General features: G+C 60.7%; 122 protein-coding genes and 7 pseudogenes (2 of these 129 only partly in view). 48 read left to right on the top strand and 81 right to left on the bottom strand.

Features of this window, described 5'->3' with window-relative positions; all coding sequences use genetic code 11:
• Nucleotides 1-454 carry the 5' portion of a TetR/AcrR family transcriptional regulator gene (locus tag FKV68_RS26895; RefSeq protein WP_180943565.1) on the bottom strand. The gene continues 224 nt to the left of window position 1, outside the view, so 454 of the gene's 678 nt are visible here — the first part of the coding sequence; it begins with the start codon at nt 452-454; its stop codon lies beyond the left edge, outside the window.
• Between the two features lie 211 nt (nt 455-665).
• Here FKV68_RS26895 and FKV68_RS26890 point away from each other — a divergent pair, with 211 nt between their 5' ends.
• The 10 genes from FKV68_RS26890 to FKV68_RS26845 all read left to right on the top strand — a co-directional run bounded on the left by FKV68_RS26890 (nt 666) and on the right by FKV68_RS26845 (nt 10,300).
• A complete protein-coding gene (locus tag FKV68_RS26890) occupies nt 666-1,952 on the top strand; it encodes an ABC transporter substrate-binding protein (RefSeq protein ID WP_180943564.1) in 1,287 nt (428 codons plus the stop codon).
• Nucleotides 1,953-1,957: 5 nt separating this feature from the next.
• Nucleotides 1,958-2,914, top strand: coding sequence for a carbohydrate ABC transporter permease (locus tag FKV68_RS26885; protein WP_180943563.1), 957 nt, complete (start codon nt 1,958-1,960; stop codon nt 2,912-2,914).
• Nucleotides 2,907-3,794, top strand: coding sequence for a carbohydrate ABC transporter permease (locus FKV68_RS26880; RefSeq protein ID WP_180943562.1), 888 nt, complete (start codon nt 2,907-2,909; stop codon nt 3,792-3,794). Before FKV68_RS26885 ends, FKV68_RS26880 begins: the two co-directional genes overlap by 8 nt.
• 22 nt (nt 3,795-3,816) lie before the next feature.
• Nucleotides 3,817-4,833, top strand: a complete 1,017-nt coding sequence (locus tag FKV68_RS26875) for a Gfo/Idh/MocA family protein (RefSeq protein ID WP_180943561.1) — start codon at nt 3,817-3,819, stop codon at nt 4,831-4,833.
• A 1-nt stretch (nt 4,834) separates the two neighbouring features.
• Nucleotides 4,835-5,908: a Gfo/Idh/MocA family protein gene (locus FKV68_RS26870; RefSeq protein WP_180943560.1), complete on the top strand. Its 1,074-nt coding sequence runs from the start codon at nt 4,835-4,837 to the stop codon at nt 5,906-5,908.
• 29 nt (nt 5,909-5,937) lie between these two features.
• A complete protein-coding gene (locus FKV68_RS26865) occupies nt 5,938-7,017 on the top strand; it encodes an ABC transporter ATP-binding protein (RefSeq protein WP_180943559.1) in 1,080 nt (359 codons plus the stop codon).
• Between the two features lie 203 nt (nt 7,018-7,220).
• Nucleotides 7,221-7,901 carry a peroxiredoxin-like family protein gene (locus FKV68_RS26860; RefSeq protein ID WP_180943558.1) on the top strand — a complete coding sequence of 227 codons (681 nt, stop codon included), beginning with the start codon at nt 7,221-7,223 and terminating at the stop codon, nt 7,899-7,901.
• A 167-nt stretch (nt 7,902-8,068) separates the two neighbouring features.
• Complete coding sequence (locus FKV68_RS26855) at nt 8,069-8,539, top strand: carboxymuconolactone decarboxylase family protein (protein ID WP_180943557.1); 471 nt, start codon at nt 8,069-8,071, stop codon at nt 8,537-8,539.
• Nucleotides 8,539-9,396 (top strand): sigma-70 family RNA polymerase sigma factor, encoded by an 858-nt coding sequence (locus tag FKV68_RS26850; RefSeq protein WP_180943556.1) that lies wholly within the window; start codon nt 8,539-8,541, stop codon nt 9,394-9,396. Before FKV68_RS26855 ends, FKV68_RS26850 begins: the two co-directional genes overlap by 1 nt.
• A 103-nt stretch (nt 9,397-9,499) precedes the next feature.
• On the top strand, nt 9,500-10,300 hold the full coding sequence (locus FKV68_RS26845) for a class I SAM-dependent methyltransferase (RefSeq protein ID WP_180943555.1): 801 nt from the start codon (nt 9,500-9,502) through the stop codon (nt 10,298-10,300).
• A gap of 18 nt (nt 10,301-10,318) precedes the next feature.
• Here the strand turns inward: FKV68_RS26845 and FKV68_RS26840 are convergent.
• Nucleotides 10,319-11,201, bottom strand: a pseudogene (locus tag FKV68_RS26840) (SMP-30/gluconolactonase/LRE family protein).
• Between the two features lie 165 nt (nt 11,202-11,366).
• On the opposite strand from FKV68_RS26840, the gene FKV68_RS26835 reads away from it, so the two are divergent.
• A complete protein-coding gene (locus tag FKV68_RS26835) occupies nt 11,367-12,323 on the top strand; it encodes a dihydrodipicolinate synthase family protein (protein WP_180943554.1) in 957 nt (318 codons plus the stop codon).
• Between the two features lie 340 nt (nt 12,324-12,663).
• Here the strand turns inward: FKV68_RS26835 and FKV68_RS26830 are convergent, their stop codons facing one another.
• Nucleotides 12,664-13,386, bottom strand: coding sequence for a FadR/GntR family transcriptional regulator (locus tag FKV68_RS26830; RefSeq protein WP_180943553.1), 723 nt, complete (start codon nt 13,384-13,386; stop codon nt 12,664-12,666).
• Nucleotides 13,387-13,463: 77 nt separating this feature from the next.
• On the opposite strand from FKV68_RS26830, the gene araD reads away from it, so the two are divergent.
• Nucleotides 13,464-15,188 carry an L-arabinonate dehydratase gene (gene araD / locus FKV68_RS26825; RefSeq protein ID WP_180943552.1) on the top strand — a complete coding sequence of 575 codons (1,725 nt, stop codon included), beginning with the start codon at nt 13,464-13,466 and terminating at the stop codon, nt 15,186-15,188.
• A gap of 15 nt (nt 15,189-15,203) precedes the next feature.
• The gene (locus FKV68_RS26820; RefSeq protein ID WP_180943551.1) at nt 15,204-15,989 is read left to right on the top strand and encodes an NAD-dependent epimerase/dehydratase family protein; all 786 of its coding nucleotides are present in this window, start codon (nt 15,204-15,206) and stop codon (nt 15,987-15,989) included.
• Nucleotides 15,990-16,175: 186 nt separating this feature from the next.
• On the opposite strand, the gene FKV68_RS26815 is transcribed toward FKV68_RS26820, so the two are convergent.
• A complete protein-coding gene (locus FKV68_RS26815; RefSeq protein WP_180943550.1) occupies nt 16,176-17,462 on the bottom strand; it encodes an ABC transporter substrate-binding protein in 1,287 nt (428 codons plus the stop codon).
• A 146-nt stretch (nt 17,463-17,608) separates the two neighbouring features.
• On the opposite strand from FKV68_RS26815, the gene FKV68_RS26810 reads away from it, so the two are divergent.
• From FKV68_RS26810 to FKV68_RS26780, 7 genes are all read left to right on the top strand, one after another.
• The gene (locus FKV68_RS26810; protein WP_180943549.1) at nt 17,609-18,634 is read left to right on the top strand and encodes a LacI family DNA-binding transcriptional regulator; all 1,026 of its coding nucleotides are present in this window, start codon (nt 17,609-17,611) and stop codon (nt 18,632-18,634) included.
• Nucleotides 18,631-20,484, top strand: a complete 1,854-nt coding sequence (locus FKV68_RS26805) for a DUF2264 domain-containing protein (RefSeq protein ID WP_180943548.1) — start codon at nt 18,631-18,633, stop codon at nt 20,482-20,484. The genes FKV68_RS26810 and FKV68_RS26805 overlap by 4 nt, the downstream gene beginning before the upstream one ends.
• Nucleotides 20,481-21,491 carry a hydroxyacid dehydrogenase gene (locus tag FKV68_RS26800; RefSeq protein WP_180943547.1) on the top strand — a complete coding sequence of 337 codons (1,011 nt, stop codon included), beginning with the start codon at nt 20,481-20,483 and terminating at the stop codon, nt 21,489-21,491. The genes FKV68_RS26805 and FKV68_RS26800 overlap by 4 nt, the downstream gene beginning before the upstream one ends.
• The gene (locus FKV68_RS26795) at nt 21,488-22,258 is read left to right on the top strand and encodes a sugar phosphate isomerase/epimerase family protein (protein WP_180943546.1); all 771 of its coding nucleotides are present in this window, start codon (nt 21,488-21,490) and stop codon (nt 22,256-22,258) included. The genes FKV68_RS26800 and FKV68_RS26795 overlap by 4 nt, the downstream gene beginning before the upstream one ends.
• 131 nt (nt 22,259-22,389) lie before the next feature.
• Entirely contained in the window at nt 22,390-22,815 is a 426-nt protein-coding gene (locus FKV68_RS26790) for a low affinity iron permease family protein (protein ID WP_180943545.1), read from the top strand.
• Nucleotides 22,816-22,926: 111 nt separating this feature from the next.
• On the top strand, nt 22,927-23,298 hold the full coding sequence (locus FKV68_RS26785; protein WP_180943544.1) for a hypothetical protein: 372 nt from the start codon (nt 22,927-22,929) through the stop codon (nt 23,296-23,298).
• A 3-nt stretch (nt 23,299-23,301) separates the two neighbouring features.
• Complete coding sequence (locus FKV68_RS26780) at nt 23,302-24,084, top strand: SDR family oxidoreductase (RefSeq protein WP_180943543.1); 783 nt, start codon at nt 23,302-23,304, stop codon at nt 24,082-24,084.
• A gap of 184 nt (nt 24,085-24,268) precedes the next feature.
• Here FKV68_RS26780 and FKV68_RS26775 read toward each other — a convergent pair.
• The 5 genes from FKV68_RS26775 to FKV68_RS33580 all read right to left on the bottom strand — a co-directional run bounded on the left by FKV68_RS26775 (nt 24,269) and on the right by FKV68_RS33580 (nt 26,262).
• Nucleotides 24,269-25,023 (bottom strand): IS5 family transposase gene (locus tag FKV68_RS26775; RefSeq protein ID WP_180943542.1). Its coding sequence is split into 2 segments (ribosomal slippage): nt 24,269-24,693 and nt 24,693-25,023, totalling 756 coding nucleotides; the frame shifts between segments, so codons are not numbered across the junction.
• A gap of 72 nt (nt 25,024-25,095) precedes the next feature.
• Nucleotides 25,096-25,290 carry a hypothetical protein gene (locus tag FKV68_RS26770; RefSeq protein ID WP_180943541.1) on the bottom strand — a complete coding sequence of 65 codons (195 nt, stop codon included), beginning with the start codon at nt 25,288-25,290 and terminating at the stop codon, nt 25,096-25,098.
• Nucleotides 25,291-25,543: 253 nt separating this feature from the next.
• Nucleotides 25,544-25,792, bottom strand: a complete 249-nt coding sequence (locus FKV68_RS26765) for a hypothetical protein (RefSeq protein ID WP_180943540.1) — start codon at nt 25,790-25,792, stop codon at nt 25,544-25,546.
• A gap of 11 nt (nt 25,793-25,803) precedes the next feature.
• The gene (locus tag FKV68_RS26760) at nt 25,804-26,046 is read right to left on the bottom strand and encodes a hypothetical protein (RefSeq protein ID WP_180943539.1); all 243 of its coding nucleotides are present in this window, start codon (nt 26,044-26,046) and stop codon (nt 25,804-25,806) included.
• Nucleotides 26,047-26,130: 84 nt separating this feature from the next.
• Nucleotides 26,131-26,262, bottom strand: coding sequence for a hypothetical protein (locus FKV68_RS33580; RefSeq protein WP_269808477.1), 132 nt, complete (start codon nt 26,260-26,262; stop codon nt 26,131-26,133).
• A 176-nt stretch (nt 26,263-26,438) separates the two neighbouring features.
• Between FKV68_RS33580 and FKV68_RS26755 the strand changes: the two genes are divergently transcribed.
• Nucleotides 26,439-27,296: an SDR family oxidoreductase gene (locus FKV68_RS26755; RefSeq protein WP_180943538.1), complete on the top strand. Its 858-nt coding sequence runs from the start codon at nt 26,439-26,441 to the stop codon at nt 27,294-27,296.
• 33 nt (nt 27,297-27,329) lie between these two features.
• Here the strand turns inward: FKV68_RS26755 and FKV68_RS26750 are convergent, their stop codons facing one another.
• The 5 genes from FKV68_RS26750 to FKV68_RS26730 all read right to left on the bottom strand — a co-directional run bounded on the left by FKV68_RS26750 (nt 27,330) and on the right by FKV68_RS26730 (nt 29,726).
• A complete protein-coding gene (locus tag FKV68_RS26750) occupies nt 27,330-27,593 on the bottom strand; it encodes a DUF982 domain-containing protein (protein WP_180943537.1) in 264 nt (87 codons plus the stop codon).
• Nucleotides 27,581-28,063: a CBS domain-containing protein gene (locus FKV68_RS26745; RefSeq protein ID WP_180943536.1), complete on the bottom strand. Its 483-nt coding sequence runs from the start codon at nt 28,061-28,063 to the stop codon at nt 27,581-27,583. The genes FKV68_RS26750 and FKV68_RS26745 overlap by 13 nt, the downstream gene beginning before the upstream one ends.
• A gap of 300 nt (nt 28,064-28,363) precedes the next feature.
• Complete coding sequence (locus tag FKV68_RS26740; protein WP_180943535.1) at nt 28,364-28,639, bottom strand: hypothetical protein; 276 nt, start codon at nt 28,637-28,639, stop codon at nt 28,364-28,366.
• Nucleotides 28,640-28,683: 44 nt separating this feature from the next.
• Nucleotides 28,684-28,968 carry a DUF1236 domain-containing protein gene (locus FKV68_RS26735; protein WP_180943534.1) on the bottom strand — a complete coding sequence of 95 codons (285 nt, stop codon included), beginning with the start codon at nt 28,966-28,968 and terminating at the stop codon, nt 28,684-28,686.
• 404 nt (nt 28,969-29,372) lie between these two features.
• A complete protein-coding gene (locus FKV68_RS26730; RefSeq protein WP_180943533.1) occupies nt 29,373-29,726 on the bottom strand; it encodes a hypothetical protein in 354 nt (117 codons plus the stop codon).
• A gap of 383 nt (nt 29,727-30,109) precedes the next feature.
• Between FKV68_RS26730 and FKV68_RS26725 the strand changes: the two genes are divergently transcribed.
• Nucleotides 30,110-30,634, top strand: coding sequence for a sigma-70 family RNA polymerase sigma factor (locus FKV68_RS26725; RefSeq protein ID WP_180943914.1), 525 nt, complete (start codon nt 30,110-30,112; stop codon nt 30,632-30,634).
• Between the two features lie 22 nt (nt 30,635-30,656).
• Here FKV68_RS26725 and FKV68_RS26720 read toward each other — a convergent pair whose 3' ends face one another.
• The 7 genes from FKV68_RS26720 to FKV68_RS26690 all read right to left on the bottom strand — a co-directional run bounded on the left by FKV68_RS26720 (nt 30,657) and on the right by FKV68_RS26690 (nt 33,626).
• Nucleotides 30,657-30,815 carry a hypothetical protein gene (locus FKV68_RS26720; protein WP_180943532.1) on the bottom strand — a complete coding sequence of 53 codons (159 nt, stop codon included), beginning with the start codon at nt 30,813-30,815 and terminating at the stop codon, nt 30,657-30,659.
• A 191-nt stretch (nt 30,816-31,006) separates the two neighbouring features.
• Nucleotides 31,007-31,195, bottom strand: a complete 189-nt coding sequence (locus FKV68_RS26715; protein WP_180943531.1) for a DUF3008 family protein — start codon at nt 31,193-31,195, stop codon at nt 31,007-31,009.
• 101 nt (nt 31,196-31,296) lie between these two features.
• Nucleotides 31,297-31,956 (bottom strand): DUF6766 family protein, encoded by a 660-nt coding sequence (locus FKV68_RS26710; RefSeq protein WP_180943530.1) that lies wholly within the window; start codon nt 31,954-31,956, stop codon nt 31,297-31,299.
• Nucleotides 31,957-32,008: 52 nt separating this feature from the next.
• On the bottom strand, nt 32,009-32,506 hold the full coding sequence (locus FKV68_RS26705; RefSeq protein WP_180943529.1) for a hypothetical protein: 498 nt from the start codon (nt 32,504-32,506) through the stop codon (nt 32,009-32,011).
• A gap of 110 nt (nt 32,507-32,616) precedes the next feature.
• Entirely contained in the window at nt 32,617-33,057 is a 441-nt protein-coding gene (locus FKV68_RS26700; RefSeq protein ID WP_180943528.1) for a CBS domain-containing protein, read from the bottom strand.
• Nucleotides 33,058-33,124: 67 nt separating this feature from the next.
• The gene (locus FKV68_RS26695; RefSeq protein ID WP_180943527.1) at nt 33,125-33,376 is read right to left on the bottom strand and encodes a DUF2934 domain-containing protein; all 252 of its coding nucleotides are present in this window, start codon (nt 33,374-33,376) and stop codon (nt 33,125-33,127) included.
• A 55-nt stretch (nt 33,377-33,431) separates the two neighbouring features.
• Entirely contained in the window at nt 33,432-33,626 is a 195-nt protein-coding gene (locus tag FKV68_RS26690; protein WP_180943526.1) for a hypothetical protein, read from the bottom strand.
• Between the two features lie 200 nt (nt 33,627-33,826).
• Between FKV68_RS26690 and FKV68_RS26685 the strand changes: the two genes are divergently transcribed.
• On the top strand, nt 33,827-34,519 hold the full coding sequence (locus FKV68_RS26685; RefSeq protein WP_180943913.1) for a BON domain-containing protein: 693 nt from the start codon (nt 33,827-33,829) through the stop codon (nt 34,517-34,519).
• 43 nt (nt 34,520-34,562) lie between these two features.
• Here FKV68_RS26685 and FKV68_RS26680 read toward each other — a convergent pair whose 3' ends face one another.
• A complete protein-coding gene (locus FKV68_RS26680) occupies nt 34,563-35,636 on the bottom strand; it encodes a DNA topoisomerase IB (protein ID WP_245181435.1) in 1,074 nt (357 codons plus the stop codon).
• On the bottom strand, nt 35,629-37,734 hold the full coding sequence (glgX, locus tag FKV68_RS26675) for a glycogen debranching protein GlgX (protein ID WP_180943524.1): 2,106 nt from the start codon (nt 37,732-37,734) through the stop codon (nt 35,629-35,631). The genes FKV68_RS26680 and glgX overlap by 8 nt, the downstream gene beginning before the upstream one ends.
• Nucleotides 37,735-37,891: 157 nt before the next feature.
• Between glgX and treZ the strand changes: the two genes are divergently transcribed.
• Entirely contained in the window at nt 37,892-39,700 is a 1,809-nt protein-coding gene (gene treZ, locus FKV68_RS26670; RefSeq protein WP_180943523.1) for a malto-oligosyltrehalose trehalohydrolase, read from the top strand.
• Between the two features lie 69 nt (nt 39,701-39,769).
• Nucleotides 39,770-40,480, top strand: a pseudogene (locus FKV68_RS26665) (UdgX family uracil-DNA binding protein); the annotation flags it as partial.
• Here FKV68_RS26665 and FKV68_RS26660 read toward each other — a convergent pair.
• Both FKV68_RS26660 and FKV68_RS26655 read right to left on the bottom strand, forming a co-directional pair.
• Nucleotides 40,475-41,239: a glutathione S-transferase gene (locus FKV68_RS26660; RefSeq protein WP_180943521.1), complete on the bottom strand. Its 765-nt coding sequence runs from the start codon at nt 41,237-41,239 to the stop codon at nt 40,475-40,477. The pseudogene FKV68_RS26665 and the gene FKV68_RS26660 overlap by 6 nt on opposite strands.
• 11 nt (nt 41,240-41,250) lie before the next feature.
• On the bottom strand, nt 41,251-41,544 hold the full coding sequence (locus FKV68_RS26655) for a DUF3175 domain-containing protein (protein ID WP_180943520.1): 294 nt from the start codon (nt 41,542-41,544) through the stop codon (nt 41,251-41,253).
• Between the two features lie 65 nt (nt 41,545-41,609).
• Between FKV68_RS26655 and FKV68_RS26650 the strand changes: the two genes are divergently transcribed.
• Nucleotides 41,610-42,116, top strand: coding sequence for a cupin domain-containing protein (locus tag FKV68_RS26650; RefSeq protein WP_180943519.1), 507 nt, complete (start codon nt 41,610-41,612; stop codon nt 42,114-42,116).
• Nucleotides 42,117-42,122: 6 nt separating this feature from the next.
• Here FKV68_RS26650 and FKV68_RS26645 read toward each other — a convergent pair whose 3' ends face one another.
• From FKV68_RS26645 to FKV68_RS26630, 4 genes are all read right to left on the bottom strand, one after another.
• Entirely contained in the window at nt 42,123-42,560 is a 438-nt protein-coding gene (locus FKV68_RS26645; RefSeq protein WP_180943518.1) for a PPC domain-containing DNA-binding protein, read from the bottom strand.
• A 22-nt stretch (nt 42,561-42,582) separates the two neighbouring features.
• Complete coding sequence (locus tag FKV68_RS26640) at nt 42,583-42,798, bottom strand: hypothetical protein (RefSeq protein ID WP_180943517.1); 216 nt, start codon at nt 42,796-42,798, stop codon at nt 42,583-42,585.
• Between the two features lie 299 nt (nt 42,799-43,097).
• Complete coding sequence (locus FKV68_RS26635) at nt 43,098-43,793, bottom strand: type 1 glutamine amidotransferase domain-containing protein (RefSeq protein WP_180943516.1); 696 nt, start codon at nt 43,791-43,793, stop codon at nt 43,098-43,100.
• 567 nt (nt 43,794-44,360) lie between these two features.
• Nucleotides 44,361-45,254, bottom strand: a complete 894-nt coding sequence (locus FKV68_RS26630) for an AraC family transcriptional regulator (protein ID WP_180943515.1) — start codon at nt 45,252-45,254, stop codon at nt 44,361-44,363.
• Nucleotides 45,255-45,596: 342 nt separating this feature from the next.
• On the opposite strand from FKV68_RS26630, the gene FKV68_RS26625 reads away from it, so the two are divergent.
• Nucleotides 45,597-45,788, top strand: coding sequence for a hypothetical protein (locus FKV68_RS26625; RefSeq protein WP_180943514.1), 192 nt, complete (start codon nt 45,597-45,599; stop codon nt 45,786-45,788).
• Between the two features lie 97 nt (nt 45,789-45,885).
• Here the strand turns inward: FKV68_RS26625 and FKV68_RS26620 are convergent.
• From FKV68_RS26620 to FKV68_RS26595, 6 genes and pseudogenes are all read right to left on the bottom strand, one after another.
• Nucleotides 45,886-46,057, bottom strand: a pseudogene (locus FKV68_RS26620) (LysR family transcriptional regulator); the annotation flags it as partial.
• A 39-nt stretch (nt 46,058-46,096) separates the two neighbouring features.
• A complete protein-coding gene (locus tag FKV68_RS26615) occupies nt 46,097-46,882 on the bottom strand; it encodes an ABC transporter permease (protein ID WP_180943513.1) in 786 nt (261 codons plus the stop codon).
• Nucleotides 46,882-47,625 (bottom strand): ABC transporter ATP-binding protein, encoded by a 744-nt coding sequence (locus tag FKV68_RS26610; protein ID WP_345799330.1) that lies wholly within the window; start codon nt 47,623-47,625, stop codon nt 46,882-46,884. Before FKV68_RS26610 ends, FKV68_RS26615 begins: the two co-directional genes overlap by 1 nt.
• 73 nt (nt 47,626-47,698) lie before the next feature.
• Nucleotides 47,699-48,757 (bottom strand): ABC transporter substrate-binding protein, encoded by a 1,059-nt coding sequence (locus FKV68_RS26605; RefSeq protein WP_180943512.1) that lies wholly within the window; start codon nt 48,755-48,757, stop codon nt 47,699-47,701.
• Nucleotides 48,758-48,923: 166 nt separating this feature from the next.
• On the bottom strand, nt 48,924-49,955 hold the full coding sequence (locus FKV68_RS26600) for an LLM class flavin-dependent oxidoreductase (protein WP_180943511.1): 1,032 nt from the start codon (nt 49,953-49,955) through the stop codon (nt 48,924-48,926).
• Between the two features lie 386 nt (nt 49,956-50,341).
• Nucleotides 50,342-51,454: an LLM class flavin-dependent oxidoreductase gene (locus tag FKV68_RS26595; RefSeq protein WP_180943510.1), complete on the bottom strand. Its 1,113-nt coding sequence runs from the start codon at nt 51,452-51,454 to the stop codon at nt 50,342-50,344.
• A gap of 282 nt (nt 51,455-51,736) precedes the next feature.
• Here FKV68_RS26595 and FKV68_RS26590 point away from each other — a divergent pair, with 282 nt between their 5' ends.
• Together FKV68_RS26590 and FKV68_RS26585 are read left to right on the top strand one after the other, a co-directional pair.
• A complete protein-coding gene (locus FKV68_RS26590) occupies nt 51,737-52,564 on the top strand; it encodes an alpha/beta hydrolase (protein WP_180943509.1) in 828 nt (275 codons plus the stop codon).
• Nucleotides 52,565-52,712: 148 nt separating this feature from the next.
• Nucleotides 52,713-53,312 (top strand): NADPH-dependent FMN reductase, encoded by a 600-nt coding sequence (locus tag FKV68_RS26585; RefSeq protein WP_180943508.1) that lies wholly within the window; start codon nt 52,713-52,715, stop codon nt 53,310-53,312.
• Nucleotides 53,313-53,495: 183 nt separating this feature from the next.
• Here the strand turns inward: FKV68_RS26585 and FKV68_RS26580 are convergent, their stop codons facing one another.
• Nucleotides 53,496-54,551, bottom strand: a complete 1,056-nt coding sequence (locus FKV68_RS26580) for an AraC family transcriptional regulator (protein WP_180943507.1) — start codon at nt 54,549-54,551, stop codon at nt 53,496-53,498.
• Between the two features lie 173 nt (nt 54,552-54,724).
• On the opposite strand from FKV68_RS26580, the gene FKV68_RS26575 reads away from it, so the two are divergent.
• Nucleotides 54,725-55,675 (top strand): LysR family transcriptional regulator, encoded by a 951-nt coding sequence (locus tag FKV68_RS26575; protein ID WP_180943506.1) that lies wholly within the window; start codon nt 54,725-54,727, stop codon nt 55,673-55,675.
• Nucleotides 55,676-55,774: 99 nt separating this feature from the next.
• On the opposite strand, the gene FKV68_RS26570 is transcribed toward FKV68_RS26575, so the two are convergent.
• From FKV68_RS26570 to FKV68_RS26505, 14 genes are all read right to left on the bottom strand, one after another.
• Entirely contained in the window at nt 55,775-56,305 is a 531-nt protein-coding gene (locus FKV68_RS26570; protein WP_180943505.1) for a DUF6644 family protein, read from the bottom strand.
• 25 nt (nt 56,306-56,330) lie between these two features.
• Nucleotides 56,331-56,819 carry a DUF6644 family protein gene (locus FKV68_RS26565; protein ID WP_180943504.1) on the bottom strand — a complete coding sequence of 163 codons (489 nt, stop codon included), beginning with the start codon at nt 56,817-56,819 and terminating at the stop codon, nt 56,331-56,333.
• 113 nt (nt 56,820-56,932) lie between these two features.
• Nucleotides 56,933-57,844 carry a hypothetical protein gene (locus FKV68_RS26560; RefSeq protein WP_180943503.1) on the bottom strand — a complete coding sequence of 304 codons (912 nt, stop codon included), beginning with the start codon at nt 57,842-57,844 and terminating at the stop codon, nt 56,933-56,935.
• Between the two features lie 29 nt (nt 57,845-57,873).
• On the bottom strand, nt 57,874-58,251 hold the full coding sequence (locus FKV68_RS26555; RefSeq protein ID WP_180943502.1) for a DUF6152 family protein: 378 nt from the start codon (nt 58,249-58,251) through the stop codon (nt 57,874-57,876).
• A 179-nt stretch (nt 58,252-58,430) separates the two neighbouring features.
• Nucleotides 58,431-58,928 carry a GlcG/HbpS family heme-binding protein gene (locus tag FKV68_RS26550; protein ID WP_180943501.1) on the bottom strand — a complete coding sequence of 166 codons (498 nt, stop codon included), beginning with the start codon at nt 58,926-58,928 and terminating at the stop codon, nt 58,431-58,433.
• 268 nt (nt 58,929-59,196) lie between these two features.
• The gene (locus FKV68_RS26545; protein WP_180943500.1) at nt 59,197-59,913 is read right to left on the bottom strand and encodes an ABC transporter ATP-binding protein; all 717 of its coding nucleotides are present in this window, start codon (nt 59,911-59,913) and stop codon (nt 59,197-59,199) included.
• The gene (locus FKV68_RS26540) at nt 59,894-60,658 is read right to left on the bottom strand and encodes an ABC transporter ATP-binding protein (protein WP_180943499.1); all 765 of its coding nucleotides are present in this window, start codon (nt 60,656-60,658) and stop codon (nt 59,894-59,896) included. Before FKV68_RS26540 ends, FKV68_RS26545 begins: the two co-directional genes overlap by 20 nt.
• Entirely contained in the window at nt 60,655-61,644 is a 990-nt protein-coding gene (locus FKV68_RS26535) for a branched-chain amino acid ABC transporter permease (protein ID WP_180943498.1), read from the bottom strand. The genes FKV68_RS26540 and FKV68_RS26535 overlap by 4 nt, the downstream gene beginning before the upstream one ends.
• 10 nt (nt 61,645-61,654) lie before the next feature.
• Nucleotides 61,655-62,518, bottom strand: coding sequence for a branched-chain amino acid ABC transporter permease (locus FKV68_RS26530; RefSeq protein ID WP_180943497.1), 864 nt, complete (start codon nt 62,516-62,518; stop codon nt 61,655-61,657).
• Between the two features lie 78 nt (nt 62,519-62,596).
• Nucleotides 62,597-63,769, bottom strand: a complete 1,173-nt coding sequence (locus tag FKV68_RS26525) for an ABC transporter substrate-binding protein (RefSeq protein WP_180943496.1) — start codon at nt 63,767-63,769, stop codon at nt 62,597-62,599.
• A 520-nt stretch (nt 63,770-64,289) separates the two neighbouring features.
• Nucleotides 64,290-65,219, bottom strand: a complete 930-nt coding sequence (gene pcaQ, locus FKV68_RS26520; protein WP_180943495.1) for a pca operon transcription factor PcaQ — start codon at nt 65,217-65,219, stop codon at nt 64,290-64,292.
• 558 nt (nt 65,220-65,777) lie between these two features.
• On the bottom strand, nt 65,778-66,359 hold the full coding sequence (locus FKV68_RS26515; protein WP_180943494.1) for a YceI family protein: 582 nt from the start codon (nt 66,357-66,359) through the stop codon (nt 65,778-65,780).
• Between the two features lie 28 nt (nt 66,360-66,387).
• Nucleotides 66,388-66,996, bottom strand: coding sequence for a cytochrome b (locus FKV68_RS26510; RefSeq protein ID WP_180943493.1), 609 nt, complete (start codon nt 66,994-66,996; stop codon nt 66,388-66,390).
• Nucleotides 66,997-67,051: 55 nt separating this feature from the next.
• A complete protein-coding gene (locus tag FKV68_RS26505) occupies nt 67,052-67,663 on the bottom strand; it encodes a YceI family protein (protein ID WP_180943492.1) in 612 nt (203 codons plus the stop codon).
• Between the two features lie 1,173 nt (nt 67,664-68,836).
• Here FKV68_RS26505 and FKV68_RS26500 point away from each other — a divergent pair.
• From FKV68_RS26500 to FKV68_RS26490, 3 genes and pseudogenes are all read left to right on the top strand, one after another.
• Nucleotides 68,837-69,496 (top strand): lectin, encoded by a 660-nt coding sequence (locus FKV68_RS26500; RefSeq protein WP_180943491.1) that lies wholly within the window; start codon nt 68,837-68,839, stop codon nt 69,494-69,496.
• Between the two features lie 1,045 nt (nt 69,497-70,541).
• Nucleotides 70,542-71,345: a cysteine hydrolase family protein gene (locus tag FKV68_RS26495; RefSeq protein WP_180943490.1), complete on the top strand. Its 804-nt coding sequence runs from the start codon at nt 70,542-70,544 to the stop codon at nt 71,343-71,345.
• Nucleotides 71,346-71,437: 92 nt separating this feature from the next.
• Nucleotides 71,438-71,573, top strand: a pseudogene (locus tag FKV68_RS26490) (glutathione S-transferase); the annotation flags it as partial.
• A 199-nt stretch (nt 71,574-71,772) separates the two neighbouring features.
• On the opposite strand, the gene FKV68_RS26485 reads toward FKV68_RS26490, so the two are convergent.
• Nucleotides 71,773-72,384, bottom strand: a complete 612-nt coding sequence (locus FKV68_RS26485; protein WP_245181385.1) for a TetR/AcrR family transcriptional regulator — start codon at nt 72,382-72,384, stop codon at nt 71,773-71,775.
• Between the two features lie 160 nt (nt 72,385-72,544).
• Entirely contained in the window at nt 72,545-73,432 is an 888-nt protein-coding gene (locus FKV68_RS26480) for an electron transfer flavoprotein subunit alpha/FixB family protein (RefSeq protein ID WP_180943489.1), read from the bottom strand.
• On the opposite strand from FKV68_RS26480, the pseudogene FKV68_RS33910 reads away from it, so the two are divergent.
• Nucleotides 73,379-73,489: pseudogene (locus FKV68_RS33910) on the top strand (type 1 glutamine amidotransferase domain-containing protein); the annotation flags it as partial. The gene FKV68_RS26480 and the pseudogene FKV68_RS33910 sit on opposite strands and share 54 nt — an antisense overlap.
• 27 nt (nt 73,490-73,516) lie before the next feature.
• Complete coding sequence (locus tag FKV68_RS33905) at nt 73,517-73,873, top strand: type 1 glutamine amidotransferase family protein (protein ID WP_180944007.1); 357 nt, start codon at nt 73,517-73,519, stop codon at nt 73,871-73,873.
• Between the two features lie 126 nt (nt 73,874-73,999).
• Here FKV68_RS33905 and FKV68_RS26470 read toward each other — a convergent pair whose 3' ends face one another.
• Complete coding sequence (locus FKV68_RS26470) at nt 74,000-74,206, bottom strand: CsbD family protein (RefSeq protein WP_180943488.1); 207 nt, start codon at nt 74,204-74,206, stop codon at nt 74,000-74,002.
• A gap of 288 nt (nt 74,207-74,494) precedes the next feature.
• Here FKV68_RS26470 and FKV68_RS26465 point away from each other — a divergent pair, with 288 nt between their 5' ends.
• Both FKV68_RS26465 and FKV68_RS26460 read left to right on the top strand, forming a co-directional pair.
• Nucleotides 74,495-74,671 carry a hypothetical protein gene (locus FKV68_RS26465; RefSeq protein WP_180943487.1) on the top strand — a complete coding sequence of 59 codons (177 nt, stop codon included), beginning with the start codon at nt 74,495-74,497 and terminating at the stop codon, nt 74,669-74,671.
• On the top strand, nt 74,668-75,288 hold the full coding sequence (locus tag FKV68_RS26460) for a cysteine hydrolase family protein (RefSeq protein WP_180943486.1): 621 nt from the start codon (nt 74,668-74,670) through the stop codon (nt 75,286-75,288). Before FKV68_RS26465 ends, FKV68_RS26460 begins: the two co-directional genes overlap by 4 nt.
• A 175-nt stretch (nt 75,289-75,463) precedes the next feature.
• Here FKV68_RS26460 and FKV68_RS26455 read toward each other — a convergent pair whose 3' ends face one another.
• Together FKV68_RS26455 and FKV68_RS26450 are read right to left on the bottom strand one after the other, a co-directional pair.
• Complete coding sequence (locus tag FKV68_RS26455) at nt 75,464-75,670, bottom strand: hypothetical protein (protein ID WP_180943485.1); 207 nt, start codon at nt 75,668-75,670, stop codon at nt 75,464-75,466.
• A 346-nt stretch (nt 75,671-76,016) separates the two neighbouring features.
• Entirely contained in the window at nt 76,017-76,781 is a 765-nt protein-coding gene (locus tag FKV68_RS26450) for an endonuclease/exonuclease/phosphatase family protein (RefSeq protein WP_180943484.1), read from the bottom strand.
• A 78-nt stretch (nt 76,782-76,859) separates the two neighbouring features.
• Here FKV68_RS26450 and FKV68_RS26445 point away from each other — a divergent pair, with 78 nt between their 5' ends.
• The gene (locus tag FKV68_RS26445) at nt 76,860-77,801 is read left to right on the top strand and encodes a lysylphosphatidylglycerol synthase domain-containing protein (protein WP_180943483.1); all 942 of its coding nucleotides are present in this window, start codon (nt 76,860-76,862) and stop codon (nt 77,799-77,801) included.
• Here the strand turns inward: FKV68_RS26445 and FKV68_RS26440 are convergent.
• A pseudogene (locus FKV68_RS26440) lies at nt 77,696-79,289 on the bottom strand (phospholipase D-like domain-containing protein). The gene FKV68_RS26445 and the pseudogene FKV68_RS26440 overlap by 106 nt on opposite strands.
• A 263-nt stretch (nt 79,290-79,552) precedes the next feature.
• On the opposite strand from FKV68_RS26440, the gene FKV68_RS26435 reads away from it, so the two are divergent.
• Nucleotides 79,553-80,542 carry an SDR family oxidoreductase gene (locus FKV68_RS26435; RefSeq protein WP_180943481.1) on the top strand — a complete coding sequence of 330 codons (990 nt, stop codon included), beginning with the start codon at nt 79,553-79,555 and terminating at the stop codon, nt 80,540-80,542.
• Complete coding sequence (locus FKV68_RS26430; RefSeq protein ID WP_180943480.1) at nt 80,539-81,708, top strand: zinc-dependent alcohol dehydrogenase; 1,170 nt, start codon at nt 80,539-80,541, stop codon at nt 81,706-81,708. The genes FKV68_RS26435 and FKV68_RS26430 overlap by 4 nt, the downstream gene beginning before the upstream one ends.
• Before the next feature lie 89 nt (nt 81,709-81,797).
• Here FKV68_RS26430 and FKV68_RS26425 read toward each other — a convergent pair whose 3' ends face one another.
• Entirely contained in the window at nt 81,798-82,361 is a 564-nt protein-coding gene (locus tag FKV68_RS26425; RefSeq protein WP_180943479.1) for a hypothetical protein, read from the bottom strand.
• 484 nt (nt 82,362-82,845) lie between these two features.
• Here FKV68_RS26425 and FKV68_RS26420 point away from each other — a divergent pair, with 484 nt between their 5' ends.
• Nucleotides 82,846-83,286, top strand: coding sequence for a DUF2267 domain-containing protein (locus FKV68_RS26420; RefSeq protein WP_180943478.1), 441 nt, complete (start codon nt 82,846-82,848; stop codon nt 83,284-83,286).
• Nucleotides 83,287-83,375: 89 nt separating this feature from the next.
• Here the strand turns inward: FKV68_RS26420 and FKV68_RS26415 are convergent, their stop codons facing one another.
• The 5 genes from FKV68_RS26415 to coxB (FKV68_RS26395) are packed head-to-tail and all read right to left on the bottom strand — an operon-like array spanning nt 83,376 to nt 89,062.
• Nucleotides 83,376-84,506 carry a c-type cytochrome gene (locus FKV68_RS26415; protein WP_245181384.1) on the bottom strand — a complete coding sequence of 377 codons (1,131 nt, stop codon included), beginning with the start codon at nt 84,504-84,506 and terminating at the stop codon, nt 83,376-83,378.
• Complete coding sequence (locus FKV68_RS26410) at nt 84,506-85,150, bottom strand: cytochrome c oxidase assembly protein (protein ID WP_180943477.1); 645 nt, start codon at nt 85,148-85,150, stop codon at nt 84,506-84,508. The genes FKV68_RS26415 and FKV68_RS26410 overlap by 1 nt, the downstream gene beginning before the upstream one ends.
• On the bottom strand, nt 85,147-85,542 hold the full coding sequence (locus tag FKV68_RS26405) for a hypothetical protein (protein WP_180943476.1): 396 nt from the start codon (nt 85,540-85,542) through the stop codon (nt 85,147-85,149). Before FKV68_RS26405 ends, FKV68_RS26410 begins: the two co-directional genes overlap by 4 nt.
• Nucleotides 85,543-85,544: 2 nt before the next feature.
• Nucleotides 85,545-88,067: a cytochrome c oxidase subunit I gene (gene ctaD / locus FKV68_RS26400; protein ID WP_180943475.1), complete on the bottom strand. Its 2,523-nt coding sequence runs from the start codon at nt 88,065-88,067 to the stop codon at nt 85,545-85,547.
• The gene (gene coxB, locus FKV68_RS26395) at nt 88,064-89,062 is read right to left on the bottom strand and encodes a cytochrome c oxidase subunit II (protein ID WP_246452758.1); all 999 of its coding nucleotides are present in this window, start codon (nt 89,060-89,062) and stop codon (nt 88,064-88,066) included. Before coxB (FKV68_RS26395) ends, ctaD (FKV68_RS26400) begins: the two co-directional genes overlap by 4 nt.
• Nucleotides 89,063-89,566: 504 nt before the next feature.
• Between coxB (FKV68_RS26395) and FKV68_RS26390 the strand changes: the two genes are divergently transcribed.
• Nucleotides 89,567-89,851, top strand: a complete 285-nt coding sequence (locus FKV68_RS26390; RefSeq protein ID WP_180943474.1) for a hypothetical protein — start codon at nt 89,567-89,569, stop codon at nt 89,849-89,851.
• A gap of 49 nt (nt 89,852-89,900) precedes the next feature.
• Here FKV68_RS26390 and FKV68_RS26385 read toward each other — a convergent pair whose 3' ends face one another.
• Nucleotides 89,901-90,140, bottom strand: a complete 240-nt coding sequence (locus FKV68_RS26385) for a hypothetical protein (protein ID WP_180943473.1) — start codon at nt 90,138-90,140, stop codon at nt 89,901-89,903.
• Nucleotides 90,141-90,244: 104 nt separating this feature from the next.
• Between FKV68_RS26385 and FKV68_RS26380 the strand changes: the two genes are divergently transcribed.
• Entirely contained in the window at nt 90,245-90,418 is a 174-nt protein-coding gene (locus FKV68_RS26380) for a DUF3606 domain-containing protein (protein ID WP_180943472.1), read from the top strand.
• Between the two features lie 443 nt (nt 90,419-90,861).
• Here the strand turns inward: FKV68_RS26380 and FKV68_RS26375 are convergent, their stop codons facing one another.
• Nucleotides 90,862-91,068: a hypothetical protein gene (locus FKV68_RS26375; protein WP_180943471.1), complete on the bottom strand. Its 207-nt coding sequence runs from the start codon at nt 91,066-91,068 to the stop codon at nt 90,862-90,864.
• A 992-nt stretch (nt 91,069-92,060) separates the two neighbouring features.
• On the opposite strand from FKV68_RS26375, the gene FKV68_RS26370 reads away from it, so the two are divergent.
• Entirely contained in the window at nt 92,061-92,462 is a 402-nt protein-coding gene (locus FKV68_RS26370) for a hypothetical protein (RefSeq protein ID WP_180943470.1), read from the top strand.
• Here the strand turns inward: FKV68_RS26370 and FKV68_RS33900 are convergent.
• From FKV68_RS33900 to FKV68_RS26360, 3 genes and pseudogenes are all read right to left on the bottom strand, one after another.
• Nucleotides 92,462-92,596 (bottom strand): annotated as a pseudogene (locus tag FKV68_RS33900) (IS30 family transposase); the annotation flags it as partial. The gene FKV68_RS26370 and the pseudogene FKV68_RS33900 sit on opposite strands and share 1 nt — an antisense overlap.
• Nucleotides 92,597-93,399: 803 nt before the next feature.
• Nucleotides 93,400-94,383, bottom strand: coding sequence for a sensor histidine kinase (locus FKV68_RS26365; protein ID WP_180943469.1), 984 nt, complete (start codon nt 94,381-94,383; stop codon nt 93,400-93,402).
• 242 nt (nt 94,384-94,625) lie between these two features.
• Nucleotides 94,626-95,153: a DUF4142 domain-containing protein gene (locus FKV68_RS26360; protein WP_180943468.1), complete on the bottom strand. Its 528-nt coding sequence runs from the start codon at nt 95,151-95,153 to the stop codon at nt 94,626-94,628.
• Between the two features lie 163 nt (nt 95,154-95,316).
• Between FKV68_RS26360 and FKV68_RS26355 the strand changes: the two genes are divergently transcribed.
• Nucleotides 95,317-96,246 carry a c-type cytochrome gene (locus tag FKV68_RS26355; protein WP_425347599.1) on the top strand — a complete coding sequence of 310 codons (930 nt, stop codon included), beginning with the start codon at nt 95,317-95,319 and terminating at the stop codon, nt 96,244-96,246.
• Nucleotides 96,247-96,248: 2 nt separating this feature from the next.
• Here the strand turns inward: FKV68_RS26355 and FKV68_RS26350 are convergent, their stop codons facing one another.
• From FKV68_RS26350 to FKV68_RS26305, 10 genes are all read right to left on the bottom strand, one after another.
• Nucleotides 96,249-96,590: a c-type cytochrome gene (locus tag FKV68_RS26350; protein ID WP_425347604.1), complete on the bottom strand. Its 342-nt coding sequence runs from the start codon at nt 96,588-96,590 to the stop codon at nt 96,249-96,251.
• A gap of 46 nt (nt 96,591-96,636) precedes the next feature.
• Nucleotides 96,637-97,533: a cytochrome c oxidase assembly protein gene (locus FKV68_RS26345; protein ID WP_180943466.1), complete on the bottom strand. Its 897-nt coding sequence runs from the start codon at nt 97,531-97,533 to the stop codon at nt 96,637-96,639.
• Nucleotides 97,524-97,832, bottom strand: a complete 309-nt coding sequence (locus FKV68_RS26340) for a hypothetical protein (protein ID WP_180943465.1) — start codon at nt 97,830-97,832, stop codon at nt 97,524-97,526. Before FKV68_RS26340 ends, FKV68_RS26345 begins: the two co-directional genes overlap by 10 nt.
• The gene (locus FKV68_RS26335; protein WP_180943464.1) at nt 97,829-98,431 is read right to left on the bottom strand and encodes a cytochrome c oxidase subunit 3; all 603 of its coding nucleotides are present in this window, start codon (nt 98,429-98,431) and stop codon (nt 97,829-97,831) included. The genes FKV68_RS26340 and FKV68_RS26335 overlap by 4 nt, the downstream gene beginning before the upstream one ends.
• A complete protein-coding gene (gene ctaD / locus FKV68_RS26330) occupies nt 98,428-100,311 on the bottom strand; it encodes a cytochrome c oxidase subunit I (protein WP_245181427.1) in 1,884 nt (627 codons plus the stop codon). Before ctaD (FKV68_RS26330) ends, FKV68_RS26335 begins: the two co-directional genes overlap by 4 nt.
• 26 nt (nt 100,312-100,337) lie before the next feature.
• Nucleotides 100,338-101,324, bottom strand: a complete 987-nt coding sequence (gene coxB, locus FKV68_RS26325; protein WP_180943462.1) for a cytochrome c oxidase subunit II — start codon at nt 101,322-101,324, stop codon at nt 100,338-100,340.
• Nucleotides 101,321-101,932: a c-type cytochrome gene (locus FKV68_RS26320; protein WP_180943461.1), complete on the bottom strand. Its 612-nt coding sequence runs from the start codon at nt 101,930-101,932 to the stop codon at nt 101,321-101,323. The genes coxB (FKV68_RS26325) and FKV68_RS26320 overlap by 4 nt, the downstream gene beginning before the upstream one ends.
• Before the next feature lie 189 nt (nt 101,933-102,121).
• On the bottom strand, nt 102,122-102,295 hold the full coding sequence (locus FKV68_RS26315) for a DUF1328 domain-containing protein (protein WP_180943460.1): 174 nt from the start codon (nt 102,293-102,295) through the stop codon (nt 102,122-102,124).
• Between the two features lie 60 nt (nt 102,296-102,355).
• Complete coding sequence (locus FKV68_RS26310) at nt 102,356-102,502, bottom strand: hypothetical protein (protein ID WP_180943459.1); 147 nt, start codon at nt 102,500-102,502, stop codon at nt 102,356-102,358.
• 193 nt (nt 102,503-102,695) lie between these two features.
• Nucleotides 102,696-103,019 carry a hypothetical protein gene (locus FKV68_RS26305; RefSeq protein WP_180943458.1) on the bottom strand — a complete coding sequence of 108 codons (324 nt, stop codon included), beginning with the start codon at nt 103,017-103,019 and terminating at the stop codon, nt 102,696-102,698.
• A gap of 199 nt (nt 103,020-103,218) precedes the next feature.
• On the opposite strand from FKV68_RS26305, the gene FKV68_RS26300 reads away from it, so the two are divergent.
• Nucleotides 103,219-103,389, top strand: a complete 171-nt coding sequence (locus tag FKV68_RS26300) for a hypothetical protein (RefSeq protein ID WP_180943457.1) — start codon at nt 103,219-103,221, stop codon at nt 103,387-103,389.
• Between the two features lie 44 nt (nt 103,390-103,433).
• Here the strand turns inward: FKV68_RS26300 and FKV68_RS26295 are convergent, their stop codons facing one another.
• Nucleotides 103,434-104,684, bottom strand: coding sequence for a cytochrome P450 (locus FKV68_RS26295; RefSeq protein ID WP_180943456.1), 1,251 nt, complete (start codon nt 104,682-104,684; stop codon nt 103,434-103,436).
• Between the two features lie 151 nt (nt 104,685-104,835).
• Between FKV68_RS26295 and FKV68_RS26290 the strand changes: the two genes are divergently transcribed.
• Both FKV68_RS26290 and FKV68_RS26285 read left to right on the top strand, forming a co-directional pair.
• Nucleotides 104,836-105,171: a hypothetical protein gene (locus tag FKV68_RS26290; RefSeq protein ID WP_180943455.1), complete on the top strand. Its 336-nt coding sequence runs from the start codon at nt 104,836-104,838 to the stop codon at nt 105,169-105,171.
• Between the two features lie 81 nt (nt 105,172-105,252).
• Nucleotides 105,253-105,444, top strand: coding sequence for a hypothetical protein (locus tag FKV68_RS26285; RefSeq protein WP_180944006.1), 192 nt, complete (start codon nt 105,253-105,255; stop codon nt 105,442-105,444).
• Nucleotides 105,445-105,555: 111 nt separating this feature from the next.
• On the opposite strand, the gene FKV68_RS26280 is transcribed toward FKV68_RS26285, so the two are convergent.
• The 3 genes in view from FKV68_RS26280 to FKV68_RS26270 are tightly spaced (at most 21 nt apart) and all read right to left on the bottom strand, a layout consistent with a single transcriptional unit that may run on beyond the window.
• Nucleotides 105,556-106,317 carry a TIGR04290 family methyltransferase gene (locus tag FKV68_RS26280; protein WP_245181381.1) on the bottom strand — a complete coding sequence of 254 codons (762 nt, stop codon included), beginning with the start codon at nt 106,315-106,317 and terminating at the stop codon, nt 105,556-105,558.
• Nucleotides 106,318-106,319: 2 nt separating this feature from the next.
• Nucleotides 106,320-107,354, bottom strand: a complete 1,035-nt coding sequence (locus FKV68_RS26275) for a UDP-glucuronic acid decarboxylase family protein (RefSeq protein ID WP_180943454.1) — start codon at nt 107,352-107,354, stop codon at nt 106,320-106,322.
• 21 nt (nt 107,355-107,375) lie between these two features.
• Nucleotides 107,376-107,621, bottom strand: the 3' end of a protein-coding gene (locus FKV68_RS26270) for a CgeB family protein (RefSeq protein WP_180943453.1). 873 nt of this gene lie beyond the right edge of the window; 246 of the gene's 1,119 nt are visible here — the last part of the coding sequence; the start codon falls outside the window, past its right edge; it ends in the stop codon at nt 107,376-107,378.

The following is a 107,621-nucleotide window of genomic DNA, read 5'->3' as shown; positions in this document are numbered from 1 at the left end:
CCATGAGCTGCGAATGCAGCTCCTTGAGACGGGTCGATTGCCGGAGCCAGCGGGCGCGATGGAGGTTCTCGGTGCCGAGGAGACTGAGGAACTCCGGGTGCTCCAGGAAGTATCTCCACGTGAACATCGCCAGCTCGGCAATACCCTGCTCCGGCTCCAAGTCGCTGAGATTGATGGATTTTTCCGCAGTTCTTATGCCGATATAGGCCTCTTCCAGGACGGCGAGGTAGAGCTGCTCCTTGTCGCCGAAGTAATGATAGAGCATGCGCTTGTTGATGCCGGCCCGTTCGGCGATGGCATCGACCCGCGCCCCACCCATGCCGTTCTCAGCGAATTCCTGCGTGGCGGCCGCGAGGATGGATGCGCGCGTCCGCTCGGGATCGCGCTGCGCGGAACGTTCAGCACGCCCGCCGTTTCCATTCCTTCCTCTCGCGCCCGCTTGCGGCTTCTCCATGCATCACCTCCGGCACCTCTTGCCTTCGGCGGCATTCGATGCGACATCGTAAAGAAACTTTACAAGATAATGACAGCACTTCACACAACTGCTTGACACGATCTTTGCTTGCCCATAGTTTGTAACCAATTAGTTATTTATTGCAAGAGGACTCAACAAGACGACGATGACACGGAGCGTTGTGGAGGCGCTCCCGAGGGAGGAGGAACAAATGACGCATCGCATCAGCAGACGCAGTGTGCTTGCAGGAGGAGCAGCACTTCTTTCATATGCGGCTTTCGCGCCGCGCGCCTTTTCCGAGGAGGCGCGGCTGCGCCTGCTCTGGTGGGGTTCGCAGACCCGCGCCGACCGCACCAACAAGGTCAGCGAGCTTTTCAAGACGGCCAATCCCGGGCTCGCCATCAACGGCGAATTCCTCGGCTGGAGCGACTACTGGCCGCGCCTTGCGACCCAGGTCGCAGGGGGCAACGCGCCCGACGTCATCCAGATGGACTACCGCTATATCGTCGAATATGCCCGGCGCGGCGCACTCGCGCCGCTCGACAGCTATCTCGGCTCGGTGCTCAAGGTCGAGGATTTCGACCAGGTGCAGATCAAGGGCGGCAGCGTCGATGGCAAGCTCTACGGCATCAGCCTCGGCGCCAACTCGACGGCGATGATGGTCAACACGGTCGCCTTCGAGGAAGCCGGCGTCGACCTGCCGACGCCGGCCACCACCTGGGACGAACTCGCCCGTATGGGTCTCGAGATCACCAAAGCCGGCAAGCGCAAGGGCTATTACGGCCTTTCGGACGGCAGCGGCGTGGAGCCGCTCCTTGAGAACTGGCTCCGCCAGCGCGGCAAGGCCCTCTTCACCGCGGACGGCAAGATTGCCTATGACGCGAACGACGGGGCCGAGTGGTTTGCCATGTGGCAGAAGATGCGCGAGGACAAGGCCTGCGTGCCGGCAGACATACAGGCGCTCGATCAGTTCAATATCGAGACAAGCCCGTTGTCGCTCGGAAAGGCGGCGACGTCCTATGCCCATTCCAACCAGCTCGTCGGCTACCAGGCGATCAACAAAGACAAGATCGTGCTGAGCAGCCATGCGCTTATCAGCAAGGATGCCAAGGGCGGCCATTACCGCAAGCCATCGATGTTCTTCTCGGTATCCGCCAAGACGAGCGATCCGGAACTCGGCGCAAAATATGTCAACTTCTTCGTCAAGGATCCGGAAGCGGCCAAGATCCTCGGCGTCGAACGCGGCGTACCGGAGTCGGCCTCCGTGCGCGAGGCGCTCGCGCCGTCGCTCGATGACCTCGGGCGGGCAGCACTCGAATATGTCTCCGGGCTCGGAGCGCTCGCCGGCGATCTGCCGCCGCCGCCGCCATCGGGCGCCGGCGAGGCGGAGCTGGCTCTGCGCAGGGTCGCCGAGCAGGTGGCCTTCGGCCAGCTCGACGCGAAGCAGGGCGGCGAGACGCTGGTGAACGAGGTCACGCAGATCCTTTCGCGAGGCTAAGGGAGATGGCGGCCGTGCAGGATACCGCTGTCGTCGTCGGTGCGGGCGCCAAGGGGCGCCCCGCCGCACAGGGCCGATGGGCCTCCACCTGGGCGAAGCACGGAGCCGGCTACATGTTCCTGTTGCCGTGGCTCATCGGCTTCTTCGGCCTGACGCTCGGGCCTGCGATCGCCTCGCTCTATCTCTCCTTCACGAGCTTCGACCTGATCCGCGCGCCGGAATGGGTCGGGACCGCCAATTACGTCCGCATCGCGACAGCCGATCCGAAATTCGCTGCCGCGATGCGCGTGACTTTCCTCTATGTCGTGCTTTCGGTACCCTTCAAGCTCAGCTTCGCGCTGCTTGTTGCCATCCTCCTCGATCGCGGCGTCAGGGGTCTCACCTTTTATCGCGCGATCTTCTATCTGCCTTCGCTACTCGGCGGCAGCGTCGCGATCGCCGTGCTCTGGCGGCAGCTCTTTGCCGGCGACGGCCTCATCAACAGCCTGCTTGCCCAGTTCGGCATCGAGGGTCCGAGCTGGATCTCGCATCCGAACTACGCGATCTGGACGCTCGTCGTCTTGAGCGTGTGGCAGTTCGGCTCGCCGATGATCATCTTCCTTGCCGGTCTTCGCCAGATCCCCACCGATATGTATGAGGCCGCAAGCCTCGACGGCGCGTCGAAGTTCCGGCAGTTCTACAAGATCACGCTGCCGCTGCTCACTCCGGTTATCTTCTTCAATGCGGTCGTGCAGACCATCGATGCCTTCAAGGCCTTTACCCCGGCCTTCATCATTTCCGGCGGCACCGGCGGACCGATCAACTCGACGCTCTTCTATACGCTCTATCTCTATCAGGAAGCCTTCGGCAATTTCCGCATGGGCTATGCCTCGGCCCTGGCCTGGATCCTGGTGCTGATCATCGCGCTCTTCACCGCCTTTTCCTTCCTGACCTCTCGCTACTGGGTGCATTACGATGACTGACGCGATCATGAGCTCCGTAACCGCCCCACCATCGGCACCACTCGGCCGCCGCGGCCCCTTGGGGTCGGTTCTCGTCCACGCCGGCCTGATCGCCGCGTCAATCGCGATGCTCTACCCGCTGCTGTGGATGATTTCCGCGTCGGTCAGGCCAGAGGATGAGATCTTCGCCTCGACCTCGCTCTGGCCGTCGTCGATCGATGTCGCTTCCTATTTGCGCGGTTGGTTCGGCCTCGACGTCAGCTTCGGCCGCTTCTTCTGGAATTCACTCGTCGTGGCCGTGCTGACCGTGATCGGCAACGTCGTCGCCTGTTCGCTCGCGGCCTACGCCTTCGCGCGTCTTCGCTTCGCCGGACGCAATTTCTGGTTCGCGATCATGCTGGGGACGCTGATGATCCCCTATCACGTGACGCTCATTCCCCAATATGTGCTCTTCCTCAATCTCGGCTGGGTGAACACGTTCCTGCCGCTTGTGGTGCCGAAATTCCTGGCGAGCGACGCCTTCTTCATCTTCCTGATGGTCCAGTTCTTCCGCGGCATTCCGCGCGAGCTCGACGAGGCGGCGATGATGGATGGCTGCGGTCCCTGGCGCATCTACTGGAAGATCATGCTGCCGCTCTCCCTGCCGGTGCTCGCAACGGCCGCGATCTTTTCCTTCATCTGGACCTGGGACGATTTCTTCGGACCACTGATCTACCTGAACGACATGAACACCTACACGATCCAGCTGGGCCTCCGGACCTTCGTCGACTCGAGCAGCACCTCCGACTGGGGCGGTCTCTTCGCCATGTCGACGCTGTCCCTCGTGCCCGTGTTCTTCTTCTTCCTGTTCTTCCAGCGCCTTCTGATCGAGGGCATCGCCACCACCGGCATGAAGCGCTAATAGAAGGAGCTGGAGTTTACCCATGGACGAATTGCGTTTTGCCGCGGTCGGGCTCAACCACAACCACATCTACGGCCAGGTCAATTGTCTTCTCAGAGCCGGCGCCCGCCTCGTCGGCTTCCACGAAGAGGACGAGGCGCTGGCCGCGGAGTTCTCGGCCGTCTACAAGGATGTGCCGCGTATCGCGACACTCGAGCAGATCCTCGAAGACGAGCGCATCGGCCTTGTCACCTCGGCCGCGATCTCGTCCGAGCGGGCAGAGCTGGCGATCCGCGCCATGCGCCACGGCAAGGACGTGCTCGTCGACAAGCCGGGGATGACGAGCCTCGACCAACTCGCCAAGGTGCGGCGGGTCCAGGCCGAAACGGGACACATCTTCTCGATCCTCTATTCAGAGCATTTCGAAAGCCCGGCAACGGTGAAAGCCGGCGAGCTGGTCGCCGCCGGCGCCATCGGCGAGGTCGTCCACATGGTTGGCCTCGGGCCCCACCGACTGCGTAAGGAAAGCCGCCCCGGCTGGTTCTTCCGCCGCTCGGAATACGGCGGCATCCTGACCGACATCGCCTCGCACCAGTGCGAGCAGTTCCTCTTCTTCGCCGGCGCCAGCGATGCCACCATTCTCTCGGCGAGCGTCGACAACCGGAGCGTTCCCGACAGCCCGGAACTGCAGGATACGGGCAACATCCATCTTTCGACGGGACGGGCCACTGGCATGATCCATGTCAACTGGCTTACCCCCGACGGCATGCCGACCTGGGGCGACGGCCGACTCTTCATCGTCGGTACGACCGGCACGATCGAGGTGCGCAAGACGGTCGACCTTTCCGGACGCACTGGAGGCAACCACCTGTTTCTTGCCGATCGCAGCGGCGTCGACCACATCGATTGCTCGGACGTCGACCTTCCCTTCGGCCGTCAGTTCGTCGCCGACATCCGCGACAGAACCGAAACCGCCATGCCGCAGGAACGCTGCTTCAAGGCCATGGAGCTTGCCCTTTCAGCGCAAGTGATCGCCGAACGTAACCAGGAAAAGAACTGATATGAGCGTAAAGACAGTCGCCATCATCGGCTGCGGGATCGGGCGGTCGCACATCGTCGAAGGCTATCTGCCGCATCCGGACAAGTTCCGGGTGACCGCGCTCTGCGACCTCAATGAGGAACGGCTGAACGAGGTCGGCAACGAGTTCGGTATCGAAAAGCGAACGACCTCGTTCAAGGAATTGCTCGCCGACGACAGCATCGACATCATCGATATCTGCACCCCGCCCGGCATTCACCTCGAACAGGTGCTCGATGCGCTCGCCTCGGGCAAGCACGTGATCTGCGAAAAGCCGCTCACCGGTTCGCTAAAGGGTGTCGACCGGATCATGGAGGCGGAGAAGCAGGCTCGCGGCGTGCTGATGCCGATCTTCCAATATCGCTATGGCGACGGCATCGAGAAGGCGAAGCGCATCATCGACTCCGGTATCGCCGGCAAACCCTATGTGGGTTCGGTCGAAACCTTCTGGCTGCGCACGCCCGAATATTACTCGGTGCCCTGGCGCGGCAAATGGGAGACGGAACTTGGCGGCGTGCTGGTGACCCATGCGCTGCACCTGCACGACATGATGCTTCACCTCCTCGGTCCAGTCTCGAAAGTGTTCGGACGCGTCGCGACGCGCGTCAACGATATCGAGGTCGAGGATTGCGCCTCGGCGAGCCTGCTCATGCAGAACGGTGCCTTCGTGTCGCTCTCCTGTACGCTCGGCTCGCAGGAGCAGATCAGCCGCCTTCGCCTGCACTTTGAGAACGTCACCTTCGAAAGCAGCCACGAACCCTATGCGCCGGGCAAGGATCCCTGGAAGATCATCGCCGCCAACGAGGCGGTCCAGGCTGAGATCGACGAGGTGATCGGCAACTGGCAGCCGGTTTCGCCGCGCTTCACCACGCAGATGGCGCATTTCCACGCCTTTCTCAGCGGCATGGGACCGCTTCCTGTCACCACCAGGGATGCGCGGCAGGCATTGGAGTTGGTGACGGCGATCTACCAGTCCGCCGATACCGGCCGTGAGATAACGCTTCCGATCGGACCGGAGAGTCCGAAATATGCCAATTGGCGTGCGAACACGAGGTAACGGCAAAGGCCGCAGGGAGGATTTTGCAAATGGCAACCAGCGTCGTTCTTCAGAAGGTCGAGAAGCGCTATGGCGCGTTCGACGTGATCCACGGCATCGACCTGACCATCGACCCCGGCGAGTTCGCCGTCTTCGTCGGCCCGTCCGGTTGCGGCAAGTCGACCCTTTTGCGCATGATCGCCGGCCTGGAGGAGATTTCCGGCGGCACGCTGATGCTCGACAACGACCGGATGAACGAGGTGGCGCCGGCCAAGCGCGGCATCGCCATGGTGTTCCAGTCCTATGCGCTCTACCCGCACATGTCGGTCTACAAGAATCTCGCCTTCGGCCTCGAGACGGCTGGCTTCAGAAAGGCGGAGATCGAGCCAAAGGTGCGCCGCGCTGCCGAGATCCTGCAGATCGAGAAGTTGCTCGACCGCAAGCCGAAGGCGCTTTCCGGCGGCCAGCGCCAGCGCGTGGCGATCGGCCGGGCGATCGTGCGCGAGCCGCGCATCTTCCTCTTCGACGAGCCGCTTTCCAACCTCGATGCGGAACTCCGCGTACAGATGCGCGTCGAGATCTCGCGGCTTCACCGCGATCTCGGCAACACGATGATCTATGTGACCCACGATCAGGTGGAGGCCATGACCATGGCCGACAAGATCGTCGTCCTGAACTCGGGGCGCATCGAGCAGGTGGGGGCTCCACTCGATCTCTACAACCACCCCGTCAACCGCTTCGTCGCCGGCTTCATCGGCAGCCCGAAAATGAACTTCCTCAAGGCGCGCATCGCTGCCGCCGGGGAAGCCGAGACCGCGATCCAGGTTTGTGGCGGCACGATCCGCCTGCCGCGCGCCCTGCGCGGTGCCGCGCCGGGGCAGGAGATAACCTTCGGTATCCGGCCGGAACATCTTTCCGCGCACGACGATGGCATCGCGCTCGCCCCGATCAATGTCGAGCTCGTTGAAAACCTCGGCGGCGAAACCATGCTCTATGGCATTACCCCTGACGGCCAGCACATCACCGTCGCGCTCGAGGGCCAGCAGAAGGTCGAGCGCGGCACCAATCTCGCCGTCCACTTCGATCCTTCGCGCTGCCACGTTTTCGGCGCCGACGGCAAGGCGATGTAAGCGCAGCACCGCCTGCGCGCGAGGGAACGTGACCGACGGGATCGCTCCGCTGTTTACCGCTTGCTCATGGGCCAATGTGGGGCCATGCTCAGGGCATACCCTGGCTGTAAGGCCGAACGCCATTTCTCCCTGGGACGCCAGCTCGACCTCGAAGCAGTTGCAGTGCTGCCTTTTCTCGACTGCCCCGGGGAAGGAGGTTGCCCATGTCTGCGCCCTATATCGACCATCCGTTACAACCGGGCGACCGGGCGCCGAATATCGTGCTGAACGCCATCTCGCGCGAGGGAACAATCGCACTTGATGATTTTCGCGGCCGCAGCCCGTTGTTGATCGGCCTGTTTCGAGGCCTGCTGTGTCCGTTCTGCCGGCGCCATGTCGCGGCGATGGCACAGCTCAACCCAGCACTGCGTGAGAAAGGCGTGAACTCTCTAGCGGTGGTAAACACCCCGGTCGAACGTGCGCGGCTCTATTTCCGCTATCATCCGATACCGGGCCTTCTTGCCGCATCCGATCCGGAGCGAGCTACGCACCGCGCATTCGGCTTACCTCTCCTCGAGATTACGGAGAATGAGACCGAGTGGCCATACAAGGTTGGAATGGATGTGGTCACGACAATGCGGGTCGACCGGCCGGGGGAATTGCCTGAACCGATGAATCCGGACGCAGCAGCCGGCTTTCTCAACACGAAAGATGGGTACGAAATCACCGAAGCCGATCAGCAGGTGAGGATTCCCGGCCATATGCAGCTCGTCGGCCATTTCCTGCTCGATCGGGAAGGTGTGGTGCGCTGGAGCTTTACGGAAGTTGAAGAGGAAGGCCAAAATATGGACCGAGTGCTCAATCCCGAAGAGTTGATGTCGGCCGCTTCCGAGGTGGCCCATTAACAGCGAAAACTCGCCGGTAACCACTCCGGCAGTGGTTGCGTGAGCCCTCGGGATACCAATGCATCGGCCGCCGGAGCTCATGCCCCGATAGAAATTTCTGCGCTGATGTCACATTCGCAGATCCTCCCTCGTCATGGTGTCGGAACCAACAGAAAGGAAAACGAACCATGACTCCCAAACTTGATCCCTTCGCCGCTGCGCCGTCGCTGATGAAGAACTGGATGGGCACGACGGTTGCCGTTACCGCCAGCCTGGAGCCGAGCCTCATCGAACTGGTGAAGATCCGCGCCTCGCAGATCAACGGCTGCGCCAACTGCATCAACATGCATACGGTGGAAGCGCGGGCAAAAGGCGAGACGGAGCAGCGCATCTACCTGCTGTCTGCCTGGCGTGAAGCCCCCTGCTATTCCGATCGCGAGCGCGCCGCGCTAGGCTGGACCGAGACCCTGACGCGGTTGTCAGAGGGTCATACGCACGAAAGCGCCTATGAGGCCCTGAAGGCTCAGTTTACCGAAGAGGAGCAGGTGAAGCTCACGCTCATGATCAATGTCATCAACGGGTGGAACCGCCTTGCGGTTGGCTTCAGCCTGTGGGCCGATCCGGCCGCGGCCAAGGCCGCCGCCGAGGCGGCGGCCTGATGACGGACACCAATCACGAGGACGCAGCGGCGGGATTCGATCCGCTGCGTCCCAAGCTCATGCGCGTCGCCTATCGCATGCTCGGCTCCGTCGCCGACGCGGAAGACATGGTGCAGGAGGCTTTCATCCGCTGGATGGGGGCCGACCGCTCGGCGGTGCGCGAGCCCGAGGCGTTCTTGCGTCGTACGGTCACGCGGCTCTGCCTTGATCAGCTCAAATCAGCACGACGCCAGCGCGAGACATATGTCGGTCCTTGGCTTCCCGACCCGGTCGTGGAAGAGGAGCAGGAGGAAGACGTCACTCTGCCCTTGATGCTTGCCTTGGAACGCCTGTCTCCACTCGAGCGGGCGGCCTTCCTGCTGCACGACGTTTTTGGGCTGGGATTCGAGGAGGTCGCGGCGACCATCCAGCGCGACTCGGCTGCCTGCCGCCAGCTCGCCAGCCGCGCGCGCACCCATGTCCGCGAGGAGAGACCTCGCTTCCAGATCGAGAAACAGAAAAGCCTCGAGATCGCTGAAGCCTTCTTCACCGCCTCGCGCAGCGGCGACATGAAGGCGCTCGGTGCGATGTTGGCAGCCGACGTCAGCATCCACGCCGACGGCGGCGGCAAGCGCCCGGCAGCGATGAAGCCGTTCTTCGGATTTGATGCCGTGATGAAGGTACACGAGAGCTTGGCGGTTCTGTTCCAGAACAACGGCTCGAAACTTGTTCGCGCTGGTTTCATCAACGGATTGCCCGGCTTTGTCACGCTGGAAGGCGACGGCGAACTTCAGACGACTGCGCTCGAAATCGAAGACGGCAAGGTCGCTGCAATCTATGTGATGCGGAACCCCGATAAGCTGAAACACTTGCATTAGCCAGGCCGTCAAGAGGACGCCGGCTACTGCATTGACGCTGTCTGCTCGCGCTTGGCAACCGCGAGGTCGAGGTCTACCATACGCGCAACCTATGGAGACTTCGATGACCTCCAGCTTCAATGTCCATGACGCGGCCGGCTACGAACAGCTTATGGGGCGCTGGAGCCAGCGACTTGCGCCGCTATTCATCGAGTTCTCCGGCCTTGCCGACGGCGAAAAGATTGTCGACGTCGGCTGCGGCACCGGCAGCCTCACTTTTGCGCTCGCAAGGACCGCCGATCTCGCAGAGATCGCGGCGATCGACTATTCGCCGGTCTTCGTCGCCGAGGCGAGCCGGCGCAACACCGATCCGCGCATAAAGATCCAGCAGGCGGATGCCTGCGCCCTACCCTTCGAGGATGGGACCTTCGACCGTGCATTGGCGCTGCTGGTGCTCCATTTCGTACCCGATACCGACAAGGCGGTCGCCGAGATGCGCCGCGTCGTGCGGCCGGGCGGCATCGTTGCGGCGGCGGTGTGGGACCATCTCGGCGGCATGCCCGGGATGCGGATGATGGTCGATACGGTGGCGGCACTCGGCGAAGGCGGGCGCCAGCTCCGCGCGCGCTACTGCTTTCAGCCGATGATGCAGCCGGGTGAAATGAAAAGGACTTTTGTGGAGCAGGGTCTCGTCGATGTTTCGGAAACGCAGCTCATGATCCGCATGGACTACCAGAACTTCGACGACTATTGGGCGCCGATTGCCGCAGGCGAAGGACCGCTCGGCAAGTATGTGATGGCACTCGGGGCCGCGGAAAGGGCACGCACCGATGCCGCCATGCGCGACGCTTACGAGGCCGGCCGGCCGGATGGTCCGAGGTCGTTTGCGAACGTTGCCTGGGCCTGCCGGGGCATCGTTCCCTGAGACTGTGGCCAACAAACCTCAAAGCCGGCGATCATCGAAGCGCTGCACGGTGGCGCCTGCTACCGGACTTCGGGTAACGAAAATGCTGCCGTCCAGGCTGTCCTCCGCGGCACCCGCCGGACGCAGCGACGTGACGACGAGAGTCTTGCGGTCCGGTCCGGCGAAGCAGGGCATGGTGGGCGCCGGCACAGGGAAGCGATACGTCCTGATCAACTCGCCTTCTGCAGAGAAACAGTTGAGAACGCCGGCCGAGACCCCGGCACTCCAGTAGTTTCCGTCCACATCGGTCGCCGCTCCGTCGGGCCGGCCGCTTGCCTCGTCGAGGACGACGAGGCAAGCGCCCGGAAATCGCACCCGTCTCGGAATCGAATTGCCAGCGGTCGATCCAGGGCCCGCGCGAGTCCGAATGAAAGAGAACCGAGCCGTCCGCGCTCCAGGCAAGACCGTTGGAACAGATGACGTCGACGACCTTGCGTTCCACTGAACCGTCAGGCGTAACGCGGTAGAGTGAAGCGACCGGTTGCCGGTCTGCGGCCTCATGCATCGTCCCCACCCAGAACGCACCGTCCGGTCCGACCTTGCCGTCGTTCAGACGTGTGTCCGTCCTTTCGGCCTCAATCGAGGCGATCTCCCTGATGATGGCGCCGCTTTCGGGATCGAACAGAACCACGCGGCCCCATTGCGCGAGCACGAGGCGCCCGGAATGGGCCAGCCCGACACAGCAGGCCCCGTGGTCGAATATCCAAAAACGATGGCCTGTCCCCGAGAGGTCGGCACGATGGAGGGCGCCTTTGCCTATATCGACGAAAAACAGGCAGCTCCGGCGGTCGTCGTAGACCGGGCTTTCAGCCGCTGCGCAGCGCAATTCCAGCAGGCACTCAAATGTTAGGTCGAAAGACATGTTATGAACCATAGTGTCACAGTCTGTCGGTTGCGGCGGCAGCGAGCGTCTCCCCCGACTCGAAGGTTTCCCAAGCACTTATCGGCTGGCGCTTTCTCTAACATTGCTATTGCCCTCGCTCAACTTGTAAATTAAAAATACAAGAAACTTGGCAAGGAGATTTTCATGAAAACGACTGCCGTAGATGTGGCCGACCTCGCCTCTTCCGTGCTTTCGGTGCCGCCGCTGGCGCGTCAGGCGAATGGCGAGCCGACCAAGACGGAAAATCGCAAGATGATCGAATGGCTGCTCTCGGGAGGGGTGACCACCTATCTCTACGGCGGCAACGCCAATCTCTACAATTTCGGCGTCACGGAATTCGGCAATCTTCTCGACATGCTCGAGGACATTGCTCCGCCCCCCGGCTGGATGATCCCCTCGATCGGTGCCGACTTCGGCAAGGCGATGGACCAGGCGACGATCCTCCGGGGGCGGAACTTTCCGACCGCCATAGTGCTCCCGCTCACCTTCCCCGCGACGTCGGCGGGCCTGGTCTCGGGATTCGCTAAGCTGGCGGATGCCGCCGGCCGGCCGTTGATCGCCTATATCAAGAATGATGGCTTCCTCGATGCCGGCGATATCGCGCGTCTTTTCCGCGATGGCGCGATCTCGGCCTTGAAATACGCCGTCGTGCGGCCCGAACCGAAAAACGACGCCTATCTTTCCGCCATCCTCGATGCCGTCGGCTCAGGCGAGCGGATCGTCAGCGGTATCGGCGAGCGTCCGGCTATCGACCACGTCGAAATGGGCCTCACCGCTTTCACCTCCGGGTCGGTGTGCATCGCTCCGCACCTCTCGACCGCGATTCTGAAGGCGTGCCAATCCGGTGCGTTCGCTGCAGCACGGACGCTTCGCGAAAGCTTCCTTCCGCTCGAGGATCTGCGCGACGCGCATTCGCCGATCCGCGTCCTGCATGAAGCGGTCAGGCTCGCCGGCATCTGCGACACCGGCCCGATCGGCGAATTTCTGTCGAATCTCGACGGCGCCGAACGGCTCGACGCCATCACCGCGGCAGCGCGCGCGCTCAAGACGAAAAGCGAAGCCGCGGCCGGTGGGGCCCGGCCGCTTTCGGCGAGCGCCTGACATGGTACCGGGGATAGCGCGGGTAAGGCGCCGCGCTCCTGGGCGACTGACCCTGGAACGGGAAACGAAGACACAGGTGTCGATACCCCCCTCTGCCCTGCCGGGCATCTCCCCCACAAGGGGGGAGATCAAGGAGGCACTGCCGTGCACCACCGCCGCGTCCGAAGATGAGGCTGGCACTGTCGAGGCGAGAAAACGGAGGGCCCGCCGCCTGCCGATCTCCCCCCTTATGGGGGAGATGCCCGGCAGGGCAGAGGGGGGTGCGGACCCGGGCAACTCGGGGAGGCGACGCGCGAACTCCGGCGGGTGCCGCAACGACTGGATCGCACGGGGTATCACCCTAGAGATCACCATGAGATCCCGTGATGCGGGCCCTGGATTCCGTCAGGTGGTAGCGCATGTAAAGACGTGCGAGCTCGCGGTTCTGGCCAGAAATCGCCGTGAATATCTTGCGGTGCTCTTCGAGAACGCGGCGCCGCCGGTCCTCCGATCCCTGCCGCGTCAGGCTGAGCGCCATGCGCATCGAGCCCCGCAGAATATCGCCAAGCTCTTCCAGGAGACGCGAAAAAAGCTCATTGCCCGCGGCTGCGGCAACGGCGAGATGGAAAGAGAAATCCTCCTCCCAGCCTGTCTCACCGCGGGCAAGAGCGCCCTCCAGCGCCGCCAGCGCGTCGCCGATCTGGTTGAGCTGGGCCTTGGTCCGGCGCATCGCGGCCAGTCCCGCGCACTCGGTTTCAAGCGCGAGCCGCGGTTCGAAGGCCCTAAGATAGCTGGCGATCTCGGCCGAGGCCGCAAAATCGGTCAGCTTGTCGGACGGGCGCGACTTGACGAAGGTTCCAATGCCCTGCCGCGAAACCACCAGGCCGTCCGCCTGCAGCCGCATCAGCGCCTCGCGAACAACCGGCCGGGAGACCTGGAAATCGCGGCAGATCCGGGCTTCCGACGGCAATTTCGCCCCCTCGGCCATCTGGCCGCTCGCGATCTGCTCAAGGATCTGGCCGTAAAGAACATCGGCGAGGCGCTCTCGCCGCGCCGGTTTCAGCTTCAACATCACGTCGTCCAAGGGTCCGCCTTCACCTGTCATTTTTCTGAACAGGTGCAATGTAGCCGACCCGCCCACGAATGCAAAGGAGGTGACCGATGACCGGACGCAAGAAGCCAGAGGAATTTCGAAGCTTTCGCTGGTTCGGCGTCAAGGACCTGCGTTCGTTCGGTCACAGGTCCAGGCTCTACCAGATGGGCTATGACAACGCGGAAATCGCCGGCAAGCCGGTCATCGCGATCATCAACACCTGGAGCGACATCAATCCGTGCCATGCGCATCTGCGCACCCGTGCCGAAGAGGTGAAACGCGGGGTGTGGCAGGCCGGCGGATTCCCGATCGAGCTGCCGGCGATGTCGCTGGCGGAAACCTACGTCAAGCCGACGACGATGCTTTACCGCAACTTCCTCGCGATGGAGGTGGAGGAGCTCATCCGGTCGCACCCGGTTGACGGCGTTGTGCTACTTGCCGGTTGCGACAAGACTACGCCGGCGACGATCATGGGCGCGATCCAGGTCGATCTTCCGACGATCTTCGTGCCGGCGGGACCGATGCTGCGGGGTAACTACCGCGGCCAGGCCCTGGGTTCGGGCTCCGACGTCTGGAAATACTGGGCGGAGAAAGAGGCAGGACGCATCACCGAGCAGGAGTGGAACGTCATGGAGCGCGGCATCGCCCGCTCCTTCGGCACCTGCATGACCATGGGCACGGCCTCGACGATGACGGCGCTCGCCGACACACTTGGTCTCTCACTGCCGGGTGCCTCGGCCATCCCGGCTGCCGACGCCGGCCATTCTCGCATGGCGGCGCTTTCCGGTGTGCGCATCGTCGAGATGGTTTTCGAAGACCTGAAGCCTTCGCACATCCTGACTGCCAAGGCGTTTGAAAACGCATTGACGGTGCACATGGCGATGGCCGGCTCGACCAATGCGATGATTCATCTGATTGCCATGGCGCGGCGACGCGGCGTCGACCTGACCTTGGAGGATTTCGATCGCATGTCGGAGAAGGTCCCGGTCCTCTGCAACATCCGCCCGACCGGCGAATTCCTGATGGAGGACTTTTACTATGCCGGCGGGCTGCCTGCGTTGTGGAAGCAACTCGAACCCTTGCTGCATCTCGACGAGCGCAACGTCATCGGCAGCATCGGTGAGGCGATCCGCGAGGCCGAGGTTCACCTGCCGGACGTGATCCGCCCACTCGATAACCCCGTTGCGGAGCGCGGCGGTACGGCGATCCTGAAGGGAAACCTTGCGCCGCAGGGCTGCGTCATGAAGCCTGCCGCGGCCGACGCTCACCTTCTCAAGCATCGCGGGCCTGCCCTCGTCTTCGACGATTACGACGCGATGATGAAGGCGGTGAACGACGAGGATCTTGATGTTACCGCCAACACGGTCCTCATCCTGCGCAATGCCGGTCCTGTCGGCGGACCGGGCATGCCGGAATGGGGAATGCTGCCGATCCCGAAGAAGCTGTTGAAACAGGGCGTGCGCGATATGGTGCGCATTTCGGATGCCCGGATGAGCGGCACGAGCTACGGCGCCTGCATCCTGCACGTCGCGCCGGAAGCATACGTCGGCGGGCCGCTGGCGGCGGTTCGCAATGGCGACATCATCGCCCTCGATGTCGCCGAGAGGACGCTCACACTGGAGATCAATGCGGAAGAAATCGAACGCCGGCTTTCCGAATGGCGACCGCCGGAGCGAGATTATTCGAGAGGCTTCCTGAAGATGCATGCGGAGAACATCCAGCAGGCCCCCGAAGGCTGCGACTTCACCTTCCTGCAATCGCCGCATAAGCTGCCCGAACCGGAAATTCATTAGCACGGGGTGGGACGGATGACGACGCGGCTGCTGGTGACGGGAGCAGGAGGTGCCCTGGGCCGCCATGTCCGGCACGGCTTAAAAGGTTGTGTGGAGGTCCTGCGCCTCTCGGATATCGCCGATCTTGCCCCGGCCGAGGATGGCGAGGAAGTGGTCCGGTGCGACCTCGCCGACCGACAGGCCGTCGAGGATCTCGCGCGCGACTGCGATACGGTCCTGCACCTTGGCGCGATCTCCGTCGAAGCCGATTTCGACGGGCTGCTTCAGGCCAACATCCTCGGCACCTACAATCTTTACGAGGCAGCGCGAAAGGCGGGCGTCAGGCGGATCATCTTCGCAAGCACCAACCATGTGACAGGCTTTCATCGCATCGGCGAGACGCTCGACCACACCTCGCCTCGTCGGCCGGACAGTCTCTACGGCGTCAGCAAGTGCTTCGGCGAGGATCTTGCCCGGCTTTACTTCGACAAATACGGCCTGGAGACGGCTTGTCTCAGAATCGGCAGTTGCTTCCCCGAGCCGAAGAACCGGCGAATGCTTTTCACCTGGCTGAGCCCACGCGATTTCCTGTCGCTGGTGCGCAGCCTTCTCGAGGCTCCGGCCATCGGCTATCTGGTGCTCTACGGCGCCTCGGCGAACCGGCGTGCCTGGTGGTCGAACGCGCACGCCGATTTCCTCGGCTGGCGACCGATGGACAGCAGCGAGCCTTTTCGCCAGGCGATCGAACGCCGCGAGCCCGCGGACGTCAGCAAGTGCCAGGGCGGTCGCCTCGCCACGGTCAAGACCCACGCCGGGGATTAGAACCAGATCATTTCATTGTTTCATTGAAACAATGAAATGATCTAACTCTTTGAAAATACGCAATTCCGGACAGAAAATCGTTACACACTTTTCCTGGAATTGCTCTAGTTCGGGCTGCGTAAATACCCCCCTCTGCGCTACCGGACAGAGGGGGTGCCACTCCAGTTGACATGATCGGGTTCGGCCTCAGCCGGCGCGGACCGTCGACTTTCCCTCGCCGACCAAACGCTCGGCCGCGTCCGCGACCGATATGCGGTCGAACGCGAGCTCGTCTGCGATCGGTCGAAATACGCGATGGTCGAACTCCGTCGCTCCGAGCGGTGCCGGGGGCGGATAGCTGCCGACCTGGTCCTTCAGCGCGTTGATGTATTTCACCGTTTCGGCTTCCGTCGGGTTGAGCTGCGGCAGGATTGCCTCGCGAACTGTAGGCGACATCGGCACGCCGCGTTCGACCCCGAGGATCTTGCCGGCTTCGACGTCGTTGACGAAGAAACTGATGAACTTGGCGGCTTCTTCGCCATGCTCCGTGGTGGCGCCGACGCTCCAGATCAGTGCAGGGCGATAATAGTGACCGGAGGGGCCGCCCTTCTCTGCTCGTGGCAGCATGCCGATGCCGAGCTTGCTCTTCATGATGAGCTGGTAGCCGACCATCTGGTTCGAATAGGCCATGCCGATCGCCGAATAGCCGAGCGCCAGGCAGTTGGTGTCGATCGTATTCTGATCGAGCGTCTGGATGTCGGCGCCCACGGTACCGCCCCGCTTGCGCAGGTCCTCCCAGTAGGCATACCACTCCTTGGCCTCTTCGACGCCGAAGCCCAATCCGCTTTCGTTGAATAGACTGCTGCCGCGTTGCCTGAGCCAGGCGTCGAACACATAGGTGTAGCGAGCGGCGTACGGCCCGCCACCCTTGCCGGTCGCCTTCGCCATCTCGACCGCGATATCGGCGTATTCCGACCAGGTGGTATCAAGCCCCGGAGGGGTGATGCCTGCTTTCGCGAAGGCATCGGCATCGTAAAACAGTGCAAAGGAGTTGAGGCCGAGGCCAATACCCCAGAGCTTGCCGTCTACGGTCGTGAGCTTCAGCACGTCCTCACCGAAACCTTTCACATCCAGCACCGAAGCGATGAACGGATCGAGGGCGAGGCAGGCGCCGCGTTTCGAGTAGTCCGAGATCGTATTGGGCTCGAGCTGGAAGACATCCGCGATAGAGCGACCGGCCATCTGGGTCGCGAGCTTTGTCCAGTAGCCGTCACCGCTGAGACTCTCGCCGACAACGGCGATGCCGGGGTTGTTCTCCTGGAAGAGCTTGGCAACGCTCAAGGTTCGCTTGGAACGATCGTTGGAGCCCCACCACATGGCGCGCAGATTTACGTCTTCTGCCGCAAGGGTGGGCCGCAGGCCACCGGAGCCAAGCGTAATGCCAGCAGTCGCGCCTGCCGCGCCGAGCATGAATGTGCGTCGATTGATCAGCATGCCAGTCCTCCTCTCGTTACCTGCCTCGCGCTCTCCTCCAGCGTCCGGCGGACCAAAGTTCGGCAACAAGACTATGCAAAAATTTAGTTTATGCAAGAAATTGTTCTTGTCTTGCAAATTTGCATTATTTGCGTAACATTTGCGATATGAGCGAAGCAACCACAAAACGATTCCGTCAGTCCGACATCGCCGCCCGCGCAGGAGTTTCGGTTTCCACCGTCTCGCGCGTTCTTGCGAACGAACCGGGTATCAGCGAAGACGTCCGCCAATTGATCCTGAAAGTCGCCAACGAGCTCGGCTATCCCTTGAAGGCCGGCCCAAAGACGCCCCCAAGAACCTTGGCGCTGATCGCGAGCAATGGTGTCACCGGGGTTTTGAGCATTTTTTACGAGGGTATTGTCGAGGGTTTGCGCTCGGAGGCGGCCGCGCAGGGCATTCCCTTTGACATTCGCCTCGTCAGCGAGGCGAAGGCGACGCCGGAGATTGTCCGGGATCTGATGGAATCCGTTGGCGCGCAAGGGCTGTTCCTGGTTGGTATCGACCCCGGTCACGCACTAAGCGAATGGCTGGTCGAAAGCCGCACGCCCGTGATACTGGTCAACGGCGACGATCCTCAACTGCGCTTCGACGGAGTCTCGCCGTCGAACTTCTTCGGCGCCTATGCCGCGACGCAGCGGCTCACCGACGCCGGCCACCGCCGCATCCTCCACCTGACCGGATCGCATCGGCAGACGATCCGCGAGCGCATACGCGGCTTCGAAGCGGCAGTCGCTTCGGTTGGAGGCGAGGCGCGCGTGATCCGCTTGCCGTTCGAGACCAATGCGAGCGTCGAGGCGCATGCGGCGACGCTGGCCGCACTCAAGGAGAACCCCCGTTTCTCGGCTGCCTTTTGCATGAACGACTTTGTCGCCGTCGGCGTGCTCGAAGCGGTGACCGAGCTCGGCCTCAGGGTGCCCAAGGATTTCGCCATCGTCGGCTTCGACGACCTGCCCTGCGCCGAGATGGCTACTCCACGGCTTGCGACGATGCGCGTCGACCGCGTGGCCCTCGGCCGCGAGGCGGTCGGCATGATGCACTTCCGCTTCCGTCACCCGGAAGCTCCCGCCCGGCACGTGTCCCACGCGGTCATCCCGGTCCATGGCGGCACGCTAGACAAAGGACAGCGCTCATGACCTACGATCCTGCCGCGGCCAATCCGCTCGGCACCAATCCGCTCGCAACGCGCAGTGACATGCAGCGCGCCGTGATCGATCTCTTCAATCCGCTGCTGCCATATTTTTCCCAAGGAAAGGCCCGCGTTCGCCTCGACGCCGCCGCCGCTCATTTCGACCGCGCCGCCGCTGATCTCGAAGGTTTCGCAAGGCCGCTTTGGGGGCTTGCGCCCTTCAGCGCCGGCGGCGGCCACTTCGCCCACTGGGACCGTTATGCGGACGGGATCGCCAACGGCACCGACCCGAACCATCCGGAATATTGGGGCGCTGTCAATGGTCGCGACCAGCGCATGGTCGAGCTCGCTGCGCTCGGCTTCGCGCTTGCCCTGGTGCCGGAAAAAATCTGGGATCCGCTGAGCCCTCGGGCGAGAAACAACCTCGCCGCCTATCTCCTCCATGCCCGTCAATTCGACTATGCCGATAACAACTGGAAGTTCTTCCGCATATTCGTCGACGTGGCGCTCGATCGCCTCGGCATCGAATACGACCGCAGCCTGACCAGGCAATATCTCTCCGAACTCGAAGGCTTCTACATTGCGGATGGGTGGTATCGCGATGGCAATGTCCGGCGCATCGACCACTACATCCCCTTTGCCATGCACTTCTACGGCCTGATCTATTCGCGGCTCATCGAAGACGACTATGCGAAGCGCTACCGCGAGCGAGCCCTCGCCTTTGCACAGGATTTCCGCCACTGGTTCGGGCAGGACGGCGCGACCCTCCCCTTCGGCCGCAGCCTCACTTACCGTTTCGCCTGTGCGGGCTTCTGGTCCGCGCTCGCCTTTGCCGATCTTGAGGCACTGCCCTGGGGCGAGATCAAGGGCCTTTGCCTTCGCCACCTCCGATGGTGGGCGGACAAGCCGATGACCCATCGCGATGGCGTGCTGTCGATCGGTTACGGCTATCCCAACCTCCTGATGTCGGAAAACTACAATTCCGCTGGCTCGCCCTACTGGGCATTCAAGGCCTTCCTGCCGCTCGCAGTCGGCGAAGGCCACCCGTTCTGGACGACCCCGGAAACGCCTCCGGCGGCGCTCGACGAGGCGGTTCCCCTTCGCCATCCGGGCATGGTGATGATGCCTTGCCAGGGCGATGTGGTGGCACTTTCCTCGGGCCAGGAAAACCGGCAGATGCGGTTCGGCTCGGAGAAATACGCGAAATTCGCCTATTCGACGCGCTACGGCTTCAGCGTCGAGAGCGACGAACGGGCTTTTGCCGGCGGTGCCTTCGATTCCATGCTCGCTTTCAGCGACGACGGCATTCACTACCGGGTGCGCGAGAGCAATGACGAGGCCCGCTTGGCCGGCAATGGGCTTTATTCGAAATGGTCGCCCTGGCCGGACGTCGTGGTCGAAACCTGGCTGCTGCCGTCGGCGCCCTGGCATGTGCGGGTGCATCGGATCACGACAGCGAGGGAGCTCGAAACAGCTGAGGGCGGCTTCGCCATCGCCCGACGAGATTTCGAGGCCGACACCCTTTTCTCGGCCCCCGGCGCAGCCCATGCGATCGGCGCGGAGGATTTCAGCGGGATCTGCGATCTCGGCTCGTCCGTTGCGCGCGAAGGCCTGGCTCAGAAGGCCCCGCCAAATACCAACCTGATCGCCGCAAAGACACTGGTGCCACAGTTGCGTGCCACCATACCGCCCGGCGAGACCATTCTGCGCTGCGCCGTGCTGGCCGTTCGCGACACCTCAGCCGTTTCAGGTGAGTGGACGAGGCCGCCGGCCGTCCCGGACATTGATGCGTTGTGCGCCCTCGCCGGGCAAGGTGAGAGCGTGAGCGCAATGGACGCACCCGGACGAATGCCATGACCCGCCCCACAATTGCCCTTGCGATGCAGCCCGAAAGGACGCGACACGTCCTCACACCAGAACTTCTAACCAGGTTCGACAGTCTCGGGCGTGTGCTGGATCGGCGACCGATGACGGAGTTCGGCGATGACCGGGCAAATCGGCTGCTGGCGGAAACGGAAATCCTCGTCACCGGCTGGGGTGCCCCGCCGTTCGACAGCGCGGCGCTTGCCGCAGCACCGCGCCTCCGCCTCGTCGTGCACGCCGCCGGGACAGTCAAGGGGCTGATCGGCGATTGCGTCTTCGACGCAGGCGTGGCCGTCAGTCATGCAGCCGAAGCCAATGCGGTGCCGGTCGCCGAGTTTACACTTGCTGCAATCATTTTTGCCGGCAAGCAGGTTTTCCGGTTCCGCGATCTCTACGCCGCCGACCGCGACCGCTCCCGCACCTATCTCCTGCAGGGGCAGCCGATCGGCAACTATCGCCGCACAGTCGGGATTGTGGGCGCCTCCCGGATCGGCAGACGGGTGATCGAGCTTCTTCGTCCTTTCGACTATCACGTGCTGCTCTACGACCCGCTGGTCGGGCAGGATGCGGCTTCCGCCCTCAACGTGGAGAAGGTCGATCTTGATACCTTGATGGCGCGCGCGGACATCGTGTCCCTGCATGCGCCGTCGCTACCCGAGACCCGACACATGATCGACGCACGACGATTATCCCTCATGAAGGACGGCGCGACCTTGATCAACACGGCGCGAGGTGCACTCGTGGACGAAGCCGCACTTATCGACAAGCTGAAGACCGGCACGATCAATGCCGTCATCGACGTCACCCATCCCGAAGTGCCGGAAAGAGGCTCTCTCTTTTACGACCTCCCCAACGTCTTCCTGACCCCGCACATCGCCGGCGCCGTCGGGCTTGAACGGACGCGCCTCGGCGAGATGGCGGCCGATGAAATCGCCCGGTTCGTCGAAGGCAGGCCGCTGCTTTATGAGGTTCGCAAGAGTGACCTGGAGCGCATGGCATGAGCACGTTCGAACCCGGGCTCTGCACGGTCACCTTCCGCAGCCTGCCTGCGAACAGGATCGCGGAGCTCGCGGCGGAAGCGGGGCTTGCCGCGGTCGAGTGGGCGGGCGACGCCCATGTCCCTTCAGGGGACGAGCCGATCGCCCGGCACATCGGGCGTATCTCCGAAAAGGCGGGCTTGGCAACGTCCTACGGTTCCTACGTTGCGCCGCCCACCGATGACCTCTCCATCTTCCGGGACGCCCTCGATAGTGCGATCGCGCTTGGAGCCTCGAATATCCGCATCTGGCCCGGCACACGCCAGCGCGACTCCAAAGACTACAGTGTCAGTGAACGACACTCCGCAGCGGCTGCAATCCGCGACATGGGTGCGGAAGCCGCGCGGCATGGTGTCACCGTGTCGTTGGAGTACCACCCTCAGTCTTTGACCGATGGGACGGATTCTGCGCGGCGCCTGATCGATGCGATCCGGCACGACAATGTCTATCTCTATTGGCAGCCGCGGCCGGGCCTTTCGCTCGGCGACGCTCTGGCCGAGGTCGCTCAAATTGGCCAGCATGTCTCCCATGTCCATGTCTTCGCCTGGGATGCCGGCCGCAATCGCTTCCCCCTGAAGTCGGCGTCGGATTATTGGCGGGCGGTTCTCGTCGCCATGCCTGCATCCCGCTGGACCGGGCGGCGTTTCGCCATGTTGGAATTCGTCGCAAATGACGATCCGATGGCGTTCTTCGAAGACGCCGCGACGCTCAAGCAGATCCTCGAGCGATAAGACGACCAGAAGCTTCTGCCCTGACAGGACCCGCCCTCTCTCGCCGCCTCTCGTTCTTGGAAGGTCGGGTGCGTGGAACTCTTTCCCGCGCTGACGTGTTATCGGAGTCAAATGACCGCCGGGTGTCTCGAATGTCCAAAAAGATCAATGCGTTCACCAAATTCTCGAGTGCTGTTGCGGAATATTCCGGGCGGCCTGTTACCTTCGCGCTTGCCGTGGCCGCGGTTGTCCTCTGGGGCGCCACGGGGCCGCTGTTCGGTTTTTCCGAAACTTGGCAACTGGTCGTGAACACAGGCACGACGATCATTACCTTCCTCATGGTTTTCGTTCTGCAAAACTCCCAGAACCGCGACGCCACGGCGGTCCAGGCGAAGCTCGACGAACTCATCCTGACGAGCGCAGCCGAGAACGAGTATATCGGCATCGAGGAGCTTGAGGACCACGAACTCAAGCGCATCACCGAGATTCTCAAGGAACACGCCCAAGACGAGGATGATCGCGCCCTGCACGAGAAGATAACGCGAGCAGTCGAGCGGCAGCCCGCGGGAAGAGCGTAACGACAACGGCCGCAATCGTGCAGCAGCCCTCGTGAGCACATCCGGCGGTGCTGGAACCAAACCCCATTGAAGCCGTTTGCGTAGCGAACGCAGTTGCCAGGAGGGTCTCGCATGCATCTCGTTGGAACACAGGTCATCCCGGAACAGGGCGGCCGGTCAGGGTTCACGGTCGAATTCGTCGGCGAAGGCGGAGAGATCGTTTCCGTTTCGATGCGCAATGACACGTCGCGCAGCCTAAACCGGCTGAACGCGGTCGAACAGGCCAAGGCGGTTATGCTGGAGCTTGCGCATGCCGACGTGCCGGATAGCAGCGACACCGAAACAGAGCGCAAGGTGAAGACCGCACGGAGCGCGCGGGCGGCCAAGGATACGGCCGAAATGGAACGCCAGCTCGATCAAGGCCTGGAAGACACGTTTCCCGCCAGTGACCCGGTTTCCGTTACGACGCCGAGCGTCCCCGGCGACCGCCCGAAGAAACGCTAGACTATGGCGCATCGATCGTCTGTCGCCTTGGTCACCGGTGCCGGATCCGGCATCGGACGCGCTACCGCACTTGCGCTTGCCGCCGATGGAATGAAGGTCGGCCTGCTCGGCCGTGCTCGCTCGAAGCTGGAAGACTGCGCGTCGGAGATCGCCGCCGGCGGGGGTCAGGCATTGGTGCTCGAAGCCGATGTGGCGGATGAGCTCGCGATGCGCAACGCAGTGAAGATACTCCTCCGTGAATTCGAGCATCTTGATATCGTCGTCGCAAATGCCGGCATCAATGGAGTCTGGGCGCCGATCGATGACTTGAAGCCGCATGAATGGGACAAGACCATGGCCGTGAACCTGCGCGGTACGTTTCTGACGCTGCATATGACCGTTCCCCATCTCAAGGAAAACGGCGGTGGCGCGATCGTCATCGTATCATCGATCAACGGTACCCGGACCTTCACCACACCCGGTGCAACCGCATACACAGCCACCAAGGCGGCGCAAGTGGCGATCGTCCAGCAGCTCGCGCTCGAATTGGCCAGGCACCGCATTCGCGTGAACGCCGTCTGCCCCGGAGAGATTCAAACCGAGATCGATGAAAACACCAGCCTGCGCCATGCGGAAGAGGACGCGATACCGGTCGAGTGGCCGCAGGGCCAGATCCCGATCACGGGCGGCAAACCCGGCCGCAGTGAAGACGTTGCGGAGGTTATTCGATTCCTGGTTTCAGATGACGCGCGGCACGTCACCGGCAGCCCAATCTGGATCGACGGAGGCCAGGGCCTGCTGAGATAGCGAGGCTGCTGCATGTTTCCTTAAATCGAAGCCGATGTAAGGAAATTGTGCGTTCATTTGAACGCACGACGCACGACGCCCTCGATCATTTCATTGTCTCATCGAAACGCTGAAATGATCTAACTCGCAATTCCGGACGGAAAACCGTCACACACTTTTCCTGGAATTGCGCTAGGCTCCAGACTCAATTGGTCCACCAGATGATGATAGCGGCGATGTGGACGGCAGCCTGGAAGGTTGTGGCGAGCTTGTCGTAGCGGGTGGCGATCCGCCGCCAATCCTTGAGACGGCAGAACATCCGCTCGATGACGTTGCGCTGGCGATAGGCCGTTGCATCGAAGGGATGGCGGCGCTTTCTGGTCGGGTTGTTGGGAATGACCGGAATGGTGCCGCGTGCGGTCAGATACTGGCGCAGGGCATCGCTGTCGTAAGCGGTGTCGGCGGCGAGGAAATAGGCGGGTGGCAGGTGCTGGAGTAACGGCACGGCGGCGCGCACATCGCCCATCTGCCCCGGCGAGATCTGCAGGCCGAGCGGCCGGCCGCGCCCGTCTACGACGGCGTGGATTTTCGTCGTCCGGCCGCCGCGGGAGCGACCAATCGCCTGCGTCTGCGCCCCCCTTTTCCACCAGCGGCGGAGCGATGGACCTTCGCGGTGGTACTGTCGATCATCTGCATATCGCATGGACTGGCCGCGACCAGGGCCGAAAACAGCTTCTGCCACAGGCCGCGGCCGGCCCAGCGATGAAAGCGGTTGTAAATCGTGGTTGGCGGGCCATAGACGGCCGGGCAATCCTGCCAACGGCAGCCGACACGCAACACATGGACAATGCCGCTGATGACGCGGCGGTCATCGACCCGGCGCGCACCGGGCCGGTTCTTCGGCAGCAGCGGTTCGATCACGGACCATTGCTGATCACTTAGCCAGAATTCGCTTCCCATGCCTCACCTCCGCTATTTCGGAAAAGAATCATGGAAATCAAACGCCATCAATAGGCTGATTGAGTTTTAACCCTAATCCTCTTTGGTCTTGCCCGCGTCCGACAGCTTGCCGCGATGCGGATCTTTCAGATTTTCGCCAGCCGCGTCCCTGTTCCGCTGGGGATCATCCTTGGCCGGAAGATAGCCCCTCGGCTTCGTCTCCTTCGGTCCTTCCCAACGCGGCGATTGTTCCGTCGTGCCGGGTGCACCCGGTTTCGGCGTTTTCATCATTGATCTCCACGAATATGTTCGAAGGCGAAACCCCACCGGTGGCAAATCGTTCCCGGCTTTGAAAGTCATCGCACCGGTTGCCAAGAAAAAAGGGCCCCACCAATTGGTGGAGCCCGATCTGCACTGTTGTTTGGGATCGCGCGGTCCGTAGGGGCTTGCGGAGAGGGGACTTGTTCCACGCGGTCCGACAAATAAACCGGATGCGCGTCGATTTGTTCCCGATCGGTCTGAGAAAGCTTGCGCGGAGCTATCACCACGACCAGAACCGCTGGCTGCGTGAAGGAGGGGCCGCTGTGCCGCCCACGAGGTAGCCCGCGACAAATGCCAAGGTCGCGACCACGAGCAAGGTGCTGCTGAGCGCTGCCGGATGGTCACGGGCCGTCCCGGCAACCACCGCCGCCTCGTCGCGGACGTAGCGTGCGGCCTCCTGGGTCCTCGTTTTCAGATCGGGTTCCGCCGGCTTGCCGGTGAAGCCGGCTCGTAGTGTTTTCAATGCCATCGTTACGCTCCTTAGTCCTGGTCTTTCATGCCCGGAGTCGGATAGCGCTGCTCCGATTCCTCGAGATCGGACTCGACGAGATAATCATCTCGCTTTTGCCGCGCAGCTTCCCGGATGGCGCGATGCGTTGCGACGTCATCCGGTTCGACGGGCTGTTTCTTCGCGTGCGGATGCAAATCGCTATCCTTCTCGATCGGTCTCTCTTCGGGCACATCGCCGGGGACACCCTTGCGCCGCTTTTCCGTGGTTTTCATCTTTGCCTCCTGAGCGTTCTTGATCAGTCAACGTCAGGCCGGATAGGAAGTTCCCAGCTGAAGCCTCGCGGGCATCGGAAACGATCAATCGGAGGTAGCGGGAAGCCGCGTGCCTATTTCCTCGGCGGGACCGCGGTCGGCGAAGTCGTAGATCAGCAGGGCGAAAGCGGCCGCCATCAAAAAAATGATCCCAATGAGAATAGTGCGCGGTTTCATTCGCAGTCTTCCTGTGGGTGATGAAACGCCGCCTGGGCGTTATCGGTTCCTAAGAGCGCGGAGACGCCCGCGCACCAAAGACCTCCGGAACAAAGCGTCCCGCCCTCGGTTAGGCCCCAGACGACACGCCGGCGGAACCGCGAATGCCTGCCTCATCCAATATGGAGTTTTTGGAAATGAATACCTTTCCTCGCCCTCCCTTTGCACGGCAACCTCAAGCCATGCCCGGAACGACGGATCGAATGGAGCCGATACCGGATCATGGGGAGAATTCCTATCAGGGTTCGGGTCGGCTGGAAGGAAAGAAGGCGATCATAACCGGTGGCGATAGCGGCATCGGCAGGGCGGTGGCGATCGCCTATGCCAGGGAGGGGGCTGACGTCCTTATCGCCTACCTCAGCGAGCACGAGGACGCCCAGGCGACGAAGGCGCTCGTCGAAGAGGCCGGGCGCAAGGCAGTGCTGGTGTCGGGCGACATCCAATCTCCTGACCACTGCCGGCGCATCGTTGATACGGCTGTCGAAGAGCTCGGCGGGATAGACATTCTCGTCAACAACGCGGCTCACCAAGCATCGTTTCAGGCAATCGAGGACATAACTGACGAAGAATGGGAATTGACCTTCAGGGTCAACATGCATGCCATATTCTATCTAACCAAGGCAGCGGTGCAGCACATGCGTGAAGGCAGTGCAATCATCAACACCGCTTCCATCAATGCCGACAGTCCCAATCCGACCCTACTCGCCTATGCCGCCACCAAGGGTGCGATCCATAACTTCACGGCCGGTCTCGCCCAGCTGTTGGCCGAGCGGGGTATACGCGCGAATGTCGTGGCGCCCGGCCCGATCTGGACGCCATTGATCCCCTCTACCCTCCCGGAAGAGGCCGTTGTCGATTTCGGCAAGCAGGTGCCGATGAAGCGTCCCGGTCAGCCGGTGGAACTGGCTTCGACCTTTGTCATGCTGGCGGACCCGATGTCGAGCTATGTGTCGGGCGCGACGATCGCCGTGACCGGAGGCAAGCCGTTCCTTTGACAACGGGGATAAGAGAAAGGCGGCAGGGATAAATCAGCCTGTCCAGCTGTTGACGCGAAATTGCGCTTCCTCCGCCGCCTTGATGAAGGCGGCACGTGCGGCGTCAGGTTCGTCGTTTCCCTCGATCACGCGGTCGCATGCTGCCAATGCTTCGCTTTTTGCCTTTCCATCGGCGAGCGGCCAGTGGTTCTTGAGACATAGAAAGGCGTCGCGCGTGCTCTGCACCCGCAGCACCCGGCTCGGCGCCTCGAGGATGACCACTTCGCTCCAAAGGCGATCCTGCGTCAGGCTCGGCATGTCGAGGCTCCTTCAAGCGGAGGGGACTGGTGCACCTGTCGGCTTATTCCCCCCAGTACGAGGCCCCCGAGTTCCGGGCTCGCGCGCGTGATGTCGGCCAGTGAAATGATGCCGGCCGCGTGCTTGTTTTCGTCAACGACCACGAGGCGGCGTATCTTGTAGTCATGCATCTTTTGGGCCGCCAGCAGGATGCTGTCGTCCTCCTCGCAGGACTCGGCGGAAACCGTCATGAACTCGAACACAGCCGTCGATGTCGACAGTCCCTGGGCCACCACCGAAGCGAGGATATCGCGGTCCGTGACGATCCCAAGGATGGTTCCGACGCCCGGGGCTTCGACCGGCAACGCGCCGACCCCTGCCTCTTCCATCAGCCGCGCGACGGATTGCGCCGTATCGCTCGGTGAAACCGTAAAAACCTGTTTGGACATCACGTCCCGAACGCGTATCGCTCTGTCCTCATGGGCGGCCATTGACGAGACTCCTGCCATTGATGGATGCAGGCACTCTGACTTCCTCATCTGCCGGCTTCTTGAGTGTGAGATCGACGCGGTAGGGTACAATGACCTGGGGCTGCCAGGTGTTTCGCTGCGCCTTCTTGGGGTTCGGATTTTCCGGCGGTCGAAGGAATCTCGGTCGCTTTTGCTTCGATCTTTGCCGCACGATATGCTCCCTTCTGCTTCGTGTGGACATGCGCGGTCTAAGCCGCAATGCCTCCTTAACGCACCAGCAGAGGAGCGGTTCCCCCGTGCGGCAGGCTATTTTCGTCTTTCTCAATGGCCGTTTTTTGGCGTGGCGGGGCTGGCGCCGTCAGTCGCGCGTGCTCGGGCATCCTCAAGAATGGATGACATTTCCGCAGCCATAGCATTCTGCCTGGCAAAGGCCCCGGATGGTACGATCCCTGGATCCTCCTCGTGATCTTGCACGATCAGTTCTTCTTCCAGGATGCGGTTGATCTTCAGCCAGGCATCGTCATTTTTCGCCAGCGCGGAAAGGATAGCCACCAGGATTTCGCGATGGGCAGCTAACCGAAATTCGATGTTTTCCATGCTTCGCGTTCCGATCTCGCGGCCGGGTCAGCTCGCCGGAGCCCTTATTCGAGAACCTGCACGACCGTGTGCGTCTTCGGGTTCACAATGACCCGCTTTTCGTTGACGACCGCATAGCCGTACTCAGGCTGGTCCGGAATGGGGTGGACTTCTACCACGTCCGGCACCGGCTGGCCGACGACGATCTCGCCCTCATATTGAATCGACGGCGTATTCTGTTCCAGCACGTAGGTCCTGACTTCACCAGGCAACACGATAGTATCTTGGGCCATCGCCGACGAACCCACAGCCGTCAGCAGAGCGGCAATCATCATGGCAAATTTATTCATCGTATACTCCTTCCTTGAGAGACTTCCTAAACCCGCGGCGACGTAATTGGTTCCCGGTCGCTCCCACCGCCATGCAGCGCCGCACGTCTTATCGGACGCGCGAAGGACGATGCGGCACTGCATCTTTTGTCCTTGAATCGGCTACGATTTAACGGAACTTGCAGCAGGTGATGATCTTTCCGGGTTACGGCTTGCTTCGGCCGGAGCCCCCTATCAAGGCGCAACCCGCGGCCTTCCGATGCAAAAAGTGTCTGCAACGCTTTGCGACGGCCGAGAAGCAGTCAACAACGACGATCAACCGACGGAGCGAGGGGGTCGAGCGCAACGCAAAAAGAGGTCCCTCGCTAAGAAGAACCTCTTTCAGACCCCTGGTCGGCAGCTACATCAGGTCGGAGTTGCCGTCCTCACTCGCCGCCACCCCCCGACGTGCCACCACCGGTGCCGGCGCCCTCTGAACTGCTGCTGGCGGAGGTCTCCGCGCCACCGGAGCCGGTATCCGCTCCACCTCCACTGCCGTTATCGCTTCCGCCCCCATTGCCGGCCCCGTCGGTGCTACCGCCGCCGGCCCCGTCAGCGCCGCCGCTGCTGCCGCCACCGCTGTCGTCGCCTGTTCCAGTCCCGGGTATGAGAACGACACCGTTGTCTGCGTAGGCATTGCTTGACGACCCGCTACCACCACCCACCGGGATGAGCGGCATTGCGGTCGCGGATGCGAGCCCGAACAGCGACACAGCGATTATTCTGGGGAATTTCTTCATTACGTACCTCCTTTGGCGGGCAAAAGCCTGCCTCAGGCCAACCTTCACGAAACGAAAGCAGGCGTATCACCCCAACCGTATCCGAGGATCGCACGAGACCGCGGCATTTTAGAGATTTGCCTGCCCTTTGCCGGATCTGCGGCGGCAACGAACTGCGCGCGAGACGCAACGATGCGCAATGCATTGCCGACATCGCACTAGGAGTAGGCTACGGACGAGCCGTGCTGAAAAGGGGCGAACTTGCACTTCGACCAGCCTCTCGGCCTGACAGCCGAGGCCCCATCGTCCCCCCAAATATCATTGGTGGTACGAGGAACCAAAAGGCCAGCCAGGCATTGTTCGACAACATCTATCTTCTGTTCGTGCAAAGGGCGGTATTCGATATGCCTGCCATCGGCGTTCATGCGCTTCACAAATCGCATCATCACATAGAGGAGCAGGTCGTCGACCTGATGCCTGCTCTCCGGGCGTTTGCCCGGACATTTACATCAGTCCCCTTCGAGGCGGACGACCTCCTGCAGGAAACCCTGTTTCGAGCGCTGAGAAGCATCGATCAATTCGAGCCGGGTACCAGCCTCAAGTCCTGGCTGTTCACCATCATGCGAAATACCTTCCGGACGCAATACAAGATCCGGACACGCGAGAGTCCTGGACATACGAATTGCGCCGAGCTGCCGATTCCGATGGCGCCTCCACAGGAATGGTCGGTTCTGAATGGCGAACTGCGCGATGCGTTGGCGTTACTGACCCCCGAGCACCGCGAAGTCCTTGTCCTCGTTGCCGGCTTTGGGATGAGCTACAAGGAGGCGGCCGACATATGCGATTGTGCGATCGGCACGATCAAGAGCAGGCTCAGCCGGGCCCGCGAAGAATTAACAATCCAGATGCATGGAAATCCACTGAACTAGCCGCAGGGCGACGTACATCCGCTCAGCGGTTGCGTGCGTTCAGCGCTGCTTGCAGCTGCCGAGCCAGGTCGAGTAGCCGCTCCGGCACGGCTTCCTTCTGTATCTTGCTCATGAGGGAGGCGATCTGCTCGTCGATGGCCTTGTCTGCGTCCGCACCCGCACGTGCCTTGGTTTCGTCCATCCGCTTATCCTTCGTCATGGCGAGGATCTCAGGATAACGTATTGTGCCGGGTTGTTCATGTAATCGCCAGATGGGACGAGGAAAAATGTAAAGCGCAAACCGCCGCGCCTCATGCCGAGGGAAACTATCAAACGCCCGGGAATTAGAACCGCAACAGCCGCCTCGACAACCCGGACCGCGCCGCAAGACATCTACGACTTGGAAGCGTGCTCCTTCTTGCCCTTACGTTTCGTGGAAGCCATTTCCTCAAGTTCCTTTTCGGTCATGGATTCTTCCATGCTTTTCGAAGCGCCCTTGAGTTCGCTCTTCTTCTTTTCTCCTCGTTTGGCGGCAAGTGCCGCCCCTGCAGCCATTTGCTGTGCCTTAGATTTGGCGGGCATCTCTCTTCTCCTTCCGTTGGGCGACCCCACAGCACCATGCGACTTTAACAGTCCCGGAACCAGCAATGGTCGATTATGTTCCACGAGGAAGGGGCCGGGTGCTATTTCCCGGTTTGCCACGTAGGAGCCGCCACGGCCTTCGATTCCGGTGATCCGCGAAAACGCAGAAAGATGGAGAAGATCACCAGAACCAGAGTGGATAGAAATTCCGATTGCCAGTTCTGAAAGCATTCGAACCAGAATTCGGGATTGGTGAGGTGAGTCCAGGCATCCGAGGCGGCTTCGCCATGCGCGACCGCATTGAGGTTTGCCGCAGCGACGCTTGCATGCAGGTGCAGAACGAAAGACAGGACGAACAGTGCACAAAGGGCTATGCCGAGCGAGTAGGAATAGAGTGTTCGCAGCAGGCCGCCACGCCGCACCGGCCACGGAAGCGCGGGGTCATCGGCGCAGCAAGCCGCATCCTCATCGCCTTTCGATGCGGCATCAGGATCCCTCGATTCCGCCGAGCCGCGTTGATAGAGATATGCCGTGAGGCAGACATAGGCGGACATCTGCAGAAACTCGCTCTCCCAATTCTCGAAGAGAGCCGAGAGAAAATGACCCGATCCAAGGTAGGAGACGAAGTTTAAGACCGTGCCGTCGTGCAGGATCGCATCATGATTATACGCATGCACGCCGCTGACCGCCATGCCGACAATCGTTGCCGAGGTCAGGACGAACAATGTGATCGTCAATCCATTGTCACGCAGGAACGACATTGATCCACTCCGCTCAGCTGATCGGCGCCTCAAAATCTTGCGGTGGCGCCGGTCAGCCGGCCATGAGCCAGAAAATGGATGCGAATATCAGGATGAAGAGCGCGACCGCCCCAAAGAAGCGGATCATCCCGGCATTGGTATTATTGCCAAGAGCGCGGTTCCACGCTTCTCCGCCGGTGCCGTCGTCACCCTGTTCCGCGTCGCTCTCTGCCATCGTCTGGCCACCACCGGTTTCCAATGCGGGTACATATTTCACCGCCGTGCGAATGGTCTCGCCATAGTCGCGAGGTCGCGGCTGCGGCGGATCCGCGCGGGCTGTCTCTCCGCCACTTGCACCAGGCACCCATCCGGCCGCGTCTCCTGCATCGGCGACATGTGCGCGCGGCGGGGCCTTGTCTTCCGCCTCGGGGAGGTGAAGTTCCGCCTCCTTCCAGGCCTCTTGCGGTCGTCCTCTTGTCGACGCTTGGCCCGCTTGACTTGCCTCAGGCGATCCCGATTGCGCGCGACGCGGATCTGCGCCGTTACCGCTGCTGTGTTGCTTCGCTGGCATCTCCGGACTCCTTCGTTGCGGGAAAAGCGCAAGACAGGCGTTTTGTTCCGCCTTGCGCACCGGCTGCGGCCCGAAGCTCCAAGCAATAACCGGGTGGGATCGCTTCAGCTCTAGCCGCTTCGTCCGACCTGGTTGTGGGTTCCGCCGGGAACCGTCACGCCTTTAAGGCCGGTGCCGGCAGCCGCCGGCTGCTCGCGCGCGGCGTCGGCGAGCGATACGATGCCGACCAATCGCTTGTCATGGTTGACTACGGGCAGGCGTCGGACCTGGACGTCGCCCATATTGCGCGCGACGTCATCCACTTCATCGTCTTCGAAGCAGTATTTGACATCGGTCGTCATGATGTCTCCGACCTTCGACTGAAGGTCGAGGCCATCAGCAACGCCGCGAACGACGATATCCCTGTCCGTTATCATGCCAACAAGGCGGTCATGATCGCCCACCGGCAGAAAGCCGATGTCGTTTTCCGCCATTTGTCTTGCAACCTCGGTAATGGTGTCGTTCGGGCTGACAAGATGAACGTCTCTGGTCATAATTTCCGACACGTGCATGATCTTGCTCCTTGTTTTGACTTCGAAATTGGTGCCGACGGGCATGCCGCCGGCGGCTCGCAAGCTGCTATCGCTCTATCGAGCCCGCGTCTCGAGGTTTGCCCCGGGAGGGTGGCGACGCAGGGGTTGAAGTTGCATGTGTTGTCCCTTCCGTTTCGAGATCCTGCTTTTCGCCGCCCCTCGACCGGTTTTCCTCTTTTTGCATCTCCCGCGACGCCTGCTCCCAGTGGCGGCGATCCTGGCCTTCGGGGCGACCTTCCCGCTCCCAGATCGCATAGGCTCTCCGCCGGATGAGCTCTTCCCTGTCATTGTTGTCCATGTCCCTTCCTCACCGATGAACTCTGTCGATGGCAGAATTCAAACGGCGCGACCGCTCAATTGTTCCACTGGTTGAAGCGCGGGCGGAAGTGTCTGGGAGGCTCCGGATTTTCATCCGGATTGGGGACCGGCACTTCATCGGGAAGGCGCTCGGGATCCGGCTCCTCGATCGGTGGCTCGGGGTTCCAGGGCGGCGTTGGCGGTGGCTGCGGTGACGGCGGCTTTGGCTCTGGTTCGCGCGGGTTCGGCATTTTTTCTCGACTCCTGAATGCGAGATGGTCCCGAGTGTGGTGCTTTGCCTATCCCCGGGTTCCTATTTGAAATCCCGCTCGCCCATGAATGTTCCAGACGTCGTGCGTTCCACCGGCGGAACGCCTTCGTCCGCCGGAACCGATCCGCCGCTGAGCGGTTGGATTGGCATTGACACAGAATGGAATGCAAGGAGCAGCCAATGGCGAGAAAAAGGGAATCTGATCGGTCCCGTGAAGATTTTAGCCGGTTCCGCGAAAGCGAGCGGGACCGCTACGGCGCACCCTATGACTACGAACGGGAAAGGCGACGTGCACGTGAACGCTTCGGCGAGGCCCCGCGAGGCGCTGACTACGAAAATTCCATGTATTTCCCGGAACCGGAAACGCGCTACGCGGGCCGCTATCGCGGTATGGAAGAGGACTATGATCAGTGGAATCGCGAAAGGGCCTTCCGCGACTACTACGGCTCCGGCTATGGTTATCGCGGGCAACGCCCGTACCGTAGCCACGAAGCGCCGTGGGAAGGCAGGCGGCAACGCGGTTTTATCGATCGAGCGAGCGACGAAGTCGCCTCTTGGTTCGGCGACGAGGAGGCGGAGCGGCGACGCGAGATGGATCAGCATCGCGGCAAGGGCCCCAAAGGATACACCCGTCCTGACACCCGTATCCAGGAAGACGTTAGCGACCGGCTCAGTGACGATGGCGCTCTTGACGCCTCCAACATTGAGGTCTCGGTCTTGAATGGAGAGGTGCAACTCAGCGGTTTCGTCGACTCGAAGTGGGCCAAGCGTCGCGCTGAGGATTGCGCTGACGACGTCTCCGGCGTCACGCACGTGCAAAACAATATCCGAGTGCAGCCGACGGCAGGAACGTCAACAGGGACAATAACTTAGGCGACCGACAGACTGATTGCGATCACAAGGCTCTGCGGGGGGTTCAGTTTACCGCAGAACCCGCCGTTCCGTCTTCGGAAAGCCTCCGATGTCTCATTCGTTCGGCGCGCACCAGAAAACTAAGCATGCGCGCCTCTTCGGCGCGCAATTCTTTGTTCGCGCGGCCGCGCGCGGAGAGCGCTCTGGCCGAAACAGTATTATCGCGAGCGAGTGCAATGATCTCCGGATGGATATAGCTTGTGCGCGCGATCGCCGGGGTGTTGTGCAGAACGGACGCGGCTGCCTCGCTCATCTTCTTCACAGTCGGCCGCTCTCCCCTCCCGACGGCGGCGCGCGCAACCGTAAAGGCCGCAACGCTCCCCGCCCAGGTCCGGAATGTTTTTGCGGAAATCGGCGCTCCCGAGATCTCTGCGAGGTAGCGATTGAGACGCCCCGAATCAATCGGACGCACAGTATCTGTGTCGTCCTTCCAGACAAAAAGCTGCCGGCCCGGCAAGTCCGCAATCTCTTCCAGCAACCGCTGCAATCTTGGATGGCGCAGTCTACGCCTCACCCGCTTGCCGCCTTTGCTGATGAAGCTCAGTTGGATGCAGCCATCCGAAAGCTTGAGGTGGCGCTTGAGCAAGGTTGTCGCGCCGTAGCTCGCATTGGCCTCGACATAGGCAGGGCTACCGACACGCAGGTGAGCTTCATCTAGGAGCGCCACCAGCGCCGCGAGAACCGTGCGGCTGTCTTCGGGAGTACCCTGCATGTGCCGCCGAATCGTGCGACGGATCCTCGGCAGCACCTTTCCGAACGTCGGAAGCTGTCCGAACTTGTCGCCACTTCTGAGCGCCTGCCATTTCTCGTGATAGCGATATTGCTTTCGGCCCCGCGCGTCGTAGCCCGTCGCCTGGAGGTGGCCGCTCTCATCCAGACAGATCCAGACATTCTCGTAGGCGGGCGGCAGGCCCAGTGACGATATGCGCGCTTTCACCACAGGGTCGCAAAGTACCGATCCGTCAGGCAGCCGATAGACGAAGCCTCGACCCTTGCGCAGGCGCCTTATTCCCGGTTCGGTGTCGCTCACGTAAACGAGCCCGTTTTCCTCGAGCGCCAGCTCGCCATTTCTAGCCATGATCCGCCGGAACGAAAACGGTGACGCCTTGTCCTGCAACAAGCTCATGGTCTCGCGCCGCGCGAACAGGGCCAGGGTCGTCGCTTGCCCCGTCGAAACAGGCTGTATCAAGCACGCGCTGCCACCGCTCCGTTCCATTTACGTGCGGAAGCGAGATCTCGCTGTCGGCGCCGGCGTTCAAAACGAGGAAAATGCCGTTCGCTGGCGCCGACTCCGCGACGCCGTTGCGGCTGATGTAGACGCCGACGATACGCAACGCCTCATCATGCCACGCTCCCTCGTCCATCGGACGGCCGTCGGCTGCGTACCAGGCAATCTCGACGTGACCGCCCTCGCCCGGTTCGCCGTTGAGAAACCGCTCCTGGCGGAGCGATGGATTTTCCTTGCGGAACTCCACCATCTTTCGACAGAAGGCCAGGAAGGCTTCGTCTCCGGAAGCCCAGTCGAGCCAACCGATTTCGTTGTCCTCGCAATAGACGTTGTTGTTGCCGCCCTGGCTATTTCCGAACTCGTCGCCGCCAAGGATCATCGGCACCCCCTGACTGGCCATCAGGGTGGCGAACATAGCGCGGCGACGGCGCGCGCGTGCGTTCTTTATTCCCTCGTCATCGGTCGCACCTTCGACACCCATGTTGTCCGAATGATTTTCGGGATGTCCGTCGCGATTGTCCTCGCCGTTCGCCTCGTTGTGCCTGTCGTTGTAGGAAACCGTGTCCATCAGCGTGAAGCCGTCGTGCGCGCTGACAAGATTGATCGACGCGGTCGCACCGCGGTCGGAATGGTTGAATTGTACTGGCGAGCCCGCGACACGCTCGGCGAGCACCGGCACAATACCGTCATCCCCCTTCCAGAACCGCCGGACGTCGTCGCGGAAGCGGTCGTTCCATTCGCGGAACGGGTGCGGGAAGCCGCCGAGCTGGTACCCGCCCGCGCCGATATCCCAGGGCTCCGCGACGAGCTTGACGCCGGCGAGGATGGGGTCCTGCCTGATCGCGTCGAAGAAGCCGCCCTCCCGATCGAATTCTATGTCCTCGCGGCCGAGCGCGCTCGCGAGATCGAAACGGAAACCGTCGATATGCATCACCTGCACCCAATAGCGCAGGCTGTCGAGCACCATGCGCAGCACCATCGGATGGGCGACGTTGAGCGTGTTGCCGGTGCCGGTCATGTCGAAGGTATGACGCGGGTTTTCCGGAGATGGCCGGTAATAGCTCAGGTTGTCGAGACCGCGAAAACTCAGGGTCGGACCGTGCTCGGAGCCCTCGGCCGTATGGTTGAAGACGACATCCATCAGGACTTCGATGCCGGCGGCATGAAACCGCTTCACCATCGTCTTGAACTCGGTGATCCGGCCGCTCTTCATGTAGCGCGCCTGCGGGGCGAAGTAGCCGAGCGTCTGGTATCCCCAATAGTTCCTGAGGCCGCGCTCGAGCAGATGCCGGTCATCGAGAAAATACTGCACCGGCAGGAGTTCGACGGCCGTTACGCCGAGTTTCGTCAGATGTTCGATGATCGGATCGCTTGCCATGCCGAGGAATGTGCCGCGCAGGTCTTCCGGCACCGCCGGGTGCGCCATGGTCATGCCGCGAACATGGGTCTCGTAAATGATCGTGTCCGTCCAGGGGCGGCGGATCGCCTGCTCGCCGTCCCAGTCGAAAGCCGGGTCCTGGATGACACCCTTGACCATGAAGGGTGCGCTGTCGCGTTCATCGAAGGAAAGATCGTTGCCAGTGCCGTCGATCGTGTATCCGAACAGCGCATCGTCCCAGGCAAATGTGCCGGCGACCTGCTTGCCATAGGGGTCGAGCAGCAATTTGTTCGGATTGAACCGGTGCCCGTTGTTCGGGTCGTAGGGGCCATGGGCGCGGTAGCCGTAGAGCGTCCCCGGCCCGATGCCTTCGATATAGCCCGACCAGACATCTCCCTCGCGCTTCGGCAGCGGCAGGCGCGCCGTTTCGCTGCTGCCATCCTCCGAGAACAAACAAAGTTCGATCTTCTCCGCATGAGCCGAAAATACCGCGAAGTGCGTACCCTCGCCGGTATATTCGGCGCCGAGTTCGGGCTTCAGGAAACTAAGTTCGGAGAAAGAAACGTTCATTGCCGTTGTCATTCCCTCCCACGCCGATTCGAAGCGATGGTGCAACGCGGAAGAGAAGAAATTGTTCCTAGCGGGCGCTGTGGGACGGCGGGAGGAAACGCGGGAACTTTCGCCGAAGCCGACCAGTTTCCTTTCAATCACCCGAGGACCAAAGCCGATGCAGCGACAGCAATCGCCGGGACTTTTCAGGAAAACATGGGGCGCCAGTGTGCTTTCGGCGGACGCCGCGTACTTCAGATTGTGGGCACCCGACGAACGAGCGGTCCGGCTCATCCACAATGGCGCCGCTCATGACATGCAGTCGCTCGACGACGGATGGTTCGAGCATTCGCTGAAAGCGCGTGCCGGGGACCGATACTGTTTTCAGCTGTCCGACGGGTCGCTCGTTGCCGACCCGGCATCCTCGGCCCAGCAGGATGGTCCCTCCGGTCCTTCGGTCCTCGTCGATCAAGCGGCATATCGTTGGGAGAACACCTCATGGCGCGGCCGCCCGTGGGAAGAGGCCATCATCTCAGAACTGCATATCGGCACCTTCACGCCGGAGGGCACGTTCCGCGCGGCAAGCGAGCGCCTTGCCCACCTTGCCGACACCGGCATCACCACGATCGAGATAATGCCCATCGCCCAGGCCCCGGGCGCGCGCGGCTGGGGCTACGACGGCGTGCTGCACTTTGCGCCTCACTATGCCTATGGAACTCCGGACGACCTCAAGGCCCTCGTAGATCGGGCCCATTCGCTCGGGCTCATGGTGCTGCTCGATGTCGTCTACAATCACTTCGGCCCGGAAGGAAATGCCTTGCCGCGCTATGCGGCCGACTTCTTCAACAAGGATCGCGCGACTCCGTGGGGACCCTCGATTGCCTTCGAGCAGGACCCCGTCCGACGTTATTTCATCGAGAATGCGCTCTATTGGCTGGGCGATTTCCGCTTCGACGGGCTGCGCATCGACGCGACCGAGCAGATCAGGGATAGCCGCAAGCCGCACATCCTCGTTGAGATGGCGCGCGAGATCCACGAGACATTTCCCGAGCGCCACGTCCATCTCGTCGTCGAAGACGCGCACAGGCGCAGAAGCCTTATCGGGCGGGGACCGGAAGGGGCGGCAGAACTCTTCACCGCCTCGTGGAACGATGACCTCCACAACGCGCTGCATGTCGTGGCGACGGGAGAGACAAAAGGCCATTATCAGCCCTTTGCCGCAGAGCCCTGGCGGAAAATTCGCGAGGCCATGGCCGAAGGCTTTGCTCTGCCCGCCAAGGGCGTGGAGATTTCCTCGCACTGGACAGGCGACCAGGTGCCGCCCCAGGCCCGTGTCAATTTTCTGCAGAACCATGATCAGATCGGAAACCGCGCCTTCGGCGAACGCCTCGTCTCTCTCGTCGGAGCGGACATGATGCGGGTGCTGACGGCGACGCTGATGCTCGTTCCGCAAGTTCCGCTGCTCTTCATGGGCGAGGAATATGGCGAGACCCAGCCGTTTTGCTTCTTCGCCGACTACGAGGGCGAGATCGCCGCGGCCGTTCGCTCCGGACGCAAGGGAGAGGCCGAGAATTTCGGCGGCATGCCGCGCGGCAGGACCGCGGCCGATTTGCCCGATCCGCTCGATCTGCGGACGTTCGCCGCATCGAAATTGCAATGGGATCGTGCAGCAAGTCCTGCGGGCAGGCGGCATCTCGCTTTCGTCCGCGAGCTTGCCGACATCCGCCAGCGGAATATCGCGCCCCTGCTCAAGCGACCCGGTGTCCCCGGCCACCGTATACTTCCAACCGACGACGGGCTCGTCGCGGTCGACTGGTTGTTCGGGAGCGCCGTCTTGGCTTTGCGGATCAATCTCACCGACGAAGCAAGGCCCGTTCCCCCCTGCAGCGGCGAGCCGATCTTCACGACCATGGCGCCCGGTGACTGCTCTCTCACAGCGGGTGAACTGCCGGGACCGGGCGTCGTCGCCGCCGTCACCACGACCTAGTCGGTCGCCCAAGGCGCGACGGAACATGATTTCGATCCTGGGGTTAGAACGTCGACCCAGTCACGGCGACGGGCGTGCATGGAAGCGAGGAGCAAGGCTCGAAAACAAATGTCGCGAGTAGCAGCAAAAACGGGTCCGGCCCTTTCCGGCGAGCATGCCAAGGCGCGCTCCATTGCGGCCTTGCGGAAGCAGGCGGAAGGATGCGAACGCTGCGACCTCTACAAGAATGCGACACAGCTGGTCTTCGGCGAGGGCCCTCTTGACGCCCGCATCGTCCTCGTCGGCGAACAGCCCGGTGATCGAGAGGATCTGGCGGGGCATCCGTTCGTCGGCCCGGCCGGCCGGATCCTCGACGAATGCCTGCACGAGGCCGGCGTCGATCGCTCAAGTTGCTATCTCACCAATGCGGTCAAGCACTTCAAGTTCGAGCAGCGTGGCAAGCGGCGTTTGCATTCAAGGCCCAATGCGGGCGAGATCCAGCGTTGCTCCTGGTGGTTGGGTGCCGAGCTCGAACAGCTTCGACCGGACCTCGTCGTTGCGCTCGGCGCCACGGCGTTGGTCACGCTGCTCGGTCGGAGCGTCGGGGTTACGAGGAATCGCGGTGAACTGATCGACGCTCCGGCCGGCTATCCGGTCCTGGTAACGATCCATCCGTCCTATCTTCTCAGGATCCGGGACGGCGAGGATGCAGCTGCCCAGCGTGCGCGCTTCGTCGAGGATCTGGCGAAGGTCGCTGCCTATGAAGCGGATCACGGTGCACCCAGGCGGCGCCGTCTATGACGGCTGGTCAAGCTCCGGATAGTGCCGGAAAATCCCCGCCTCATTGAAGGAGAGTCTTCGATCAGAGGCGAGATAGCTGCGGATATTCGGGCGCTCGGCGACCGCGTCGTGCAGGGCGATCAAACCCGGGATGCTCGCTTCGTAGCTGCGCATCGCCTTCGGAAAGGCGTAGCGAAGCCCTTCGACGAGCTGGAAGAGCGAGAGATCGACATAGCTCAACCGGTCGCCGACAATATGTCCCCTTCCCTTTGGATTCTGGGCCTTTGGATTCTGGCCCTTTGGATTCTGGCGCAAGACCCGCTCGAAATAGCCGAGGAACTTCGGCAGGCGCTCCGATAGGAAATCGGAGGATCGCCGCAACGCCTCCGGCTTCTGGTCCTCATAGTAGAGTGATACGCCGATTGGGTGGTGCGTGTCGTGGATCTCGGCGACGAAATCGGTGATCGTCAGTTGCAGGCCGTTGGCAACGAAACGGAGGCCTTCCTCCTCGGGCGCCAGGCCGATCTTCGGGCCAAGGTAGAACAGGATATTGGCGACGTGGGGAATGAGAAGGTCGCCGTCTTTGAGAAATGGCGGCGCAAACGGGATATTCGCTCCCTCGCCGTCCATCAGCAGCTTCAGCATCGCCGTCGTGCCCCCCTCCTGCCCATCGGGATCGCGGGCGACATCCACATAATCGGCTCCGGCTTCCTCGAGCGCGAGGCGAACGAACTCGCCGCGCCCAGGGATCCCGTCCCAGTAGTAAAGCTTGTAAGGCATTGAACGATCCCTCACTTGGGCCGGCGCCCGAAATCCTTCCGCAATTCGACCTTCGCCTCTTCGAGAACGTGCCTCTGCTTCCGGCTCAAGCCCGCACCCGCCCTATTGATATAGAACGTCAGCATCGACATGGCAGAGCGAAACGGACTCGACTTGCGCCGATCGCTCGCCTCGGCCGACCGTTTCAGCGAATGCGCAATCCTTGCCGGGTCGTCCGACTTGAAGACGCCCTCCTCGAGATCGAGCGCGTCACTGTTCTCGGTCACATCCTGCGACCATTTCGTCTTCTTGCTCTTCTTGCTCATAGCCGTTTCTCCTTGGTGACCTATCTCCAACGGAAGCGAACGGAAATCGTTCCGGGAGAGAGCCAATGCACGTCGATGACCTGATGTTTGCCGAAAGCGAGGGCATACCGAACAATCCGCACCTTCCTGTCCTCATCTATCACGACGCTGTCGACGCCAGCGGGGACGGTGCCACGCGCATCGAAGACAGGTTTCATGCCAATGGCTGGAGGGGTGTGTGGCGGGACGGCGTTTTCGACTTCCAGCACTATCATACGCGCGCCCACGAAGTTCTGGCCGTTGCAAGAGGCAAGGCGCGCCTCCTGATCGGCGGGCCGGCAGGCAAGGAGCTGGAAGTCATGGCGGGCGATGTTCTCGTGCTCCCCGCCGGCACCGGTCACTGTCGGATCGCCGCAAGCGCCGACTTCCTGGTCATCGGCGGCTATCCTCCCGGACAACACGCCGATATCCAGCGCGGGCCGGCAAGCGATGCGGATCGCCAGGCGATCACCTCGGTGCCGCTGCCCCGGCTCGATCCGGTCTTCGGCAACGATGGTCCGGTGGTGACACACTGGCTGGACGCGACGCGTTGAACGGCCTCAGATATCGATCAAGGCAACTCCGAGATCAGGATGGTGCTTCCGCCTGAGATGCGCGGGCGTTTCAGACAATGTCACCTCGAGGGTCGGTTTGACGATCCCTTCAAGAAAATGCCCGCCGCGCGTCGTCCCGTCACTAATCCCAAGCACCACATGGGCATGCAGGCTGCGCTTGCCATCCTCGCCGAGCGCAATGTCGCCGATGAGGCTTAGCACTTCGCATTGTTCGTCGATCGGCAGGCGGCGATAGTCTCGTTTTTCGAAATCGTACCAACCGACGACCGCCTTCTCGAACGCACCGATCGCCATCAGCGAGGCCGCGGTGATCTTCTGTGCTGCGGCGAACTCCGAAATGGCGGTGAGGGCTTCCTCCCCGGGGTCGAGAACGAGGAGGTATATCTCCTCTGATGTCTCTCTTGAAAGAAGTCTCCACCTCATAGGTCGATCCACATCTTGAGCGTTAGCGCAGCCAGACCGGCAGATCCGAAGCCTGGGCGCATTCGCCCGCACGGTCTTTCAAGCCAAGCGTTTCCCATGCGAATTTCTGCGCGGCGATTTGGGCCATTTCCTTGGTCGGATAGCAGTCCGGCAGCAAGTAGTCCCGGCCGCCGCACGACAGCAACGCCCGGTGGCTCAACAAGTCGAAATGAAGCTGCAGGTTTTCATCCGGTTGCATCGAACCCTCCCTCATGCGGCTTCAGCAAAAACGGCCGTTACGGGCGGAAGTTCCAGTTACCCGGCGAAAAGTCCTCAGTCTATCAAGCGGAGCGGGGAGGCCAGGCCATCCGGTGTCAAGATCGGCTCAAATGGGCGATCCGTGATCATGACCAGCGCCCCCATGTCCAACTCAGGGGCGCTCCAAGCACTGCCCGCACAGGCCCCGATGATCCGGTTGGCCATGTGATTGAGCCGTGGCTGCCATGGCCGTCGGTTCGTGGCGGCGCTTCTCGGTTGAACCGGCCGGACACCCCTTCGTCAACGAAGCGCGGCTATGACCGCGTCCGCGAGCGCTGCCGACGATGCGGGATTCTGGCCGGTCAGGAGGTTGCCGTCCTCGACGATGTAGACGTCCCAGTTCCGCCCTTGCTCAAAGATCGCGCCGGACTTGCGCAGCGTGTCGGCGAGCAGCCAAGGCGCATTCTCCGCGGTCCCGAACTCAATTTCCTCCTCATCGGTGAGGGAAGTCATCCTGCGCCCGGCGAAATGCCATTGGCCGTTCTCGTCCTTCGCCGCCAACAGCGCTGCCGGGCCGTGGCAGACCGCGGCGATGACCTTCTCTTCCCGATCGGCCGCGACCATCACGCGGCCCATATCCGGGTCCTTGTAGAGGTCCTCGACCGGACCGTGCCCGCCGGGAACGACGACGGCATCGTAGCGGCTCACGTCTACCTCAGCGAGGACCAGAGGCCTTTCCATTCGGTCGGAGTTTTCGTCGAGATAGTTGCGCATACGGTCCGCAAGTTCCCGCCCCACGATTGCGGGATCCAGGCTGCGCGCGTCCATCGTGGGGGCGATGCCGCCAGGACTGGCAATGTCGACCTGGAAACCAGTCTGGACGAACACCTCGTCCATCACGACGAATTCCTCGGCCCACACGCCGGTTTCGTAGATGGAGCCGTCCGCACGGGTCCACTTGTCCGCTACGGAAAGAACGATCAGGATATTGGGCATTTCTCTTCCTCCTTGCCTTGGTCGCTTAATCACTCGCCAAAATTCCCGGACCATTCCTGGACCGGTCAGCACAGTGTCGCTGCAAAGCACGCATCGATGTTGCCCGAAGCTCGCCGATTTTTGCCTGATTCTCCGGGCCAGCGGGCCGGCTGCGACCATCCAGCTCTGTTGGCACGACGAAAACGCGGTAAGCGCTGGCCAGGTAGAAGATCGTAAGGCTCCTGCCAACCCGGAACTGCCGTGAGCCGGTCCGGCCAGGCTCGGGCTTGCGGATAACTGCGCGCGAGATCGTAACCGATCTCGTCCTCGGGATAGGACAGGTAGGCGCGCATCGAGACCTCGGCGATCGTGACATCGGCGCGCGCAACGAACGACCGATCCCGAAACTGGTTTTAGAGAATTCCGAGAAGTCGTCGATACGGCGGCGAACGTAGCCGAGCACGGCTGGATCGGTGCGCTGAGCGTGCGCATGGAGCGATCGGCGGCCATGTAGCCGGACGGTTTCCGATTATCCCAGAAAAGCCACCGAAGCACGTCGAGGCGGGCGGCGGCCCCGCCGGCTCGTTGCTATGCCGCTGCTTCCAAGCCGCCTTTGGCGGCCTTGATATGCTTGACGGGCGACAGGCCGAACATCCTGCCATATTCGCGTGTGAATTGAGGCACGCTTTCATAGCCGACCGTGTAGGCGGCATGGCTGGCAGACGCGCCTTCCGCAAGCATCAGGCGCCGCGCTTCGATCAGGCGTAGTTGCTTCTGAAACTGCAGAGGCGACAGTGTCGTTATGGCCCGGAAATGCTGATGGAATGAGGAAGCGCTCATTCTGGCTGCTTCCGCAAGGCGTTCGACAGGCAACGGCTTTGCGTATTCCTCACGAATAAGCGCAACCGCGCGCGCGATGCGCTGTGCATGGCTTTCTTGACAGCCGAGTTGCCGGACCGCAGTTCCATGTCGCCCGGACAGGAGCCAATAGTGCATCTCGCGGATGAGTTGAGCTTGCAGCACTGGCACGGATTCGGGCCGCTCCAGGAGACGCATCAGACGGAGCGCGGTATCCGCGACCTCCTGATCGGTAGGATCAATGCGGAGGGGCACATTCTTCCCCTCCCGGGCGACCTTCATCTCCACCGACAGCTCCGCAATGACCGTCGGATCGAGATATAGCGCGAGCGAAAGATAGGGCTCGGTGGGGCTTGCACGGGCGATCCGGCTAACAGTCGGCACATCCGCAGTAATGAGCAAGGTTGCCCCGGCTTGGTGGGTGAAGGTCTGATCGCCCAGCGAAATCTGCTTAGTCCCCTGCACGACGAGGCACACAAGCGGGCGGTTGATGGCGTACTGAAGCTCGCTCTTCGTGGTTTGCCGAATAGTGATCAGACCCGGAATCGGTGTCCGGGCCAAGCCGGTCGGATCGGAATAGGCCTCCGTATGGCGGCGAACGGCTCTGAGAAGACTGTCGGTCATGACACGAGGTAATCACATCCGGATCGAAGCATAAAGCCCGTTTGGAGGCATAAGCAAAGATACCCGAAGTTTGAGCAATGTCGTTTCCGCTCGTATCGCGTTGGTGCGGTACGAAGCCTACGGCTCGCTACACTCTCATCGTCATCAGGTACAGAGGCAAGTCACCCTCCGACACGAAATGCGCATAGCAGCCGGCACGGTGCTCCGCTGCGGGCGAGCCCCTCCCTTCACCTTCCCGGCCGCGCCAACGAGCGCCGAGGCAATAAGTAATACTTAGTTTATCTCTTGCTTAATTAGACTTTAGTAGCATAGTCTGGTCTCCTTCGCTTTGGGAGGAGCACGATGGTTGAACGCATTGGAGCCGATGAGCTTTCCAAGAAAACTGCCACTAAAGTGTGGAATATTCACGTTTTTTGCCAGCAGCAACGTCTCTGCCAAGAAGAAGAGAAGCGTTTGACCAGCCTCTTTGGCGATTTCGCCACGGCGTCCGAGTTGCTTCACAATGTGAAGCGCGCACCGAGGTGGCGATATTAGCGGGAGCAAGCAATTGGGATCCTGCACTCATCTTTGGCCCGCGCCAACAATGCAATGGCAAGCTGCTCCGTACTGGCGCGGGCGACCTCGCCTTCCCTCACCTTTCCGGTCTCACAAGTGACCTCGCGATGTCGATGATGTCGTCACGGCCGGCGGCCGGGTCCTCCTTGTTCCAGGCGACCCCGGACCGATGCGGCATCGACGCCCCTCACCTTTCGGAGCTCGAAGTTGCGGTTCGGCATGCCTTCCGTCCATTCCGGCGCAAAGCCTGCCGCTTTCTGGCGTTGGCGGCGTGAGCGCGTGTTACTTTAGTGGGCGGTGGCGAGGTTGTCGGCGGTCGCATGCCATCCTGTGAACGAGCTTCGCATCAGTGCGATCAGGAAATAGAGCAAGCCAGAAATGATTGAGAGCAAGATGATCGTCGCGAAGAGGCCAGCCGCCTCGAAGGCGTTCATCTTCGCGATTGCGAGATGGCCGAGTCCCGCCGTGCCGGCAAGGAACTCACCGATGACCGCGCCGATCATGGAGAAGATGATTCCGACCTCCATGCCGGTCAGCACCGCGGGCATTGCGCTAGGCAGTTCGAGCACGATCAGCCGTTGCCACGACGTGGCGCCCAAGCTTTTCAGCACATCGCGATGGCCGGCCTCGATCGACTTAACGCCGAGCAGCGTATTGCTGAGAATTGGCAGGAATGCCAGCACCGCAGCGATCACGATTTTGGAGGTCATCCCGAAGCCGAACCAAAGGATGAATAGCGGCACCAGGACGATCTTGGGAACCACCTGTATGGCGATGATGATCGGCTGAAGCGCTCGCTCCAGCGGAGGCAGCTTGGCAAGCACGACGCCCAGCATGACGCCGATAAGAGCGGCGAACAGGAACCCTGCCACGGCTTCGTACAACGTCACGCCGAGATGATAGTAAGTAGACGGCTGCTGCAGCATTCTGATCAGTTCCACCGCAATATCCACTGGACGCGGCAGGATGAGCGGAGAGACATATCCACCCATCACATAGGCTTCCCACGACAAGAGCAGGACCGTAGAGATCAGGACCGTCAGGACCCAAGGCTTCTTGAGTGCATCCGACATCAGTGAATTTCTCCGAGTTTCTGGCGCAGGTAGCGCACGATTTCTTGGAATTCGGAGGTGCTTTGCAGGCTGACTGGACGCGGGCGGGGGAATCTCACATCCACGATCACGTCGATCTTGCCGGGCCTGGGGCTCATCAGCACCACGCGATCGCCTAGGAAAACAGCCTCAGAAATGGAATGGGTTACCATGACGGTGGTACAGCGGCGCTCCAGCCAGATGCGCTGCATCTCAAGGTTCATGTCGTCGCGCGTCATGGCGTCAAGCGCACCGAACGGCTCATCCATCAAGAGTACTTCCGGCTTGCGGATCAGCGCGCGCGCGATGGCCGCGCGCTGCCGCATGCCGCCCGAGAGCTCGCGAGGGTATCGCTTCTCAAATCCGGTCAAACCGACGAGCCCGGCGAGTTCTGCGGCCTTTGCACGCCGTTCCGTCTTGCCTACACCACTGAGTCGGAGCGGCAGCGCGATGTTGTCCTCTATCCGCAACCAGGGAAAAAGGTTGGCGTCCTGGAATGCTATGCCCAAGACGCCTTCCCGATGTTCGGACTTGCCGCCGATTTCCATGAAGCCGGACGTATGCGTCTCAAGTCCGCCGATCGTGCGCAACAAAGTCGTCTTTCCGCAACCGGACGGCCCGAGGAGAGACACGAACTCGCCCTCCTCAATCGAAAGATTGATGCCGGAAAGTGCGTTCGTGGTGCCGGAAGAGGTCTTAAAAACCTTCTCGACATCGCGAAGCACGATTTTAGGCGGCTGCTTCGCAGCGACGATCCACCCACCCGAAGCCTGCCGTTCGTTCCGACGGGTAGCGAATTCAGACACGGAAAGCCTTTTCCACGAGAGCGTTGGTATAGAAGTCGTCGTCCGATTTCTCGCCCAAAACGCCGATCTTTCGGGCGGCATCGAGACCACTCGCCCATTTCTCGGAATTATTGAACAGAAGCCGATCCCGACCATCGATCAACCAATTGCTGACGTTCTCCTTGATGACGGCCGATGCAGTCTTCTCGTCATCGATGCCATGCAGCCCCAAGGTCCGCAGCGTCTCAAGGGTGTTCTTGTAACCCTCGTCATCAAGGATGTCTTCGATCCCCGCGCGGACGCCTTTGAGGAAGGCGACAAGCTCCTCCCCGCTGTTTGCGATGTCGTCGTCCATCGCCACATAGACCTGGCCTGGCAGCGGCATGAACGATGTGAGGTTCAACGCGGTCACCTCCGCTCCCGTCGCCCGCGCCCTATTGATTGACTCGGCGTTGCCGATAAAGCCCTTGAGACGCTCGGCCTGGACCAGCGCGAATGACCCCGCGTTGTCCGCGCTCGTCTGGCGCGTCACGTCGGAATCGGCCAGACCGCCTGCCGCAAGCATCGCCTTGAGCATGAGGTCAGTGGGATCGTTCGGCGAGGTAATGCCGATCGAAGCGCCTTTCAGGTCCGCGGGGCCATTGATGGGATTGGTGCTGGCGCTCACGATGAACAGCGGTGAATCATGGGCAAGCGTCGCGATTGCCCGGCACGCGACTCCCTTCTCGACCGAGGTTGCCATGACGATACCGGCGGTGCGTCCGATCTTGATCTGACCGGACATCAACTGTTGCATCGGCTGAATCCCGTTCGCGCCGGGAATGATGTCCACCTCGAGGCCTTCAGCCTTGAAATGGCCGTTTGCATTGGCGATCAGCACCTCGGCAAAGGATAGTGCAAACGGCGCGGGGGTCATGTAGCTGATACGGCCGGATCCCGCGGCGAGCGCGAAGCCAGCGCTCCTTAGGCCGACGCACGCGGCGGCGGCGAGCGCAAGTCCGCCTCGCAACACGGCTCGCCGGTTAACTCGGCCGCCGGCAAGCGATTGTTCAGGGCTAACTATGCTGGACATCGAAATCTCCTCCCACGAAACATGACGTCGATTTCTGCGACCGACCAGGCACCCATACATGCTTGCAATCATAATGGTCGGCAAGCATACGCATCGAGGGCCGTGTCGAAAACTGCAGGCGCGTGCAACATGATGCGCTTGCCCGCGGCACAGTTGCGGCCGCTGTCTAGGCCGCCGAAGAGTCAGCCATCGTGCGCAAACGCGGCATAACTTCGGATGCGAAGAGATGCAACGATCCGTTCATTTCATCTGCCGTTAGATCACCGAACGCCAGTTGCAGGGAGCAGAAATTGGCGCCGCTGGCGGCGAGGTCGCCCGCCAGGAAGTCCGCAACGTCGCGCGGCGTGCCGGCAATACCCCGGCCCACGGCCATCAGTTCCAGAAAATCATTCTCAAGGCCGCTGACGCGATTCTGCACACCGTGGCGGCGCGTCACGTGGCGGAAGGAATGGAGGAAGGCGCTATAGGCACGCTGTACGGTCTCGATCGCCTGTTCGCGTGTCGGAGCCACATAGACTGCCCGGTTGAGGCCGATATGCGGAAGAGGCTCGGTCGGCCGCACTTCCCTCAAGGTCGTTCGGAAGGCGGCGATATATTGCGCCGAGTTTTTCGAAGGCTGGTTGCAGACTATGTTAAAACCGGCGCGCGCCGCCCGCTCGGCGCTCTCCACCGAATGAACGCCATACCAACGCGGGGGCATGGGCTTCTGGAGGGACTCGAGTGCAAGTTGAAGGCTGCCGAACTTGAAATGCTTCCCGTCGAACTCGAGGCGCTTCTCGCGCAGGCCGCCGGTGATGACTTCGAGGGCCTCCGAATAGATCTCCTGCGCCTCGCTGGGATCGACACCAAAGTAAGTAAGCTCGAACGGGACTGAGCCGCGACCGAAGCCGATATCGAGACGGCCGCAGCTCAACTGGTCGAGCAGGCAAATCTCCTCTATCAGCCGGATCGGATGATGGGTGGGGAGCGAATAGACCATGGTCCCGAGCCGGATCGACTTCGTACGTTGAATGAGCGCCGACAAGACGACGCTCGGCGAGCCCGAACCGCCCAGAGGGGTGCAGTGATGTTCGGTGACGTGATACGCGTAGAAGCCTGAGCGCTCCAGCGCCTCGACGAAGCGGATCCGGTTCTCGTAATGCTCCGCCAGCGGCAGCTTGCTGCTGATGTCGAGATGATCGAGGACGCCAAATTCCATCGCAATAACCCCATTGACCACTTGCGCAAACAGAAGACCGGAGCGGCTTCGACGCATGTCCGACCGGATCGGAAGTTTGCTGTTTCCGTGCTCCAATCTTTAGCCAGCGGGCTCAGGACGGCTATCTCGAGCCTGCAAGCGACTGCGATCCAGCGCAACAAAGCTGGCCGATGATGCGTCTTCCGAGGATATCCACCGTTTCATTCGGCGTCGCGCCATAGGCGAAGCCGATCAATGGGGCTGAAACAAAAGACCGGACCGCTTTACGCGATCCAGTCCTAGGCAAACCGGTAGCTGCGGTGCTTCTTCCGAGAGCGCCGCGCGTCTTATCAGACGCGCGCTGGACGCCGTAGCGCTTTGAATTGCTACGATTTAAGGAAATATGGCTAGGCGGCGGTGCGCGTCGGGACAGGTGCTCGCAGGCCCTTCTTTTCCAATAGCGGCATGACGTCCCTGCTGAACTGCTCGATGCCGCTGATCGGATCGACCCAGCTCATCAACACGCCGTCGATCCCTGCATCTGCAAGTTCTGTCAGCGTCTCGGCAATATCCGCCGGTGAGCCGATGACAGGCAAACCGCCGGGACCCGCCCCGAGATTTCTGCGGTAGCTGATTGCTTCAGCACCTTCCAGCGGCCGGTTGCGCAGCTTCAGGATCGCCTCGACATGCTCCACATCGGCATTGTCGACGGCATAGTTCTCTAGATAGCGCTGGGCTTCCTCGTAGCTGTTCCGTTGCACGACATAGCCCTGGATCCAGATCTGGATATCGCGGCCATGGGTCTCCTTGACGTAACTGCGGTAGGCGGCCGCCTGAGCCTTCATTCGTTCATGGCTCTCGGTCCGGATGAAGGCGATGTCGCAATGCTTGCCGACGAACTGCTTGCCCTGATCCGATCCGCCGGCATTCATCATCAGCGGCCTCGGCTGCTGCAGCGGCTTCGGATCAGACCACGCCTCGTCGATCGCCAGGTAGTTTCCCTTGAAGCTCGCCGGCTTGTCTCCCGCCCACAGCAGCTTGAGTATCTGCGCCCATTCGTCGGCATAGGCATAACGGCCCTCGTTGCCGATATCCTCGTGGCCGAATATACGCATGTCCTCCGGCACCCAGCCACACACGACATTGAGGGCGAAGCGGCCCCGCGTAACATGGTCGATCGTCGCCATTGCCTTGGCTGCATAGACCGGATGCATGTGCATGACATGGACGGTGCTCATGATGGAACTGTAGCTCGTGGCGGCGCCCACTGCGGCCGCCCAGGTCAGAGTCTCGAAGGTCTGGGCGCTCTGATGGCGAAAGTCCGGGGTCTCGCTGGCCCAGCGCGAATAGGGCACGATCGCTTCGAAACCGGCGGCGTCCGCACGGCGAACAGCGGCAAGGACATTGTCCCAACTCAGCCGATAACGCTCCGGCACCAGGGTTCGCGCCCCGCTGTTCCCGTTCAGATGGAAGACGCCGAGCTTCAGTTTGTTGGAATTGGTCAACGGATTCGTTTGCATGGCTGTCGCAGGCTCCCCCTCATGGCATTCCGTCGGCAGTTTAGCAGCCTCTCGCCCGAGAGCGATAGGGACAACGACCAAAGCGCGGATTCATTGCCACCACTGTGCAAATGTCCTCCTCAACGGAAGCGTTTACGCCTTGCGGCGCTGTTCTGGCATGCGCCGGGCTGCAAGAACCTGCCTGGCTGTGCAATGCTCTTTGCTGACTGCGCATCACCGCTTTGGCCTTCGTCGGCGAAACCCCGATAGTCGCGCCAGTTCAACGAGCGAGATCGGACGGTCATGCATCACTCCTGGCACAATTATGATGTCGCCGCCGCGACCCCGGGCATAGCCGCCATCCAGGCGGAGTTGGCCCGGAGAAGCGCGGCCATACTCACCTTGCCTCAGGCGATCCCCGAGCTTCGGTACGCCGAAGGCGACAGAGGCATCATGGCGGTGATGCCCGCCGCCTGCGGGGCCACGCGCCCCATCGTCGCTTTCGTGCATGGCGGCGGTTGGGCCAGCGGTTGTCCGCGAGAACGATTCCATCCGGCTTCGGCCTTCGCGGATGCCGGCTGCGTGTGGGCGGCAATCGGATATCCCTTGCGCCCCACGGCGACTATGGTCGAGATGATTTCGGCAGTGAGAGCAGCGATCGACCACCTGCGCAACAACGCCGACTCTGTTGGCGGCGATCCGGGCCGGATTCACCTTGTCGGCCATTCCGCTGGCGCGATGTTGGCCGCGGCCGCTGCCTGCATTCCCGGAACCGCCAAGATGTTATCCGGGCTGACGCTGATCAGCGGCGTGCTCGACCTGCGGCCGCTGCTTGTGAACGACAGCCCCTACGACCTCGGCTTGACGGGCAGCGAGGCGGAGGCGCTCAGTCCGCTCCCCGGGCGGCTACCCGACACGCCGATGGTCATTGCGCTCGCCGACGGCGACCCTCCCGGCATGAAAGCCCAGATGCTGGCGCTTCACCTGTCGCGCCCCGCCGGAGGCTCCAGACTGGTTTATCGCCACGGCCGCAACCATCTGTCGATCCTGAACGATCTGACCGATCCGGACAGCATTCTGTTCCAGGCGATCCTGGAACAGGCGACGCGTTCGGCGGCGCATCCGGGTTGACGTCCCCGATGCTCTCGAGGCGCGGCTCGATGCAGGGGTCGTGCTGGTGCTGCAATGGATTGTCCGCGCGGCCCGGTTTGCGATTGGCGCTACCGAAAGGCTTGTCTAGCGTTGTCCGAAATTAGCCTTGGGAACAGGAGACGAACTGATGACTGATCGCGCGCGTCCTTTCATTCTTGGCATAGGTGGCACGCCCAAGCCGAGGTCATCTTCGGAGAAAGCACTTGAAATCAGTCTGGCGGCGGCAGCCGGAGAGGGAGCCGAGACGTTGCTGATCGGCGGTGACGACCTGATCATGCCGATGTACACCGCCGCCGGTAATACGTGGACTGCCGAGGTGACCAACCTTCTTGCGGCCATGCGCCGGGCCGATGGCGTCATCATTTCCTCGCCCGCCTATCACGGTTCGATCTCGGGTCTGCTGAAGAACGCCCTGGATTACACCGAGGAGATGCGTACCGACGAACGACCCTATTTCGACGGCAAGCCGGTCGGACTGATCAGCTGTGCTGCCGGCTGGCAGGGGGCGGGCCAGACGCTCCAGGCGCTTCGTTCGATCGTTCATGCCTTGCGCGGATGGCCGACACCTCTCGGCGCGGTGATCAACACGTCGCTACCGGTCTTTGACAGCGAGGGCGAGGTCGTGGACATGGCGGCAAAGTTCCAGCTGGAGACGGTCGGGAGACAGGTCATGCAATTCTGCCGGTGGCAGCAGCGGTCGGACTTTCAGCCGGCCATAGCCGTCTAGCGCAATCAGGCACTGAGGTCACTGTTTCAATGAAACAATGAGACGATCCACAGCGCCGCGCGCCTAATCGGAGGCGCAAGGGACGCTGTGGCACTTGACTTGCTGCATTCTCATGGGTGGTCGCCTGGCCGACAACTCTGGCTGCGGAGCCTTGTCGGCAGCTGCAGACGGATGGTTTGCAGGTCAGCAGGCTCCGGCGCGGCGTAGCGTGAGCTGCGGGCTTTCCCCAAACAGGGACTTGTAATCCCTAGAAAACTGGCTGGCATTACAATAGCCGTAGCGGCTGGCAATTTCAGATACCGTCCGTGGGCCCATCGAGGACTCCAAGAGATCGCTGCGCGCCTTGTTCAGACGCATGCGCTTGAGGAGCTTCATCGGCGTCATGTGGCGGTACTGCTTGAAGCCGTAATAGATCGTCCGGGGGCTGACGCCGGCGACCTCGGCCAGATCTTCGATTGTTACGTCGTCGGCCAGATGACAGATAAGGTGGCTCTCCGCGCGCCGGACGTAATAAGGCGCGATTGCGCTACGATCTCCATTCACATGGTCCGAGTGATTGTGGGGCAGCGAACGCAGCAGGATATGAAGAAGCGTCGATTGTGCCGGGCCTGCAACGAGGGGATCGGAGAAGATCGGTGCGCCCGTGGCGGCATCGCGCACGATGGATTCCACGAACTTGATGAGCGTCGGCGCCTGCTCGGCCTTCATCAGCGTCAGCGGCTGGAATCGGATCGTCTGATCCGCATCAAGCCCGTATTCCATGACCAGCAGGCGGTTCAGGGTTTCGAGCGGTAGCCCGACGTTGATGAGCTCGCTTCGGCCCTGCCAGGTCCGTTGTATCTCCCCAGCAGAGCCGACAACGAGGATGTCGCCGGTCTGGACTTCAACCGTGCGCATGCGCTGCTGGGCGGAAAACGAACCGGCAAGCGGGATGTAGAGGGCAAGATCCTGTCCGGCCGATCGCTCCGTCCGCGTCCGGCATTCTTTCGGCCAGTCATAATGAAAGTACTGCAAACTGATGCGGCCGAGCCGCAGGTTGGCGCCCGAATAGAAGGAGTTCTCGTCCGTCGAGTCGGCAAAGAAGCGGCAGCGGCCATTGGTCAGTATGCGCAGATGCTCCTGTGCGGTCTGCCATCCTCCCCGACGGGCATTGCGCAGCGACTGCAGTCCTTCGGCGCAGACATTCGACAATGCGGCGGTGCCCGCCAGACGATTACTTCCCGCTATGGCCAGCGACACGAATACCTCCCTGAATTCGTCGTCTAGCTCTGCGTAAGGCGGTCATCCTTCTCCTCGGTTGATACCGCAACAGAGCAGGTGAACTGTAAAAACCCGGACCCACGCCAACAAGAACGAAATTCCATTGTGAGCGGAAGGTTTTTCCTTTAGCTTGAGTGAAAAGGTGTTCCCCGGTGAAACTTCGTCAGCTCGAATTCTTCGTCCGCGCCATCGAGATGGGCAGCTTCACGCTTGCGGCTGACGCCATGCACATTTCACAGCCGACGCTCGGGCAACAGATTCGCGATCTGGAAGACGAGATCGGCATGAAACTGCTTGAGCGCGGTGCGCGAGGCGTGAAACCTACAGCCGCGGGAAAGATCCTGCTCGTCAACGCCCAGGACATTCTCGCGCGCGTGGAGAAGGCGAAGGCCGCCATGGCGGCGCTCCGCGCCGAGGCGAGAGCGAAGATCCGGTTTGGTTTTCCGCCGACGCCGGGCCGGTTGCTCGTCCCCGAGTTGATGGTGCGACTCGACGAAACCCATGGCATTCAGCTGCAACCGCATTCCGCAATGACCGACGATCTGATCACTCTGGTCATCGATGGGGCGATCGATGCCGCTCTATGCTACGATACCGATATCGCGCATGGTCTTGAGGAGGTGGCGCTGGTCGAAGAACCGATGTTCCTCGTCGGCGCGCCATCGATTGTCAAACCGGAAGAGGGCGACGTACCCTTTCGGGACCTATCCTCCTTTCCGCTCGTGCTGGACGGCCAGATCCGGAACACACGGCAGCGCATCGAGGAAACAGCAAGGCAGCACGATGTGCGGCTCAACGTCAGTTTCGAGGCCGAGGCCATAGAGCTACGCCGTGAGCTTATGCGCTTGCGACGACGATGCACCGTGGTGCCGATCGGTGCGTTCTTCGATGCGATCACCGCCGGCGAGCTTGCCGCGCGCCGTATCGTCGATCCTGAGGTCACTCGAACGCTGCGCTTGGTGACCCGACGCGATTTCGACGCGGATATGCGCTCGATGATTCTCGAAGCACTGGGGGTTATCGTCGCCGGAAACATTGCGGGCGCGCAATATGCCTGGCGCGAGGTACAACAGTTCCGCCGACCAGTTGTTCGCGATCGCTAGATCGTGACTGGGAACATTCTTCTCGCTAAGGGAGCCGGGCACGCGGGCGGACCGTGACCCCGCACGCCCGGCGGCTACCATGGCGGAAGGAGAGGACCATCATCGTAGGGTGGTAAGATACTGGGACGCGCCCCCGGAGAAGAAATCCAGCGTGAAGCCGATCAAACGGCCGAAAACGACCACGCCGATCCACAGCGACAGCGACAAGGCTGCAGCGATCTTGGCCGGAGCGGGCAGGCTGACATCGCGGTCCCACTGGGCAACCGACCTGAAAGTGATCAACTCAAACACCAGCATATTGATGCCGGCCAGGACCATCAGCCCCATTTTGATCAGAAACGCACGGTTGTTGTAGTAGGTTTCAGCATTGCTGACGAACATCAGCGCACCCGAAATGACCGCGAGCACAAAGGCCGCCCAGACCCAGGGCAGGGTATCGCGGCTCACTGCCGTCACTGCACGCGTCCCGGAGGTCAGCCCAAGCAAACGCAGATCCATGATTGCAATCACGCCGACCACCAACGATATCGCAATAACATGGACGGATTCGATGGTCGGGAACATCCAGCCGGAGATTTGAATGGCCTGGGCAACCGAACTTTGACCCAGCCAGGAAATAAAATTCTGCATGATGTAATTCCTTCGGACCTGCGGATCACGCGTTGACGTAGCCGATCCACCGGCCGCCAAAAACGATGCCGAGCCAGACAAGCAGGCTCAGGACGGCATAGCCCCTGATCCGTGTTTTGTTGGCGGCATTCTCCCAAAATCCCGGATCCATCCGGGCATAGCCTTGAAAGCGCAAGGTCAGCACCAGGGCAACGAGCAGCAGTGCCATCTTGATCCAGAACGCAACGTTCCACAGCGAACGGACCGGCTCAGCCACAATCAGCAAAGTGCCCGTAACCGCCAGTATGGGAAGGCCCCACCACAGCCAGGGCAGATACCGATGCGCTACCTGGGGGATGCTCAGTCCGCTTCCGCTCAGCCCCAGAAGGCGCGTATTGAGCATCAGCAGCGACGACAGCACAACCGCGATCGCCAGAATATGAATCGATTGTACAGCCGGGACAAACCACCATCCCTGGACCTGCAACCACTGACTGATTGCCGTTTGCGCAATCCACTCAGCGAATGTGAGCATTTTCCTCTCCTTGAATTACCGTCCTTTGCCTCTCCCTAGGACGGCCGGTGACCACGCGACAAGGTCAAAAACCCCGGCCCGAAATGACTGCAGGCCGAGGTTATTCTCAAGAATTACTTCTTGGCACTATTGTATTTCAGCAGCAGAAGTTCCGGAGTAGCACTTTCCACGTAGCAGATATATTCATCATGAACTGCTTCTGCGTCGGTCTTGGCGCGGCTCCACCAGATATGGTGCTTGATTGGCTTGCTATAGGTCTTCGGATCGGTGATCGTTTCCAGCATGTGGAGGGTGTTGCCATCCTCGCTCAGCCAGTATTCTTCGGTGAACTCCGTGCCGTCATCATAGGTGAGGCCCGGCTGCTCAAGCCAGGAACCGTTGAGGCCTGTGGTCTTGACGAAGAACGTGTCCGGCTTGCCGTCGCCGCTGCGATCCTGCCATTCGCCGTTCGAAGCACCCCACTGACCACGCACTTCCTGATTCGGCTGAATCTTGAAGTCGCCGACGTAGGCCCGGCGGATGATGCTGTACTGTTCGTTCAGGAAGACTACCTTCTGGTGACGAGCGCCTTCCTCGGTGCGCACGATTTCCAGCTTGTAGGGCGAGGATACGATGCGGGCACCGCCTGAAGGAATACACCTGTTCGCCGGATTCGTGCTCATGTCACGATTCACGAATTCCATGTACTTTTCTTTGCTTGCAAAGTCCTCCGGCTTGATGCGGTCAGTCGGACGCAGTTCGCGTGGCTCACGCCCATCGGGTGCAATGGTGCGCCAGTTCGCCACCCATTCAGCAAAGATGTTCGGCAGGCCATCGGCCGTGCGCGGAATCTTGGTGCTTTCGAGGGTTTCCTTTGACGGAGGAATCTGCACCCAAAATGGCTGGGGCACCTTCTTGTCCAATTTACTTTCGTGTCGGACAACTTTCTTCTCAGGTGCAGCAGCATCGGCAGCGTGTGCGCCACCAGCCATCATTACTACTGCAAGAGCTGCACCAAATGTAAACTTCAAGCTTTTCACGTTCATTTGTCCTCCCAAAAGGTCACGACCAGCCATCAAGCTTCAGGTTCATTCTTGTAGACGTCCGCGCCGTCCTTCTGAATCAGGCGCACGAATACGCGATTGCTGCCGTCACGCGACTTCTGTGCGTTGATCTTGATGTTGGTGCCGACGGGCAGCTTTGCCTTGGTCAGGCCGGCGCGCTGAAGGCCCAGAACGCTGCTCATCTCGCCAACCCAGAAAGCGCCCGCAGCATCCTGAATGACCAGCTGGCCATGCGGATTCACGTAAAGGAACTCCACAACCTTTCCTTCGACATCCACGCGCTCGTCGGTGTAGAAGGCGCCGGTCGAATGGTGTGCAGTTGCTGGGATGACAGCTGCGGTGGACAGGACCGTCGCAGCCACCAGGGTAACAACAGATTTCTTCAGCATTGTAACTCCTCCTTGAGTTGTAGATCGCCCGTGAGCAGTAAACTCTCGTCACAGCCGGCGATCAAATTCCTTCTGACACGCGAAATTCACGCTGCTGGTTATTCCGCCGCCGTCTTCTCTGCGTGTTATTTCCCTTGGCCAGGCCGACGAGTTGCCGACCGGCAAGCGCCGTCACCGGGTCACGAAGTGGAACCGACAACTTTCTCGATTGCGGTTTTGCCGCAAAGCTCGTCTTCGGCCGAAGCCATCCCCGAAACACCAATGGCGCCCAGAAGCGTCTTGTCGGCCGCTCGGATCGCCGCGCCCCCTTGCAGGCCCAACCGGTTGAACGTCAGCACCTGAAGATCCGGCGGGTTCTTCGTCAGCCGGTCCATATCGGCGCCGCTGAGGCTGCCGGTCTGGCGGGCAGTTTCCGCCTTGCCGAGGGCATAGGCTCCGGTTTGTGCCGTCGCGCCATCGGTGCGCTCGTAGTACATCAGCGCTCCACCGGCATCGACCACCGCCACGGCGATGTCGCGGTCCGGACGGGCTTCCTTGGCCCAGGCAAAGCAGGCGCCGGCCAAGGCCTTGGCACCACTTGCGGTTAGTGCCGGGCGGCTGACCACCGCATCCTGTGCGGCAGACGCACCGGCACTCAGCGCCAGCGCAAAAGCCGCAATCAAACAGTTCATTTTCATGCTAAAGGTCCCCTTCTCCCATCCCGGGAAGACTTTATCGAGGTTGTCCGCAGGTATTTTTCATAGAGATAAGCAAGCACTGCGGACATTTGCGGGAGTAACTACTTCATCAGAATACACGTTGTGTAAAATGATAAATTGCGTTCCCCGTATAACCTTATAATTACTTCGAACTTCTCGTATATACGCACAGATCTACGCGGCGTCGCTGACAAGTCAAGCGACGCTGAATAGCATAGCAAGCGCCGGCAAAGCCGGCATTTACGGCTTAATGCAGCCCACCCACTCCGAGCAGGGTTTCCACCGTGTGCTCGTCCTGCGAAAGCTCCTTCGGCGTTCCCGACCAAGCCATCCGGCCGCGCTCGAGGATGATCACCTCATCTGCGAAGTCCAACGCACTCTGGATGCGCTGCTCGACCAGCAAAATCGTCATCTCCCCCGAGGCCGCCAGCTTGCCGAAGGCTTCCATCAGCTCTTCGCAGATGACCGGGGCGAGGCCTTCCAACGGCTCGTCCAGCAACAACACCGAAGGCTGCCCCAGAATCGTCCGCGCCGTCGTCAGCATCTGCTGCTCGCCCCCCGAAAGCTGCGAACCCAGGTTGCGGCGTCGCTCCTTCAGTCGCGGGAACATTGCATACGCTTCTTCGATCGCCGATTTCGGTCGAGCCTTCAGACCAACAAACAGATTCTCCTCGACCGTCAGCGTCGGAAAGATGTCACGCGACTGCGGCACATAACCCAGACCCTTCAAGGCACGGGTGGCGCTGTCGGCCCCTTCGATATTCTCGCCGTTCATTTGAATAGCGCCGCCATAACGGCGTGTCTGGCCTGCGAGGGTGGCAAACAGCGTCGATTTGCCCATGCCGTTGCGCCCAAGAATGCCCAGCCTTTTCCCGGCGGAGACGGAAAAAGAAATATCCTCCAGGACGCGCGTTGGGCCGTAACCCGCGCAGAGGCCGGAAATCTCAAGCGACGCAGCTGTCATCGGCATAGCTCCCCAAATAGGCCTGGCGGACGCGGTTGTCCTTGGTAACATCCCCAGGCAGGCCGTCGAAGATGATCTCGCCCGCAGCCAGAACGACCACGCGCTTGGCGAAGCGGAACACCAGGTCCATGTCGTGCTCGATCATCAACACGGCCAGATCCGAAGGCAGATCGGCAATCGCCCGTTCGATCCGCGCGGTATCGCTTTGCGGCACCCCGGCAGCCGGTTCATCCAGCAAAAGCACTTTCGGTTTCAGCGCAAGCGCCAGAGCGAGTTCCAGCAGTCGTTGCTGGCCGTAGGCGATCTCACTCACACGACGGCCCGCAAGCTGTGCGATCCCGAGGCGCGACAGGAGCGAATACACCTCTTCCATCACGTCGGGCATGGCGCGATGGCTGGAAAACATGCGGCCAGAACGCGATTCCCTTTGCAGGATCGCCAGAGCCACATGTTCCTCGGGCGTCATTTCGGAAAACAGCCGCGTTACCTGAAACGATCGTACCAAGCCCAGACGCACCCGTTCAGTCGGACCGAGCTGGCTCACATCGGCCCCGGCCATATGAACGCTGCCGGAACTGGGTTTCAGGTTTCCCGTCACCAGATTGACAAAGGTGGTTTTGCCGGCGCCGTTCGGTCCGATCAGCGCCACGCGATCTCCCGATTTCATCACCAGCGACACATCGTTTGTAACCGCCAGGCCGCCGAAGGTCTTTTTCAGGTTCCGGACCTCGAAAATCGCACTCATGCCTGTTTCCTCGCCCGGCGCTCAAGATAGGCTGCTGTCGAGCCGTAAAGACCCTTCGGAGCAAACAACACGACCGCAATCAACAGAGCGCCGACAATGGTAAGCCAATGGAAAGGATTGGCGGCCGAAACGACATCTTCGAACCATATGAAAGCCAGCGTCCCCGCCAATGCCCCGTAAAGTGAGCCCGTGCCACCCAGAACCAGCATGACCAGTGCCTCGGCGGAAAGCGTGAAGGAGAGGCTGTCGAGGCCTACCACCTGAGTAGAGATCGCATTCAGCGCACCACCTGCACCGGCCACTGCCCCCGAAATCGCGTACATCCTGATCAGCGTTCCATGAACGGAAGCGCCCATGGCCCGCACACGGACTGGATCCTGCTTGATGCCGCGGCACAGCATCCCGAAAGGCGAGCGCACCAGCTGGCGCAGCACCAGAAAAACGACGACCAGGATGACGATGCCAAAAGCATAGGCAGTGCGGCCCCACAGATCGAACTGATACACGCCGAAGATCGCATCTGGCGTGATTCCGGAAAGGCCGTCGCTGCCCCCTGTCCAGCCGGACGCCTTGTTTGCCGCTTCGTGAGCGAGATGAACGAGCGCAATCGACAGGACGAGTTGAGGAAGACCGTGGGCGCGCAGGACGACAAATCCCGAGAGCAGCCCGGCGACGGCTCCGGCCGCGACCCCGATCAGCAACATGACGATGGGATCGGTGATTCCGAAATGGACAGCGGCAATCCCTGCGCCATAAGTCCCGGCGCCGAACAGCGCCGCCTGCCCAAGCGTTGCCACGCCGCAATAGCCGGTAACCAAGTCGATGGAAAGCACCAGCAGCGCGATCGCAGTAACTCGCGTCAGCAGCGCTAGGTTATTGGGAAAAAGGAAATATCCGCAGACTGCGACGGCGATGATGGCAATGGCACCTATGGCGTCCCGATTGAGGCGGGCGCGGCGATCGCCGACGTGGTTAACAAGGCTCATGGACATGTGCTCAGTTGGTCCTTCCGATTAGGCCGCGCGGGAACAGGCAGACGATGGCAATAACCGCGAGGTAGAAGAAAAACTCACCGAACTCGGGCATCAGGTAGCGTCCAGTGGTATCGATTCCGCCCAGGAGCAAGCAGGCGCCAAGCGCCCCGACGATTGATCCTGCGCCTCCGACCGATACGACGACAAGGAACGTCACCATGTAGCGAAGGGCGTAGTAAGGCTCGATCGGCAACAGCTCTGCTCCAACGACGCCGCCGAAAGCGGCGAGCCCCACGGCAACCGCAAAGCTGACCGCGTAGACGACCTGGGTCTTCACCCCAAGGGCGGCAGCCATCGCCGCGTTGTCCACTGCAGCACGCAGCCGCACGCCGAAAGCAGTGCGCTCGATGAACCACCACAGGCCGACGGCGACCGCGAAGCCGCTGCCGATCGCAAACAGCCGGTGCGCCGAAATCGTGCGAAACCCGAGGCTGACCGAATGGCGCAGGGCCTCCGGGGTGGGAATGGTCTTGAGAGTTGGCCCGAAGACATAGTTTGCAATGCCGATGATGCAGAAGGTTATGCCAATCGTCATCAGCACCTGCGCCAGTTCCGGCGCACCATAGATGCGGCGATAAAGCAGCCTCTCGATCGGGATGGCGATGACGATCGTACCGGCAACAGCCAGGATGACCGCCGCCGCGTAACCAATCCCCATGTCGCGGGCGGCATAGGAGGCGATATAGCCCCCAATCATCGCGAATGCGCCATGCGAGAGATTGACAACCCGCATAAGCCCCATGGTTACGGAAAGGCCGATGGAGATCACGAACAGCACCATGCCGTAAGCGAGTGCATCGACCGCTATGCTCAAGACCGTTTGCATGAAAGCGCCCTAATGTATTTTCTGCCTGGCAGCCGCCCTCCCGCGCAAGGGCGGGAAGGCGGCCGCGGGGGAGGAAACTTACTTGACGTATGCCAGACCAGGATCGCCCTGCTTTTCGAAGGTCTGGATTTCCTTGTTGTAGTAGGTCCCGTCCTCGGCCTTGGCGACTTCGCGCAGGTAGATGTTCTGCGTGATGTGACGGCTTTCCGGATCGATCGCGACCGGACCTCGCGGGCTCTCCCAGGAAAGGCCCTTGATCGCATCAACGGCCTTGGCGGCATCCTGCTCACCACCCGTCGCCTCGATCATCTTGTAAATCACATGCATGCCATCGAAGGCGCCGACGGCCGGGAAGTTGACCTCGGCAGGGTTGCCGATGGCCTTGCCTGCGGCTTCGACGAACTTACGGTTTGCGTCCGAGTCGTGCGAGATCGCGTAGTGGAAGGTCGTCTGCATACCGACGGCCGCATCACCCAGCGCCGGCAGATCGGATTCCTGCGTCAGATCGCCCGGCGCGAAGAACTTGATTCCCGCGTCCTTGAGGCCGTTCTCGTTGAAGGCCTTGACGAAGCCGAGCGTCGTCGGGCCGGACGGCAGGAAGGCGAAGACGCCCTCCGCGCCCGAATCCTTGATGCGCTGCATGATCGGCGCATAGTCGTTGGTGGACATCGGCATGCGAACCGATTCCACGGTCTTCCCGCCAGCCGCCTCGAAGGCAACCTTGAAGGCCGATTCAGCGTCGATGCCCGGCCCGTAATCGCTAACGACCGTGATGACCTTTTTTGCACCGGCGTTGAAAGCAACCTGCGCGATGGGCGACGAAACCTGGTACTGCGTGAACGAGGTGCGGATCACGTAAGGGCTTTTGGTGACGATCGCCGAAGTGGCGGCATTCATCACCACCATCGGGACATTGCCCTGCTCGAGCAGCGCGGTCGCAGCAAGCGCGTCGGGCGTGAAATAAAAGCCCGCCAGATATTGCACACCTTCCTTCACGATCAGCTCCTGCGCCAGGGCGCGGGACTGAGCCGGATCGGCGGCTGGAATATCGCGATACACGATCTCGACAGTGTCGTCGCCAACGGTGTTGCCGTTAACCGCCATATAGGCGTCGATCCCGGCCTTGAAGCTTTTGCCTTGCAGCGCGAAGGGGCCCGAGAACGGCCCGACAACGCCGACCTTGATCACGTCCGCATGGGCAACGCCCCCCAACAATGCAAATGCAACTACTGCGAGTTTTAGTGTCTTCACGATGTCCTCCCCTATGAAAAAGTCGATCCCTAACCGACCAGTGGCAAATCCGCGCATCTGATATAGTTTCGGGTATCTGCGGGACCGGCAGATGTAAAATGAAAAGAGGAGATTGCAACATAACCGCTGAATTATCGTAGCTGTTCTGATCAACCGTGGAATAGTCACGGAAATCGCGCGCGCATCTGGAAATAATACGCGCGCGGACCATAATTTAGAGATGCGAATGATTACCGCAAATGCGGAACATTGGTCGTCCTTTACCATACGAAAAGGAATGAATTCCTTCAGCAAGGATGCGGACAACCTCGTGATGCATCAATGAAAGTGAACCGCCAGCTTTGCTCCGTCATCTTTCTACGGAGCGTCATGGCGCCAAAGTAAACAATGGGCACCCGAAATCGGGTCCGGCGATCTGCAACTTATGATATATACGCTCGCGTGCATCACGCGTAGCATCTATCCCAATCCGATCGCGGGCTAGCCTCGCTTCCGGGTGTTACCTCGTCGAATGCAGCGGTCAGATCGTTGTCGATGCGGTCACCGTGTTGCGCAAGATCGTCATAAGGGCATCTGCTGCAAAGCTTGGCGTGTAGTCGACCCGCTTGGTCAGCCCCACAGGGCCTGCAGTTTCTGTGGTGTCTACGGGTAGCAGAACCAAAGTGCCAGCCTCCACGTCATGCCTGACGACACCTTCTGAAATGGCCCATACATAGTCCGATGCGCAGGCCAGACCACGTCCGAAATTGCTCGAGACCGACTGGATGGCGTCGTCGAACTTGGTGATGCCGTGCATCATGAACATCTTTTCCACCGACTGACGGATGATCGACCCGACGGGGGGAATGATCAGGCGATAATTGGCAATTCGATCAAACTGCAACGGTTCTTCGAGCAGGGGATGGCCCGGGCGGACCGCCAACACCACCCTTTCCGAACAGAGATGCTCGAAAGTCAGTCCGGTCATCTTCTCCGGATCGGCCATGCGGCCAATGACGAAATCCAGATCCCCCAGCCGCAGTTGCGACAGCAAATAATCGTTCAGGCCGGTCACCACCACCAGCTTTGCCCTGATGCTCTGGTCGGCAAATTCCTTGACGGCGGGGGGCAGGACACTCGACGATGCTGTTGGCAGCGCCCCTACCCGTACAATCGTGCTGTTCTTCTCGATATCTTCGAGAATGTTGCAGCCCTGTCGCAACATGTTCACACTGCTCAAGGCATAGTGCAAAAAGACCTTCCCGGCGTCGGTCAGGGTAAATTGCCGATACCCGCGCACAAACAGTGCAGTACCCAACAGTTCTTCCAGGTCCTGGATGGTCTTGGTGACAGCTGGCTGCGTTATATGGAGTTCCATCGCCACCTTGGCGATGCCCCCCAAACGCGCCACTTCGAGAAAACAGACGATGTGGCGCAGCCGAAGGCGCGGATTGAACAGTCTTCGCGTCATCTTTCTCTCCTCACCCATTCCCGCCGCGCGACGCATAGCCCGGCTGGGAACCTGCGGTATTCTTTCCGTAAAGCTGCTGCCTGTTTCAGGCGGCATCAGCCTTGACGGACCTGCACCAAAAGCTAGGCGCAGACCGAAAGATCGCCGGCATTGCCGCCAGCGCAAGTCGCACTCCCAACACCTCCATGCGGGCGAGAGACCCAGATCCGTGCTGAAGTTGAAGCCGAGGGTCTCGAACGGATCGTATTTGCCCCCAATAGCATCGAGGGCCAGTATGCTCCTGCAATCATTGTTGCCAGACTGCAAACAAAGGCCAGACCTGGCAGGCGCCGGATCGGTGCCCGATCAAGAGTGCGACAGCATCCGCCATCCCAACGGCCAAAGGAAGCAACCGGTCATCAGGAAAGCAGCCCCACCGACCGAGCAACGCAACAGCCGATAATGGAGCAATGACATGGCCGTGAGCACATGGGCCCCGCTATGCATCCCGCTCCGCTTCCGCCATGGTGCCTGCCGCGGCACCAACGCTATCATCATGTTGCTGGCCCTTCGGCGAGGCTACTCTCCCACCGCCACCCGGCTCGTCGCTTCGACATGGAAATGCAAAGTCACGTCGGTACCGACAAAGCTGCCATCCGACCAGTCGCCGGTTCCCACACTCCACTGGGTGCGATCCAACTTCATCTCTCCCTCGGCGACGGCGCTCTCCCCATTGACCGTCAGCGTGAAGGGCAACTCTACGGGTAATTCTGCTTCCTTGATGCGCAGTTTTCCTTTGGCCAGCCAGCCATCGCCCCGCTTTTCCACCGCGGTTGCAGTGAATTGCGCTTTCGGAAAGGCTTCTGTCGCAAACCATTCAGGCCCGACCGCCTGCGAGTCGCGGTCTGAAGACCCGCTTGAGAAAGAGGCCGTCTCGACGACCACCGAAATATTCGCGTTTCCCGGCGCCGCCGGGTCGAACACGATGTCTGCGTCGAATTTGCCGAAACTACCGGAAAAGGCGCTGCCTGTCTGAGTGCCCTCAAAAGTGAGCGTGCTCTTTTCCGGCAGCATCTGCCACTCGATCGCCACGGCGGGCGAACTGATACCGAAGATCAGCGCGACGGCGGCGCAGACCAGCTTCCAGGATTGGTACATCATTCTAACCTCAGTATTCTGGCAGGCGCATTTACCGACGCAGGCGGGCAGCCAAGGCCCAGCCGAACGGCAGCATTCGCACAAGCGTTTCATCTTTCAGCATGAAATGGCGCTTCAACGCGCCGGCAGCGTGCAGGCCGACACAGGCCAGCAGCAGCCAGACTCCCCATTCGTGCAGGAGGAAGGCCCAGTCCTGAACCTCCTTGTCGGCAGGGGTTACCGATGGGATATTGGCAAGGCCGAACCACGTCATCGGCAATCCCGAGGCAGAAGCGCCGATCCAGCCCAGGATCGGCACGGCAAACATCAGCACGTAAAGCGCCAGATGCACGATCCTGGCCAGCAGCAGCTCCCACGCCTTGGCGTCCTGTGTCAGCGGTTCCGGAGCGCCCTTCTGCCAACGACGCAACAACCGCAGGGCCGCGAGACCCAGCATGATCAGTCCCAGCGATTTGTGCAGATCGAACAGCTTGAAGGTCCGCAGGGAGAATGGCTGGCCGCTCATGTAGTATCCAAGAAGGCCCAGACCCAGCAGAGCCGCAGCCATCCCCCAGTGCAGCGTCTTGGCGAACCAGTCATAGGCTTCCGCCGGTCCGACCGCGTCACCAGCGGTATCGCTGTTGGCGTGCTTCAGGGGCATTTCTTCTTCCTCGTGCTGGCATGGCCCCGGGGCCGAAGCCCCGGGATGCGCGATATTATTTTGCGGCGGCAAGCAGTTCGGTGCTGATTTTCACCGTCACTTCCGGGCCAACCATCGGGGCCAGGGTCGCAACACCGTAGTCGGCACGGGTAATGACCGTTTCGGCATCAAAGCCCACCAGGAGCTTGTCTTTATTTTTTGACGCCTTGTTGTACTTGACCTTGAGCGTAAGCGGCTTGGTCTGCCCCAGCAGGGTGAAATCACCGGTCACGTCGGCCGTGGTATCGCTGGTGCGCTTGACCGAGGTGCTCTTGAAGGTCGCCGTGGGGAAGTTCGCGACGTTAAAGAAGCGCGGACCTTGCAGGTCTTCGGTGCGCTTTTGCTCCATTGTGTCAAGCGAGCCGAGCTTCAGCGACACCGAGAGATTGGCGTCTTCGACTTTCGCCGGATCCAGATCCAGCGTGCCTTCGAACTCGCGGACCACAGCGTAGGTTGTGGACATTCCCACATGATTCCATGCTAGCAGAACCGTGGCATGGTGCGGGTCGATATCAAACTTGGTCTGTCCATTGACCAGGTCGATACCTTCCTGAGCGCTTGCAGCCCCAAACGACATGCCGCAGACAATTGCCGCCGTTGCCAGAGTTTTGATGAATTCGTGCTTCACTCTCGTTCCTTTCCGTCGGGGTGAAATGGGCGGCCCGGCGCCACACAGCGCCTGTCCACCAACAAAGCAGGAAGGCATCCCCCTCCTAGCCGTCTCCGCCAGGCGCATCGACAGGAGCAGGCAACCCAGCTCCGACGCGCCTCATGCTTCTTTTCAAGAATCTCTTTGCCAGTGCCCTCCCAAGCACTTCTGCCTCCCGCAATCCGCTGAAGACGCGGCAAAATAACTCACGCGGCGGCCGTCCTGTAAACTGACATTTGCCGCCCTCGCTATAACCCGCAGGTTATTTGGGAACCCTCGCATGACCCGTCGGCGGGCGGCCACGACACAAGCATCGGTAGAATTAGCAAGGCTCGGAGGCTCCCATGCCCCCCGCCATGGCCCCGTCGTTGCGGCGCCGCGATGCCGGTCCTTCAACATCCGGTCCATGGCATGTTCGATTTGACATTCGAAATCATCATGCCCGGTAAGGTTGCGCGCATCAGATATGCCGATACGCGTGCCTTGTTCCGTTCCCGCGGGAATCATGAATTGGTTACGAACATCGCTAGGCGCGCGAATTGCAGACCGCGCCGCAAGCATTGAGCAACCTCGTGGATGCCCGCGGTGTCATCAGTCTTCGCCGATCCATGCGCGGCAGGCGGGATGCAGGCCTCCCGCACGATCACTGTGCGGCAGCGGACGGATGCGACCATGCCGACATGGCTGCGCATGACAGCCAATCCGCGGTGGCCAATGCCTGTATTCATCTCGCAAGGAGGAAAAAGCTTCTGGAGAGGCCAGATCCGAATTTGCTGCGAATTCGAGGGTTCACGGCAACAATAACCGGCAAGGAATACCACTCGCATAAAATATAATTCCAAGCGGCGAAATACATTCGGTATCCAGCAGGCCGAAAACGCCGAGCAGCGCCAGTCAGCATGACGTGTCGAGCAACGCGTTTGGGAAGGGGCCGCGCCGACACGGACAGTGCCATAGGAGGCAATCATGCGTATGGCGGCCGATATCGACGCCCTCGCGCCGGCGCTGAAATGAGCGCGCTCGATAACGTCTGCTTATTTTGCTAAGGGCAAATGGAATTTGATAAGGCCCCGCCTCGTTTCTACCCTGCTCAAGCCATCGCCCCGCGGGGCTAAGACCACGACAACGTGAACGTACAGCGCAGGAGAACACATGAAATCTCTGTCGAATATCCTCATGGCCGCCGGTGGCCTCACTGCCTTGGCTCTTTTGGCCCCGCCGGCCGTGGCGCAGGATGCGAAGGCCAATATGACGTTTTTCGTTACCAGCACCAATCCGGGCAAGGGAGCCGATCTCGGCGGGCTTGAAGGTGCCGATGCCCATTGCGGGCAATTGGCCAAGGCGGCAGGCGCAGGCGCCCGCCAATGGGCCGCCTATCTCAGCACTCAGGGTGACAATGCCGTAAATGCCCGCGACCGCATCGGCTCGGGCCCCTGGGTCAACGCCAAGGGCGTAGAAATAGCCGCGAACGTCGAGGCCTTGCACACGAAGCAAGTCAACATCAACAAGGAAACTGCCCTGACCGAAAAGGGCGAGCAGATCAGCGGCGTGGGCGACGAAACGAACCTGCACGACATGTTGACCGGCAGCCAGCCGGACGGCACCGCCTTTGCCGCCGGCGAAGACCGCACCTGCAACAACTGGACGTCCAGCACTGAAGGCGCCGCAATGCTCGGTCACCACGACCGCCGTGGTCGTGAAGCGGGGATCAATTCCTGGAATTCCGCCCACCCCAGCCGCGGCGGCTGCGGCACAGAAGCACTGAAATCCACGGGTGGCGGCGGGCTGCTCTACTGCTTCGCTAAGAACTGAACTTGATGGGGCGGGCCTTGCGCCGAGAACACAAACTCGTGTTCGTTGAGGGCAAGGCGCTGCCCCGCGTTTCCCGCCAGGCGTGTGAGTGTCTGGTGTCTCCACCAGTTCAGTCGTCTGGTGGCGAATGAAATCCGGAGGGCAGGAAGGATTCGCCCGACGCCGCTTCGCTTTCATTGCTGATGACAGCGGGAGGGCGGCGAACGCTGAACGCGGCCGCTATCGCCCGGAACCCGATCGGGCGGTAAGCCGGCTGGTCGCTTGGCGCGGCGCTGTCTTTAGATTTGGGATCCTTCAACGCTCGTCCTTCCGTCGCGCACCTGCAGCGAATTGCAGTAGATCAGGTCTCAAGGTCGATGCCGGCTCTATGCGTATGACGAGAGTCTAACGAGGAAAAACGATCGCTCCAAGTGGCAAATGTTGTGAACGCACCCGAGAGTCAGCAAGCGCGCCAGGGAGTAGAACCCGACCTTGCGATCCCGGTATATGCGCGGCCGGGATCGTTCGCAGAAAGCCGATCAGTTCGTCGCGGCCTTGATCCGCTCGAGCGCCTTGGCGTCGAGGTCTTCGACGCCGGGCGGGATGTGTGCCGCGAACTTGATCTTCGTCAGATCTTCCTCGGTGAAGGCCCCCAACCACTGCGCGCATGTTATCGGGCAACAGGCTGATGCCGTCCTTGACCGCAATGGTCTCGCCTGCCGCGGCCGAAACCTTGGCCACGATTTCCGGACGCAGCAGGAAGTTGATCCATTTGTAGGCGGCGTCGTCCGCCTCGCCCTTGCGCAGTAGCGTAAGGGGACCGCAGCCATGACGTCACGGAACGGGGTCTATCACAGCGGGGTTCCTGTCCGGCCGGGATTTTCAAGGTGTGATAGAAAACGTTCTCATCGGCGCCCCCAAAACCAAAGTATAGTTTCGGCTTGGTTGCTGCTAATTTAGCGTAGAACCACGAAGCAATTCCTGATCGCCTTCCAGGTAATACATTGCGGACGCGCAGTTCCGACTTCGGGCGTAACGGACAATATCGTCGACAGGAGACAGTTCAATGTTAGTCCAAAAGCTGAAAAAACTTCGAAATTTCGAATCAGCAATTCTGGCTTGGGCAGTTATTCTTATTACAGCCAGCGCACCCGCCAATGCACAGTCAGCCGCCGATTTGTACAAAGATCCAGCCAATCCAGCACTGACCAAAGGCAACATGAAACTCGACGTTTCAAGAGCGGCGCTCGTCGTTATCGATCCACAGAATGATTTCATGAGCCCCAAGGGGCTTGCTTGGCCCGTCGTGGGTGAAAGTGTTACCGAACATCAAGTTGTTCCCCACCTGGATCAGCTCTTCGCCGCCGCAAAACAGGCAGGAATGGTGGTCGCGATATCGCCCCATCATTATTACCACTGGGATCATACCTGGAAGGTGCAGGGTCCGCTCGAGATCTTTCAGCATGATGTTGGCGTCTTCGACCGGAAGGGTCCTTATACATTGGACGGCTTCGAGGGATCTGGCGCAGACTTCCTACCCGATTTCAAGAAGTATATCGAGGACGACAAAACGATCATTGCCTCGCCGCACAAGCTATACGGTCCCCAACTGAACGACCTCTCCTTCCAACTCCGCAAGCAGGGCGTCACGCAGATAATTCTCGCAGGAATGCTTGCGAACATGTGTGTTGAATCACATCTTCGCGAATTCCTCGAAGAGGGATTTGAAGTAGCGGTCATACGAGACGCGATAGCCGCAACTAAACTGCCTGAAGGCGATGGCTATCAAGCGGCGCTGGTCAATTTCCGATATATGGCGAACGGACTTTGGACCACCGATGATGCCGTAAAGATGATGATCACGCAATGAGGCATGGCCGTCTCGGGGCAGCCGGTTCGGCTGCCCGTCCCGATGGCATCGAGTCCGGGAGCTCGACAGTCGCTTCCCACCTCACAAATCGGGAACGGCTCGCGGGCCGCGACTGGGTGATGGGCGGCGCTGACTACAGCATCGCCGATATTTCGCTGCTCGGCCGGGGGCGCACCATGATCGGTTTTTTGCGAAGCGCGCGAGCTGGTCGGCTTTGATCGCTTTCTTCGCTCAGCCGTGGCTTCGCGCCGAGTGGAAGCGTCGATGCAAGTGCAGCTCCATGCCGGTCTCCACCCACCTGAGACGATCGGTCGATGGCGACGGAACCGGCGCATTGGCGAGTCGCCCTTTGCATTCGTCGCCTTGAAGGAATCTTGACCCTCGGCCCTGTCGTGACTCGCTCCGCGACGAGCACCACCAACGTTGACTACCGGAGCGACTGTGAAACGACATGAACGATATGATCCTCCCACCTCGCAAGTACGTCTTCCTGTTCAAGGTCCTTGTTGAACATCGTTGATAACGTGTACCGGTTGGAAAGGTAAAAGAAGCTCATGGACAACATGGTGAGAAACACCTTCAAAGCATCGATATCGCCCTTCATCACGCCGTCCGCCTGACCGTGCCGGATTAACGCCTGCAACTTGCGCACCAGTTGGTGGTTGAGCAGTTTTCCGTTCGAGGATCGGTCAAGAAAGCGTGCCTGATGTAGGTTCTCCGTACCAAGAAGGCTTAGAATTTCTGGATTCGTCAGAAAGTACTGCCAGATAAATCGAGCGATCTTCTCAACGCCTTCCATGGGCGTGAGGAGGTCGAAATCTAAGGATTGCTCGGCACTCCGCATCCTGGCGAAAGCATGATCCAGTACCTCCGCATACAGCCCCTCCTTATCGCCAAAATAATGGTAGATCATACGCTTGTTCGAGCCTGATCTTCGCGCGATGTTGTCAATTCGCGCGCCGCCCATGCCATAGGCGGCGAATTCGCCCGTGGCGGCCCGCAGTATCGTGTCTCTGGTGCGTTCTGGATCTCTCTTCAAGAGCCTACCCGTGTTGCCCACTCCGGCCGCTAGCGTTTTCGATCATGCTGACATTCCAAAATCGAAGGGCTCAACCACCCGGCCCGCCTGCGGATTTCGGTATTCGCCCGCCAAAGACCGATACTCCCCGCCTTCCGGCAAATCCTGCTCGTCATCAGGATCACAGCGCCTTTTCGAGTTCCGGCAGGACGTCGAAGAGGTCGGCGACGAGGCCGTAGTCGGCGACCTGGAAGATCGGCGCCTCCTCGTCCTTGTTGATGGCGACGATCACCTTGGAATCCTTCATGCCGGCGAGATGCTGGATCGCCCCGGAGATGCCGCAGGCGATGTAGAGGTCGGGCGCGACCACCTTGCCGGTCTGGCCGACCTGCCAGTCGTTCGGGGCGTAGCCGGCGTCGACGGCGGCGCGCGACGCGCCGACGGCGGCGCCGAGCTTGTCGGCGACCGGCAGGATCATTTCCTTGAACTTTTCCGACGAGCCGAGTGCGCGGCCGCCGGAGATGATGATCTTCGCCGAGGTCAGTTCCGGCCGGTCCGACGACGACAGCGCATCGGCAACATGGCTGGAAAGACCCGGATCGGCGGCGGCCGCAACCGTCTCGACCGCGGCCGAACCGCCCTCGGCGGCAGCGGCGAACGAGGCGGTGCGCACGGTGATGACGCGCTTGGCTTCGCTCGTCTGCACCGTCTGGATGGCGTTGCCGGCATAGATCGGCCGCTTGAAGGTGTCGGCGGAGACCACCTCGATGATTCCGAGACCTGGGCGACGTCGAGCAGTGACGCGCGGCAAAACGTTCTTGCCGACCGAGGTGGCGGCGGCAATGATGGTGTCGTAGCCGCCGGCCAGCGCGACGATCGTTGCGGCGAGCGGCTCGGCGAGATTGTTGCCGAGGCTGGCGTCGTCGGCGACCAGGCGATGCGCACAAGCGAAGCCCTGCTTACGAAGCTGAAGATCACGGACGAAAAGGACTCGCCGGTTGTCAGCCTCGACCAAATCGAACGGGCCGGCTATGCGAGCTTCGATGCCGTCTACGTTCCGGGCGGCCATGCGCCGATGCAGGACCTTCTGATCAGCCCTGGCCTCGGCAAGCTTCTCCGGCACTTCCACACGCAGGGTAAGGTAACGGCGCTGATGTGCCATGGGCCCATCGGGCTGATCTCCACACTCAAGGACGCACCCGCCTTCGAGCAGGACATGGCCGCTGGCACCGGGCCGAAAGCCTCCCCGGACTGGATTTATGCCGGCTACAGGATCACCGTCTTCAGTAACGAAGAGGAAGAAATGGCCAAGCCCCTGCTCGGCGGCGGCGAGATGAAGTTCTACCCGCAGGATGCGCTAGAACAGGCCGGTGCGGTTTTCGTCAGCAACAAGAAGCCCTTCGAGCCGAATGTGGTGACCGACCGCGAGTTGATCACCGGCCAGAACCCGGCCACGGCAAACGCAGTTGCGGCCGAAATCCTAAAGCGGCTCGCCCCCAAGGACAAATAGACAAAGGCTCGAAGGACCAAGCCTGTCGAACCCGCTTGCGCGTGATCTTGTCTGTTGCGGGTCAAAGGGCCGGCACAAAGGGAACCCCGCCGAGGCGGGGTTTTTGACAATCTGTTCGCGGCGTCGTCAATTCCACCTCTGACGGCCGTACCAATCGTCAATATCTCGTCTTACGAGGTCCTTTTCGATGCCGTAGCGTTCCTGGATCTTACCTTCCAGTTGCTCGCGCTTGCCGGCAATCTCGTCGAGATCATCGTCGGTAAGTCGTCCCCATTGTTCCTTGATCTTACCTTTGACTTGCTTCCAGTTACCTTCGACGCGATTCCAATCCATGACTATCTCCTGGTGCGTTTGTTTGCGTGGTGCAGGAACTCGCTATGGCTGAATTTGGTTCCTGAGGCCTGTCCGGATGACCACCTGCCTGGAGAGGGCGACGGTCGGCGACGGAGCCCCGTATCGCTGCTCTGACTGCACCTTGATCCGGGAACAATCGTTCTGATCGGTCGTTAGCCAAGAGATATTGGAGGCACCAAACGAATGGAAAATACATTCGAGAAGGAAGTCACGCGGCGTTCGCTTGGGACCGAGGGAGCGTTGTTAATTCTTATCGGGCGATTGGCCATGCGCGGCGTGGTCAGCGCAGACGAGGCCCAGGAGATGCTGAAGCTGATAGCCGAGAGTTGCGATATTTCGGCCGCTCGCGCATCAATTCCCCTTCAGCTTGTCAACCAGCTTCGTAGACTCCGCAAAGGCGACGGCTCGTCGGCGATCGGCGCCCAATCATTTGACAAATCATGAGCGCACTGGACGTGGAGAACCGGTTCCGGGCGGGAGTTCTTGGCAATTGGCGGCATCTCTGTGTCGATATGCAGAAGATGTTTGCCGAGGACACGCCATGGCACGTTGCGTGGATGGAGAAGGTGTCTCCCGAGGTCGTTGAGGTGGCCAGCCGTCATCCGCAACAAACGATCTTCACCCGTTTCATTCCTCCAAGGACTGCTGCTGGAATGCCAGGGGCGTGGGCGGCGTATTATACGAAATGGTGGATGATGACCGGTGAGCATTTGCCCCCCGACATGATTGAGTTGATTGAGCCGCTCGCCGCTCTCGTTCCACCTGCCGAAATACACGACAAACGCACCTATTCACCATGGTTTGACGGCACTCTCCACGCAAAGCTTCAACGTGACCGGGTCTCTACGCTCGCCATCAGCGGCGGCGAAACGGATGTCTGCGTTCTCGCCGCTACGCTGGGCGCAATTGATCTCGGCTACCGGGTCATCCTCCTGACGGACGCCGTATGCAGCAGCGCAGACGATTCACATGACGCCTCGTTGGAGCTGTTGGGCGAGCGCTTTTCTGCGCAGCTGCAACTCGTAATGACCGAAACATTTCTCGAAGAGGCTACCGCTTAGTTTGAGGATCGTGCCTAAACAGCGACGTTTAGCGGCGTTCGAGGAAACCGAAGGCCCCCCGAGCATCCCGTTAGTTCGGATGTTGAAACAGTAGGGAAACGAAGCGCGATGTTGCGGCAAGCCCGAAACCTTGCACCAAGCTCTCGACGGGGCTGATTGAGCCCATGGCGGAAGCCTAAAAAAGCTTCGCCATGGCGCGCAGCGCCGTGAGATCCCTGACGCCGCTTTCATAGAGTTCGATCAGCCGTCCGGCGAGTTCCCTTGCTTCCTCGCTGTCGATCGACAGGTTGCGCTCTTGGACGGAAATCTCAAGGACATCCCTGAGCATCTCGAACTCACCCGGCAAGATCGGATGAGATGCGTTGCCGGTGTATGTGGCCATGATATTTGCCTCCTGACGCGGTGCGAAGCGCCACTTCGGGACGGCGGAGGTCCCGAAGCCGAGCAATGCCCTCGCCGAGGAGGAAGGCTAGCACTGCCTACCAATCGGCTCAATGACAAAGGGAGCGCGAGCCGTGTTGCGCGAGCAACTCTCTTCAACGAGTGATCCGCAGGACGGTTCATAGTCGAGAGATCTTCGTGGAGCGCCTCTCGCCGGTCCGAGAGCTGCGACAAGCATGACAGCGCCATGCTTGCAGCCCGAACATGGCGGCACTCAAGCGGCCGGGCGGACGGCTACACAGACTGTGTCGTCCCGGCTGCCGGCCGGAAGGCGCGGGTTGTCATTTTCAATCTCCGCTCCCGGTGTCGTCGTTCACTTGTTCCGAGACGCCGATCTCCAGTTCCGCGACAAGCGGTAGGTGATCGGAAGCGACGCGCGCTGAGGCAGTATTGTGCACCCCGCAATGTCTCACCTCTATTTCTGCACCGACAAAGATGTGGTCTATCCGCAAGAGCGGCAATCTCGAGGGAAAGGTCGGTCGCGGCTTTGCATCGGTCTGAAGTTGCGCATCCCTAAGCTGTCGCGCCACGAGCCCATAGGCGGCCGAACGCGCCGTCGCATTGAGGTCGCCCGCCAGCACCACGGGCGTCTCACGCTGATCTATTCCACCCAGCCAGCCTGGTCCCAAAAGCGTCGTTACCTGGCGCACGCGCTCGGCACCACGGAGCCCGAGATGCGTGACGACGATTTGAAGCTTGACTTCAGCCAGATCGACCTCCACCCAAAGTGCCCCTCGTGCTTCTCCGACCGACGGCAGAGCGGCGGCTTTGACCAAGCGCATCGGCAAGGCAGTCAGCAGCGCATCTCCATACTTTTCGTCCTTCAGGTGGAGAGCCGGGTGAAATTGCGCCTCCATTTGCAGATGCGCGGCGATCATGTGTGCCTGGTCAATTCCGCCACTGCGCGCGCGGCCGACATCCACTTCCTGCAAGGCGATAATATCGGCGCGGCATTCGTTGATGACGGCAGCGATACGGGCGGGGTCGAGCTTGCGGTCGGTGCCGAAGCAACTGTGCACGTTATAGGTGAGGAAACGTATCCGCCGTCGCATGCTCTTGTTTCTGTGGTCGCGCGTTTGGAACACGCGGGAGGTGCATTTCGTTCCGGTGGAGGTGTGGGAACGGCAATTATGGTCATGAAGCTGTTTGCAAGATTGCTTGTCGTTGCCGCCATCGGTCTGGCGGGGTGGTTGATCTATCGCACGCTCAGCCAGTATAGCCTGGACGAGATCGCGACCTCGATCATGCAGATCCCTCCGGGACGTCTGCTCACCGCTGTCGGGTTCGTTTTTCTTTCTTATTTCAGTCTGACATTTTTCGATGCGCTTGCCGTGCGCTATGTCGGGCGAGAGCTTGCCTATACGCAAGTCGCCATCGCCTCATTCACCAGCCTTGCGATTGGCCACAACGTCGGAGGCGCGGCTTTAAGCAGCGGAGCCGTCCGATATCGGTTCTATTCGCGCTGGGGGCTGAATGCCGAAGAAGTCGCAAAGATCATTCTCTTCTGCGGAGTCACCGTCGGCCTGGGTCTCATCACATTGGCCGGTCTTTGTTGTCTGATCGTGCCGGCGGGGCCCGCGCGGATCATCGGATTGTCGCAAACCGGCGTCCTCATCTTCGGCGCAAGCTGCATCGCCGCCTCGGGTGGCTATCTGGTTCTTGCGCGATTTTTCAAAGGGTCGGTTCGGGTATTTCGCTGGAATTTCGAGATGCCGTCGCCACGGATTGCGATCTGCCAAGTGATTGTCGGCACGGTCAATTTCCTTTTTGTCAGTGCGTGTCTCCATCAGTTGCTGCTGGCCTTCGGAAATCCAGGCTTCTTCGATACGGCGACAGCGTATGTGAGTGCCAATGCGGCGGCACTTGTCAGCCATGTTCCGGGAGGCATCGGCGTGATCGAGGCAACGGTAGCGTTCCTGCTTGGCAGCTCGGCCGGCATCGGCGCTTTGATCGCCTTTCGGGCGATCTATTTCTTCCTGCCGCTGCCGCTCGGGTTGCTCTCGCTCTCGATTGCAGAGTTCGTCGTTCGTCGAGACGACGCAGGAAACTTGGCGAGCAAGGCAAAGACCTGACCGCCCCAGCGTCGTATCAATTTGTGCATCCGGTAGAATGGTCGTATCGGCCTGCGCGGATCGACAAGGCCAGTGCCCCAGACAAGGTTGGTCGCCCCACCGCGGTCGACACCATCGAAGGCGCGTATGCCGCGGCGGCGGGTGTTTAATCGGTCGAAGGCAGCGATGAGGGAGCCAGTGTCCCTTAACGCGCTCTCGATTTCGCTCGCGTCGACGTCGAGATGTTCCGCCAAAAGCCCGTTGCGAACACCGACGATTGCAGCACTCTGCTCTTCGTTTGCCGCTTCAACCGCGACGTCGCATTCCGTGTCGAGACTTTCGGAACGGTGATTGAAATTCGATGAACCGACGCGGAGAAATCGGCCGTCGATCGCCACCACCTTGGAATGAATCAACACCTCCTGGTCCGATCCATCGCCCGCAGGCACGACCGGGTAGCCGACCCGCAGCCTGCCATAACGATCAGCCTGCTTCAGCCGTCGAATGAGGCGGTCGCGATTGCCCCCCATGAAAATCTTCTCGAGCAAGCCATGCGAGTTGCGGGTGGTGACAATGACGATTTCAGGACCCTCCGGCTCCTTCAGTCGTCGGCAAAGCAATGCGCCGATCTTCCGCGAGGCGAAATACTGGTTCTCGATGTAGATATGGCGCCGCGCACTGCGTAAAGCGTCGAGTGTAAGGCGCAACGCTTCTCGCCGGCCCCTTCCTTTTCTGATCGCGGGCTCGGTGCGCGCGATCGCAACCGAGCAGTTCTGCAGGATTGGGACATTGCCGGCTGGCCACGCAACTCTCGTTGTGCGTGGCGCAGCGATCTCATCGCCGGTCGACGCCTTCCAGCGGGTGCGACAGAGGTCTCCGATCGTGCGGCTGGCGTCGCCATCGAGCACCACCTGGACGTCATGCACCGGATCGTAGGGTCGACCATCCGGATCGCGCCGGAGCTCGTTGTCGGCCAGATGGGCCGGCGTATCCCAGCGCCGCGCGGTCAGATCGATGCCACCGGCGAAAGCGATACCATCATCGATGGAGATAAGCTTCTGATGATGCGAACCGCGCAGCGATCGATGGTTTGCGAAGCGAAGTTCAATCCGAGGATGCGCGGCCCATTTCTGCTTCCGAAACAGCCGCAGAGACTTTCCAGAATAGATCGGCCCCATCGCCCAGACGAGAATGCGGATCCTGAGGTTCGGGTTTTGCGCGACCAAACGCTCCAGCAGGTTGCCGAGCGCTTCCGCATGCGGACTGCCGGGGCGTAATTTGATACGTGGATCAAAGTCCCATCCCGTTATCCAGATCTGCTCTTCGGCCTCCTCGAGCGTGCGTTCCAGACAGGCATAATAGGCGGCGGCATCGATGAGAAAGGATAAGCGCCTCGCCGGCACGTTGCGCCAGGCATTTTGCGCCTCCTTGACAATTGGTCGGCGCTCCCCACGCTCTCGGTCACGTGGCCTTCTGCTAAACATGCTTTTCCAAGCCAAGCCTATTCATCCCATCTGTTGCGACTGCAAATTGAAGCCATTTCACCGCGATTTGTTCCTGCGGCGGCGGAACAAAGCATCCCGCTTTGATGGCCTCATGCGGTCAACCAGTCAGGACAAGCTCTTCTCCGCTGACCGTGCGCGCGCAAATCCCAAGCCGTTTTGCAAACTCGGTACTCGCCTGACAGCCCTGCCAAGCGTCGCGCTGCGACGCCGGAACATCTTCAGCCTCTGCCGGTTCGTTCGGGACGTCGTTGGAGATGGAGGTGCGACATGAAGCAAGCTTTGAGAGATGCGGTGGTGGTCATCACCGGCGCCTCGTCCGGAGTGGGACAGGCCACGGCCGAGGCGTTCGCGCGACGCGGTTCGAAACTTGTCCTGGCCGCGCGCGATGCCTCCGCGCTTCAGCGTGTGGCGAAGACCTGCCGTGAATTGGGGACCGAGGTTTTGGTCGTACCGACCGACGTGACGGATGCGGACGCCGTCAGGGAGCTGGCAGAAAAGGCAACGAGCTTCGGCAAAATCGATGTCTGGTTCAGCAACGTCGGCGTCGGCGCGGTTGGCCGCTTCGTTGATACGCCGATTGCCGCCCATGAGCAGGTCATTCGCACCAACCTGATCGGCCACATCAACGATGCACATGCCGTCATTCCGATCTTTCTGAAGCAGCGCCACGGCACCTTCATCAATATGATTTCTCTTGGTGGCTTTGCATCAACCCCCTTCGCGACAGCCTACAGCGCCAGCAAGTTTGGTCTCAGAGGTTTCTCCGAAGCGCTTCGCGCCGAACTCGCCGATGAACCAGACATCCATATTTGCGATGTCTATCCGACATTCATGGACACTCCGGGTGTAGCCCACGGGGCGAATTACACCGGCCGCAAACTCAACGTTCCGCCACCCGTCTACAACGCGCGTCGCGCCGCTCGCGCCATTGTCCGTCTCGCGGAACGTCCGCGCACCTCGACCACGGTGGGCATCGTCGCGGAACTGGCCCGGTTTGCGCACTTTCTCGCACCGAACATCACGACGCGGCTGCTGGCGCGGCTTACGTCGCATTATTTGAGCCAGGCGCCGCAGACGGAGAACAGCAACGGCAACTTGTTCAGAGCGCCGGCCGTAGCTGGTGGCATTGACGGAGGTCTGCGATCATCCCGCAGGATTCCTGTCGCAACGGTGGCGGCCGTGGCAGTCTTCGGATTGGCAGTCGCCGTCCTGATCACCGGAAAATCACGCGTTTCCTACAGAGGAGTCCTGAGATGAAGGCTTTGACCTGGCACGGCAAGGGCGACATCCGATGCGAGAGCGTGCCCGATCCGAAGATCGAGGACGATCGCGATGTCATCATCAAGGTCAACGCCTGTGCGATCTGCGGCTCCGACGTCCATATTTTCAACGGCCTCATCCCTTCGATGGAGGGGGGCGACGTCCTTGGCCATGAAACGATGGGCGAGGTGGTCGAGGTGGGCAAGAGGGCGACCGGATTAAGCATCGGCGACCGTGTCGTCGTCCCTTTCACCATTGCCTGCGGCGAGTGCTTTTTCTGTCAGCGCGGCTTCTATTCGGGTTGCGAACGAACCAATCCCGATCGGGAAAAGGCAAAGAAGCTATGGGGCAATTCGCCTGCCGGGCTGTTCGGCTATTCGCACCTCCTCGGCGGTTACAGTGGTGGACAGGCTGAGTATCTTCGCGTGCCCTACGCGGATGTGGGGCCGATCAAGGTTCCGGATGAGCTTACAGACGAGCAGGTGCTGTTTCTTTCCGACATTTTCCCGACCGGCTACATGGCCGCCGAGTTCTGCGAGATCAAACCGGCCGACACGATTGCAATCTGGGGCTGCGGCCCCGTCGGCCAGATGGCGATCCGCTCGGCCTTCCTGCTCGGAGCCGAACGAGTGATTGCGGTGGACACGGTTCCGGAGCGGCTAAGGCTCGCCGAAACGGCCGGCGCGATGACTCTCGATTTCATGCAGGAGGATATCTATGAACGGGTCATGGAGCTAACCCATGGCCGGGGAGCGGACGCCTGCATCGATGCGGTCGGCACGGAGGCAGATAGCCGGGCAAGCCTCGATTCCTTTGTCGATCGTGTGAAAGTGGCCACCTACATGGGTACCGATCGCCCGCATGTCTTGCGGCAGGCGATCCATTGCTGCCGAAACTTCGGAACGGTCTCGATTGTCGGTGTCTATGGCGGATACCTCGATAAAATACCGATGGGATCAGCAATCAACCGCGGACTGACGTTGCGTATGGGCCAGACGCCGGTGCAACGGTATCTGCCGTCGCTCCTCGGTCGGATCGCAAAGGGCGAGATCGATCCTTCTTTCGTCATCACTCATAGGGGTAGCCTCGACGAGGGGCCGGTGCTCTACAGTACCTTCGCTGACAGGAAGGATGGGTGCGTGAAGGTCGTCCTGAGGCCGTGATTTGCGGCCGTCAAAATGTCGCCTTCGGCCACCAGACACCGCCGACGGCCCGGTAGCGCTTGAGTACGCGGGTTAGCCAAGTCTCGACACTAGTCGTGCAGCTCGCCTTCGCGTTCGGCCTTGGCGAGATCGTCCTCCGTCAGGACACGTTCGTCAGGATCGGCAGCCTCGCGTCCCTGCGGACTGAAGCGCAGCTTCTCCATGTACGGCGTCGGCTTCCTGCGACGATAGTCGCCAAACTCCTTGGCGTAGTAGGCGCGCGCCTGCTCCACGCTTTTCGCGCCGGTCACAATGTCATGCATCAGATTGAGCGCCAGGAGGTTCGCCTGTTCGTCGTGGCAGCGCGCCGAGACTTCACCGGCCGTGCGTTCAACGATCACGCTACCGTCGAACGCCGCAAGCTCGGAAAATTTCTCCGGTGGAACCCGGTAGTCGATGACCGACTCTACCGAGTCATTGTGAGGAGCGGGAAAGTTGTGATCGTAGAATATCTTCGATGCGACGATCCGCTTCCAGGGACCAGGCCGATACCACACCAGCTGGCTGTCCGTCGCCTCATGGGGTTCGCCGTACTGATCGATAACAAGCTGGGCCGCCTCGCGAGACTCCTCGGGCCAGTCCTTGACGTGTTTGGAGAATTTCCGTTCGGGCATGATCTACCTCCGTGTAAAGGCACCAACTGACGCAACACCGGAAGGTTCCGGGCGGCAGATCTCATGACCGTGGCTGGGTCAGCTGCGCCGTTCGCAAGGCTGCAAAAGCTTCCTCCGCGGAATGACACAGAAGGTTGAGTTCGGTCGGCCGGCGCAGCGCTATCTGGATATGATGACGCCCGAACATCCGGATTAGACCATATCCGGGAAAACGGCCGTTCCCGGCCGCGCGGTTGTTCCACCGTGTGATCCTGCCGTATGACCACGGTGTATAGGAATGTTCCGCGTCAAGAATGCGGGCGCATTCTTATAAAATGTCTTCTTGAATTCCGTGCCTACGTCCATATGGCAGTTTCCTCGCTCCGTGAGCCGGAGTCTCGGAACCCTTTGCCGCCCGACAATGTTCCCGATTCGTCGTAGTCGGCTGCGGAACAATCAAAAGCAACGGCGGTTCGACCCTCGTGAAACATAGGAGGAAGAGATCATGAGCCCTTCTGGTGTCGCTACCTTCGACAAGACACTCCAGGTCACCAACACATGGTTGGATGACATCATGAAACAGCAAGGACCAGATCGCCAAGCCGCGTGGCATATCCTTGGTGCAGTCTTGCATACGATCCGAGACCGCCTGCCGACAGACCTGTCCGCCCATCTTGCCGCCCAATTGCCCCTGCTGGTGCGCGGCGCCTATTACGAGCAGTATCAGCCGTCCAAGCAGCCGGCGCAGCTGCATTCCCTGGATGAATTCCTCGACCAGGTGAAGGAGGAACTCGCCTTCACTCGGCCGGTCGACGCGAAAGATGCGGTACAGACGGTTTTCGCCGTGCTGTCGCATTACCTTGATCCTGGTCAGATCGCGAAGGTGCGCGAAAGCTTGCCCCAAGACATCCGTGCCTTATGGCCGGATCCGCTTTCCAGACACTGAATAAGTGTTCTGGCCATAGTGGCGGACGACAAGCGGAATGGCCCCGAAATCGGAAGCCGACGACCAGATTCTGCGTGGCCGTACATACTTCAACGATCGCCAGCGCCGCGTGATCGATACACCTCATCGTCTCTCGCTGAGGCGATCGGACGTGTCGGCCGCAAGTCAGCAGTCGCAAAGTATGCGGCAAGCGCTGCGATGTCGTTGTCGGAAAGCGGCCTCGCTACCTCCCGCATCACGCGGCCATATCCGCTGTCCCCACGCTGTCCGTCGCGAAATAGGCGGAGTTGTTGCTCGACATAGGGACCGGGCTGACCGATCAGCGACGGGAATGCCGGATTGCGATCCCGGCTTGCGTGGCAGACAAGGCAAGCGGGAATACGCCTCGATGGGTTTCCTTCGGTCGCAAGTTTCTTGCCTGCTTCGATAAGCACCGTCGCGGCGCCTGCTCTTCCCTGTGGTGGAGGCAATGCCGCGAAGTGGGCGGCGAGGTCTTGCCAATAGCGACGACCGACGGCCTTTGCGACGACGCCCATGACGCCGCTCGGTCGGCGGTCGGCGGCGTAGGCTGCGAGACTTTGGAGAAGATAGGATTCCTTTTGACCTGCAATGACCGGCGTGGCCGTACTGCGGCCCCTGCCATCAGCGCCATGGCATCGCGTGCAATCCGCGACAGCCTGTTCAAAGGTCGCAGGCCGGTCAACGAGTGAGCCCACCGGGCCGTAGGCGAGGTCGCGATAGGCCTCGGCGCCGAGCGCCGGCAGCCGACGCAGGAATGCGACCATCGCCCAGACCTCATCGTCGCGCTTTTGGCTGGGCCAGGCCGGCATTCCCGTAAACCGCACGCCATGTTTGACGATGCGAAAGAGTTCGGCATCGCTCCAGCTATTGACCCGCTCGGCGAGATCCGGTGGTTGCGGCAGCATGCGCAAGACGGCAGGCGAGCGGGGCTCTCCCGGTGCGCCGTGGCAAATGGCACAACCGCGCGGAAAATGGCCCGCCGCCGTCTGGACTGCGTAGTTGGGAAGTTCTGAAGGGACTTCGACGGCCAGAGCATAGGTCCTGACTGCTGAGCGCATTGCGAAATGCAGGAACCAGTCGGTGACCTTCCAATGGCCACTCGATGCGCCGACATTGAAGAAACCGATCCAGGCCGCGAAAATCACCGCGAACGGAAGGATCGCAAGAGCAAGAGCCAGGTGTTTCCAATCGACATGCATCAGCCTTCAGCTTTCCTCTGGTTGTCCGGCGCCAGCAGGCGAGCGAGAAGCACCAAGCCACCCGCGAGATAAACGACCGCGCCGGTGGCGAGCATGATGATTCCACCGAGCACCTGGTCCTGCTGGGGGCTGATGGGGGCGCCGAAGCAGACCACAAAGCCCGTTCCGTAGAGCGGTCGCGGGCTGAGCGCGAGCAGCACGCCCATCAAGGTCATGTGTACGGAGGTAAGAAGAAGTGCGAAGACCCCGGTGGGCGGTGTCGCTCGCTCCCTTCCGCCACACTGGCCCACCGAGGTGAGCCACAGGAAAAGGCCGGCGGCAAGAAAGGTTGCCTGCTCAAGCAAGAGCGCGATGACATTCGTCCGGGCGAATGCACGCAAGATCGGCGTATGCCATGTCCAGACGACAACCAATTCCACCAATGAGGCGATCAGGGGCGTTGCCGGCGCAAACAGAAGGGCCGCGACGGATCGGTGAATCCTACGCTCGCTCAACCCCACCGCCAGCAGCGGCGCCGCCATCGCGACGATGCCCATATGCGCCAGCATATGGCCAGCAAATGATCCTTGCGAACCAGGCAGAAGAGAGCCGCCCGCGATCAGGGCCAGCAGCATCACGCCTGACAGCAGTGTAATACGCCTCATCGCCAACACTCCGTCACGAACAATATCGGCAGTGCGACGAAGATCACGGCAATGAAACTCAGGCCGGAAAGCAACAACGTGGCGAAACCCTGGAAAAGCGTGCGGTCATGGCGCGTCGGCTCATCGTGCGGAGGGTCATGGGCGCCGAAGCCCCACTGCCGCCAGGCAAGCCAGGCGGACACCAGGATAGCGACGAGCGCGAATGCCGTCGCAATACCTACGCCGATGCGGACGGCATCGAAGCCGATCGAGAATTTCTCCCGTTTGGCGCAATAGATCGCCACGCTCAGGTAACAGATCAGGAAGTGACCGCCCCAGACGACCGGAGCGGTGAAAAGCGTCCAGAGGGACTCCGGGCCGCTCGGACGGGGCTGTGGGAGTCTCGTGCGCATGGCTATCTCCACCCGGCTTGCGGAAAGAGCGCAAGCACCGGAAAGGTGAGTGCGGCCGTAATCACGAAGAAATGCCAGAAGAGCACGACGTTGCTGAGATCCGCATCGTATTGGCGCGTCAGGCTCCCTGCGAAACTCCGCGCAAGGCAATAGATTTGCATGACTGCGCCGACCGCTGCATGAGCGAGCACCCATATGACCAGGATCCAGACAATGGCAGGATAGACGTGTGTGGTCGGCTGCATGACGTGCGCCCAGGGCCCCGCGAGAGCAGCGACGCTTGCGGCGCAGGTGAGGGCGAAGGACGCTGTAAGACAAAGCCGCATGATGAGCACATAACCCACGGCGTTGTACCGTCGCGCCAGAACAACCAACCCCCATGCCGCTGCGAAGAGCGCCAGCGCGAGCAGTGGCCAGAAGGCCCCCGGACCAGCGATGCCGCCGGTGAAATCCGGGTGGACCGTCCAGTAGAAAAAGTATCCAAAAACGAGGCTTGCAAATGCCGTGCTATCACCAACCATGGTGATAAACATTGCCCACCAGCCGACCGACGCCGGGCCTGAAGAGTAAACAGGCAATGTGAGATCGAGGCCGATGTCCTTCTCGGGCTTTTCCGGGATCCCGGCCGTTCCGGTCCAAAGCCACCAGATGATGGCTGTGAAGGCGATGATCGCAGCCGCAACGGAAGCGATCCACCAATGAAAGGTGAGGGAAATGAAGGCTGCGCCGAGCGATGCAGCCGAGATGATTGTAAGGTAGGACGTCCCACCGACGCGCAGGACTTGCAGGGGCCTGGCATCGAGCACGGAGGTGACTAGGCCCTCCCGCTGGCCCTCCTCTGCGTCTGGGAGGTAGCCGCGGCCTTCGCTGATGTCGCGCGCTAAGGTTTTCTGGTCCCACAGGGGATAACGGCTGGTGATCACGGGAATGGAGCGGACACCCCAGTTCTCCTCTGGTTCCGAAATCCATTCGAGCGTGCCGGCGTTCCACGGGTTCAGCTCACCACGTCGATAACGATGCTTGGGACGTACGACGTCGAAGACGACGAGCAGCACGCCGGAGGCAAAGACGAAAGCGCCTGCGGTGGAGATCAGGTTCAGCCAATCCCAGCCGAGTTCCGCTTGATAGGTGAACACCCTGCGAGGCATGCCGCGCAGGCCCGTGAGGTGCATTGGAAAGAACGCAAGGTTGAAGCCAAAAAACATCAGCCAGAAGGCTATGCGTCCGAGTAGATCCGAAAGGTGCTTCGCGTCTATGAGAGGATAGTAATAGTAGATCCCGGCTGTGACCGGGAACAGCATGCCGCCGATCAGCACGTAATGGAGATGCGCGACGACAAAATATGTGTCGTGCGCCTGCCAGTCGAAGGGTGCGAGCGCCACCATGACGCCTGTAAAGCCGCCGATGACAAAGATGGCGATTCCACCGGTGCCGAATAACATCGGAACCGAGAAGATGACGCGGCCGGCAAGCATGGTTGCGATGAAGACGAAAATCTGCACGCCGGTCGGAATGGCCACCGCTTCCGATGCTGCCGAGAAGAACGCCAGCGAGATCTGTGGCAGCCCAGTTGCGAACATGTGGTGGACCCACAAGCCGAAGGACAGGAAGCCGGTGCCGACGGCGGCGAGAACGATCCAGGAGTATCCGACGATCGGGCGCTGCGAAAACGTCGGCACGATCATGGCCATCAGCGCGATCGCCGGCAGGAAAATTATATAGACCTCCGGATGGCCGAATATCCAGAACAGGTGTTGCCATAGAAGCGGATCACCTCCGCGCTCAGGATCGAAGAACGGCCAGTCGAACATTCGCTGCATTTCGAACAGGATGTCTCCGGCGATCAGCGGCGGAAAGGCGAACAGGATCATTCCCGCGACGATCAGCAGGTACCAGGCAAACAGCGGCATCAAATTGATGCGCATGCCGGGGGCACGGCATTTCATGATGCCGACGATGATCTCGACCGCGGCGGCTATCGAGGCGATCTCGATGAACGAGAGGCCAAGCAGCCAGATGTCGGCGCCCACGCCAGACAATTCTGGGTCGGTGGCGAGCGGCGGGTACATGAACCATCCCGAAGACGGTGCCGCGTCGAAAAAGATGGAGCCGCACACGAAGACGCCGCCGATCAGGAAGCTCCAGAAGCCGAATGCACCGAGCCGCGGAAAGGGCAGGTCTCTTGCGCCGAGCATCGGCGGCAGCAGGAAGATCGCCGCCGCCTCGAAGATCGGCACGGCGAAGAGGAACATCATCACCGTTCCGTGGAGTGTGAAGGCCTGGTTGTAGAAATCTGCCGAAAGCAGATCGTTCCGCGGGATTGCCAGTTGCAGACGCACCAACAGTGCCAGAACGCCAGCAAACAGCATGAACGCGAACGCCGCCGCCGAGTACCATAGTCCAACCTGGAAGTTGTTGACCGAAGTCCAGTAACGCCAGCCGCTCGGATTGGCCCAAACCGCGCGCAATCGCTCCTCCTGCGCCTGGAGGATCTTTTGTGCGTTGGTATCAGGCTGAACACTCATTTGAGCCCCTTGAGATAAGTGGCGATGGCCCGGATCTCCTCTGGTGGCAACATGGAAAAAGACGGCATTCGGGTTCCCGGCTTGAGTGCGGCGGGCTCCGCGACGAAGCGAGCGATCGTCTCCTCGGTGTTGGGGAGGATACCCGCCCCAACGGTCTCCCTCCCCCCGATGTGGGACAGATCCGGGCCGAGGAGACCGCGTGCCTCGGTGCCGTCGATCCGATGGCAGCTTCCGCAACCATGTCTCATGAAAAGATCCCGGCCGGGGCCCGGCGCACCCGGGGCGGGCCTTGACTGGGTGTCCAGCCAACGTTCGAAGTCATCCGGCATCATCGCCACTGCCGAAAAGGCCATCAGCGCATGCGACGTCCCGCAGAACTCCGCGCAGGCGCCGCCATAGCTACCCGCCCTCTCCGCCAGGAGGGAGAGTGTGTTGGTGCGCCCCGGTATCATGTCCATCTTTCCGCCAAGCGACGGTATCCAGAACGAGTGGACGACATCGTCGCTGCGCAGAACGAACTCGACACGCTCGCCCACCGGTAGCCTGATCTCGTTGGCTGATGTAACCGGCGGCCTCGCCGACTTCCGATAAACGACGCGCCACCAAAACTGAGTACCGATTACTTCGACGCGTAAGGCGCTGTCCGTCGGCGGGCGCAAACCCGGCATCAACCACAATGTGTATGTCAGCAGCCCGAACAGGACCGTGGAGGAAAAAACCGGTCCTGCCCACAGGATGAGCCTTCCAGCGGCATCCTCGCTCCAGGTGCGACGTCGATTGCGTATCGCGTAGACAAGCAGGCCGGCAAGCGCGAGCCATATGAGCGCACCGGTGATAACCAGGACCCAGAATAGAAATGAAGTAGCATCCGCTTCCGATCCGGCGGCGTCGAGCGCAGATTGACGGCCGGCGCATCCGCAGCAGAAAAGCGGCGAGCCCGTCGCAAAACGCGCAAACGCAGAGCGGCGCTGCTGAGGATGGCAACCAAAAATCACGGCGATGTCCGTCTTTCAGCGCATAAACCAATCCGGAGGAACCGCTGATTGCGTCCAAAGTTCCGGTGCTCGCCTCAGAGCCCGAAGGGGTCTACGGGACGCCTGGGCTTACACGCTCCGGCATCCTGTCATGGGATCCGCCCCATCAAGCCTTCGTTTTCTTCCCGACGCGTCGTGACAGGCGCCGTCTGCGCCGTCGATATTTCTGATAGGTTCGCCAGCCCCTGAAAACCATGTAGCGCGTTCCGCTATTCGCTGTGATGAGCAGGTATGGCGAACGCAGGGATGATCAAGATCCGCTAGGACGATCAACAATGATCCTAGGCGCTGATCGCCGATCCAGGAGGCTACGACGATGAGCGCATTGCACCTCTAACTTCTCGTGCACTGCACTGCGTCTTCTCGAACCTTCGAAAAAGTCTTGCTGGATGAGGTTTCAAGCGCGATAGTTGTTGCGGTCTGGCGGATGTTTCGCGCTAACGGACGCCTTCGAGATCTTGAGCCATGGATGAACGCGCCGTCATTGAGCAGCATCTCGCGCAGGCAGAACGCCACGTGACTGATGCGATCCGCCACTTGAAGAAACAACGCACGATTCTCGACGAGCTCGAGCGGGACGGACACGATACATCCTTGGCGGGTGAACTTCTTGCAACCTTCGAAGCATTATACGAATCCCACTTGGCCGACCGCGACCGATTGATCGGAGAAAGAGCGGGTTTCGTGCAGCAACCGGCTGAGCGCGGGACAATTGACCATCCGGACCCACCCGGTCGGCGGGACAAATGACCGGCGGACCGTCCGGCAATCTTTCGCTATCGGCCTAGTCCCCAAGAAGTCAGGCGATCTCTGGCGCGCTCTGCCCAGCACGGTCCACGTCGCCATCGCCTTCTCCATCAGCAGGACACCAACCTTGCCAATCGTCGCACAGGGCCTCCTTCGCCTGTCGGCCGTCCAGACGGCAGAGAAGTCTGTTGAGCAGCTCTTCGGGCGCGAGGGCACTATCCGGCGGCAGGTAGGCGGCGATATCTTTCCGGCAATCCTCTATCAGTCTCTTCATCTTGTCGGCATCAGCCATGGTGATCTCCTTGTAGGCCAAACATCTCACCGCCCTAACTGTTCCCCGGGTCTTGCCTGAGCTTAAACGGCTCCTACTCTTCATGAATCAAAATGGAGGAAGGAATGGCAGACGATCCAAAGAAGCAAGCCCGCGATCGAAAGTTGGCATCCACCCAGGAGCATGAGGTCGCCTACATCGTCAAAACGGCGAAGGTGACCCGGCAGAAGGCGCTGGAGGCGATCCGCGAAGCGGGGCCGAGCCGGGAAAAGGTCCTGGAGTATCTGGAGCGCAAATAGGGCGGCGGGGTTTCCCCGCATCCCAACTGACGGAACGGTTGCGAGGTCCCGCGCCGCCCGGCCCAGAAGGGGAACTATCGGGGGCACCTCCTCGGGACCTCGCGCGCCTACAGCGGCCACTGGCGGGCATTCTTGGGTAGGCGCTCACAGTGCAAACTGGTGCGATGAGAGTGCTCGTCAACGGCAATAGGACCTTTAGCGCACCTCCTTGGGACTTAGGTCCACGGTTGGAGTTGCCGGCACGCCTAGACTGAGTTGCTATCAATTGAATCGCCTATCTATCTCCGAACGCTGATTTTGCGAGCTCGGCGCCCGATGTCGAACGCGCAGCGCCGCGTTCCTGTGGCGGCATTGGTCGCCCGCGGCAAATCCACTTGACGGTATATCGTGAAGATGTTCCTCGATCGCGTTCCTGCCGACGAGGGCAATTTGCGTGTTCGCGATCAAGCCGCTTTCAAACGGTCGCTCAGCTCGGTCGCGTCCCTGACGCCCGCCTGGTAGAGCGAGAAGAGCCTCTTTGCGAGCGCTTCAGCTTCGGGGCTATTGCATTTGATCTCGTTTGCTTCCAGCGCGGCATTGAAAATGCACTGAAGCAGTTCGATTTCCCCAGGCTGGAAAAGATCGGAATGAAAGTCGCGGGAAGGATACATTGCGCGTCTTCCTTGATTGGGGCGAAAGCGCATATCTCCCAGCCAGTGGCGCCCGTGTCACTTGCCACCGATGCTAGAATTGTGCACCTCACCGAGAGGCTTCGCTATTAAAAAAGCAAAGTGGGCTGGCTTTTCACGCTGGCGATATGAAATGCATCATTTTCGCGGAATGGAAGCCAGGGCCGGCCGAGAGACGCAAGCAATTGACGTTATGCACGATGCACGGTTCCGCTCCGTGGGACCTTTGCCCATCTACGTCGGACTAAAGTCCGTGGGTAACCCCTTGCTATTGTGACAATATCGGGTTCGGTTACTAGGAGGCATCGCGAGGGACCAGAGCCACCAGTGACATCGCCTCGAGCCAGAGAGCGAGTCCCAGCGGCCCAATGTCCCAAGCAACGTAACCCGGGCTCGGCAGGCCGTCGGTCGCCGGGCCTTTTGCTTTTTCTCGGTCCGCAGGGTTCCGAGTGCTTTTCATGCGGGGTTCCGGGCGGGCACGACGGGCGAACATCGCGGCCGGGAAAGAGCGATGCCAGCCGGAATTGGAGGGGCCGACATCGCTAGTTGCCGGCCCTCGTCGAACCGGCAGCCTCCGTGAGGATCGCTAACAAAAGCGACCGATCTTCAAACGATATTTTCAGTGCATCGTTCCGCTCTTGAAACTGCATAGGACCTTTGCCCGACCTGTGTCGGGCTAAAGTCCCATAGATCGAATCCGCTACAGAGGCGTGGGACCCGCGGAGAGACTAGGTGAAATTGACCAGCTCGCGCTCGCGATCGACGCTGTTGTGGACGACTGGGCCCGGCTTGCCGGGGAAGATTTAGGTCGTCGGGGTTGGGTCGATTGGTCATGTCGCGATGCGGCTGCACCCCTTGCCACAACGCGCGAAATTTCACCTCGAACGATATAGCGGAACTCTTCGCGCTCAGCACGGTTTGCTCCACAGCGTAATCAGATGCATTGCATCCCCAACAGTCGAGCGAAGAGTACAATGTCAATACGTCTCACAGCACTTACTGCCCTCCCGCTTCTCCTGTCTGCGCCGGCATTTGCGGACTGCCGTCAAGAACTCGATAAACTCGACGCAGCCATCGTCTCGGCAGAAACCGGGGCGGCTGGCAGCGGATCCGGCGCGCCCGTTACGGAGCACCAGGAAGAAGTCATGCCCGGCAAACAGAAGAAGGGCGCTGGAACTGAAATAACGGGGTCAACGGGCGCCCAGACGAAAGCAACCTCACCCCATCAGGAGCAAGTAACCGGGAAACGGACCGGTCAAACTGCCGATAAACCAAGCCAGCTCGCGACAGAAGCCCGGAAAATGGCCAAAGCCGGTGATGAGCAGGGCTGCATGAAGAAGCTGGCGGAAATCAAGGACGTGATCGGGGAAAAGTGATCGGTGCCACGGTCGAATGTGATGGAGCGTCGAGCAGCATGAGGCGGCTTCGATTTCCGGTCGTTTTTACGCAGGAAAACCGCGAGGCAGGTAACCCGCTTGACCAGTGACGTCATGTCGGCCGTGCCGAACTTCTTGCGAAACTGAATGGGCTCGCGCTCCCTAGGCCCGAACTACTTGCGTTCGGCGACAGTGTCAGCACGGTGAAGAATGTCGAGTTCCGGGCTGAAGCGGCGACCGGACGCCGTCGGGCAAGGCGTGTGAAAGACCCTCAGGTATCACTTGATATGAACGGCGCCCTGTTTTCATTGTCCCCAAATTTGATGATAGTGGCGATCCGTATACGTTGGAGCAGGTTCGACCCGAGGCGAGTATGCCGCGGGGCGCCGCCTTCTGGAGATCCCGCCAGCCGTCACGGCCAAGGCGATCGTCATGATTCGAATACTTGGCTACCTCTACTTATAGTTTTCTGCGCTCGCCCTTGGATGCGCAATATAAATACTCGCGGTAAATTGGTTCAAAAGTAATACTTGAAAATAGACTCGACCGAAAAGTCTTTCTCTGGTTCTATCCTCACGTACTGTTTCCGGGTAGCTTTTGAGGGCGTAGCAGATGGCTTACGATTGGGATGGAAAGCGCACACGTCGGCTCCAAGTGCTCAGGTTCATGGGAGCTCTGGCTATACCTGCTCTCCTGTTCGGCTCCGCCATTGCGGCACTGGAGTGGACCGACACGGATAATCCGGCCGTAAGGACAGCTCGCCTTCGATAGATCTCCAGCGAACCTGCCCCCTTTTGGGGTTTCGCGATGTCGCCGGTGGCTCTGTCCCTCACGATGCCTCCGTGCGTAACCGACACCGATATTGCCACGATAGAAACGGCTTACCCACGCACTTTAGTCCCACGCAGGCTTGGTCCGATGCGGGAAGCTAATGGGTTCAATGCATGTTGCCGAAGACTTTAGGCCCAGCGACAACCAGGAGAATACGAACGGAGCAGATGAGTCCGGCGGGTGCGAAATCCATGATCGATTCACCTTCGTCGGCATTCAGGATAGCCTCTATCAATTGGCTGCCGAAACCACGTGTCCGTGGCGGTTCGACGGGTGGTCCACCGGTTTCCTTCCACTGCAGGTAGAGGGTATTCTCGTCCCGCCGCCACTCTATGTGCACACGACCCTTGTCCGCCGACAACGCACCGTATTTCGTTGCATTCGTGGCTAGTTCGTTGAAGAGAAGCGCCAGCTTGATCGCCAGCTCCGGCGACACGTCCACTTCCGGCCCGCGCATTGCAAACCGTTCAGATATGGGGCCGAGCACGGCCTGTAAAACGCCCTTCAGGTCTCGCTTGGAAACTGGATCCGACATTCGCAAAACGGCCGACATCGAATTGAGGCGCTGGCTGAACACCCGCCGTTGGCTATGGTCAACGTCCTTGAAGGTCTGCCTTGCCAGTGCATTGGTCATCTGAAGAAGATTGCTGACGCGGTGCTTCATCTCCCCGGCGATCAGTTCTGATCGACTTTCGGCCTGTCTCAATGCTCGGATGAGAAGATGCACGAGCTGGGCCACCGCGATAATCAGTATGCTGGCGAGGAAGAAGGTTGCCAATACCATCCAGGACTGCGCCGTGAGTGCAAAAGAGTTCTGTGGCGGCAGCCAAACATAGGCGGCGATTGCTCCTCCCAGGACAGCGGTCATCAGACCACCGTACGCGCCGCCGAACATAGAGGCGGCCATCACCGCCGGAAACATGGTGATGAAAGGCACGCCTGTAACGAGAGGATTGATAAGGTAGCGAATCAGGCTGGCGATGGCCACGGCTAGCGCCGCAACCGCGAAAGCGTGCGAAAAGGAAACGGGCCCCTGGGGCAAACGGGAGACAAGCCGCTTGGTCAGTCGGAAGCCAGACGCTTCGTTCACTTGTTTTCCCCTCAAGCCCAATCCCAGCAAAGGATATCCCCTGGCTGAAGAAATTTGAAGGAGGGTCGTTATTGGGAGGCCGACCATACGCTGCTCCCGAGGGCAGGCCGCCTTGAAGCTAGTGCAGCCCGCAGTCCAGATCTCTTGAAACAGTGCGCACCTGGTACACGGGGTCGCCGCCATGGCAATGCGCCGCCTACGCGGCGCAAGGATGACGCGGCCGCGCCTTAACGGCGACGAGGTTACTTGGCCAGGTCGCGCGCTGTCTGAAGGTGATGCTCGAGGGCGGGAAGCGTCTTCGCCGCCCAGGCCTTAAGATCGGGGTTATCCCCTTCTTCGGCGTAGCGTTTGAAGACATCCACAGCATCCTCATGCGCCTCAACCTGGTCTTCACGGTATTGCTCGTTGAACTCCGCACCTTGGAGCCCTTTGAGTTCGTTGAGCGTTTCTTGGTTATCCTCAGACATGGCCGTGGCCGGCGCAGCTTTGACCTTTCCGCCATCGATGAGTGCCTTGAGTTCGGCGGTCGTTTTCTGATGATCCTGGATCATCTGCTGGGCGAATGCCTTTGTCGCACCGTCGGTTCGCTCAACGGCGACTTTGCTGGACTCGAGTTCGAACATGTCACTCATGGAGACTTCCTTCACGAAGTCCTCCGTTTTGGGGGGCACTCCGACCAAGGTATTTACACCCGACTTCTCCGCCGCTGACTGCGCCAGGGCAGATGTTGCCACCATCATCACGGCGGCCATCAAAGCAATCTCTCGCATCGTCTTTCTCCTTCATGCAGCCGTTCGAACAAAGGAGAATCGAACTTGTTCCCTGGTGCCCATCCGGCTCGTCCCCAAGCTGAAAACCTGTGACCGACGGGCGCCTGCGGCGGGAACATAGCGGCCGCTCAAAGATTGGGTGGAAGCTCTCGGAGACCAGCGTATGCGCGATATACGCCCGCTCGGGTTCGACTGGCTCCTGACCTTGGCGAGCGCATTGGCGCTGTTCACGGTCGGCGCATGCTGGCTCTTGACGATGCCGGTTGCCAGGTTCGAATCCACCGGATCGACCTCGGCCGAAGGGAGCGCATCGCGCGGCAAGATCATCTTTGCCGCAGGAGGGTGCGCCTCCTGCCACGCGACGCCGGGACAGCCGGATCATCTGAAACTCGGTGGCGGCCTCGCGCTTGCATCACCCTTCGGAACGTTCAGGGTTCCCAATATCTCGCCCGATCCCGTGGATGGGATAGGATCGTGGTCCGTCGCCGATTTGGCAAACGCCTTGATCAGCGGCGTCTCACCGGAGGGCACGCACTATTATCCGGCGTTTCCCTATCCCAGTTATACCGGCATGCGGATCGAGGACGTCAGAGACCTCTATTCATATCTCCAGACACTGCCGCGCATTTCCGGTCGGGCGCCTCAGCACGACCTCTTCCCCTTTTTCCGGATCCGCCGCTTCGTCGGCTTCTGGAAGCTCCTGTTCTTTCGCGCAGGCAAATCAGCAGCGGTCCTGAACAAGGATCCCGTCCACGACAGAGGAGCCTACCTCGTCGAAACGCTCGCGCACTGCGCCGACTGTCACTCGACGCGCAACATCTTTGGCGCCATATGGCCGGCCACCCGTTTTGCCGGCGGGCCGGATGCGGAGGGAACCGGTTTCGTGCCCAACATAACGCCGGCGCGGATCGGCGCCTGGTCCGAGACGCAACTCGCCGAAATGCTGAAGAGTGGCAGGACGCCCAGTCACGGGAGAGTGGGATCGTCGATGAGCGATGTCGTCGCCAACACATCGCAATTGCCGGAAAGCGATCGAATTGCAATCGCCAGGTATGTCAAGTCACTGCCATCTCGTCCAACGCCGCATCCTTGAAGTCACTGTGCGTATAGATAGGCTGCGAGATGCCTCGCCTCCGGCTCGGTGATCCCGGTCGCGGGCATGGCGGAATGCTGCGAAAAGCGCTGTGGAGAGACGATCCAGTTTACGAGATTGTCCGAGGTATTTTCGACGACGCCGGCAAGATAGACGCTCTCGCGCAGATTGACGAGCGGACCGCCAACCTTGCCATCGGCGCCGGGCACGCCCGGAATGACGTGGCATCCACCGCAGCCATATTTGCGAAAGATGGGAGGCGCTTGCGATGGATCGCCCTGGGTCATAGCCATCGCCACGGAACGCCGTTGCTGCCTCTCTTTCAAGACATTCGCGCCAACCATGATGAGAGGCAGCACGACGACAATGCCGGTCAGCAGGAGCGAAGCTCTAAGGCGAGTGTAAACGGCTTGCATGGGATCCTCCTCTGCTCGACCTTGCGATCCAGAGCGCCAGCAGCGCCAGCCCCGCGCCGCCATAAAGGATGCCGCCGGGCATCCACATCAACATGCCGGCGAGTTGCTGATCCTCGAGCTGCGTCAGGCCCCACTCCGGCGCCGTCTGCGTCTGGACCGGATAGACCACGCGCGGCGCAAGCGCGATCAGGGCACCGAGCGCGCTTGTGTGCAGCATGGTGAGGAAAAGATGAAAAGCCGCAACGCCTCGGTCGCTCCGCCAAAGCATCGACCACCAGAACAAGAGCGCCGTGACGAAAAAACTGAGATGTTGCAGCCGATGAAGCACCATATCGCCCAATGTCGCATCAAACAGCAGCGGCGCATGCCAGGCCCAGATTGCTGCCCCATGCATGAGGGTGGCAACGCTTGGGCGGGTGAGCCAATCCCATGCGATCTCGACGTGTTTCTCCTTCATACCCCGCCTGATGAGGCGCCGGATTTTTCTTGGCAGCCCCCAAACAAGGCCCGCCACCGGACGGGAGAGAACGAGAAGAGGTGCCGATACCGCCATGACGAGTTCATGCTCGATCATGTGCAGGGCGAAAAGGTGCTCCCCAAGGAAGTGGACCGGCGATACCAACGCCACCGCGAGCACCAGCCATCCAGCCCACCAGATCAAGGCGGACCTTCCAGTTATGCCTTGGCTGTTGCGCGCGCGCAGCCATAGCCGGAAGGAACCGAACGCATAGAGCAGTCCCGCAATGGCGATCGGCGCCACAACCCATGGATCGAAGCTCCAGACGAGCATTGAGACATGCGGCTCGGCCTCGTGGGCGGCAGCCGGCCTCGTCAGAAGGGACAGCACCAGGGCGGCGACTATCACAGGCATGGGTCCAGCAGCATGGCAGCGGCTCCCTGCAGGAAAACGGCAAAGGCGAAAGCGAGGCCAGCAAGCACGTTCAGCCTGGCAATGAACCGGTTTGCCCGAGGTTCGCTTGGTCCGAGACGGGCCTGAGAGACAACGGTTCCGAGAAGTGCCAGGGCCACAGCACCAAACGAGGCAATCACCGACCAGGAGACGCCGGCGCCGCAATCGATGTAAGGCAGGATTTGACCGAGCTGAGTATTGATCGCCCAAGCGCCGGGCGCGAGAAGCAAGCCAGCGTATTTGGCGATACCAGTGCTCATAGCCGGGGCACCCAGTAGATACAGACGTAGAGGGGGAGCCACGCGACGATCACGAAGGTCCAATAGAGGCAATTATCCTCGACGTCGCCGTAGCGGCGTGTGTTGTCGCCGTGCCGGCTGAACATCAGGCAGGTGAGCACAAGCGTATCGATGAGGTCGGTGACGATGTGAGTGGTATGAAGTCCCAGCAACGTCCACACGATCGAGCCATAAGCATTTTCATCCCAGCTGACATGCATGGCAGGAAATTCGAAGATGCGGGGTGCGAGCGGCGCCGCCTCGAGGAGCGACATCGCGATCAGCCCGATACGGACCTTCACCAGCGCCCTCGCCTTGGCCCAGCGTAAAACGAGGATATTCGGGACGATGCTTGCCAGAAGGAGGAGCGTCAGAGCGGTCCCCGCGAAAAGATCGGGCGCCGGCGCATCGATGGGCCAGTTCGGAGCGATGCTGAACAAGTAGAAATAGATGGCAATCGCCAGGGCGAAGCCGCTGCCCTCGATGAGCATGAAACCGCAGGTTCCCCACCAAGCGGGGCTAGCGGTACCCATCCCGTGCAGGGGCAGCTTCGATACATCCAGCACCGCCCTCTCTTTCATGATGTGTCCTCCGCCGTGCCCTTCGGCCAGAACCAGCCGATCAAAGTGACCGCAATCGGGATCGACCCCCAGACGACCGCCCACGGCGTGAAAATCGAGCCGATCAGCATGATCGAAGTGGCGATCGCCGCCCAGAACGGCCAGATAGAGTCTCGCGGCGACGATTCTCGCGCTTGCGGCAAGGCCTCAACCACGCTGCTCGCAATGAGTTCCCGGCGATCGACGCGCAGTCCCGTCGTCACAGCGAGTTCGTCGGGATGCACCCAAAGAGGATTGCAGGCATCGACAACCGGGATCCTGCGAAAGTTATACGCTGGGGGCGGCGAAGACGTCGCCCACTCCAGCGTGCCTGCCTTCCAGGGATTTGGGCCCGCCGGTTCACCTGACCGCCAGGCGCGCAGAACGTCGATGAAGAAGACGACAAAGCCAGAAACCAGAAGCAACGCGCTCAGGCTGATGAAAAGGTTCAGCCCGGCCCAGGGCAGTTCCGGCTGGTACGTGTAGACTCGGCGCGGCATTCCCAGAAGACCGAGAATGTGCATCGGGAAGAATGTGAGATTGAAACCGAGGAAAATGAGGCCGAAGGCCCATCGTCCAAGCCGCTCGCTCATCATTCGGCCGGTCATTTTTGGAAACCAGTAATAGATGGCGCCGAGCAGCGGAAAGACCGCGCCACCGACCAGCACATAATGGAAGTGCGCAACGACGAAGTATGTGTCGTGGACCTGTGTGTCGAACGGCACGGATGCGACCATGACGCCGGTGAGGCCACCGATCACAAATGTGACGATGAAGCCGATCACGAACAGGAGCGGTGTCGCAAATACCGGCCGGCCGAGCCACAAGGTCGCCAACCAGCAGAAAATCTGTATTCCCGCCGGCACTGCGATCGCCATGCTCGACGCCGTGAAGAAGCCCTCGCCGAGCCGCGGCAGGCCAACGACGAACATGTGGTGTACCCAAAGTCCAAAAGCCAGGACACCCGTGGCGATGAAAGCCATCACCAGCGGCAGATAGCCGAATATTGTCCGGCGGGAAAATGTGGCGACTATGGTCGATGCCATCCCAGCGGCGGGCAGAAATATGATGTAGACCTCGGGATGGCCGAAGAACCAGAACACGTGCTGCCAGAGCAAGACGTCGCCGCCCGCGGCCGGATTGTAGAATTGCGTTTCGACCAGTCGATCGAGGATTAGCGTTGAACTGGCAAACATGATCGCCGGCATCGCCATGATGACGATGAACGCCATGACGAGCATGGACCAGACCAGCAGAGGTATGCGGTCGAGCGACATGCCGGGGGCGCGTTGCTTGAACACCGTGACAACGATTTCCACCGCCACCGCAAGTGCCGACAGCTCGGTGAAGGTGATCATCTGCGCCCAGATGTCAGCGCGCTTCCCGGAACCATATTCCGGGCCGGAAAGCGGTACATAGGCGAACCAGCCGACGTCCGGCGCGGCATCGAGAGCGAAGGATATCCACAGGAGCAGACCGCCAACCAGTATGATCCAGTAGGAATAGGCATTCAGCCGGGGAAATGCGATATTTCTGGTGCCGACCATGAGCGGCACGAGGTAGATGGCCATCGCTTCCATCACCGGGACTGCGAACAGGAACATCATGGTGCTCCCGTGCATGGTGAAGATCTGATTGTATCGGTCCGGATCGAGAATGCGCGCTTCCGGCTGCGCCAGCTGAATGCGCATTGCGACCGCCAGCAGCCCCCCAAGAATGAGGAAGACGAATGCAGTGACGAGGTAACGGCGAGCGATAATCTTGTGGTCAACCGTCGCAAGCGCATTCCAAACCCCATGCGGTGTTTCCCAGCGCTGCAAGAGATGCCGCTCGAGTTCGGCGTCGTCCAATCCGTCATCCATCAACGGAGATTGCTTCCGGCCCTCAGTCATTGGAGGTTCTCCATATAAGCGGCAAGTTGTCGTAGCTCGTCGCTTGTGAGAGGAACCAGCGGCATGTTGTTTCCGGGTTTCAGGGTCTGGGGATCGGCGATCCAGGCGGCAAGCGAACCACGGGTGTTTTCGAGCAAGCCTGCCGCAATGGTCCGGCGGCTGCCAATGTGGGTCAGGTCCGGCCCAGTCGCGCCTGCGGCTCTTGTGCCGCGTATCGTGTGGCACGCGGCGCATTGCCTGGCCATGAACAAGGCTTTGCCTGCGACCATCTCGGGTTCGGTTGGCTCCGCGCCGGCTCCGCGTTGTCGCTCAGCCCAGCGCTCGTAATCAGCCTGCGCTTCTGCGATTACGAAGAGTGCCATGTGGCTATGCTGCAGGCCGCAGAACTCGGCGCACTGGCCTCGATAGATGCCGGGCCTTTCCGCTTGGAGCGTCAGCGAGTTCTCGCGGCCCGGGATGAGGTCCTGTTTGCCGGCAAGGCTTGGTACCCAAAAGGAATGAATGACGTCGCTGCTTTTGAGCCGCAGTCGGACGGCTTTGCCGACGGGGATGTGGAGTTCGTTGGCTACCACAAAGGCGCGTGCGGAGTTCTGATCGACATAGTTGAATTGCCACCACCATTGCTGAGCCGTGACGTCGATCGTCAGCTCCGGAGTCGGAGCTTCTGAGAGCGCGCGGGTCGTATAGAAGCTCGCTATGGTCAAACCGGTAATGACGAGCACTGTTGCGCCTACCGCGCCGGAGACCGCAGCGGCTGCTTTGCGCTCGGAAACCGCGCCACCGTCCCGATCGCTCCGACGCACAAGTGCCGAGACCAAAGCCATCGTGACCACCAACCACACGGCAGCGCAGACCAGGATTGTCCCAAGAATCAATGTCCTAAGCTCGATCGCCGCGTGGCCTTCTGCATTCAGGACCGACTGAGCGCCGCTGCACCCCGAAACAAGTAATGCCAGCAGGAGGAAAGCCGAGGTGCTTTTCAAGATGGCGGCCCTTGCTCGGAAAGAACCGGTACAGGGGGAGCTTCATCGAAGAGAATGGCGGCCGGTGCCCGGTTTTCCGCCGGTCGGGTATGCTTGTCGTCGTTCCGGCTCGGGGCTGCCAGGGAGGCCGAATAGGCGCCTATCGTTTTCACATACCCAGCAAGCTGCCAGACCTGGTCTGTCGTCATGCGGTTGCTGAAAGCCGGCATTCCCCGCGGACGTCCGTCTCGAATGGAGGCCGCTATCGCGACCACCGAGGGCCCGTATAACCACCATCCGTCGAGCAAAGACGGCCCCGCCCCACCTCGGCCGTCGCCATGGCAGGACGCACACCCGAACCAGGAATAGAGCCGCTTGCCCTGGCTCAGGTCATAGGCACTCGTTTCGTAGGGCGTATCGAGCGCGAAATAGATTTCGGGAGGTGCACCACCGATGCCGCTGGGCATCAGGCGCAACTGGTTGAGAGCGACTGCGACCGGGGGGTCTGTCCGATATTGCCGCGGCTGACGTTCCCATCCGGTAAGTGCCGAGAGGCCAACAAGCGAGGAAAATAACAAGACAGCGGCCAACGGATGCGCAGCGCTAGCCTTAAGAACCTTCCCTGGCATCATTCAAGCTCCAGAGCACTGGCCCCTGATCAACGGGCACCTTGCTGGGTCGGCCGAAGTGTGCCGGCGAGGCCTGCGAGACGGCGCTCGCTCCGGCATCGATGTCGGGGCCCAAGACGCGTCCCGCTCCCAGACGTGCGCGCACAACCCACGAGGTAGCCGCGACCGACCGATATTGCTGCTCGCGAGCTAGGTGACTGCACCCCCGACCATCAGCGCCAGAATGAGGAACACCAGGAAAATCAACACGGCGATGTAAAACAATACCTTGGCGATACCTGCGGCCGCTGACGAAATGCCTGAGAAGCCGAGCAATCCAGCTATCAACGAGATGACGAAGAAAATAAGAGCCCATTTTAGCACTGCAACACCTTCTCCTTCTCAAAGAGACCAGTTCTCCGCAAAGTCGGAGCGAGGCGCATGTCAGCGGCTATCTCGGTTTGGATCCTTGCCCGCGGCCTGGCTGCTTTTCTTCACGTCGTTTTTCTTGCCCTGATCGCCTCCGCGATTTCCACCATGCGTGCCCTTTGAAGCCTTTGCGATCTTTCCGTTCTTCACATTTGTGGCCATCTCGCCCTCCTCGAAAGCTTTCAGGTCTCGTGGACAACGCAACCGCGAAATGAGGATAAAGTTCCGCCATCCCTTGCTTTGCAGGCAACGACGTTCCGTTGAACCGGAACTTGGCGCCGGGTCAGCAGAGCTTGAATTGGTGTAAGGAAGGGGAGCGCCTCGGGGACACGGGAATGCACCCATCGGCTTCTGCTCAACGCTGCGTCGAAATGATGTTGTCGAGCCGCACCTTGCCGCCGATCACTCCGCGCTTCGCTCCCGCGGGTGCCGGCCCCTCCTCGACAACGGTGTAGAGCCTTTCGCTTCGGAAGGCGCTCGCCATGTCGGTCGTAACACCTTCCGCAGGCTTGGCGTCGATTTCGCGGAAATCGAGTTCCGCCTCGGCAGCAACGACACGGGCATCGCCGCTCGATCTTGCAGCCACGATCAATTCGCCTTGGTAGGTGGCGTTCTGCCAGTTCGGATCGTGCGGTTGCGCCAGCGGCGACAGCCGGAATATTTTCAGTTCTTGCTCCATGAGCTGCCCTCCGCATTACGCGGTGCCGATTCGGGTAACCGGCAAAAGCCCGCGGCTTGTCCAATCGCCAATCGTCGGTATTGTTCCGATTTCAAGGATTGGTGTTCATGATCCACCCCACGCGCGGACGATGAAATGAGATATCTGCGCTGGAACCTTCGGTCCTCACATCGGTTGGCCTCTTTGAGGAGGCGTAGCAATGACGGACTATCTCTGGCTATTGGTAACAGCGGGCGGGGCCTTTGCTCTTGGTGCCGCTCTCGCCTATGTGGTCATGCGGCAGAGGCCGCTTCCGCGGGCCCTGAAGGAAGCACAGGAGCGGAAGGTCCGTGAGCTCTACCGGGAATCGCAGGAAGATCAGTCGCAGTAAGCCGTGGCTCGGTCACGGAACGCCGCGTCTTTTGGCTTTGCCGCTTACGCGGAAGAGCGAGACGTGATCCGAACAGACGGAACCGGAGATGCTGGAATTGCGCTTAGCGGAACCTCGGCGTTGACGGGCGCTATCCGGAGCGGAAGAAATCCGCATAGTAGCTTCACGGTTTCCTTCAGGATTTCGACCGTTATCTTTTCCCCCGGACATCGATGGCTCGACTCCGGCCGGCCGCCGCCGTGCGGGATAAAGCGGAAGTCCCGCTCGCGCCAGCTCAATTTCCGCTCCGCGCTGAAATTCATCGGTGATGCAAACAGTCTCGGGTCATGCGTCGTTCCATAGAGGTCGAGTAGCAGCCAACTGCCTTCGCGCAATGAATAGCCTTGCCAAACATGTCTGCGCGTCAGCCGTGCGCCGACGAATGGGAAGAATGGATAGAGGCGCCGTACCTCCTCGACAAAAGCTTCGATCTCGTCGTCATGGCCGTGACCGAAGCGTTCCGGCCACTGCGGATTTCGGGCAAGCGCAAGAGCCAAGAAAACAATCCATCGGCTGATGGCCGCAATCGGTCGCAGGAGGTTGAGCAGTTCGACCGCGGCGACCTGCGGCGAAAGCCTCTCCCCGTCGGCGTCTCGATAGTCCAAACCGATCTGCTTTAGCGCGCATCCCTGGGGCACCTCAAGCGACCCGTCGCGAACCGCCGCCACGATCGTTGCGAGCCAGCGCTCGATGCGGCGACGCGAAGCGAGGGCGAACCACGCGGCCGGGCCTGGTCGGCCGGTGCGGTCGATCATTCGTCCTAGCTGCCGAGCAAGCTTCACGTCATCGTGGCGCCACCGCGGCGCAATCCCTATCCAGTCTGCGGAGGCTTTTGTGAGGATGAGATTCGCCGCGTCCCGCAGATCGCAAGCCCCAGCACGCCTGTCGAAATGTACGAGCCAGTGCTGCCGGAATCGCTCCACGAGCGAGGCGACAGCAGCGTCGTCCATCGTGACATCGATGAACATGGCCTTGCGCCGCAGATGCGCCGCTCCGTCGAGCTGCTGGACGCTATCCTTGTCCTGCAGCAGCCGGAGCACGGTCCACGGCATCGAGCCGACACGCGTCACATCGTCTGCACCATAGAACAGACGCGCTGCTTCCTCGCCGCGCATGCACACGACTGAACGAAGCATCAACCGGCTCTGAAAGATATCCGTTCCGAGCTCGTCGCAGTGGTTCGAGATGAACGCGTAACCTTCGCGGAAGAGCGCCAGGGTGCTGTCGAGCGATGATGTTTGTGGAATGGGCTTCACCTTCTGCCAGCCTCCTTCCGTGGTCGAACTCTTCGGCGCCGCGGATGTTCCTCCGCCTGAGATCCGGAACCGTTGCAGACGTGTCGCCGGTGGCACCGTCGGAACAAACGAAGTGCGAGCCGGTTGTTCTGCTGGGGAGGAAGGAGCGATCATGTCCAAACTGCCTGAGAGCAATCCCGCGCAGGTGCGCGGCGATATCCAGCACGGAAGGACGGGAGACAAGAAGCGCGGCTTTGATCCTTCAGCGGCACCGTTGGAGACGGACGACGAAGCGGCCGGCATGCCTCTGACTCCAGACGCGGCGGGAACAGCGAGGATCGGACAGCGGCCGGATGGGCTGGCCGACACCTCCACGGAGTACGGAGACGCTATGCGTCCACTCCCAGCTGCCGACCGCCGCCAATCGCCGAACTATCGTCTGGTCCTCCTGATGGCGGGCATTCTCGTCATAGCCGGCGTGCTTGCTCTCGCGATCGGTACCGGATGATAGCGCGATTGAACGGCCGCACCGAGAAAATGCTCCCGCGGCCGCACAACCAATTTTCAAGGGGAGCGAAGGAGTTTTCGAATGCCTGATCGCCACGACGACAGAAACAATCCGCTATCGAGGCTAGCAGCCCAGGAAGAAGCCCACTATCTGCGCCGTTCATCGACACGCTTTCTCGAGTGCGCCATTCACCTCTGCGTGACCCACATGACGCTCAGCGAAGTGGCCGAACTGCTTGAGCAGGAGGCCAAACAGCTTCGGCAACACGGGTGAGCTCTCGAAGAAACCGGCCAGGGCGAGTAATACGGCACGGGTATGCGGTTTTCCCGTCCGCAATTGCATCCAAAAGTTGGATCATTTCGCGGGCCTAGACTGTAAAACAATCTAAGGACCACCTATCCGCGGAACAGCCTCGCTCATGTACGGACGCTGCCCTCGTTGCACGAGGTAGACCTCCCGTTCGGGATTCGCTTCGATGACGAAACCGGAACTGCGAAGCATCGCTTCCACGCCAGCCCTGTTCGGAATGAACCAATTGGTGGGATCGTCCGAGAAACGGTGTTCGACGAAGAACAGCTTGGGATAACCGGGGCGATCGAAAACCTCCCACTCCTGGAAATCGTAATCTGCCTCCACCGGCGCCACAGACTCCGCGCCGCGCTGCATGCACTGGAAGAGCATCTCCTCACCCACGACGTGCTCATAGAGAAGATCAAGCGCCAGGAGCGGATAACGGAGATGGTAGAGGACCCCCATGAAGAGGACCAGATCAAACTTCTCGTGGAGTTGGGCCACATCGTAGACGGACATCAACTTGAATTCGATATCGATCCCGTTCTGTGTGGCCGCGAATTTCGCTTGCCGCAAATAGCGAGGATCGGAATCGATGCCGAGCACGCGGCCGGCATTGCGGCGCTTCATTTCCTGCGCGTAGAATCCGGCGTTGCAGCCGATGTCGAGCACGCTTCTGCCTTCAAGGTCGTCCGGCACGACATGTTTGAAAGCTTTCCATTTGACTGCGGGGTAATCTCCGAGAAAATGATCCGGCGATGTCTCGACTCCCTTGATCCGCATGTTGTGAAACCACGGGCCCAGCGCCGCGACCTGATCCTCTATGGTCATGCAGTCCTGCATCTGCTGAGCCATGATCAAAGATCCTGAGAAAGGACAGGTTGTGGTCGGGGGCGGCGCGAGCGCCGGCGCACCGCCTGCTGCTTGGCGAGCGTGCTTTCAAACCAAGCGATCGTGTGCGACAACCCGTCCTGCAACGCTACTTTCGGCTGCCATCCAAGAAGCCTTCTTGCCCTTGCGATATCTGGCCGCCGGCGCTGCGGGTCGTCCGGAGGCAAAGGTGCATGGACGACTATCGAAGCGGTGGCGATCTTGGACAATACCAGCTCGGCCAGTTCCATGACCGTGAACTCCCCTGGGTTCCCGAGGTTTACTGGCACGCCCGGATTGGGCTGACGGTTCATGAGCCTGATCAAGCCTTCGACGAGATCGGAGACGTAGCAAAACGAACGAGTCTGCTCGCCGCTACCATAGATCGTAAGCGGTTCGTTTTTCAGGGCCTGGACAATGAAGTTCGAGACGATCCGGCCGTCGTTGGGCTGCATGCACGGACCGTAGGTGTTGAAGATGCGAGCAACACGCACATCCACGCTTCCAGCCCTCAGACTGTCGAAGCACAAGGCCTCCGCCGCGCGCTTGCCTTCGTCGTAGCACGCCCGCGGTCCGGTGCAGTTGACGTGACCCCAGTAATCCTCCTGCTGCGGATGTTCTTCGGGATCGCCGTAGATCTCGCTCGTAGACGCCTGAAGGAAGACGGCTCCTCGCCGCGCGGCAAGCCGTAGGAGGTTGCCCGTGCCCGTCACACTGGTCATCATCGTGTGGATGGGATCGGCCTGATAGGACGGCGGCGAGGCCGGGCAGGCCAGATTATAAATGTGGTCGAGCGGCTCATCTATCGCGACATCATCGCAGACGTCCTGCTCGATCAACATGAAATACGGGTTTCCCTTGAGATTGCTGACATTGGCAGGGGAGCCCGTGAGATAGTTGTCGACGCAGATCACCCGGTTGCCGGCGTCCAGAAGCGCTGAACAAAGGTGGGACCCGACAAAGCCGGCCCCTCCGGCGACCAGGATGGCTTTCCCTCGACTTACGTGCATTCTTCTTGCCATGGGCCGTTCTCCCTTCGGTTGTTAGGCCGGAAGTCTCCGTCCGGAGTGTCTCGTGGCGAGATTGGTTTCGGGCGCGACGCCTTCGATTGCGTCGATGAAGGTCGTGGCGCGAGCCGCCGCGCTGTGCGCGTGTGCAACGCGCTGACGAGCGTCATCGGCGTACGACTGGCGCTGTTGTTCGGTGAGATTCGTTAGTGCTGCGACGACATCGATGCTGTCATATGCAATGACGGCAGCCTTTCCCGATGGAAAGAAGCTATCGATCCC

Origin of the sequence: Sinorhizobium mexicanum (assembly GCF_013488225.1) — a bacterium.
In the GTDB taxonomy this organism is placed as follows: domain Bacteria; phylum Pseudomonadota; class Alphaproteobacteria; order Rhizobiales; family Rhizobiaceae; genus Sinorhizobium; species Sinorhizobium mexicanum.
The sequence above is the reverse complement of the archived record's forward strand: the minus strand, read 5'-3'. Positions and strand labels throughout refer to the sequence as shown.

What these genes read in the sequence shown, in the direction of transcription:
- FKV68_RS26890 (WP_180943564.1), top strand. Translation starts at nt 666, where the DNA reads ATGACGCATCGCATCAGCAGACGCAGTGTGCTTGCAGGAGGAGCAGCA.
- FKV68_RS26885 (WP_180943563.1), top strand. Translation starts at nt 1,958, where the DNA reads ATGGCGGCCGTGCAGGATACCGCTGTCGTCGTCGGTGCGGGCGCCAAG.
- FKV68_RS26880 (WP_180943562.1), top strand. Translation starts at nt 2,907, where the DNA reads ATGACTGACGCGATCATGAGCTCCGTAACCGCCCCACCATCGGCACCA.
- FKV68_RS26875 (WP_180943561.1), top strand. Translation starts at nt 3,817, where the DNA reads ATGGACGAATTGCGTTTTGCCGCGGTCGGGCTCAACCACAACCACATC.
- FKV68_RS26870 (WP_180943560.1), top strand. Translation starts at nt 4,835, where the DNA reads ATGAGCGTAAAGACAGTCGCCATCATCGGCTGCGGGATCGGGCGGTCG.
- FKV68_RS26865 (WP_180943559.1), top strand. Translation starts at nt 5,938, where the DNA reads ATGGCAACCAGCGTCGTTCTTCAGAAGGTCGAGAAGCGCTATGGCGCG.
- FKV68_RS26860 (WP_180943558.1), top strand. Translation starts at nt 7,221, where the DNA reads ATGTCTGCGCCCTATATCGACCATCCGTTACAACCGGGCGACCGGGCG.
- FKV68_RS26855 (WP_180943557.1), top strand. Translation starts at nt 8,069, where the DNA reads ATGACTCCCAAACTTGATCCCTTCGCCGCTGCGCCGTCGCTGATGAAG.
- FKV68_RS26850 (WP_180943556.1), top strand. Translation starts at nt 8,539, where the DNA reads ATGACGGACACCAATCACGAGGACGCAGCGGCGGGATTCGATCCGCTG.
- FKV68_RS26845 (WP_180943555.1), top strand. Translation starts at nt 9,500, where the DNA reads ATGACCTCCAGCTTCAATGTCCATGACGCGGCCGGCTACGAACAGCTT.
- FKV68_RS26835 (WP_180943554.1), top strand. Translation starts at nt 11,367, where the DNA reads ATGAAAACGACTGCCGTAGATGTGGCCGACCTCGCCTCTTCCGTGCTT.
- araD (WP_180943552.1), top strand. Translation starts at nt 13,464, where the DNA reads ATGACCGGACGCAAGAAGCCAGAGGAATTTCGAAGCTTTCGCTGGTTC.
- FKV68_RS26820 (WP_180943551.1), top strand. Translation starts at nt 15,204, where the DNA reads ATGACGACGCGGCTGCTGGTGACGGGAGCAGGAGGTGCCCTGGGCCGC.
- FKV68_RS26815 (WP_180943550.1), bottom strand. Translation starts at nt 17,462, where the DNA reads ATGCTGATCAATCGACGCACATTCATGCTCGGCGCGGCAGGCGCGACT.
- FKV68_RS26810 (WP_180943549.1), top strand. Translation starts at nt 17,609, where the DNA reads ATGAGCGAAGCAACCACAAAACGATTCCGTCAGTCCGACATCGCCGCC.
- FKV68_RS26805 (WP_180943548.1), top strand. Translation starts at nt 18,631, where the DNA reads ATGACCTACGATCCTGCCGCGGCCAATCCGCTCGGCACCAATCCGCTC.
- FKV68_RS26800 (WP_180943547.1), top strand. Translation starts at nt 20,481, where the DNA reads ATGACCCGCCCCACAATTGCCCTTGCGATGCAGCCCGAAAGGACGCGA.
- FKV68_RS26795 (WP_180943546.1), top strand. Translation starts at nt 21,488, where the DNA reads ATGAGCACGTTCGAACCCGGGCTCTGCACGGTCACCTTCCGCAGCCTG.
- FKV68_RS26790 (WP_180943545.1), top strand. Translation starts at nt 22,390, where the DNA reads ATGTCCAAAAAGATCAATGCGTTCACCAAATTCTCGAGTGCTGTTGCG.
- FKV68_RS26785 (WP_180943544.1), top strand. Translation starts at nt 22,927, where the DNA reads ATGCATCTCGTTGGAACACAGGTCATCCCGGAACAGGGCGGCCGGTCA.
- FKV68_RS26780 (WP_180943543.1), top strand. Translation starts at nt 23,302, where the DNA reads ATGGCGCATCGATCGTCTGTCGCCTTGGTCACCGGTGCCGGATCCGGC.
- FKV68_RS26770 (WP_180943541.1), bottom strand. Translation starts at nt 25,290, where the DNA reads ATGAAAACGCCGAAACCGGGTGCACCCGGCACGACGGAACAATCGCCG.
- FKV68_RS26765 (WP_180943540.1), bottom strand. Translation starts at nt 25,792, where the DNA reads ATGGCATTGAAAACACTACGAGCCGGCTTCACCGGCAAGCCGGCGGAA.
- FKV68_RS26760 (WP_180943539.1), bottom strand. Translation starts at nt 26,046, where the DNA reads ATGAAAACCACGGAAAAGCGGCGCAAGGGTGTCCCCGGCGATGTGCCC.
- FKV68_RS33580 (WP_269808477.1), bottom strand. Translation starts at nt 26,262, where the DNA reads ATGAAACCGCGCACTATTCTCATTGGGATCATTTTTTTGATGGCGGCC.
- FKV68_RS26755 (WP_180943538.1), top strand. Translation starts at nt 26,439, where the DNA reads ATGAATACCTTTCCTCGCCCTCCCTTTGCACGGCAACCTCAAGCCATG.
- FKV68_RS26750 (WP_180943537.1), bottom strand. Translation starts at nt 27,593, where the DNA reads ATGCCGAGCCTGACGCAGGATCGCCTTTGGAGCGAAGTGGTCATCCTC.
- FKV68_RS26745 (WP_180943536.1), bottom strand. Translation starts at nt 28,063, where the DNA reads ATGGCCGCCCATGAGGACAGAGCGATACGCGTTCGGGACGTGATGTCC.
- FKV68_RS26740 (WP_180943535.1), bottom strand. Translation starts at nt 28,639, where the DNA reads ATGGAAAACATCGAATTTCGGTTAGCTGCCCATCGCGAAATCCTGGTG.
- FKV68_RS26735 (WP_180943534.1), bottom strand. Translation starts at nt 28,968, where the DNA reads ATGAATAAATTTGCCATGATGATTGCCGCTCTGCTGACGGCTGTGGGT.
- FKV68_RS26730 (WP_180943533.1), bottom strand. Translation starts at nt 29,726, where the DNA reads ATGAAGAAATTCCCCAGAATAATCGCTGTGTCGCTGTTCGGGCTCGCA.
- FKV68_RS26725 (WP_180943914.1), top strand. Translation starts at nt 30,110, where the DNA reads ATGCCTGCCATCGGCGTTCATGCGCTTCACAAATCGCATCATCACATA.
- FKV68_RS26720 (WP_180943532.1), bottom strand. Translation starts at nt 30,815, where the DNA reads ATGGACGAAACCAAGGCACGTGCGGGTGCGGACGCAGACAAGGCCATC.
- FKV68_RS26715 (WP_180943531.1), bottom strand. Translation starts at nt 31,195, where the DNA reads ATGCCCGCCAAATCTAAGGCACAGCAAATGGCTGCAGGGGCGGCACTT.
- FKV68_RS26710 (WP_180943530.1), bottom strand. Translation starts at nt 31,956, where the DNA reads ATGTCGTTCCTGCGTGACAATGGATTGACGATCACATTGTTCGTCCTG.
- FKV68_RS26705 (WP_180943529.1), bottom strand. Translation starts at nt 32,506, where the DNA reads ATGCCAGCGAAGCAACACAGCAGCGGTAACGGCGCAGATCCGCGTCGC.
- FKV68_RS26700 (WP_180943528.1), bottom strand. Translation starts at nt 33,057, where the DNA reads ATGCACGTGTCGGAAATTATGACCAGAGACGTTCATCTTGTCAGCCCG.
- FKV68_RS26695 (WP_180943527.1), bottom strand. Translation starts at nt 33,376, where the DNA reads ATGGACAACAATGACAGGGAAGAGCTCATCCGGCGGAGAGCCTATGCG.
- FKV68_RS26690 (WP_180943526.1), bottom strand. Translation starts at nt 33,626, where the DNA reads ATGCCGAACCCGCGCGAACCAGAGCCAAAGCCGCCGTCACCGCAGCCA.
- FKV68_RS26685 (WP_180943913.1), top strand. Translation starts at nt 33,827, where the DNA reads ATGGCGAGAAAAAGGGAATCTGATCGGTCCCGTGAAGATTTTAGCCGG.
- FKV68_RS26680 (WP_245181435.1), bottom strand. Translation starts at nt 35,636, where the DNA reads ATGGCTAGAAATGGCGAGCTGGCGCTCGAGGAAAACGGGCTCGTTTAC.
- glgX (WP_180943524.1), bottom strand. Translation starts at nt 37,734, where the DNA reads ATGAACGTTTCTTTCTCCGAACTTAGTTTCCTGAAGCCCGAACTCGGC.
- treZ (WP_180943523.1), top strand. Translation starts at nt 37,892, where the DNA reads ATGCAGCGACAGCAATCGCCGGGACTTTTCAGGAAAACATGGGGCGCC.
- FKV68_RS26660 (WP_180943521.1), bottom strand. Translation starts at nt 41,239, where the DNA reads ATGCCTTACAAGCTTTACTACTGGGACGGGATCCCTGGGCGCGGCGAG.
- FKV68_RS26655 (WP_180943520.1), bottom strand. Translation starts at nt 41,544, where the DNA reads ATGAGCAAGAAGAGCAAGAAGACGAAATGGTCGCAGGATGTGACCGAG.
- FKV68_RS26650 (WP_180943519.1), top strand. Translation starts at nt 41,610, where the DNA reads ATGCACGTCGATGACCTGATGTTTGCCGAAAGCGAGGGCATACCGAAC.
- FKV68_RS26645 (WP_180943518.1), bottom strand. Translation starts at nt 42,560, where the DNA reads ATGAGGTGGAGACTTCTTTCAAGAGAGACATCAGAGGAGATATACCTC.
- FKV68_RS26640 (WP_180943517.1), bottom strand. Translation starts at nt 42,798, where the DNA reads ATGCAACCGGATGAAAACCTGCAGCTTCATTTCGACTTGTTGAGCCAC.
- FKV68_RS26635 (WP_180943516.1), bottom strand. Translation starts at nt 43,793, where the DNA reads ATGCCCAATATCCTGATCGTTCTTTCCGTAGCGGACAAGTGGACCCGT.
- FKV68_RS26630 (WP_180943515.1), bottom strand. Translation starts at nt 45,254, where the DNA reads ATGACCGACAGTCTTCTCAGAGCCGTTCGCCGCCATACGGAGGCCTAT.
- FKV68_RS26625 (WP_180943514.1), top strand. Translation starts at nt 45,597, where the DNA reads ATGGTTGAACGCATTGGAGCCGATGAGCTTTCCAAGAAAACTGCCACT.
- FKV68_RS26615 (WP_180943513.1), bottom strand. Translation starts at nt 46,882, where the DNA reads ATGTCGGATGCACTCAAGAAGCCTTGGGTCCTGACGGTCCTGATCTCT.
- FKV68_RS26605 (WP_180943512.1), bottom strand. Translation starts at nt 48,757, where the DNA reads ATGTCCAGCATAGTTAGCCCTGAACAATCGCTTGCCGGCGGCCGAGTT.
- FKV68_RS26600 (WP_180943511.1), bottom strand. Translation starts at nt 49,955, where the DNA reads ATGGAATTTGGCGTCCTCGATCATCTCGACATCAGCAGCAAGCTGCCG.
- FKV68_RS26595 (WP_180943510.1), bottom strand. Translation starts at nt 51,454, where the DNA reads ATGCAAACGAATCCGTTGACCAATTCCAACAAACTGAAGCTCGGCGTC.
- FKV68_RS26590 (WP_180943509.1), top strand. Translation starts at nt 51,737, where the DNA reads ATGCATCACTCCTGGCACAATTATGATGTCGCCGCCGCGACCCCGGGC.
- FKV68_RS26585 (WP_180943508.1), top strand. Translation starts at nt 52,713, where the DNA reads ATGACTGATCGCGCGCGTCCTTTCATTCTTGGCATAGGTGGCACGCCC.
- FKV68_RS26570 (WP_180943505.1), bottom strand. Translation starts at nt 56,305, where the DNA reads ATGCAGAATTTTATTTCCTGGCTGGGTCAAAGTTCGGTTGCCCAGGCC.
- FKV68_RS26565 (WP_180943504.1), bottom strand. Translation starts at nt 56,819, where the DNA reads ATGCTCACATTCGCTGAGTGGATTGCGCAAACGGCAATCAGTCAGTGG.
- FKV68_RS26560 (WP_180943503.1), bottom strand. Translation starts at nt 57,844, where the DNA reads ATGAACGTGAAAAGCTTGAAGTTTACATTTGGTGCAGCTCTTGCAGTA.
- FKV68_RS26555 (WP_180943502.1), bottom strand. Translation starts at nt 58,251, where the DNA reads ATGCTGAAGAAATCTGTTGTTACCCTGGTGGCTGCGACGGTCCTGTCC.
- FKV68_RS26550 (WP_180943501.1), bottom strand. Translation starts at nt 58,928, where the DNA reads ATGAAAATGAACTGTTTGATTGCGGCTTTTGCGCTGGCGCTGAGTGCC.
- FKV68_RS26545 (WP_180943500.1), bottom strand. Translation starts at nt 59,913, where the DNA reads ATGACAGCTGCGTCGCTTGAGATTTCCGGCCTCTGCGCGGGTTACGGC.
- FKV68_RS26540 (WP_180943499.1), bottom strand. Translation starts at nt 60,658, where the DNA reads ATGAGTGCGATTTTCGAGGTCCGGAACCTGAAAAAGACCTTCGGCGGC.
- FKV68_RS26535 (WP_180943498.1), bottom strand. Translation starts at nt 61,644, where the DNA reads ATGAGCCTTGTTAACCACGTCGGCGATCGCCGCGCCCGCCTCAATCGG.
- FKV68_RS26530 (WP_180943497.1), bottom strand. Translation starts at nt 62,518, where the DNA reads ATGCAAACGGTCTTGAGCATAGCGGTCGATGCACTCGCTTACGGCATG.
- pcaQ (WP_180943495.1), bottom strand. Translation starts at nt 65,219, where the DNA reads ATGACGCGAAGACTGTTCAATCCGCGCCTTCGGCTGCGCCACATCGTC.
- FKV68_RS26515 (WP_180943494.1), bottom strand. Translation starts at nt 66,359, where the DNA reads ATGATGTACCAATCCTGGAAGCTGGTCTGCGCCGCCGTCGCGCTGATC.
- FKV68_RS26510 (WP_180943493.1), bottom strand. Translation starts at nt 66,996, where the DNA reads ATGCCCCTGAAGCACGCCAACAGCGATACCGCTGGTGACGCGGTCGGA.
- FKV68_RS26500 (WP_180943491.1), top strand. Translation starts at nt 68,837, where the DNA reads ATGAAATCTCTGTCGAATATCCTCATGGCCGCCGGTGGCCTCACTGCC.
- FKV68_RS26495 (WP_180943490.1), top strand. Translation starts at nt 70,542, where the DNA reads ATGTTAGTCCAAAAGCTGAAAAAACTTCGAAATTTCGAATCAGCAATT.
- FKV68_RS26480 (WP_180943489.1), bottom strand. Translation starts at nt 73,432, where the DNA reads ATGGCCGCCCGGAACGTAGACGGCATCGAAGCTCGCATAGCCGGCCCG.
- FKV68_RS33905 (WP_180944007.1), top strand. Translation starts at nt 73,517, where the DNA reads ATGTGCCATGGGCCCATCGGGCTGATCTCCACACTCAAGGACGCACCC.
- FKV68_RS26470 (WP_180943488.1), bottom strand. Translation starts at nt 74,206, where the DNA reads ATGGATTGGAATCGCGTCGAAGGTAACTGGAAGCAAGTCAAAGGTAAG.
- FKV68_RS26465 (WP_180943487.1), top strand. Translation starts at nt 74,495, where the DNA reads ATGCGCGGCGTGGTCAGCGCAGACGAGGCCCAGGAGATGCTGAAGCTG.
- FKV68_RS26460 (WP_180943486.1), top strand. Translation starts at nt 74,668, where the DNA reads ATGAGCGCACTGGACGTGGAGAACCGGTTCCGGGCGGGAGTTCTTGGC.
- FKV68_RS26455 (WP_180943485.1), bottom strand. Translation starts at nt 75,670, where the DNA reads ATGGCCACATACACCGGCAACGCATCTCATCCGATCTTGCCGGGTGAG.
- FKV68_RS26450 (WP_180943484.1), bottom strand. Translation starts at nt 76,781, where the DNA reads ATGCGACGGCGGATACGTTTCCTCACCTATAACGTGCACAGTTGCTTC.
- FKV68_RS26445 (WP_180943483.1), top strand. Translation starts at nt 76,860, where the DNA reads ATGGTCATGAAGCTGTTTGCAAGATTGCTTGTCGTTGCCGCCATCGGT.
- FKV68_RS26435 (WP_180943481.1), top strand. Translation starts at nt 79,553, where the DNA reads ATGAAGCAAGCTTTGAGAGATGCGGTGGTGGTCATCACCGGCGCCTCG.
- FKV68_RS26430 (WP_180943480.1), top strand. Translation starts at nt 80,539, where the DNA reads ATGAAGGCTTTGACCTGGCACGGCAAGGGCGACATCCGATGCGAGAGC.
- FKV68_RS26425 (WP_180943479.1), bottom strand. Translation starts at nt 82,361, where the DNA reads ATGCCCGAACGGAAATTCTCCAAACACGTCAAGGACTGGCCCGAGGAG.
- FKV68_RS26420 (WP_180943478.1), top strand. Translation starts at nt 82,846, where the DNA reads ATGAGCCCTTCTGGTGTCGCTACCTTCGACAAGACACTCCAGGTCACC.
- FKV68_RS26415 (WP_245181384.1), bottom strand. Translation starts at nt 84,506, where the DNA reads ATGCATGTCGATTGGAAACACCTGGCTCTTGCTCTTGCGATCCTTCCG.
- FKV68_RS26410 (WP_180943477.1), bottom strand. Translation starts at nt 85,150, where the DNA reads ATGAGGCGTATTACACTGCTGTCAGGCGTGATGCTGCTGGCCCTGATC.
- FKV68_RS26405 (WP_180943476.1), bottom strand. Translation starts at nt 85,542, where the DNA reads ATGCGCACGAGACTCCCACAGCCCCGTCCGAGCGGCCCGGAGTCCCTC.
- ctaD (WP_180943475.1), bottom strand. Translation starts at nt 88,067, where the DNA reads ATGAGTGTTCAGCCTGATACCAACGCACAAAAGATCCTCCAGGCGCAG.
- FKV68_RS26390 (WP_180943474.1), top strand. Translation starts at nt 89,567, where the DNA reads ATGGATGAACGCGCCGTCATTGAGCAGCATCTCGCGCAGGCAGAACGC.
- FKV68_RS26385 (WP_180943473.1), bottom strand. Translation starts at nt 90,140, where the DNA reads ATGGCTGATGCCGACAAGATGAAGAGACTGATAGAGGATTGCCGGAAA.
- FKV68_RS26380 (WP_180943472.1), top strand. Translation starts at nt 90,245, where the DNA reads ATGGCAGACGATCCAAAGAAGCAAGCCCGCGATCGAAAGTTGGCATCC.
- FKV68_RS26375 (WP_180943471.1), bottom strand. Translation starts at nt 91,068, where the DNA reads ATGTATCCTTCCCGCGACTTTCATTCCGATCTTTTCCAGCCTGGGGAA.
- FKV68_RS26370 (WP_180943470.1), top strand. Translation starts at nt 92,061, where the DNA reads ATGTCAATACGTCTCACAGCACTTACTGCCCTCCCGCTTCTCCTGTCT.
- FKV68_RS26360 (WP_180943468.1), bottom strand. Translation starts at nt 95,153, where the DNA reads ATGCGAGAGATTGCTTTGATGGCCGCCGTGATGATGGTGGCAACATCT.
- FKV68_RS26355 (WP_425347599.1), top strand. Translation starts at nt 95,317, where the DNA reads ATGCGCGATATACGCCCGCTCGGGTTCGACTGGCTCCTGACCTTGGCG.
- FKV68_RS26350 (WP_425347604.1), bottom strand. Translation starts at nt 96,590, where the DNA reads ATGGTTGGCGCGAATGTCTTGAAAGAGAGGCAGCAACGGCGTTCCGTG.
- FKV68_RS26345 (WP_180943466.1), bottom strand. Translation starts at nt 97,533, where the DNA reads ATGCCTGTGATAGTCGCCGCCCTGGTGCTGTCCCTTCTGACGAGGCCG.
- FKV68_RS26340 (WP_180943465.1), bottom strand. Translation starts at nt 97,832, where the DNA reads ATGAGCACTGGTATCGCCAAATACGCTGGCTTGCTTCTCGCGCCCGGC.
- FKV68_RS26335 (WP_180943464.1), bottom strand. Translation starts at nt 98,431, where the DNA reads ATGAAAGAGAGGGCGGTGCTGGATGTATCGAAGCTGCCCCTGCACGGG.
- ctaD (WP_245181427.1), bottom strand. Translation starts at nt 100,311, where the DNA reads ATGGATGACGGATTGGACGACGCCGAACTCGAGCGGCATCTCTTGCAG.
- FKV68_RS26320 (WP_180943461.1), bottom strand. Translation starts at nt 101,932, where the DNA reads ATGCCAGGGAAGGTTCTTAAGGCTAGCGCTGCGCATCCGTTGGCCGCT.
- FKV68_RS26310 (WP_180943459.1), bottom strand. Translation starts at nt 102,502, where the DNA reads ATGGCCACAAATGTGAAGAACGGAAAGATCGCAAAGGCTTCAAAGGGC.
- FKV68_RS26305 (WP_180943458.1), bottom strand. Translation starts at nt 103,019, where the DNA reads ATGGAGCAAGAACTGAAAATATTCCGGCTGTCGCCGCTGGCGCAACCG.
- FKV68_RS26300 (WP_180943457.1), top strand. Translation starts at nt 103,219, where the DNA reads ATGACGGACTATCTCTGGCTATTGGTAACAGCGGGCGGGGCCTTTGCT.
- FKV68_RS26290 (WP_180943455.1), top strand. Translation starts at nt 104,836, where the DNA reads ATGTCCAAACTGCCTGAGAGCAATCCCGCGCAGGTGCGCGGCGATATC.
- FKV68_RS26285 (WP_180944006.1), top strand. Translation starts at nt 105,253, where the DNA reads ATGCCTGATCGCCACGACGACAGAAACAATCCGCTATCGAGGCTAGCA.
- FKV68_RS26280 (WP_245181381.1), bottom strand. Translation starts at nt 106,317, where the DNA reads ATGGCTCAGCAGATGCAGGACTGCATGACCATAGAGGATCAGGTCGCG.
- FKV68_RS26275 (WP_180943454.1), bottom strand. Translation starts at nt 107,354, where the DNA reads ATGGCAAGAAGAATGCACGTAAGTCGAGGGAAAGCCATCCTGGTCGCC.